This window comes from Sphingomonas sp. IC-11 (assembly GCF_021043365.1).
Classification (GTDB): domain Bacteria; phylum Pseudomonadota; class Alphaproteobacteria; order Sphingomonadales; family Sphingomonadaceae; genus Sphingomonas.
In genome coordinates this window covers 56143-170392 of record NZ_JAJNDU010000003.1, presented here as the reverse complement: position 1 = coordinate 170392, position 114250 = coordinate 56143, and the positions used below count along the sequence as shown (strand labels likewise).

Below are 114250 nucleotides of genomic sequence, written 5' to 3'. Positions count from 1 at the left end.
GCTGGCCAACCTGGCGGAGGACCGGCAGGGGATAACGGCAGAGGAAGGGGCGGACGTTGCTTCCGCGGTGGAGCGACTCGCGGACGAGGGCGTCGACCGCGACGCCGTGCTGGCGCTGCTCGACCATGCGCTGATCGCGCCGGTGCTGACCGCCCACCCGACCGAGGTGCGGCGCAAGAGCATGATCGACCATCGCAACCGCATCGCCGAACTGATGGCGCTTCGCGATACGGGCGCGGAGGAAACGCCGGACGGCGACCGCATCGACGAGGCGATCGTTCGGCAGGTCGCGCTGCTGTGGCAGACCCGCGTGCTCCGCCGCGAACGGCTGTACGTGACGGACGAGGTGGAAACCGCGCTCAGTTATCTGCGCGACGTGTTCTTGCCGGTGATCCCTGCGCTGTACCAGCGGTGGGACCGCGCGATGGGACAGCGTGTCCCCGGGTTCCTGCGGCCGGGAAGCTGGATCGGTGGCGATCGCGACGGCAACCCGTTCGTGACGGCTGAATCGCTGAAGGTCGCGCTGGGCAAGGCCTCGGGCGCGGCGATTGGCTATTATCTCGATCAGCTGCATGCGTTGGGCGCGGAACTGTCGATCTCGGCGGATCATGCACCGGTGGACCCGGCCGTGATCGCATTAGCCGAAGCCAGCGGGGATGATGCCGAAAGCCGGCGTGACGAGCCATATCGTCGCGCGCTGTCGGGGATCTACGCGCGCCTGGCGGCTACCTATCGCAAGCTGGTAGGCACCCGGCCGCCACGGCCGGCGGCGCGTGACGCAGAGCCGTATCCCGATCCCCGCGCCTTTCGCGCGGATCTGGTTGCCATGGCGCGCGCCTTGTCCGCCGCGGGTGGCGGCCTGCTCGCCAGCGGCGGAGTGATTGGGCGTTTGATCCGCGCGGTGGAAGTGTTCGGGTTTCATCTCGCGACGCTCGACCTGAGGCAGAACAGCGCTGTTCATGAGCGGGTGGTTGGCGAGTTGCTGGCCCGCGCCGGTGTCTGTGCCGATTACGCGACGCTGAGCGAGGACGAGCGGGTGGCGCTGCTGACCCGCGAACTTGCCACGGCGCGGCCGCTGACCAGCCGCTTCATCAGTTATTCCGAGGAAACCGCCAAGGAGCTCGCGATCGTCGCAGCGGCGGCAGAGGCACACGCGACTTACGGACGGGCGTGCATCCGCCAGTATATTGTGTCGATGTGCACTTCGGTCAGCGACCTGCTCGAAGTGCATCTGCTGCTGAAGGAAGTTGGCCTTTATGTGCCGGGCGATCCCCCGCAGGCGCAGGTGATGGCCGTGCCGTTGTTCGAAACGATCGGGGATCTGGAAGCTGCGCCGGGCATCATGAGCGCTTGGTTCGCACTGCCGGAAGTGGCAGCGATCGCCCGCGCGCGTGGCCACCAGGAAGTGATGATCGGTTATTCCGACAGCAACAAGGACGGCGGCTATCTTACGTCCACCTGGCAACTCTCCAAAGCATCGACGGCGCTGAAGCCGGTGTTCGAAGCGGCCGGCGTTGGCATGCAGCTGTTCCACGGCCGCGGCGGCGCCGTGGGGCGCGGTGGCGGGTCCAGCTTCGCCGCGATCCGCGCACAGCCGCCGGGCACGGTGCAGGGCCGCATCCGCATCACTGAGCAGGGCGAGGTGATCGCGGGCAAATACGGCACCCGCGAAAGCGCGATTACGAACCTGGAGGCCATGGCATCGGCCACGCTGCTGGCCAGCCTGTCGCCAGCGCCGCTTTCCAATGCCGAAAATGAAACCTTCGCCCGAGCGATGGACCGGCTCTCCGACGCCGCCTTCCACGCCTATCGCGATCTCGTTTACGGCACGGAAGGGTTCAACACCTTCTTCCGGCAGATGACCCCGATCGCCGAAATTTCCGGACTCAAGATCGGTAGTCGCCCGGCAAGCCGGAAGAAGTCGGCAAAGATCGAGGACCTGCGCGCCATTCCCTGGGTGTTCAGCTGGGCGCAGGCGCGCGTGATGCTGCCCGGCTGGTATGGCGTGGGTCAGGCGATCGCGGCGTTCGAGGACAAGGTGCTGCTTGCGGAGATGGCCGAGGGCTGGCCGCTGTTCGCCGCCACGCTCGCCAATATGGAAATGGTGCTCGCCAAATCGGACATGGGCATTGCCGAACGCTACGCGAGCCTCGTCGAAGACGAGAAGTTGGGGCATCGCATCTTCTCGCGCATCCACGATGATTGGCAGATCACGCAGGACGGGCTGTTGCAGGTGACGGGGCAGTCGCGGCTGCTGGAAAAGCATCCCACCCTGGACGCGTCCATCCGTCTGCGTCTGCCGTATATCGAGCCGCTCAATCTGCTGCAGATCGAATTGATGCGCCGTCACCGCGCCGGGGAGGATGATGCGCGGATTGCCGAAGGCATTCTCCTGTCGATCAATGCGATCGCCACGGCGCTACGCAATTCGGGGTGAAGGATCCGGTGACGACTGCTAGCCGGCGCTGACGCTGGCTGCCCTTTGCTGTTGCGAGTTATTCGCGATTGCTCTAGCCGGATGTCGAAAGCGGCTGACCTCAGCGCGTAGATGGAATGGGCATGCAGGCCAGCGACGTGGACGTGACGGGTGAACAGCGAGTGTCGGGCGAACGGCCTCGGACCGCGTCTTCCCGTCCCGTTGCCCCTGCCAAGCCCAGGAAGAAGGTTCGCGCCTTCTGGCTGAAGCAGCTGCATATGTGGCATTGGGTCAGCGCGGCCGTTTCATTGGCCGGCATGTTCCTGTTCGCGATCACCGGCATCACGCTGAATCATGCGGCAACGATCGGCGCCGAGCCGCAAGTGACGCGCGCGGAAGCGACGCTGCTGCCGCCGCGGCTGGCTGAATTGCGCGGAGACCATGCCGCCGACGCACCGCTTCCCGCCTCTGTTGCCAGCGCGGTGGCGGCGGCGGTGGCCGTCGACCCGGCGGGCCGGCCCGGTGAGTGGTCGGACGAGGAAGTCTATGTCGCCATGCCTGGGCCGGGCCGGGACAGCTGGGTCAGCATCGATCGGGAAAACGGCACCATTACCGCGGAGACGACCTGGCGCGGCTGGATCTCCTATTTCAACGACCTCCATAAAGGCCGCAACACCGGGGACCCGTGGTTCTGGTTCATCGACGTCTTTGCGGTTGCCTGCATCATCTTCACCCTGACGGGGCTGCTGCTGTTGCAGCTTCACGCCCGGCATCGTCCGTCCACCTGGCCGCTGGTCGCCACGAGCATCATCGTGCCGCTGCTGCTGGCCCTGTTCCTGATCCACTGAGGGAGCTTTCGCGAACCCATGCGCCCTGCCTATCTGCTTCTTGCCGGCGTGGTGAGCGCGCCCGCCGCCGCCCAAACCGTCAGCGTCACCGTACCGCGGCTGAAGGTCGCCGAATATCACCGGCCCTATGTTGCAGGGTGGCTGGAGCCGGCATCCGGCGGCGCGGCGCGCACCGTATTCGTCTGGTATGACGTAAAAAAAGGCGGCGCCGAGCCGGGGACCAAGTGGCTCGCCGATCTGCGCAGCTGGTGGCGCAAGGGCGGCCGAAGCCTGAAGCTGCCGGCCGACGGTGTCAGCGGTGCAACCCGAGCGCCCGGCACCTATCAGATCCCGCTGCCCAAGAACCTGCCGGCGGGGCAATATGTGCTGAACGTCGAGGCCGCGCGCGAAACCGGCGGGCGGGAATTGGTGCGTGTGCCGATCACTGTGCCCGGTCGCGGCGGCAGCGCCAGCGGCAGCACCGAGCTCGGCTCCATCACCGTTCGTTGAGGAAGATCACCATGCGCCTGAAGACCATCCTGCTCGCCGCCGTGGGCGCCGCAACGCTTGCAGCTCCCGCCCGCGCGCACCGTCAATGGCTGTTGCCATCGACCACCACTTTGTCCGACACCAACCAATATGTGACGGTGGACGCGGCGGTTTCGAACGACCTCTTCTACCCGGATCACGTCGCCATGCGGCCCGAGCAGATCAAGGTGTGGGCACCCGATGGCACGCAGGGTGCGATCGAGAACGCCGCGACTGGTCGTCATCGCTCCACGTTCGACGTCAAGGTCGACAAGCCCGGCACGTGGAAGATCGGCACCGAAATGTCCTCGGTGATGGGCAGCTTCAAGCTGAATGGCGAGACGTGGCGGGTAGGCGGCCGACGCGGCCCGCCGCCGGCAGCGGGCGCCGGTGCGCCGCAGGGGGCACCGCGGGTACAGAGCGTCGCCACGCCGGCGGAGATTCCGGCGGGCGCGACGGATGTGAAGCTGACCGAGGTCATGGGTCAGAACGCCATCTATGTCACGGCCGGCGCGCCCAGCGACGGCGTCTTCAAGCCGACCGGCAAGGGGCTGGAGATGCAGCCGGTTACGCATCCGAGCGAGCTGGTGTCGGACGAGGAAGGTCAGTTCCGCTTTCTGGTTGACGGCAAGCCCGCTGCCGGTGTGACCGTGACGGTGGTGCCTGGGTCGAAGAAGTTCCGCGAAAACGAAGCGGTCCAGGAGCTGACCACCGGCGCGGACGGGCTGCTGCGCGTCAAATGGCCAGTGCCCGGCATGTACTGGATGAGCGCAACCGTGACGGACGCCAAGGCGAGCGTTCCGCGTGCGACGGAGCGGCGCATGACCTTCACCACCACGCTCGAGGTGCCGGCACCCTGAGACGAGGCCGTGGCGTCGCCCGACATTCCGGCGGGACAGCCAAGGCTGCTGGTGCCTGAGATCGACCCGGCCGCTTTGGCCGGGTGGAGCCCCGATCTAGCCGTGCGGGAGCTCGGCGGCACCACAATGGGGACGCGATGGCAGGTGAAGCTTGCAGCGTCGGCCGGGCTGGACGTGGACAGTATCGGCCGCGCGATCGAACGCCGGCTGGATCAGCTCGTTTCGGAAATGAGCCACTGGCTGCCGGATTCGCTGATCAGCCGGCTCAACCGCGCTCCGCCCGGACGCTGGACGATGCTGCCACCGGACTTCGCGACAGTGATCGCCGCGGCGCTGGACGTGGCAGTGGCGTCGGGTGGAGCATTCGACCCCGCCCTGGGGAAGTTGGTTGATCTATGGGGCTATGGACCTCGGCGAGCGACGGCAGCACCGACGGCGGAGGCAATCGCGGCGGCAGTGCAGACGGGCGGATGGCGAAAGCTCGCCTTTGATCCCCCGGCGCGCCGTTTGCAGCGCCGGGCGGACGTACGGCTCGACCTGTCCGGCATCGCCAAAGGTTATGCCGTCGATTGCCTTGCCGCGGTGGTGGCCGAGCACGGCGTCGGGCACAGTCTCGTTGAGATCGGCGGCGAGTTCGTGGGGCGCGGGATACGGCCCGATGGCGATCCCTGGTGGGTGGACCTGGAGACGCCGGGCGCTCTTGGGTTGCCGCTGCGGTTGGCGCTTCATCAGCTCGCCGTGGCGACGTCCGGAGATTATGTCCGCGGGCGGCACACCATCGACCCTCGAACCGGCGGGCCGGTGGGCCATGCGCTGTTGGTCAGTGTTGTTCATCGCTCGGCGATGCTGGCGGATGCCTGGGCCACTGCGCTCAGCGTGGCTGAACCAACGGAGATGAAGGCGCTTGCGGAGGCGAACGACCTCGCCGCGCGGGCATTGATCCGGCAGCCCGAGGGACTGATCGAATGGTTCAGCCCCGCCCTTTCCCGGATGCTGGTTGATTAAACGGGCGCCTGTACGAAGGGGCACCTGCGGGCGCGGACCCGCACCGGCATGCGCCGCGTTCATTCCAGATGATCGGCCGGCTTGCCTTTGCTTCAGACCCGCGCACTGCGGCGCAAGAGGCGTTTGCGGAGGCGCTCGGCGGATTTGATCCGGATGGCACGATCGCCATCCTGTCGCATTTCGACGCGGATGGGCTGGCGGCGGCCGCTGTGCTGGCGCGGGCGCTCGAGCGAGCGGGACGCCGCCATGCCATTCATCTGACGGGAAAGGGTGAGACGCCCTGGGATCCGGACGTGGCGAGCCGCCTTTCCGCCGGTGACCCGGCGGGGCTGATCCTGCTCGACCTTGGCACGCGGGCCACTCCCGTGCTGCCCGGATGCCCGACGGTCGTCATCGATCATCATGTGCCGACCGGCGAGCCTGCGGGTGCGATCACGATCAGCGGCAACGGCCTGTCGCCTGAGCCGACCAGTGCGCTGCTGGCGTATTGGGCGGCGGGAGCGCTGGGGGATGTCGACGACCTGCTCTGGCTCGCCGCGATCGGCCTAATCGGCGACATGGAGGAAGGCCGTGACTTTCCCGAGCTTGCCGAAGCACAGGCGCGCTGGGGCAAGACAGCGCTGCGCGACGCGGTGTCGCTGATCAACGCGCCCCGACGCACCGCTGCGGCGGATGCCGGCCCGGCGCTGCGGCTGCTGCTCAGCGCCGATGGGCCCAAGGCAATCACCAAGGGCGTGAATGCGGATTCCGAGGCATTGCGGGCAGCGAAGGCCGAAGTTCGCGCTGCCATGGACGTGGGCAAGCGCCAGCCGCCCGTGGTGGTGGGGGACGTGGCGCTCATCACACTCGACACGCCATGCCAGATCCATCCGCTGGTGGCGCAGCAATGGCGCGGCCGGCTGAAGGACAAGATCGTCATCGCGGCCAATCATGGCTACCGCCCCGGGTGGGTCCATTTCGCCGCGCGATCGGCAAGCGGACGCAACCTCATCGACTTTCTTGCCGAACACCGGCCGCCGGATGCGGATGGCCGCTACGGCAACGGCCATGCCCAGGCCACCGGTGGCGCACTGACTTTGGCCGATTGGAACAGTTTCGTGCGCGGCCTCGGCATCCCTCAGGCGCAGGTGCTTTCATGACAGACAACAGCCGTCCGCTTCGCCTCGGTTTTCCCGTGAAGGTGATGGGCAAGCCTGGCCTGAAATCCGGCGACACTCGTCGATGGCAGAAGAACCCGCATCTCAAATGCTCGTTGGAGCTGCTCGACACGGTGCTGGACTATCTGAAGGCCGAGAAGCTCGACATGTACCGCCTGTCGTCGGACATCGCGCCCTACGCGACCCATCCCGACATGCCGCAGTTTCACAACATGGTGGCCGAAAGCGATGCCGAGTTGCGCGCGTTCGGCGCCAAGGCCCGCGCGTATGACATCCGCCTGTCATTCCACCCGTCGCAATATGTTCTGCTGAACGCGCCCAATCCGGAGCTTACCAAGAAGAGCATCTGGGATCTGTCCAGCCAGGCCGAGATGCTGGACCGTATGGAGCTTAACGACGAAGCGGTGATGATCACCCATGTCGGGGGCGTCTATGACGATCATGAAGCGAGCCGTGCCCGCTGGATCGAGGGGTGGGAGCAATGCCCCGAACACGTGAAGCGGCGCTTGGTGCTGGAAAATGACGACATCCGCTTTTCGGCCGCCGACGTGTTGTGGATCCACGAGCGAACCGGCGTGCGCTGCGTGTTCGACTACCAGCATTTCTGGTGCCTCAATCCCGAGCGGCTGGATATGCGCGACACGCTGGAACGATTTCTCGCCACCTGGCCCGCCGGCGTGCGACCGAAGATTCATTTCTCCTCGCCGCGTACCGAGATGCGGGAAGTGAAGCAGAAGATCACCGCCAAGCAGCGGGCAGACGCCAAGGCGGGCAAGGGGCGGGCGCGCAAGGGCGAGGTGCTGAAGGCGCCGGTAAAGGCAACCGCCCGCGTGAAGACTGTGCTTCGGCCGCCGATCTGGACGGGTCACGCCGATTTCACGAACCCGTTCGAATTCGCCACCTTCATGCGCATGGCCGACGGGCTGCTCTTCGACGTGATGATGGAGGGCAAGGCGAAGGATCTCAGCCTGCTGAGGCTGCGTCCGGATCTGCTGCGCTTCGCCCCCGACGTCGCGGCACGGTTCGGCATCACGCAGGAGGATGCGGCGGATCTGGCCGCCGACGAGGCGCGGCTCGATGGCGGTGTGAGCGCCGACGACGAGCCGGACGTGGACGAAGGGTTGATGGCGGCGGAATGAGCCGTTCGTGCGTTGTGTTCCCGGCCGAGATCTGGAGGCATCATGGACATCACGAAACTGCCGGCAGGTGAGCCGGCGCCCAGCGACAGCGACTGCATCAGGATCCAGGAACTGGACGATGGTCGTTACCGCTTGAACGGATCAGTGCTGTTCCGCTGCGGCGATACCGACGCTGCTGAATCAGTGTCGCTGGTCGGGGGTGAACCCTATGCGACCTATGACGATGCGGAGGCTGCCGGCCTCGCCTGGGCAAACGAACATTGCGCGGAAAAGCTGTACGTCAGCCGGTCGGCCGGAACGGCGCCCTTGCCCGACGTGATCTGACGGGCGGGACCGCCAGACCGTTCACTCCTCGGCCGAGCCATAGTCCGAGATATGGCGGCGCGGCCCGCCATCACCCTTGCGGTTCAGGGCCTGGCGAACGCGGTCGAGCAGGTCGGCGCGGCGATAGGGCTTACCCAGGACGTCGAGCCCGCTGCGCAGCGGACCATCGGCGACCAGTTCCTCGTTATAGCCGGTCGTCATCAGCACCGGCACGTCAGGCGCGATCTTGGCGATTTCCTGTGCCAGCACGATTCCGTTGATGCCGCCTGGCATGACGAGATCGGTGAACACGAGATCGATCGATTCCTCGGGCGCGCTCCGGAAGGCGGCCAAGCCCTCTTCGCCGGTTTCGGCGGTGGTGATCCGGTAGCCGACCTCCTCCAAGATCTCCCGCGCAAGGGCGAGGACTTCCGGGCTGTCTTCGACCACCAGGATGTGGGCGCCCGACTGATTTGACGATGCCGGCTTGCTGTTTTGCTGCGGCTCAGGGGCGAGATCGCGTTCGTAGCGGGCGGCGACGGGGAACAGCATCCGGACCGTGGTTCCCTTGCCCGGCGTGCTCTCGATCTCCAGCCGCCCACGCGACTGCTGAACGAAGCCGCTGGCCATGGCGAGGCCCAGGCCGGTACCCTTGCCCACACCCTTGGTCGTGAAGAACGGCTCGACCGCGCGTTCGATCACCTCCGGCGTCATGCCTTCGCCCTCGTCGCGCACCTGCACTGCGACATATTCGCCGGGCGAGAGGCCGCGCGACGCAGCGTCGCCGTTCAGCCGCACCCGGGCGGTGGAAAGCTCGATCACTCCGCCGGTCGGCATCGCGTCCTTGGCATTGAGCGCGATGTTGAGGACCGCCATTTCGAATTGCTGCGGATCGAGCAGCGCCTTGGGCAGGCCCCGGCGCAGGCTGAAGTGAAGCTCCACCTTCTTGCCGAGCGCGCTTTCCATCACGTCGGCGAAGCTGTTGAGGCACTCGCTGACGTCCACCGGCCGGGGATCGAGCCGGGTCTTGCGTGCAAAGGCGAGCAATTGGCCGGTGAGCTTTGCGCCGCGTTCAGCGGCCCCTCGCGCACTTGCCAGATAGCGCAGCACGCGTTCATCGGAGCTGCGGGCCACGGCGAGCTCGAGATTGCCGTTCACCACCTGAAGCAGATTGTTGAAATCGTGCGCAAGGCCGGCAGTGAGCTGTCCCACCGCCTCCATCTTCTGCGCCTGCAGGTACGATCTTTCGCTTTCGCGTCGGCGGGTGACGTCGAGCTGGCTGGCGAAGAAGTAGAGCAGCTTGCCGGATGTGTCATAGACCGGGCCGATGAATACTGCGTTCCAGAACGGCGTTCCGTCGCGCTTGTAGTTCAGGATCTCCAGCGCGATCGACTGGTTCGCGGCCACGGCATCGCGCAGTTCGGCCACGCTTTCCGAATCGGTGCGAGCGCCCTGAAGGAACCGGCAGTTGCGGCCGAGAACTTCCTCCTCCTCATAGAGGGTGAGGTCGAGAAAGGCCTTGTTGGCAAAGACGATCGGGTTATCGGGCTGATGCGGATCGGTGAGGATCATCGGCATCCGCGTCATCTCGATAGCGGCGAAGAAGACGTTGCCGCGATTGTTCAAGCCAGGTTCGGTGATGGTGCTTTCGCGCCAGTGCCGCTTGCCGTCGCTGCTAGCACCCAGCGGCTCGTGCGCGCCTACGTCCATCGCGCCCGCAGCGGGGACGCCAGCGCTCTGGCCGTTACCTTCAATGTCGATGGTGGTGTTCCCGGAGTCCTTTTCCGCCACGTCGTCATCCGAATTAACCGCATTTGGCCGGCCATTTACCGGGCGGTGGTTCGCATTAGAAGAGTCTATTCAGCCAGTTGTTCCGGGAATGGCTGGACGCGACAGGTTGTTGCGCGGGCGGTGGCTGCCACGTAACGGCGGGCGTATGAAGCTCCTGTCCTCGGCAGCAATTGCTGCGCTCGCCCTTTCGCTTGCCACCAACGCCGCCGCGGAAATGCAGCGCTACAGCGTGATCTTCGGGGGCAAGAACGTCGGCCATCTGAATGCCGATGTGCAGGGCGACCGCACGGCCATCGACTTCGATTACAAGAACAACGGCCGCGGCCCGACGATGAAAGAGACCCTGCAGCTCGATGCCAAGGGCCTGCCTGTCGCTTGGGACATCAACGGCACAACCACCTTCGGCTCCAAGGTCGAGGAGCATTTCGCGCGACAAGGGGCGCAGGCCACTTGGACGGATGCTACCGGCAAGGGGACGGCCAACGCCACGGGTTCGGCCGTCTATGTGGCCCAGAGCGGCAGCCCCTGGGCGACCGCACTTTATGCCCGCGCCATCATGAAGGCGGGCGGCACCACGATCACCGCACTGCCGGGTGGGACGCTGACGCTGACCAAGGGCGAGACGCTGACGGTGAACGGCACCGGCGGGCCACTGAAGGTCACGCGTTATGATCTCGGCGGGATCGAGACCACGCCGGACACGGTCCTTCTCGACGAGAAGGGCGAGATGTTCGCGAGCGTGTCTCCCCGGCAGGTGATCGTGCGCGCCGGCTATGAGGATGAAGCGGAGCGGCTGAAGACCCTGGCCGCGCAATGGTCCACCGACCGGTTCGTCGCGATCAACAAGAAGGTGGCGCACCGCTATTCGGGAACGGTGCGCATCCGCAACGTGCGGGTGTTCGATTCGAAGACCGGCACGGTCGGCGCGCCAGCGTCGGTGCTGGTATCCGGCAACAAGATCATGGGCGTCGAGCCGTTGACGCAGAAGGGCGGCAAGGGCGAGGTCGTGATCGACGGCGCTGGCGGCACGATCATTCCGGGCATGTACGAGATGCACGCCCACACCGGACAGGAAGGCGCGCTGCTGAACCTGGTGGCCGGTGTCACCACCATGCGCGACATGGGCAATGACAATGCGGTGCTCGACAAGCTGATCGAGCGCATCGACGGCGGCGTGATCGCCGGGCCGCGCATCGTTCGCGCGGGCTTCATCGAAGGCAAGAGCCAGTTCAGCGCCAACAACGGCATTCTCGTCAACAGCGAGGCGGAGGCCGTTGCGGCAGTCCGCTGGTATGCCGACCACGGCGGCTATTGGGGCGTGAAGTCGTACAACAGCATGAATCCGGCGTGGATCCCCGCGCTGGTGAAGGAAGCCCATGCGCGCGGCCTGAAGGTGGCCGGCCACGTGCCCGCGTTCGCCACCGCCGATCAGATGATCGAGGCCGGCTTCGACGAAATGACCCATATCAACCAGTTCATGCTGCAATGGGTGATCAAGCCGACCGAGGACACGCGTACGCTGTTCCGGCTGACCGCGCTGAAGCGGCTGCCATCGCTGGATCTCAACAGCGAACGGGTGCAGCATACGATGGGCCTCGTCACCGCGCGCAAGACGCCGATCGACGTGACGCTTGGCATCCACGAGAACCTGCTGCTCAATCGCGATGGCCAGATGGCACCGGGTGCGGCGGACTATTTCGATCACTTGCCGATCGGCGCTCAGCGCGGTCTGAAGCAGGCGTGGATCGACGCAACCGCGCCGGGCGATGATGCGGCGTATCGCGGCGCCTATGACAAGATCGTCGCGACGGTGCGGATGCTGAACGAGCGCGGCGCGATGATCGTGCCGGGCACCGATACGGGCGGATCCTTCACCTTTCACCGCGAACTGGAACTGTACCAGCAGGTCGGCATGACGCCTGCGCAGATCCTGACCCGCGCGACCTGGGATATGGCCAAGTACCTCAGGCAGGATGCGACGCTCGGCTCAGTCGAGAAGGGCAAGCTGGCTGACTTCTTCCTAGTGCCGGGCGATCCGACCAAGGATTTCAAGGCGGTCAAGAGCATCGCCATGGTCGTGAAGGACGGCACCTTCTATTATCCGGCAGAAGTCTATCCCGAGTTCGGCATCAAGCCGTTCGCGCCCGCACCCTTAGTGAGCGGCGCTGCCAACTGATCGGCTGCGCGGGGCGGTCTTGGCCGCCTCGCGCACCCGGTAGTGCAGGGGTGAGGCCCCGCGCTTTTCACCGCCCTGCCGCCGGCAAGCTTTCGCTGGCCGATAAGCCTCGAAAAACCCTGGCGGATCACCATCTTGCTGATCATGCCCACCAACGCACCGCTGGTTCTTGCCTTTGGCGACAGCCTTGTCGCCGGATATGGCCTTGCTGCCGACCAGAGCTTCCCCGCCCAGCTTCAACATCGCCTGCGCGAGCGGCAAGCGGGGGCGCGGGTGATCAATGCCGGCGTGTCGGGCAACACCAGCGGCGACGCCCGGCGCCGTCTGCCGAGTGTGCTGTCGCGGCTGACCGAGCGTCCGGATCTCGCCATCGTGCAAATTGGCGCCAATGACGTTTTGCGGGGCCTCTCGCCCGCGCAAACGGAGGGCAATCTGGACGCGATCCTTCTTGAGTTCAGCCGCTGTGACATCCCGGTTCTGCTGACCACGCTGGAGCCGCCGGCGTTCCTGCGTGCGCGAACCGGCGCTTTTCTGGGCATCCATCAGGAGGTTGCCGCGCGACACGGCACGCTGCTGGCCAGCTTCTTCCCAGCCGGCGTTCTCGGCCATCCTGCCATGGTGCTCGCCGATCGAATTCACCCGAATGGCGCCGCGATCACCGCTGTTGTCGACCATCTGCTGCCGACGATTGAAGGCGCGCTTTCGCCCGTTGACGGGGCGCGCGCCGCCTAACGGTTTGATCGATCCGGCAGTTTGTTCCTGAAGAACTGATCGATTTCCTCGCTGTCGTTGACGAATTTATGTCGCTTTCAACGGCGTCGCATCAGCCTAGTCTTGGCGCACAATGTGCCGAGGATGAGGAGATCCCCCATGGACGCGACGACCAGCGGCTGCCCGGTTACCGGAAGCCCCCTCAGCGATCATTCCAAGGAACCGGCGGCGCTTCGCAAGTTGCTCGGCCGTACGAACCGGGATTGGTGGCCGAACCAGCTGTCGCTGGAAATTCTTCAACAGGATGGCCTGTCGGGAAATCCGATGGGCGACGACTTCGATTACGCCGCGGAGTTCAAGACGCTCGACCTGGAAGCAGTGAAGGCTGATCTTCGCGCGCTGATGACCGACAGCCAGCCGTGGTGGCCGGCCGATTACGGTCACTATGGCCCGTTCTTCATCCGCATGGCGTGGCACTCGGCCGGCACCTATCGCACCGGCGACGGGCGCGGCGGCTCGTCGTCGGGCGCGCAGCGGTTCGCCCCGCTCAACAGCTGGCCGGACAACGGCAACCTCGACAAGGCGCGGCGCCTGTTGTGGCCGATCAAGCAGAAATATGGCCGCAAGCTGAGCTGGGCGGACCTTTTCATCCTGACCGGCAATGTCGCGATCGAATCGATGGGCGGCCCGGTGTTCGGCTTCGGCGGCGGGCGCGAGGACGTGTTCGAGCCGGAAAAGGACATCTATTGGGGCACCGAGGAGGAATGGCTCGGCCAGACGCGCATCGACGAGAAATCGGGCCTGGCGCTCGAAAACCCGCTCGCGGCAATCCAGATGGGCCTTATCTACGTCAATCCGGAAGGGCCGGGCGGCGAGCCTGATCCCAAGGGGTCGGCGCGCGACATCCGCGAGACGTTCCACCGCATGGGCATGAACGACGAGGAAGTCGTTGCGCTCACCGCCGGCGGCCACACTTTCGGCAAGGCGCATGGCGCGGGCGACGCATCGCTCGTCGGGGCGGAGCCGGAAGGCGCTGACATCGCCCAGATGGGGCTTGGCTGGGCCTCCACCCACGAAAGCGGCATGGGCGATCACACGATCACCAGCGGCATCGAGGGCGCGTGGACGCCGACGCCGACGAAATGGGACATGACCTATTTCGAGATGCTGCTCGACCACGAATATGAGCTGGTGAAGAGCCCGGCCGGTGCGTGGCAGTGGCAGCCGATCGGCAACCCGCCGGAGACGCTGGCGCCCAAGGCGCATACGCCCGGCGTCAAGGTGCCGACGATGATGACCACCGCCGACATGGCGATGAAGGTCGACCCGAAGTATCGCGAGATCTCCGAGCGGTTCCGCAACAACCCGGATCAGTTCGCCGACGCCTTCGCCCGTGCGTGGTTCAAGCTGTGCCACCGCGACATGGGGCCCAAGATCCGCTACCTCGGCCCGGACGTGCCGGCAGAGGATCTGATCTGGCAGGATCCGATCCCCAAGGCCGATTACGCGATGATCGATGCGGCGGACGTGAACGCGCTGAAGCAGAAGATCGCTGCTTCGGGCCTGTCGACGAGCGAACTGGTGAAGACGGCCTGGGCCTCTGCCTCGACCTATCGCCAGTCGGACCATCGCGGCGGCGCGAACGGCGCGCGCATCCGGCTGGAGCCGCAGCGCAGCTGGGACGTGAACGAGCCGGAGAAGCTGGCCCGTGTGCTCAACGTCTATGAGCGCATCAAGGCGGACTTCGATGGCAGCGCGAGCGGCGGCAAGAAGGTGTCGATCGCCGACCTGATCGTGCTGGGCGGCAGCCTGGGCGTGGAGCAGGCGGCGAGGGCGGCCGGCCACGACATCGAGGTGCCGTTCACACCCGGGCGCACCGATGCCACGGAAGAGCAGACCGATGCGGCGAGCTTCGAGGTGCTGGAACCCAAGGCCGACGGCTTCCGCAATTACCTGCAGGTGCGGTTCAACGTGCCGACCGAGGAGCTGCTGGTCGACCGGGCGCAGCTGCTGGGGCTGAGCGGGCCGGAGATGACCGTGCTGGTGGGCGGCATGCGCGTGATCGGCGCCAATCATGGCGATACCGACCATGGCGTGCTGACCGACAAGCCGGGGCAACTGACGAACGACTATTTCGTCAACCTGCTCGACATGGGCACGGCGTGGAAGCAGGTGGATGAGGAGAGCGACGAGCTCTACGTCGGCACCGACCGCGCCACCGACGAGCCGCGGTGGCGGGCATCGCGCACCGACCTGGTGTTCGGCGCCAATTCGCAGCTGCGCGCGCTGGCCGAAGTCTATGCCTGCGACGACGCGAAGGAGAAGTTCGTGAAGGACTTCGTCGCGGCCTGGACCAAGGTGATGGAAGCCGATCGCTTCGACCTGAAGTACAAGTAATCGCAGCCTAGACGGTGACACAGGGGCCGCGGCATCCACGGGTGCCGCGGCCCTATGCGTATGCAGAGACCGTTACGGTGGCGGAACCGTGGCACGCGGCGCGCCGTTCAGCACCGGATGGCAGATGAACCGCACAGCGTCGGCGACATACTCGACCGACTTGACGAACTGGCAGACGAGAAGGACGAAGTGTCGCTCGGTCAGACGATCGAGGCGTTCGGAAACCGAAGCTACGCTCCCTTTCTGGTCATCATCCCGCTAATCGATATTTCGCCAGTCGGCTCGATACCCGGCTTGCCGACTGTGCTGGCGCTGGTGATCGTGCTGACGGCTGTGCAAATGCTGTTCGGCCGAAAGCATCTCTGGCTGCCGGGTTTTCTTGCCAATCGCTCGCTCAGTTCCGAGAAAGTGAAGAAGGCGGTCGAGAAGGTCCGGCCGGTCGGCAAGCGGATGGACAAGTGGTTCCACGGACGGCTGCCGGGGCTGACGAAGGGGCCGATGGTCAGGGTGGCGGCTGCTGCGATCCTCGTGCTGACCCTGGCGATCCCGCCACTGGAGCTATTGCCGCTGGCGACCACGGCGCCGATGGCTGCGATCGCGGCGTTCGGCATGGCCTTGCTGGTCAAGGACGGTCTGCTGATGATCGTCGCCTTCGTGGCGGCTGGAGCGGCGCTGGCGGTGGCGGCCGGCCTGCTCAGTTCGCGCGCCTAGCCTTCGGCTAAAGGGCGCGTTGAGCGCTGGGACGATCGTCGCCCAGTGACATGCCGGCCGGTCGGCGGTCAGGCTTCTCGCCTTATCGGCGCCTGTCGTTGTCACGCAGAGCGCGACTGTCCGCCCGGGTGACGACGATCGGGCAGGAGGAGTGCGGCACGACCCGCACTCCCTCCCGGCGTTCAGCGGCGCGGCTTGCCCTTGGCGGCTGGCTTAGCGTTGCTCGCGGGCTTGGCGCTGGGGAGCGTTGCGGGCGCGTCCAGCGACGGCGGCGGGGTGACCGGCGCTGCCTGATAAGGCGGGGGATTATCGGCCGCGATGTAAGCGTGGAGGATACGCGTGGGGTTCGCCGGCGGCTCGCCCTTTTCGATCGCATCGACATATTGCATGCCCTGAAGCACGCGCCCGAAAACGGTGTACTTACCGTCCAGGCTGAGGCGCGGCATCAGCATGATGTAAAACTGGCTGTTTGCGCTGTTTTCGTCCTGGGCACGGGCCGCCGCGACCGCACCGCGTACGTGCGGCAGGTAATTGAACTCAGCCTTCACGTCAGGCAGGTCCGATCCGCCGGTGCCGTCGCCCTGCGGGTCGCCGCCCTGGGCCATGAAGCCGTCGATCACGCGGTGGAACGTGAGGCCGTCATAGAACTTGCGACGGGTCAGGTTCTTGATCCGGCGTACCATGTCGGGCGCCACGTCGGGGCGCAGCCAGATGGACACGCGGCCGCCGCTCGACAGGTCCAGCAACCAGGTATTCTCAAGGTCGGTCGTGGGCGGCGGCGTGTAGCGCTGCTTGGAAGCGGTTGCGGTCGCCTGCGTTTCCGGGGTCTTTTCCTGGGCCATGGCCGGCCCTGCCAGCAACGCTGCCAGCATCGCGATCATTCCAACAAACCGCATCGTCTTCCCAACCAGATCGTTTGACCGGGCCCTAAACCAGATCGCGCCTTGCGCCAAACTGAACTGCGCGACCGTGCGCGTTGCCCCTGAGGGCGTCGGCCTTGTGCCGCCGGAAGGGGTTACCTGCCGCGGCGCCCGGTCTCCGCGACACGCGCGACGACTTCCTCGCGCACCGCGGGGGTCACGAACTTGCCGATCTCACCACCGAAAATGGCGATTTCCTTGACCAGCCGGCTGGCGATCGGCTGCAATGCCACGTCGGCCATCAGGAAGACCGTCTCGATGCGATCATTCAACTGCTGGTTCATGCCCGCCATCTGATATTCGTATTCGAAGTCAGCAACGGCGCGCAGGCCGCGGACGATCACGCTCGCCCCTTCACGCTCGGCAAAGTCCATCAGCAACAGGTCGAAGCTGACCACGTCGATAGTCGCATCCAGGCTGGCGCATTCGCGCTTCACCATCATCATGCGTTCTTCCAGGCTGAACATCGGGCTTTTCGACGGATTGGTCGTCACGCCGATTACCAGCCGATCGACCAGCTTCGCGCCGCGGCGGATGATATCCATGTGGCCGAGGGTGATCGGGTCGAAAGTGCCTGGATAAACGCCGATGCGAGTGGTCATGCTCAATGGTCCCTTTGAAGCACGAAGCGCGCGATGTCGCGGAGCAGGTCCGCCTCGGGCCCGTAGTGGCGAAGATGGGCGATCGCTTGATCGACCAGCAACCGGCAGCGTTCGCGGGCCGGCTCAATGCCCAGCAAGGAGACGAAGGTTTCCTTGCCCGCGCCCGCATCCTTGCGCAGCTTCTTGCCGGCGAGCGCCTCGTCGCCTTCCACATCGAGGAGATCGTCGACGATCTGGAAGGCCAGGCCGACATCCCGGGCAAAACCACGCAGGTGAACGCGACCTTCCGGCGGCACACGGCCAAGGATCGCCCCTGCCTCCACCGCTGCCAGGATCAGGGCCCCCGTCTTCATCGCCTGCAGACGCGTAACGGTGGTGAGATCAAAGCTCGCGCGCTCGGCCTCAAGGTCCATCATTTGGCCGCCGGCCATACCGGCGGGCCCGGCCGCACGGGCAAGATCGAGCACCAGTTCCGCGCGTACGAACGGATCGGGATGGGTCGCCGGATCGGCGAGAACCTCGAATGCCAGCGCATGCAGGCAGTCGCCGGCCAGGATCGCGGTTGCTTCGCCAAACTGCTTGTGAACGGTGGGCCGGCCGCGCCGCAGATCGTCATCGTCCATCGCCGGCAGATCATCATGGATCAGCGAATAGACGTGGATCGCCTCCAGAGCCGTGGCGACACGCGCGGCGCAGTCCATGTCACAGTTGAACAGCCGAGCTGTGGCGAAAACCAGCAAAGGACGCAGCCGCTTGCCGCCATCGATCGCTGCGTGCCGCATGGCACGATAGAGATCCGCGCGCGGATCATCCGGGATCGTCAGGAGTGCGTCGAACCGTGCATCGATCTCGCGCGCGGTGTCGGCCAGTGCCGCTGCAAGCGCAGGGGACGGACTCATCCGGCGGTGAACGGCGTGCTGGTCGCGCGACCTTCCGCGTCGAGCCGGATTACCTCAATGCGCGCTTGCGCGGCATCGAGCCGTTCGGCGCAACGCGCGCGCAGCACATTGCCGCGTTCGTAGAGCTCGATTGCGTCCTGCAGCGGGGTGTCCCCGGACTCGAGGCGTGCGACGATCGACTCGAGTTCCTTGAGCGCGGCCTCGAACGTCAGGCTCTCCACAGGATTGTCCATGCGCGCGCTATGGGCCACGCCACCGCCAGGGGTCAAGGATACGCGCCGCTCAGCAATCGTTTGAGGCAATATGTTTCAAACCATCAACCCGGCCACCGGCGAGCCACTTGCTCGCTATCCTGAACTGAACGACCAAGAGATCGAGGAGCGCCTCGACGCAGCGCGCGCCGGGTGGGACGAGTGGCGCATCACGGATCACGAGACGCGATGCGAGTTGCTGGAGCTGATCGCGGAAGCATTTGAGACCGACAAGCGTCGTTTGGCGGAGATCGCGACTCGCGAGATGGGCAAAACGCTGAAGTCCGCGATCGCCGAGGTGGAAAAGTGCGTCGCGGCTTTCCGCTATTATGCGGAAAACGGGCCGGCGATGCTGGCCCCCCGCGAGATGAAGGTGCCGGGCGGCACGGCTACCACCCACTATCTTCCAATCGGGCCTGTGTTGGCCGTGATGCCGTGGAACTTCCCTTATTGGCAGGTCGTGCGCTGGCTTGCACCCACGATCATGGCCGGTAACACCGGTTTGCTGAAACATGCCTCTGTTTCCCAAGGCGTCGCGGCCGCCATGGAAGAGCGCGTTCGATCGGCCGGTGCGCCTGCCGGCCTGTTCCAGAACCTTCCGATCAAGAGCGACAAGGTGGCGAGGCTGATCGCGGATGACCGGATTGCGGCCGTGACCCTGACGGGCAGCGAAGGGGCCGGCGCGAAAGTGGCAGAGGCCGCGGGGGCTGCGTTGAAAAAGGTTGTCTTGGAACTTGGCGGTTCCGATCCGTTCATCGTCATGCCGTCTGCCGAGCTGGATGCCGCAGCCAAAGCGGCGGTGACAGCCCGCGTCCAGAACACCGGGCAATCCTGCATTTGCGCCAAAAGGATGATTGTGCACACCGACGTGTACGACGCCTTTCTGGAGAAGTTCGCCGCCGGGATGAAGGCGGTGGTGGCGGGTGATCCGATGGATGACGCAACCCAGATGGGTCCGCTGTCCAGCGAGGAGCAGCGCCAGACCGTGGTTGATCAGCTCGCCCGGATCCAGAAGGCGGGTGGACGCCTGCTGTTCGGCGGCGAGGCGTTGCCGGGGGAAGGCGCCTTCATGTCGGCAGGAATCTTGGTGGACGTCCCCATCGACGATCCCGCTGCGCAGGAGGAATTGTTCGGGCCGGTCGCCATGGTATTTCGCGCGAATGACATGGATGCGGCAATCGCACTGGCGAACGACGTTCCGTTCGGTCTCGGCGCCTCGGTCTGGACCGAGGATCGGGAAGAGCAGGCGCGCTTCGCCCGCGATATCGCCTCGGGCATGATGGCGGTGAACAAGATGCTTGCCTCCACGCCCGAAGCACCGTTTGGCGGCATCAAGCGATCAGGCCATGGTCGTGAGTTGGGCAGTTACGGCCTTCACGAATTCATGAACTTGAAGACGGTGTTCAACTGACGCGCGGCGAAGGGCGCCACGCGTGCCTGGAGGGGCGATCCTGCGGGTAATTTGCGGTGGGTTCGTTCGAGGCCATCGGGCGCGAACGATCGCTGATGCTTCCGTGTAGCCGCTCAGGCTCAGCGCACCAGGCGCTCGGCCGTCCACGTCACGAGAATGGAGGCGCTGGCAACGCCCAGGTCCACAGCCGCCTGGAAGCGCGCCGGCGCGGCATCACGACTGTCATGGGTCAAAATCTGTACATCGGCGCTTGGCCGATCAACGGTGGCAAGCGCCGTTAACGACAGCGCACCAGCGGCTAGGGCGATCTGACGACGGTTGACCATGTTGGTGACGCTATCCCGGCTATCAGTCGTGCGCAATCCGGCACAAACCGTAACACTGCCGCGCACTGACGTGCCGCCGCGACGGAATACCCGGCGCGGCGGCAGCAGTAGGTTCGATTGCTCAGTTGGTCGGCGTTGCCGCCGCGGCTGGAGCGGCGCCGCGGTAGCGATCGAACCAGGCAAGGATTGCGCTCGCCTTCGCCGCGGATTGCGACGGGCGACTGGTGAAGCCGCCATGGCTGGCGCCCGGCACCTTCACGAGGGCAGTTGGCACACCGGCGATCTGGAGCGCGGCATAATATTGCTCACTCTCGCTCACGGGCGTGCGGTAATCCTCGCTACCCACCACCACTAGCGTCGGCGTCTTCACGTTGCCGACGAGACTGAGCGGCGAGCGGTTCCAATAACCCATGGGATCCTCCCATGGCAGTTTGGAGAACCAGTAGCGCGACGTGAACAGCGTATTGTCCATGGTGAGTGCCTCACTGATCCAGTTGATCACCGGCTTTTGCGTCGCGGCCGCCTTGAACCGGTTGGTCTTGCCGACGATCCAGGAGGTGAGCACGCCGCCGCCCGAGCCGCCGGTGACGAACAGATTGTTGGGATCGGCGATGCCTTCCGCGATGGCGGCATCCACCGACGCCATCAGATCGTCGTAATCCTCGCTGGGATAATTCTTGTCGATCAGATTGGCGAATTCGGCGCCGTAGGAGGTCGAGCCGCGCGGGTTGGTCCACAGCACGGCATAGCCACCCGAGGCGTAGAGCTGGACATCGGTCGCGAAGCTCGGGCCGTAGGCGGAATGCGGGCCACCGTGGATTTCGAGGATCAGCGGCACGCGAGTGCCCGGCTGCCAGCCCGGCGGGGTGGCGAGCCAGGCGTCGATCGGGCGACCGTCCGGCGCGGTGACCGGGATCTTGCGCACTGGTGCCAGCGTCTTGGAGGCGGTGAGCACGGCGTTGAGGTTCGTCAGCCGGCGCGCCTTGCCGCCGCTCCACACCCACACGTCCGCCGGCGCCGAGGCGTCGCCGCCGGTGTAGGCGATCGTGCCGCCGCGCGAGACGGAAAAGTCGCCCCCGGTGTAGGGACGATCGAGCCCGCCCCCGGCGAGATTGTCGGCGAGCACGGTGGAGCGCCCGTCGAGTCCGATGCGGGCGAGCTTGCGCTGCCCCTTGTCGTCATAGGCGGCATAAAGCGTACGGCCGTCCGCCGCCCATTGCGCATCCTCGATCGAGCGGTCGAGCGAGGCGGTGAGCGAGCGGGGCGCGCTCGCATCCGCGCCGCCGACGTAGAGTTCGGCGTTGGTATAGGCGCGGCGCTTGTCGTCGAAGCCGATCCAGGCGATTCGACTACCGTCGTTCGAATAGCGCGGCGCAGCATCGGGGCCGTCGCGGCTGGTGAGCGTGCGCAGCGTGCCGGTGGTCGCATCGACCGCGATCACCTCGGAATTCATCACCTGCCGTTCGGCATCGGGCCCACGGATGGCGGAGAAGAGGATGGTGCGGCCGTCGGCGCTCCACGACAGCGGGCCGCCGTCGTCGAACTTGCCGAAGGTGAGCTGCTGCGCCGCGCCGCCTTCCGCCGCGACGACGAAGAGATGGTCGTAGCCCGGCTTGCGATAGCCGGGACCGTCGTTGCGATAGGTGATGCGGTCGATCACCTCGAGCGGCTCGGCCCATTTCGCGCCCTCCGGCTTCGCGGGTGCCTTGCCGAGCGTGGTCGGCTGGCCGGCAACAGTGGCGATATAGGCGATGCGCTTGCCGTCGGGCGACCAGGCGAGGCTGTTGGGATCGCCGGGCAGGCTGGTGACTCGGGTGCTGGCGCCGGTGGCGACCCAGCGGACGAACAGCTGCGCCCGATCGCCGTCCGCGGCGACATAGGCGATACGCGTGCCGTCGGGCGACCAGCGCGGACTGGAGCCGTTGGTGGCGAAGGGCGATTGCTTGCCGCTCGCGACATCGATCAGCCACAGCGAGGACTGCATCCGATCGCTCATGATGTCGCCGGTGCGGCGGACGTAGACGATGGTGCGGCCGTCGGGGCTGATCTGCGGATCGGCGGCGATCGAGAGGCCGAAGAGATCAGCGCCGGTGAAGGTGCGGGTGGGGCCGTCGACCGGGGCAGCGTTGGTCTGCTGCTGGGCCGCGGCGGGCGCGGCGGCGATGGCGGTGCAGGCGAGAAGCAAGGACAAGATGCGCATCAACGTCTCCGGTGAGGATGCGGCGTTGAAGCGCGATCGGGCGTGGCGCGCAAGCGGTGGATTGCAGGGGGTGGCTCAGGCGCGGGTGGCCGTCACCAAATAGTTCAGCGCGAGCGAATCGGAGAGGGTGAAGCCGGCGGTCGGCGAGAAGCTGAGCCCGCGCGTGTCGCGAACGGCAAGGCCGGCCTTGCCAAGCAGTCCGGTGAGTTCCTCCGGCGTCAGGAACTTGTCCCAATCATGCGTGCCCTTCGGGATCCGGCCGGTCCCCTCGGCTAGTGTGATCATCGCGACGCGCGACAGTGGGGTGCGATTGGGGGTGGAGAGGATCAGCAGGCCGCCCTCCGCCAGCGCGCCTGCGAGGCCCGCGACGAATGACGCAGGATCGGCGACATGCTCGATCACCTCGAGGCAGGTGACGAGGTCGAACGTCTCGCCCGCCACTGCCTCCACGCCGCCGGCGCGATAATCGATGACGAGACCGCTCGCGTGCGCATGGTCGCGCGCCACCGCGATATTTTCGGGCGCGGCGTCGATCGCGGTGACGGCGGCGCCAAGGCGCTTCAACGGCTCCGCCAGCAGGCCGGCGCCGCAACCGACATCGAGCGCGGTCTTGCCGGCAAGCGGCGTGAAGCTCGCCGGATCGAGATCGAAGTGCCGGTCGGCCTGTTCGCGGATGTAGCGCAGCCGCACCGGGTTCAGTCGGTGGAGCATCGCCGAGGAACCGCGCGGATCCCACCAGTCCTTCGCCATCGCGCCGAAATGCGCCGCCTCGGTCGCGACGATACTCGCGTGATCGAGGCCGGCGTCGCCGGGGCTGGCCGGAGCGGTATCGGTTGTTACGGTTGCGTCCACCATGGGCCGCTCCTATCAGGCGCGCCTGTTTTCCCCAAGCTCCGAGAGTATTCGCGTGGCCCGCATCGTCATGAAATTCGGCGGCACCTCGATGGCTGGAATCGAGCGGATTCGCTCGGTCGCCGCGCGGGTGAAACGCGAGGCGGCGGCCGGCAACGAAGTGGCGGTGGTGGTTTCCGCCATGGCTGGCGAGACCGACCGGCTGGTGAACTTCTGCCGCGAGGCGAGCGCGCTATACGATCCCAAGGAGTATGACGTCGTCGTTTCCGCGGGCGAGCAGATCACCAGCGGGCTGCTGGCGATTGCGCTGCAGGCGATCGGCGTGCCGGCGCGGTCCTGGCTTGGCTGGCAGCTGCCGGTGAACACATCGGGCGCGTTCGCCAAGGCGCGGATCGAAACGATTGATTCGGAGGCACTGCTCGCCAGCATGGGCGCGGGCGAAGTGGCGGTGATCCCGGGCTTCCAGGGCGTGCATGAGGGGCGCGTGACGACGCTGGGCCGTGGCGGCTCCGACACGTCGGCGGTGGCGGTGGCGGCGGCGATCAAGGCCGATCGCTGCGACATCTACACCGACGTCGACGGCGTCTATACCACCGATCCGCGCATCGTGCCGCGCGCGCGCAAGCTCGCCAAGGTGACGTATGAGGAAATGCTTGAGCTCGCCAGCGTCGGCGCCAAGGTGCTGCAGACGCGCTCGGTGGGCCTGGCGATGAAGGAAAACGTCCGCGTCCAGGTGCTCTCGTCGTTCACCGGCGACGATGCGCCGATGGCGGATACACTGCCCGGTACGATGATCGTGGGCGAAGAGGAGGTTGAAGACGTGGAACGCCAGCTGATCACCGGCATCGCGCACGACAAGAACGAAGCGAAGATCACGCTGACCGCAGTGCCCGACAAGCCGGGTTCGGTGTCGGCGATCTTCGAGCCGCTGGCCGCGGCGAACATCAACGTCGACATGATCATCCAGAATATCGCGCACGATCACGGAGCGCGGGGCTCGGGCTCGACGGACGTGACCTTCACCGTGCCGGCGGCGGACCTCGCGCGATCGATCGAGACGCTGAACCAGGCGCGTGCGGCGATCGGCTTCGAGGAGCTGGTGCACGACACGCGCGTGGCGAAGATCAGCGTCGTCGGCGTCGGCATGCGCAGCCATGCGGGCGTCGCGAGCACGATGTTCTCGACGCTGGGCGCGCGCGGGATCAACATCCTTGCGATCTCGACCAGCGAGATCAAGGTCAGCGTGCTGATCAACGAGGACGAGACCGAGCTGGCGGTGCGCGTGCTGCATACCGCTTATGGCTTGGACGCCGACGAGGCCGCCTGAGCCGCTAGGTCAGCATGATCGCCGCCGCGACGATGAGCGCGGCAGCGATCAGTGCCGCCGCGAGGATGCGGCTGTCGAACGGCTGCGCCGGGGCAGGCGTTGGCGGGGCCTCCGCGCGGCGGACGAGCGCGCGGATCAGACGCGGGAGATCGTCTCCCAGCCGATCGACCTCCAGTGCGACGGCGGCGGCGCGGCGTGACCAGCGTTCCGGCGAGAGCCGCTCCATCACCAGCCGGCCGCTTGCCCGGCGCATCGCGGCGGCGAGATCGAAGTCGGGCTCGATCGCGCCGAGCACGCCGTCCAATGTGATCAGCGCCTTGAACAGCAGTAGCAGATCGGGCGGGAAGGCGAGCTTCTCCTCGCGCAGCGTGCCGAACAGGTCGGCGACGAGATCGGCCAGCACCAGACGGCGGCCGTGGCGGACCACCAGCCCCTCCGCGATCGGCATGAAGCGCGGGACCTGATGTTCCAGTTCGGCCCAGCGGGCGAGCGTTTCGGCGAGGAGCGCGGGATCGTCGGTGACCAGTGCCTGGACGAAGGCGATGAATTCCTCACGCCGGCGCGGGCTGACGTGGCCGATGAGGCCGAAATCGATCATGCCGATGCGGTTGCCGGGCAAGCACAGGAGGTTGCCGGGGTGCGGATCGCCGTGGAAGCGGCCGTTGATGAGCGCCATCTGAAGCACGATGTCCGCGCCCGAGGCGGCGATCACGGCGGGGTCGATCCCGGCATCTCGCAGCACCTGGGCGTTGCGCGGCGGCACGCCGGGGATGTGGTCCATCACGATCAGCGCTTCGGACGTATAATCCCAGTGGATGCGCGGGATCAGCACGCGGGAGTCGCGCGCGAAATCGTCGCGCAGCAGATCGGCGTTGCGGCCCTCGTTGGCGAAATCGAGTTCGCCCAGGATCGCGCTGCCGAGCTGGCGGATGAGCTTGGTCGCGCCGAAGCGGCGGGCCTCCGCATTGGAGCGTTCCATGACGCGCGCGACTTCGCCGAGCAGGCGCAAGTCCGCCTCCATCCGCGGGCGGATGCCGGGGCGGCGGATCTTGACCACCACGGCCGTGCCATCGGGCAGCGTTGCGCGGTGGACCTGCGCCATCGAGGCGGCGGCGAGCGGTTCGGCATCGAACTGGGCGAACACCGTCTCGGGCGGCTCGCCGAGCGCGGTCTCCACCGCCGGGCGCAGGTCCTCGAAGGGCAGGCGCGGGGCCGAGCTTTGCAGCTGTTCGAACGCGGCGATCCATTCGGGCGGCAGGATATCCGCGCGCGTCGCCATGATCTGGCCGAGCTTCACCCAGGTGGGGCCGAGCGCCTCCAGCGCGCGGCGCGTGCGGTCGGGAAGGTCGAACGGCTCGGGCTCGTCCTGCGCGCTGCCGAGGCCGAGGCGGGCGAGCAGCACGTCGAGGCCGAAGCGCGACATGACGGCGGCGACTTCGCCCAGCCGGGTGCGATCGCGGGCGGCGACTTTCAGCGTTCCCAGCATCGCCGTCACTCGCCGATCAGGTGAAGCGCGACCTGCCGGCGGTGCGACGCGCGGCGATGCTCGAAGAGGTAGATGCCCTGCCACGTGCCGAGCACCGGGTGGCCATTCGCGACTGGGATCGAGAGGCTGGTGGCGGTGAGCGCCGAGCGCAGGTGCGCGGGCATGTCGTCCGGCCCTTCATCGTCATGCTCGTAATCACGCGATTCAGGGGCGATGCGGGCGAGAAAGCGCTCCATGTCGCGGCGCGCGGCGGGGGCGGCGTTTTCCTGGATCAGCAGCGAGGCGGAGGTGTGGCGGATGAAGAGGGTGAGGAGGCCCTGTTCGATGCCGGTCGAGGCGACCCAGCCGGTGACATCGCGGGTGAATTCGTGAAGGCCCTGGCCGGGCGAGGTAACAATCAATTCGGTGGCGTGTTGCCGCATGTTTGTCTCCGCCGCGCGACCGGTGTAGCGGCGCGGTGATGAACGATACCACGATCGACCGTTCGGGTTCCGCCCGTCTCGCCCGCCGCATGGAGCGCGGCGCCGTATTCCTCGGCAGCGAAGTAGCCATCATGGCCGGCGCGATGAGCTGGGTCAGCGAGCGCAATCTGGTCGCCGCCATGTCCAACGCCGGCGGGTTTGGCGTGATTGCGTGCGGGGCGATGACGGTCGAGTTGCTCGACAAGGAAATCGCCGCGACCAAGGCGCTGACCGACAAGCCGTTCGGCGTGAACCTGATCACCATGCACCCCGATCTGATGGCGCTGATCGAGGTGTGCGCGAAGCATGAGGTTGGTCATGTCGTGCTGGCGGGCGGGCTGCCGCCCAAGGGCTCGCTGGAGGCGATCAAGGCGAGCGGAGCCAAGGTGATCTGCTTCGCACCGACGCTGGCGCTGGCGAAGAAGCTGATCCGCTCGGGCGTCGACGCGCTGGTGATCGAGGGATCGGAAGCGGGCGGGCATATTGGCCCCGTTTCGACCAGCGTGCTGGCGCAGGAGATCCTGCCGGCGATCGCCAATGACGTGCCGGTGTTCATCGCTGGCGGCATCGGGCGCGGCGAGGCGATCGCGGGCTATCTCGACATGGGTGCAGCGGGCGTCCAGCTCGGTACGCGCTTCGTCTGCGCGACCGAATCGATCGCGCATCCCAAGTTCAAGCAGGCCTTCATCCGCGCCTCTGCCCGCGACGCGGTGGCGAGCGTGCAGATCGACCCGCGGCTGCCGGTGATCCCGGTGCGCGCGCTGAAGAATGCCGGCGGCGAGCTGTTCACCGCCAAGCAGCGCGAAGTGGCGCAGGCGCTGGACGAAGGCGCGGTCGCGATGGCCGAGGCGCAGCTGCAGATCGAGCATTATTGGGCCGGTGCGCTGCGCCGCGCGGTGATCGACGGCGATGTCGAGCATGGCAGCGTGATGGCGGGCCAGTCGGTCGGCATGGTCACCAAGGAAGAGCCGCTGGCCGACATCATCGCATCGCTGATAGCCGAGGCGGCGCAGGCGCTGGAGCAGCGCGCGGCATAGCTCCAAGCGCTCGTCGACGCCCGCCTGATCATGGGCGGGCGTTGCCCGTTCAGCCGATCATGGGCGGGCCAAAGACGGACCAGCCAGTGCGGTGTGCCAGCATCTCAAGCGCGCGCACGCCCAGCATCGAATTTCCGTGCTGATCAAGATTAGGTGACCACACCGCGATCGCGGCGGTTTCCGGAACGACGGCAAGGATTCCGCCGCCGACGCCGCTCTTTGCCGGCAGCCCGACACGCAGCGCAAAATCTCCTGACCCGTCATAATGGCCGCACGTCATCATCAAGGCGAGCAGCTTGCGCATGCGCCGGGCAATCGCATCTGCTTCCTCGTCGGCCGGATTGCGCCGGGTACGGGCGAGGAACAGGCCCGTTCGCGCCAGGCCCTCGCAATCCAGCATGATGGCGCACTGCCTGACATAGGCCTCCATCACCTCGTCCACCGACGAGTGGAGATTGCCGTGGTGGCGCATGAAGCTCATCATGGCGCGGTTGAGATCGCCGGCTTCGTGCTCAGACGCCAGCACGTCCTGATCCAGGTCGATAACTGTCTGCCCGCTGTGCTGGCGGACGAAGTTCACCACCGCACTGGCCTGGGCATCCTCGTCCAAAGCTTCGACGAGGATATCCACGACCGCGAGGGCACCTGCGTTCACGAAGGGGTTGCGCGGCACCCCTGCGGTTCGCTCCAGATCCACGATTGAGTTGAACGGATCACCAGACGGTTCGCGTCCCACCCGTTTGAAGACATCATCCCCGATCGCGCACAGGGCAAGCTCCAAGGCGAAAACCTTGGCAATGCTCTGTAGCGGAAAGAGGGTTTTCGCCGCCCCCGCGGACAAAAGTTCGCCCTTCGCAGTGGTGACGACGATGCCGAAAGGGCCGGGGGAAAGCCCTTCCTCCTTGGCATCGGCAGCCCGCTCGATCTCCTCTGCGTTCTCGCTGATCTCCCGTGCGATGTCCGTCACAATCTGGTTCAACTCTTCCACCGCCGGGGTCTGCGTCATACCGTCTCCGATCTTGATCTGGGTTGGGCCAACAACGTCGCCTGCACCGATTCGGTGCCCTGTCGGCGAGGCGCATGCAGGAACCGGCATCAGCGCGGTGCCAGTGGATCCCGGATCATTGGAGGGATCGGGTTCCTTTACCTTGCATTCACCCATCGGCCGGCACAGCATCGGGCAGTAGCGCCGGGGGGAGAACGGAGCCGCCATGTCACGCGTAACGCAAGCCATCGTCGCCGTCGCAGCCATCGCTGCGGTGGCTGCCTGCGCCTCCCGGCCAAAGGAAGTGGCGGTGGTCGTGCCGCCTCCTGAGCCTCCGGCTGTTCCGGTCCACGTCACGCCCCCGATCACGCCAATTAACCGCGGGCTCTCTCCAGCGGCGACGGTATGGCACATGCGGGTGGCACTGAACGTCGCGGCGCTCGCCTGCCGCGGGGCGCAGGAAGCGACCATCGTGCAACGCTACAATGCCATGCTGGCGACGCACAAAGCCACATTGGCGAGCGCACAGACGCAGCTTTCCGAACAGTATCGCGCCGGTGGGGGAGACTGGCAGGATCGCTATGACGACGCGATGACCAGGCTCTACAACTTCTTCTCGCAGGCGCAGGCGCGCGAGGCATTCTGCACCGCCGCGGCAGCGACGCTGGCCGAATCAGAGCGCCTGACGCCCGGTGAGTTGCAGACGTTCGCCGCGGCTGTGCTGCCGACCCTTGATGCGCCATTTGCCGAAATGCTGGCGCCTCGTCCGATGATTGCGCTCGCAGCGCCGGTTTCGGTCCCGGTTGTTGGCGGCGCACCGGCCGCGGCGATACCGGTGTCGCGCGCAACGGCTGTTGTCATGCAGCCCACCGCGCCCGCCTCTGTCTCGGTCGCGCGGCCCAGCCTGCTGCCGGCGCCTGCGACCTCATCGAGTGCCGCGGTACCCTCCCGAAGCGTCGCTTCCGGGGCGGGCGTGGCTGCGGCGGCCGGAACAAGGCCGGCGAATGCCGCAGCGGGGCCGAACGCGGCCCGGCTTGCTGCCGCGGGCCCGTCATCGACAGCCAATAAACCTGCGGCTGCGGTTGGCACGCGGGCAGCACCGCCGCCGGCCGCGCGCGCCCCGGCGGTGGCGCGCCGGGTGCCCTGGATCGAGGTTGATGCCGCGGTTCTCCGCGACTGATCAGATCGGCCCCATGGGGCTACCCGAGCCGGCAACGTTCGGTTAACAACGGCGAAATGGAAACCGGCCAAGCCGACCAGCCTCTGGAAGGGCGCTTTGCCGGCGTAGAGCATCGCTTGCCCGTGCGCGTCTATTTCGAGGACACGGACCTGTCCGGGGTCGTATATCACGCCAATTACCTGCGCTTCATGGAGCGTGCCCGATCGGACATGCTTCGGCTGGCCGGCGTGGACCAGCGTGCCGCGCACGAGACGGGCACCGGTGCCTATGCTGTGGCAAGCCTTGCCATCCGCTATCGAGCACCCGCCCGGCTGGACGATGCGCTGGTTGTCTGCACGCGCGTGACGGCGGTTGGCGCAGCGAGTGTTTCCATTCATCAGAGAGTCATGCGCGACACGCTTGTGCTGGCCGAGGCGGATGTCGTGGCGGCGCTCGTGGCGCCATCTGGACGGCCGCGGCGGCAACCGCGCGACTGGATCGACCGTTTTGCCGCTCTCGTCGACAAGGGGGAAAAGAGGCCTTGAACCCGTTCTTCAATACCGACGCTGCCACGCTTTCACCCGTTGCGCTGTTCCTGCAGGCCGACATCGTCGTGAAGCTGGTGATGTTCGGCCTGCTCGCCGCAAGCATCTGGACCTGGGCAATCATTTTTATGTTCTGGCGCAAGCTGGGGCGTACCCGGCGCGCGACCGAGACGTTCGAGCGCGATTTCTGGAAGGCCGATGACATCGATGCCTTCTACAAGACGCGGGCTGACGAGGATCTGCCGAGCGCGCGTGTGTTCGCAGCCGGCGTTGCCGAATGGCGCCGCTCCACTCAGGGCGCCGTGATCGATCGCGGGGGTACGCGCGAACGTTTGGCGACCACGATGGGCGCAGCGGTCGCAAGCGAGATCGACAAGCTGTCCGATCGGTTGAACGTGCTGGCGACCGTTGGATCGGTGGCGCCCTTCGTCGGCCTGTTCGGGACGGTGTGGGGCATCATGCGCAGCTTCACCAGCATCGCCAGCCAGCAGAACACCAGCCTTGCGGTAGTGGCGCCCGGCATCGCCGAGGCACTTTTCGCGACTGCGATCGGCCTGTTCGCAGCGATCCCGGCCGTCATTGCGTACAATCGCTTCAGCCATGGCATCAACCGGATCGAGGCGCGGCTGAACCGCTTCGCCGACGGGTTCCACGCAACCCTGTCGCGTCAGCTGGACCGCGAGCGGTGAGCGGCCCGGTGAGCCTTCCTATCGTTGCTCCGAAGAGCTGAACGATGGCGATGCAGCTTCCCTCACAGCGATCCGGCGGGCGCCGCGCTCCGATGGCAGACATCAACGTCACGCCGCTGGTCGACGTCATGCTCGTGCTGCTGATCATCTTCATGGTCACCGCGCCGCTGCTGACCGCCGGCGTGCCGGTGAACCTGCCTGACAGCCGCGCCAAGCCGCTGGACCAGGACAAGGAGCCGACCGAGATCTCGCTTGACGCGGACGGCCGGATCTTCATCGCCAAGGACGAAGTGTCTGAGGACGCGCTGGCCGCTCGGCTCGACGCGATCGCGGCGCAGTCGGGTGAAGGCGATCCGCCGCAGGTGTATCTTCGTGCCGACCGTGCGCTCGATTACGGGCGGGTGATGCGCGTGATGGGCGAACTGAACCGTGCCGGGCTGAACCGCGTGGCGCTGGTGACGATCGGGGACGAGTAACCCGGATGGAGCGGGCGGAAAAGGTTGGGCTTGGAGTAGCGGGCGCAGGGCATTTGATCCTGTTCGGCCTGCTGTCTGTCGGCTTTCTCTCCACCCCCAATCCAGAGAAGCTGAAACAGCAGCCGATCGACGTCAGCCTGGTGAAGGACGTGGGGCTGGAAGCGACTGCGCCCCAAGCAGTGGAGGAGCCGGCGCAGTCGGTCGCCCCCGAGACTGGCGAGCCGGACGATGCCGCGCCGCCCGCGCCGGCCGAGCCCGAACCTGCGCCCGCGCCTGAGCCCGAACCCGCGCCGCCGCCGCCAGCCCCAAAGCCTGAGCCGCCGAAGCCCGCACCCAAGGCGGCGCCCAAGCAGGAGCCCAAGCCCAAGCCGGCGCCGCCCAAGCCGCAGCCTGCGCCCAAGCCGGACGAGAAGCCGCAGCCCAAGCCAAAGCCGAGGCCGAACCCGGCGGCCGAGCGCGAAGCGGCGAAGAAAGCCGCAGCGGCTGAAACTGCCGCGAAGGAAGCTGCAGCTGCCAAGGCGAAGGCCGCAGCGGAGGCGAAGGCAAAGGCAGCGGCGGATGCGCGCGCGAAGGCCGCAGCGGACGCCAAGGCCAAGGCCGCGGCAGCTGCCAAGGCGCGTGGATCGGGATCGGACAGCCAGTCGAAGGCGACGAAACCGCGCGGCGGCCGGCTGGGCGATGATTTCCTGAAGGGCTTGACGACCGAACCTTCGACCAGCCGGAGCCAGACGCCCCGCGCTGCAAAGATCGATGCAACCGCGCTCGCCTCGATCGTTCAGGCGATCGCACGTCAGATCCAGCCATGCGCGGATCGTCAGGTCGACCCCGGCCCGGGCGCGAATGAGATCGTGACGACGCTGAACCTGCGCCTCAACGAGAATGGCACGCTTGCCGCTACTCCGACCGTGGTCCGCCAGACCGGCGTTACCGCCCAGAACGAGCGCTACGCTCAACGGGTCAAGGATCTGGGCATCGCGGCGTTCAAGGGGTGTTCCCCGTTGAAACTGCCGCCGGAATATTACGACACGCCTAATGGCGGATGGAACAACATCAACTTCAAGTGGAAGCTGCGGTGACGTTTGCCTGATACGCGTGTCGCGCGGGGCCGATCCGCCGATGCCTGGTTCATGTGCGCTACATGTGTCGTTCATCTAGGCCCGTGAATTGGCGGGATGGCTTCGCGACGGAGCCGGGCACCACGTCCGAGTGAGAGGAAGACGATGAAACGCTTTGCCCTGTTGGCCCCCCTCATGCTCGCTGTGCCAGTTGTTGCGCAGGATGTGCCACCGACACCGCTCGTGGCGCCCGCGCCGGTGGCTCAGACGCAATCCGCGCCCCGGCAACCTGCTCCTCTGGGCGCGCAAGCGCCGGGCGGACCGCTGGAAGTTGACGTGACCGGCGGCATTTCGGCGCCAATGCCGATCGCCATTCCGACCATGCCGGCGGCAACCGTTGTGCAAACGCCAGCCGGTTCGACGGATGCACTTGGGCGTCAGCTTGCGGAGATCGTGACCAACGATCTGCGCAATTCCGGCCTGTTCAACCCATTGTCGCCGGCGCAGCTGCGCACGGTCATGTTCCCGGAAGTGCAGGCTCCCGCCTTTGACTACTGGGGTGGCACTGGCGCGCAGGCGCTGGTGCAGGGCTATATCCGCGCCAATGGGGACGGCACGCTGACTGTTGGCTGCTACCTGTTCGACGTGTCGGCGCAAACGGAACTGATGCGCCAGGGCTTTGTGGTGCCGCCGTCAGACTGGCGTCGGGCTGCGCACAAGTGCGCCGACATGGTCTATACCCGGCTGACCGGCGAAGGACCTTATTTTGACAGCCGTGTGGTTTACGTGTCCGAAACCGGGCCTAAGGGAAACCGCATCAAGCGCCTGTCGATCATGGACCAGGATGGCGCCAACCACCGCTTCCTGACCAACGGCCAGTCGATCGTTTTGACACCGCGCTTCTCCCCGAACCAGCAATCGATCGTGTACATGAGCTACGTCGGCCGGGTGCCGGCCATCTATGTTTATGAGATCGGTTCGGGGCGGCAGCGGCTGGTCGTGCAGAACGTCGCTACGACCTTTGCACCGCGCTTTTCGCCGGATGGCCGCTGGATCCTGTTTTCCATGGCATCAGGCGGCAACACCGATCTTTATCGCGTGCCGGCAAGCGGGGGCACGCCGCAGCGCCTGACCAATTCACCGGGCATTGATACTGGCGGCAGCTACTCTCCGGATGGCAGCCGGATCGTGTTCGAGAGCGATCGTTCCGGTGGGCAGCAGCTTTATGTGATGAACGCGGATGGATCGAACCAGCAGCGCATCAGCTTCGGTGGCGGACGCTATGGCACGCCGGCGTGGAGCCCGCGCGGCGATCTGATCGCGTTTACGCGCATGTCAGGCGGCTTCCGGATCGGCATCATGAGCCCCAACGGTTCCGGCGAGAAGATCCTGACGAACAGCTGGCATGATGAGGGCCCGTCCTGGGCCCCGAACGGCCGCGTGCTGATGTTCTACCGTTCGGCACAGGGCCGCAGCGGCAAGGCGGATCTCTGGTCGGTCGACCTCACCGGCGTGAACGAGCGCCGCGTTCCAACGCCGCTGGATGGCTCCGACCCGTCCTGGGGTCCGATCCGGCCGTGAATCTGTTATCGGGGGAACACGGGGTACGGAAAATGGGAGAAAAAGAATGGCGAGACTGACCACCACGATCCTGCTCGCGACTGCGCTGGTGACCACTGCGGCTTGCTCGAAGAAGCGGCCCGAAGTTCTTCCGCCCGCGCCCGGCGAAGCGCCAGCCGCGCCGACCGGATCGACCGGTTCGACCGAGGGCGCCGTCGTCCCGGGCTCGTCCGAGGACTTCAAGCGTTCGGTGACCAGCGACACCGTCAACTTCGGTCTTGACCAATATGACATCGATGGCACGGCGCGCGGCATTCTCGACAGCCAGGTCGTCTGGCTGCAGCGCTATCCGAACATTCGCGTGACCATCGAGGGCCATGCCGACGAGCGCGGCACGCGTGAGTATAACCTCGCACTCGGCGACCGCCGCGCCAATGCCGCCAAGAACTACCTAGTGGCACAGGGAATCTCGCCAAGCCGGATCACCACGATCAGCTACGGCAAGGAACGTCCGCTGGCGCTTGGTTCGGATGAGGAGAGCTGGGCACGCAACCGCCGCGCGGTGACGGTGGTCCTGAACTGATCAGCACCGTTCCGGTTGCCGGCACCGGCGCGTCGCAAGCGCGCCTGCCGGCGGCTGGATGCGGACCCGTCCGCGTCTTGTTCCGATTGCGAGGCGGGAAGGGCCGCGCTCAGCTGCGCTGAAGAACGCTTCGTACTTTGCTCGCACCAAAGAAGCGGGCGTTCGCGCCGTTCCGCGAACGCCCGCATGTGCAGCGGCGACGGGGGAGCGAACCGGCGCCGCAGGCTTCAAGCGGCGCCAAACGACGGCGCGAACGTTAGAATGGTGAGAAGGAAGCCGGCGAACAACGCCGGGAAGAAACTTGGACGATGCATTGTTCGTCTCCTTTCCCGGCCGTGGTGGCGGAAGCGTGACCCCGCGTCAGGTCCGCGTCGACCGAGTGGCCGACGCTGCGACCAGGACGTCGTAAGCAGCGACGAAGGCGTACTTCCCCTCCCCAACAAGCGGCAGGCTCACGATGCCGCTGTCTCGCGGCTCTGCCGGAATGATGGCCCGCCCTTGCTCAGTCGTTGAGAGAACTGCCGGCGAGCGGCCGGGCTTCTTCGACAAGTAGCACCGGAACGCCGCCGCGGATCGGATAAGCCAAGCTTGCTGCCACTGACACAAGCTCGTCGCCCCGTTCGCTCAGGATCAGCGGGGTGCGTGTGGCCGGGCAGACGAGCCGCTCGAGCAGCCAAGGATCGATCGTCACTGCAACGTCACCCGGTCATCGCCGTCATGGCGGCCGAAGAATTGCATCAACTGCACGATCAGGTCGGCGCGGCTGGTGATCCCGTCGGCCTCCAGCAGTGCCTGCTTCGCCGCCACGTCAAACGGGGCGATCTGCGCGATGCCGTTGACCAGGCTTTGGTCGTCAAGTCGCGACACCGCTTCCCAGTCCACCGCATAGCCTTGCCGATCGGCAAAGCGGCGGGCCTCCATCTCCAACGACGCGCGGGAGCCAAGCGAGAGTGTCTCCGGCTCTGGCGGCGGAAGGAGTTCTGCCTCCACCTGGCGGAACAGGGTGGATACGTCGAGTTCGCGCACCACTCGAAACAGCGACAGCCCTTCGAGCACCAGGTTTGAGCGCCCGTCGTCCAGCATCTCGATCTCGGCAATGCGTCCGACGCAGCCGAGATCGTAGAGGGCGGGCCGATCGCCGGCACCAGCCTCCATGACGCGAGGCTGAATCATGCCGATCCGGCGGTCCCGCGCCATGGCATCGGACACCATTGCCCGATACCTCGGTTCGAAGATGTGCAGCGGCAGGTGCATGCCCGGAAACAGCAGAGCGCCGGGCAAAGGAAAGATGGAAAGGCGTGTCATCCGAAGAGAATGGCGGACAATCGGCGGCGCTGGGCCGACACCCAGGGATCCTCCAGCCCGACCACTTCAAACAGCTTCAGGAGTTGCTGACGCGCCGCGCCCTCGTTCCAGTCACGCTCCTGAGCAGTGATGGCAAGGAAGCCGTCAGCCGCCGCGTCGCGGTTGCCCGCAGCCATTTGCGCATTGGCAAGATCGAAGCGGGCCTGGAGATCGTCAGGATTGGCAGCAACCGCGGCTTCGAGGGGAGTCAGATCACTGACCTGGGGGGCGGATCTGGCGAGTGCCAGAGCGGAGCGCGCGCGTTCGATGTCCGGGCGGCTGGCGACGTCGTCCGGCAGGGTGGCGAGGGCGGCCTCTGCTTCGTCGTGAGCACCCGCAGCTACCAGGGCGCGGATACGACCGGACAGAACCGCGGGATGATCGGGCGCCATTTCGAACAATTGGTCGAAAATTGACAATGCGCGCTCAGCGTCACCTTCGCCGAGCACTTGCTCGCCCATCGCGATCAGCGGCTCAAGCTCAGCCTCTTGCGATTGCGCCTCCCCCTGGATGGGCAATTGGCGCAGCAACTGATCAAGACTGGTGCGCAGCTGTGACTCGGTTCGGGCGTTGGTCAGATCGGCAACCAATTGACCCTGGAACATCGCGTAGACGGTTGGAATGGAGCGGATCTGGAATTGCGCGGCGATGAACTGGTTCTTGTCAGTATCGACCTTGGCCAGCACCACGCCCTTGTCGGCATAGGCAGCTGCCACCTTTTCGAGCACCGGTGCGAGCGCCTTGCACGGCCCGCACCATTCCGCCCAGAAGTCGAGGATGACGAGCTTCGTCATCGACGGTTCGACCACGTCGCGGCGGAACGCCTGAACGGCTTCCTTTTCCGCGGCACTCATTCCCAACGTAGCCAAGGGCTGCTCCCGATTAGTCGTTCACCCCCCTTATGTGGTGACGGGCCGGGGGAAGCAAACCCCCCGGCCCGTTCCGTGGTTGAGTACGGTACGCCCGTGCGGGCGATCAGGCGAGGATCAGAAGGCCGCGGTCAGCGAGAACAGCACGGTGCCATCCGCGATCGAGCCTGTGCCGTCCTGCCCTTTGCTGAAGCTGGGCTGGATATAGGCCGTATCCCGGCTGCTGAGATTGGTGTCGACATAAGCCACACCCAGCGTGAGCGGCGTGCTTGGGATGGCGAAGTCCGCCCCGATCAGCCAATCGATATACTCACCGGTGGGGGCGACGCTGGTGGCGAACGGGCCCAGACCCTCATTACCGTTCGAAAAGCCGACATGTCCCTTCAGCGTCACGGGCGTATTTGGCACGCCAACGGCGCCGTCGACCCAGACATAAAGATTGTCGTTCTTGTCGCCGGGGTTGTCATAAACGCCAGCCGCGGCCGATGCGCCGTTCAGGTACCAGGCCCCCAACGCTTCCTGCTTGGGCGCATAGGCAAGGCCGGCAGTGAGCGTCGCGGGACCCATTGTGCCGGAAACCTTGACGTAGGGCTCGATGAAGTCGGTGTTATTGAATCCGCCCGGGTACATGTACCAGGTGGCACCCACGTCGACCGTCACGTCATCGAGCGTCGCCTTGTACCCGGCGATGAGGTCCAGTTCCATGTTGGCCCCACCAAACGTGCCCCATCCCGCGAGGTTCGAGCCCCACGTGCCAATGTACAGGCCGCTTTCATGAGCGATGGTGATGCCGCCTTGCACGGCAAGATTCTCGTCTGTCTGGGATACGCCTCGGAATCGATAGTCGGAGACGAGGCCGACGCTGCCGCTGACTGTGACCGGCTTGGGGGGCTCTTCGTCCTGTGCGGCGGCGGGCAGCGCCAGGGACGCCAGGATGAGCGCGGGAATATATTTCAGTAACGTCATGGAACCTCCTGTTGGCAGAGGCTCCTCCTGCTTCCGATCCGCTCGCGCTCCTCCTCCCCGGGGAGCGGTCGCGAGCTGGTCGGACACTTTGACGCTATCGCAGCTGATCAAACAGGATGTTGCTGGATCGCGTCAAAGTGTTTCTGGAACGACGGTTTATGCAGCCAGTGTGGCGATCCGGCCACGTTGGCCGCGTAGCTCCACGGGATTTCCGGCGGCCTTGCGGCGCTGGAACCAGTCTCGCAGCAATTCAGCAGTGGTGTGGTCCACCGCGTCGAGCTTCGAGACGTCGAGGCGGACCGGTGCGCTGGCGGGGACACGATCCAGCGTGGCCGACAGCTTCGGCAGGGTGACGAACGTCGCCGCGCCATCAAGTTCGATCGCATGTGCCTCGCCGTCGCGCTGTTCCTTGACCCTCAGCTTCAGGCGGCGAAGATTCGGGATCAGTTCCAGAACGGTGAGGGCGATGCCGGTCAGAACGCCGGTCAGCAGATCGGTGGCCACGACCATGATCAACGTCACAGCCCAGATCGCCACTGGAAGAACGCCATAATCCTTGAACAGGTGCTTGGCGTGCTTGAGGCTGACGAGGCGCCAACCCGTAACCACCAACACGGCGCCCAGCGACGCCATCGGGATGGCCCGCAGCAACCACGGCAGCAGAGCGACGAAACCCAGGATCCAGATGCCGTGCAGGATTGCAGAGGCGCGGGTTACGGCACCGGCCTGAACATTCGCAGAGCTGCGGACGATGACGCCCGTCATCGGGAGAGAGCCGGCAAAGCCGCACAGCAAGTTGCCGACGCCCTGCGCACGTAATTCCTTGTTGTAATCGGTGCGGACTCCATCATGCATCTTGTCGACGGCGGCGGCGGACAGCAGCGTTTCAGCGGACGCGATAAAGGCGATGGCGACCGCGGCTGTAAGGATCGCCGGATCCATGAACCGCGCGAGGAAGCCGCTTTCTGGCGGCGCAATGGCGGCGACGATCGATTCGGGCACCACCACCTTTGCGACATCCAGGCCGAAGACCAGCGTCAGGAGCGTCGCGGCGAGCACGCCAACGAGCGCGCCCGGCAGTAGGCGAAGCGCCTGCGGCCGGAACTTCTCCCAGCCCACCATGGCGCCGATCGTGACAAGCGCGAGCATGAACGCCAGCTCGGTCGCGCGAATGTCGGACGACAAACCAAGCAGACGGCCGGGCATTGCGGCGAGGTTTTCCGGTCCGGAAGAGAGCGGTCGTTCATCGAACAGGACGTGGAATTGACCCACGACGATCAGAACGCCGATGCCGGCCAACATGCCGTGCACCACCGCGGGGCTGATGGCGCGAAACCATCCGCCCAGGCGAAAGATACCGGCCGCGACTTGGATACCACCCGCCAGGATCAGAATCGGTCCGAGTGCTGACAGGCCCTGATCGCGCACGAGTTCGAACACGATGACGGCAAGGCCGGCGGCCGGGCCCGAGACCTGCAGCGGCGAGCCGGCCAGCGCGCCGACTACGATGCCGCCGATGATGCCGGTGATAAGCCCCTTTTCAGGTGCCACGCCGGACGCGACCGCGATGCCCATACACAGGGGCATCGCGACCAGGAACACGACGATCGAGGCGGTGAGATCCCGCCCCAGGAACTTGATCGAGGGTATGGAGACGCCGGGGCGCTCTACCGCTGCCTGGGTCATTACTCAGCCGCCTCTTGAGTGATGAAGTCCGCCGCAAGGCGCCGCGCTGCGGGCAAAGCGACTGGAAGCGGGCGATCGCCGCGAACCGATTCGAACCGGCCGGTTTCGCCGTTCAGGGCGAGCATCTGCCCGGCGTGAATGTCCACGAACCAACCGTGCAGCGCGATCTCGCCGCGGGCGATACCTGCGGCAACGGACGGATGGGTGCGCAGATGCGCAAGCTGCGCCACGACATTCTCAAGGCTCACTGCCCGCACGCGCGCGCCGTCCTCGAGATCGGCATAGCTTGAATCCACCACTTGTCGCGCAGCGGAGCCGTGCCGGAGCCAAGCAACCACATTGGGCATGGCTTCAAGCTTGGCAGGATCGCCCGCCAGGCCCTTCATTGCGCCGCAGTCGGAGTGACCGCAAACAATGATGTCGCGGATCCCAAGAGCCAATACTGCATATTCAACAGTGGAAGTGACGCCGCCGTTCTGCGTTGCGTAAGGCGGCACGATGTTGCCAGCGTTGCGGCATACAAAAAGGTCGCCAGGCTGAGCCTGCATGATCTGTTCTGGAACCACGCGCGAATCAGCACAGCTGATCATCAACGCCTTTGGTTCTTGACCATGGTTTGCGAGCTTCGAGTAAAGCGCGCGGCTGTCCTCGTAGACTTTCTTTTCGAAGTCAAAGACGCGGCCGATCAGTTCGTTCACGGAAGCTGCTCCTAAATTTGGAACAGCCTAGATAATCCTCGTGCCTTTCTGGCCCGCAGCGATCACGTTACGTTTTGTGTCCCGGACGCCAGCTGTGTGATCGGCAGGATTACAGTGGCGACCAAGCCGCCGTCGGCGCGATTGGCGAGCGTCAGGGTTCCGCCTTCCGCCTTGATCGCCTGAACCGCGATAGGCAGGCCAAGGCCAAAACCGATCGTGTCGCGGCCCCGCGCCGGATCAAGACGCACGAACGGTTCCAGCACATGGGCAAGCTCTTCGTGGGGCACGCCCGGGCCTTCGTCCGCCACTCGTATCGTCACGATGCCGTCGCCCGGCAAAAGCTCGACGGTCGCGCACCTGCCATATTTCAGGGCATTGTCGACGAGATTGGTGAGCGCCCGCTTCATTGCCAGTCGGCGCAAGCGCAACTCGAAATGATCGGGTCCGACATAGGTCGCGTCATACCCACGATCAGCGGCATCATCGACCAACGTTGCGCACAGCACCGCCAAGTCCAGCGCCGACGGCTTCTCCGGATCGCTGTCTCCGCTCAAGAAGGCCAGGAGCGACGCGATCATCGCCTCCATCTCCGAGATGTCCCGTCCGATCGCCTCTCGGGTGTCCGCACTGGCGATCGCCTCCGTTCGCAAGCGAAGCCGGGCGAGTGGCGTGCGCAGGTCATGTCCGACCGCCGCCAATGATTGCGTGCGTGCGTCGATCAACGCCGCGATCCGCGCCTGCATCCGATTAAAGGCGCCAACGAGCCGCCGGACTTCCCGGGGGCCGTCCTCAGGAACCGTCCCGACCTCGTCATGGCCAACTCGATCCGCTGCCTCGGCGAGCCGTCGCAGCGGGTGGAGAGCGCGGCGGAGCATCAGTCCACCCAGCACCATCAGTGCAATCGCCGGCACAAGCCCCAACAGGATCCGCTCAAAGGCGAATTCCAGACGTGCCACGGCGTTAAGAGTGCGGAAGTGAAGCCAGCTGCCATCGCGCAATCTGAGCGCCCCGCGCACCTTGGAACTGCGCCCGGGTGAGATGAGCCGCAGGCGCAGATCCCCGGTTTTAAGCGAGGGCTCCCAATCAACGATCTGGCGGCGCATGGGATCGAGCGCTGGCTCCACCGCGGGCGGTATGCCGGCGGCCCCGTCCCATTGCACCTCGTAGCGGTCGGTCGTGAGTTCGTTGGCCAACGCCGGGCGCTGCGCTGGCGGTCGATCCTCAAGCAGGCGTCGACTGATGACGAGATGTTCGGCCAAGCGCCTGGCCTCGTCGTCGCGTACGGAGAACTCGCTCGCCCGCTCATAGAGCAGGGTGGAGACGCCGAACTCGATCAGCATGGTAAGCAACAGAATGGCGACGACCTGCCCGAGCAGGCCGACGCTCGGTATCCAGCGCCTCAACTGCGCTCCACCGGGACGTTCAGCATGTAACCAACGCCGCGCACCGTCACGATCGGTGCTTGCTCGCCCGCGCTTGAGAGTTTGCGGCGGAGGCGGCTGACGAGGACATCAATGGAACGATCCGAACTGTCGCCAAGCCGCGTTCGGGAAAGCTCGATGAGCCGTTCACGCGCGATCACGCGCTGCGCGTGATCCGCGAGGGCAACCAGGAGATCGAACTCCGCGCCCGTCAGATCCACCGACGCGCCGGTGGGGGAAGTGAGTTCGCGACGGGGCAAATTGATCGTCCAGCCTTCGAACCTGAGCAATCCCTGGTCACCTTCGCCCGAGCGGCGGTCAAGCGCCGGACGGCGGAGCACCGCGCGCACCCGCGCAACCAGCTCACGAACGCCGAACGGCTTTGCGATGTAATCGTCTGCGCCAAGTTCCAGTCCGACGACCCGATCAGTCTCACTGGAGCGAGCCGAGATGAAGATGATCGGCACGTCGCTCTTTTGCCGAAGCGAGCGGCACAAATCGATGCCGCTGGTGCCCGGCAGCATGATGTCCAGGAGGACGAGGTCCACCGGCCCCGCGTCCAGCGCGAGCCACATTTCCGGCGCGGCCGAAGCAGGCCGCACGTTGAAGCCATTTTCCTGCAGCGCCCGCGCCGTCAGCGTGCGGAGCGCAGGATCGTCCTCGACGAGCAAGATGGTAGGGGCTGTCATGCCGCAGCGCAGGTAGGCGGGAAGGGCCGCTTCGGTCAATCTTTCTGGAAGAATGTTGCATTTGGGGGTTGCAGGGGTCGAATCCCGCTGCTAGTGGCCGCGCCTCACCCAGCCCGGAACCTTCCGGGACACGGCGCCAGAGCGGGCGTAGCTCAGGGGTAGAGCACAACCTTGCCAAGGTTGGGGTCGAGGGTTCGAATCCCTTCGCCCGCTCCAGTCGCTGCCATCGGGGCAGCGACTCATCCGAACCAGCATTATCACACGGCCGGATCCCGAGCGGGGAGGCGAGGTAGTCGTCGCGCCTGTGCTGACGTGCTGCTAAGCCGCCGGCCATGACTTATGCACCGATTCGTGTCGGCATCGGCGGATGGACCTACGAGCCGTGGCGCGGCAGTTTTTATCCCCCCAAGTGGCCGATCAAGCGCGAGTTGGAATTTGCCAGCCGGCAGGTGACCGCGATCGAGGTGAACGGGACATACTACAGCGGGTTCAAACCCGCGACGTTTGCAAGCTGGGCCGCGACGGCACCGGAGGGATTTGTCTTTACGTTGAAGGCGTCGCGCTTTTGCACCAACCGCAAGGTGCTGGCCGAGGCGGGAGAGTCGGTGGCCAAGTTCGCTGCGCAAGGGATCGTAGAGCTAGGCGACAAGCTGGGGCCGATCCTGTGGCAGTTCATGGCGACGAAGAAGTTCGAACCCGATGATTTCGCAGCATTTCTCGCGCTTTTGCCGAAGGCCCAGGACGGTGTGGCGCTGCGCCATGCCGTCCAGGTGCGGCACGAGAGCTTTGCCGTTCCAGAGTTCGTTTCCATGTGCCGGGAGGCCGGCGTCGCCATCGTGTTCGGCGATTCGATGGACTATCCCGCCATTGCGGATGTGACCGGCGACTTCGTGTACGCGCGGCTTGAGGCGGCGGTGGAGGATGAGGTGGCAGGCTATGCCCCGGAAGCACTGGATCGCTGGGCCGAGGCGGCTCGGACATGGGCAGCGGGCGGCCAGCCGGGGGACCTTCCCTATGTGACCAGTGGAGCGCCGGAGCAGAAGCCGCGGGACACGTTCGTGTTCTTCATCAACGGCTTCAAACCCAAGGCGCCCGCAGGTGCTTTGGCCTTGATCGAGCGACTGTCGGCCTGACTGCGGCACAGTTCGGCCTGCTTCCGGAGGCGATCGGCCAACATGGTTCCGAGCCGGCGGCAGTGCCTATTCATCGACGGTGCGGATAGCGGCATCCGGCACGATCGGCGCCCGGATACGCAATCAAACGCCGAGCCACTCGAGGCCGCCCGGCAGGTCTTCGGCGGCGAAATCGATCTGGAGCACGCGGCGGCGCATCGGCGCGGCTGCGGCTTGCGAAGCGTGCAGGATCGGGGTGGCGTATAGCCAGGCGTCCCCCGCCTGCGCCAGGCACGCGGCCGTGCCGTGCCGGTTCACCGCGGCATCAATCCGGTCGACCGGAATGCGGCCGGCCTTGTGGGAGCCTGGTGCGATCAGCAGGGGGGCGTTGGTCGCCGGAACATCGTCGAGATGCACCCGCATCGTGACCATGCGGGCAAGCAGTTCGAACGGCGGGGCAACGTGCTGCATGCCGCCTTTGACCGTCCAGGGGCCAAAGCCCGGAGCATCGATCCTTTGTCGCACGCAGATGGTACGATCCTGATGCCAGCCCAAGGACCAGTTGGTCCCTTCGGTCTTGTCGAACAGCACCGCCCGGACCGCGCGGCTGGACGGGCCAAGCACGCCCGCTGCGATCGATCCGATCGGACCGGTCGGCGCAAGAAATGAGCGCAAGGGAGCAAGGCCGTTGATGCGGACCCCTGCCTGACCGTCCGGCAGGTCATCGACAGCAGTGAGAAGGGCGCCGAGGTGAGCGGTGAGGGCGCCGCGGTATAGTTGTGCCCCGTCATGGCCAAGGGTGAGCGCGGCGGTCGCCGGCGTGGGATCTCGCATCATCGGATTACGCGCGGGAAAGGCGGAACGGGCAAGGTGAAACGTGCATCGCCTGGCGGACCTCTTTTCGTGCCGGCGCGGCCCTCAACCACGCCGCCCGAGAAGGAGGGGGCTGACGGATCAACGATCCGTGCGGGCCGCGGACGCAACGGTGCTGCCGCCGTCCTGCCCGCCGACAGGAGGATTGCACATTCATCGCAGGCCGGTCGCACGGTCGCAGGCGCGTCGCGGCGCGGGTGAGGGGCGCCCGACGGTGGCCTAGGCAGTCTTCATCGACAGGATGAAAGGTATTTCGCATGGCGACCGCCTTCGCCGCTGCTGCTGCCCGCCCGCGCGATACGGCGGAGCGGCGCTTCTACCGTTACATGGCGTGGCTGATGGTCGCGCTGGTCTTCGCCGGTTTCGCACCGAGCTGGTTCCTGCGCGGCATGGTGCCGTCGCCGCGGCCGCTGGCGCCGTTTGACGCCACGGTGATCGCCCATGGCGTGCTGTGCACCCTGTGGCTGACGATCTTCTGGGCGCAGACGCAGCTGGTTTCCGCCGGCCGTCGCGACCTGCACATGCGGCTGGGTGTCGCGGGGATGATCGTCGCGGTACTGATGATCCCGTTCATGTACCTGACGATGATCCACCTGCCACAGCGGCTGACCCAGCCGCCGGGGATCAGCCCCTATGGCTGGATGGCACTGCCAATGGGGGCGCTGCTCGCCTATGCGCCGCTGGCCACGCTCGGTTTCGTCCGGCGGCGCGACGTACAGGCGCACAAGCGGCTGATGCTGTCGGCGACGCTGGTGTTCATGGGACCGGCCATGGGCCGCATCCCCCTGGGGCCGCCATCGCCAGCGGTGTTCACGATCAGCCAGGTCATCGGGCTGCTGCCATTCGGGCTGCTGTTCTGGTGGGATTATGCGTCGCGGGGCCGCCTGCACTGGGCGAGCGTGACCGGCGCTGCCGTGACGGGCGCCGGGGTGACCTTCGGCGTCGGGCTGATGAACTCGGCCGCGTGGATCAGCGTGGCGCAGCGCCTGCCGGGCGGTTGAACAAACGCCAGCCTGCCGGACGGCCGGACTCGCCGGCCGCCGGCAGAGCGCCTTAGACGGTCAGGCCCTGTAGCAAGCGGGGCAGCGCACCGGTTTCGCCGCGCGCTTCCGCCATGAAGCGGTCCTTGAGCGGGGGAATGGCATTTACCGCCGAAATGCCGAACCGGCGCACGGCGCTGGCGGCGCGGCCGGGGATGCCGAACAGCCGCGTCAATGTATCCGTCGCGCCGGCCACCATCAGCGTGTCCAGGCTCCGCCAGCGGCGATAGCGGTCCAGCAATTGTGCGTCGCCGGCATCCAGCCCGAGGCGGCGACCCTCCACCAGCACCTCCACCAGCGCCGCCACGTCACGGAAGCCGAGGTTGAGCCCCTGCCCGGCGATCGGGTGAATGCCATGAGCGGCGTCACCGATCAGCGCCAGCCGCTCGGCCGTAATGGCGGCGGCATGATGGAACCCCAGGGGATAGCTCGACCGCGGGCTCGCCTTCGACAATGTGCCAAGGAACCCGCCCATGCGCTTTTCCGCCTCTGCCAGAAAGGCGCGATCGGAAAGCTTCAGCATCGCCGGGCCTTGCGACTGCTTCACCGACCAGACGATGGCGCAACGATGCCCGTCCTCATCGTCCACCAATGGAAGAAGCGCAAAGGGGCCCGACGGATAGAAGATTTCGAACGCGATATTTTCGTGCGAGCGTTCATGGTGGAAGGCGCCAATGATGGCGGCATGATCATAGCGCCATTGCGCCGTCGTGATCCCGGCGGCTGCGCGCGTGGGCGAGTTGCGCCCCTCCGCCGCAACGAGCAGCGATGCGGTGACTTCGGTGCCGTCGCTCAGCAGCGCGCGCACGCCGGTTGCCGAACGCTCAACGCTGGTGGCGCGAGTCATCGGGCGAAAATCCACGCCGCTTTCCGCCAGCGACTGCGCCAGCGCACGGCGCAGGGCGCGATTTTCGTACATGATGCCAAGCGCGCCATCATCGGCATCCGGGATGAAATCGAGCGCGCCGGGTTCCAGCCCGTCGCTCACCCGGATTTGCCGAATGGCGCAGCCTTGTCCTGCCAGCCGATCGGCGACGCCAATTGCCTCCAGCATGCGATGGCTGGCGCTGGCGATGGCGGAAGCGCGACCGTCAAAACCGGCCGACAGCGTGACCGATGGGTCCGCGGGATCGACCACGATCGTGGACAGGCCATGCCGATCCAACGCGATCGCCAGGGTCGCGCCGACCAGCCCGCCGCCAAGGATGAGTACGTCCGCGTGCTGCATGTGCTTGGCCCTTGTATATTCCGTTCCGCGTCCTCTGCGTCCACGTGGTCCCGGGCGCGGGTCGGGGCGACGCGCCGGTCGTCACCGGATCAGCGGGCGTGTTGGCGACGCTCTAGCGCGTGGGGGCGGAAGACGAAAGCAGCCGGTCAAGCCAGCCCGATGATCGCGATCTGCCGGCCATAATCGGGTTCGCCCCGATGGGTGGCACGGCGAAAGCTGAAAAAGCGGCTTTCGTCGGCATAGGTATCCAGCCCCAGCGCCTCGATGCGCCGTACGCCCGCCGCGGCGAGGCGATGGGTGACATAAGCCTCCAGATCGAATTGCGCATGACCCTGACGCGCATCGACGAAGAAGCGCTCGTTGGCGGGATCTTCCTCCTCGAAACGCCGTCGGAAGCCCTCATCCACCTCATAGCTGGTGCGGGCGATACAGGGGCCGATCGCGGCGGCGATGCGATCGCGGCGGGCGCCGAGCTGTTCCATGGCGGCAAGCGTGGAATCAGTGACGCCGCCGATCGCGCCCTTCCACCCCGCATGGGCGGCGCCGATCACGCCCGCCTCGGCATCCGCCAGCAGGACCGGGGCACAATCCGCGGTCAGGATGCCCAGCGCCATGCCGGGACGATTGGTCACCAGCGCGTCGGCGCGCGGGCGCTCCGCCGGCGGCTCCGTCACGGTGACGCAATCGGCGGAATGGATCTGGAAACAGGTGACGAGCGGCGCGCCGGGAAGCACCGCCTCCGCCGCGCGGCGGCGGTTTTCCGCCACGGCGGCGGGATCATCTTCCGACCCCAGCCCCACGTTCAGCCCGCCGTGCAGGCCCTGCGACACGCCGCCGCGCCGACCGAGAAAGCCGTGCGCCACTCCGTCCAGCGCACGCGCGCGAATAACGTCCAGATCGCTCACAATTCGCGCCTCATGATCAGATCCCGGTCAATCTGCCCACCGGTCTTGAAGGCATAATCCCCGATGTGGGTGAAACCGTGCTTGGCATAAAATGCGCGGGCGCGGTGGTTTTCCTCCCACACGGTCAGCAGGATCGCCTGGCGATTGCGCCGCCGCGCCAGGTCGCAGGACCAGTCGAGCAGATGCGCTGCCACCCCGCTGCCATGCGCGGCGGGGTCGACATAAAGCTGATGCAGGTGGAGCGTGCCTTCGGTGGGCACCTCGCCGTTGAAGAACGTCGGCCCGACCTTGCAATAGCCGATCACCACTCCGCCTTCCAACGCGATCTGGAAGTCGAAGGCCGGATCGGCGAGGTGCCGGCGCAGCATCCCTTCGGGCCCGTAAGCGTGCGCCACATAGGCTTCGATGTCCTTGGGCGCCGCCGAATGGCCGAAGGTGGCAAGCCAGACCCGGCGGGCCATGGCATCCAGCGCTTGCCCGTCCGTGTTCACGGCGTTGCGATAATCGATCATGCGAATCCTGCGGGCTCCGGCCAGTCACGATGGCGCACGGCCATCGCCTTGAACAGCGTGCCCATCGCGTCGACCAGCCGATCCCGATCCGGCGCGACGCGCGGGCCGAGCGCGGCGGCCCGGGCATCGATGCCCAGCCGCGTCAGGAACGCGCCTTGTGGCACCGGGCCGGAAACCACCGCGCCACTGGCCGTGCCGACCATGCCAAGGGTGGCGAAATCGACGTGTGCGGTCAGATCGCGGTCGCCCGGCTCCTCGAACGGGTTGGCATAAGCGTGGCCGCGCACGGCTTGCAGTGTTTCGCCGATTGCCGGCCCCTCATAGCCATAATCGATGGCGAGCAGGGCACCGCCCTGCGCCACGATGCGCGCGGCAAGCACGCGCATGATCCCGACGCTGGTCGGCGAGGTTTCGATGATCGCGCCGGGCGCGGCCTCGCGCAGATCGTCGGGAATGATGGTGTCGGGCACGGAAGCGCCAGCGATGGGGAGGAACAGCAGGTCCTGGCAAGCGACGATCCGCTCGTGCCAGCCGCTGCGCCCGCGCACCAGCTGGCGGATCGGCAGCGCGTCGAAGAATTCGTTGGCGATGATGATCAGCGGGCGGTCCGTTGGAAGATCCTCGACATCATCGTGCCAGGTCGCGGCGGGCACCCGGGCCGCTTGCCGTTCCCGCAGCACCGGACTGGTCTCGACGAAGTGGATCGGCGGTGCGAAGCCCGAGCGTGAAGCCGCACGCATCGCATCGGCCGTCAGCGTGCCCCTTCCCGGACCAAGCTCGACCCAGCGGACCTCGGGACGCCCGGCGCGATCCCACAGATCGGCAGCCCACAAGCCGATGAGCTCGCCGAACATCTGGCTGATTTCCGGGGCAGTGGTGAAATCGCCATCGCTGCCGAGCGGATCGCGGGTCGCATAATAATGCGCGTTCGCCGCTGCCATGAACTGGCTGACGGGGATCGGCCCGCCCAGCGTAATGGCGCGGGCGAGCCGTTCGGGCAAATTGCCCTCCCGCACGGCCGTGGGATCGTGATGTGGCTTGTCGGTCATGAGCACTCCGACATGCCGACCCGCCGCACTTACCGCAAGCGGAGGTGGGGTCCGGTGGACCGGGTCTGGTGGCTTCGCCACGCCAGACGCCGGCGCCTGGCGGCGATGAATATAGCCGTATTTGGGAGAATTCCTGCCTGCAGGAAAATGGTGCCCAGAAGAGGACTCGAACCTCCACGCCCTTGCGAGCGCCAGCACCTGAAGCTGGTGCGTCTACCAATTCCGCCATCTGGGCACGGGGTAGGCCGGCGCCTCTAGGGCCGAGGTGGCGGCCTTGTCAACAGGCACTTCGCACGGCTAGGGGCTGGGCCGAAATTTTTTCCCCGGCGGAGCGTTACATGAGAGACAGGCTGTTCACGCTGATCGGCGGTGGCGGTTTTCTTGGCCGTTATGTCGCACAGGCGCTGCTTGCCACCGGCGCACGCGTTCGCGTTGCCCAGCGCGATCCGCGCGAGGCGTGGTATCTGAAGCCGCTGGGTGCGCTCGGCCAGACGCAATTCGTGGCGGCGGACATCACCCGGCCCGATACGATCGAGCGGGCGATCGCCGGCGCCGATGGCGTCGTCAATCTGGTCGGCAGCTTCACCGGCAACCTGAACCGCATTCATGTGGAAGGGCCGCGGGCGCTGGCGCAGGCCGCGCGCAATGCCGGCGTCGAGACAATGGTTCATGTGTCGGCGATCGGCGCCGATCCCCAGGCCGAGGCGCTGTACGCCCAGACCAAGGGCGCCGGCGAGGCCGCCGTGCGCGACGCCTTCCCCGGCGCCACGATCCTGCGCCCGTCCACCGTGTTCGGGCGCGAGGACAAGTTCATCAACATGTTCGCCCGCATGGTCGCCCGCTTTCCGGTGGTGCCCGTGCTAAAGCCGAACGTGCGCTTCCAGCCGGTGTTCGCCGGGGACGTTGGCGAGGCGGTTGCGACTGTGCTTCGTGATCCCGCGACCTTTGCCGGGCGGACGTTCGAGCTGGGCGGTCCGGACGTGCTGACCATGTTGGAACTGCAACAGTGGATCGGGCGACAGATCGGTCGGCATCCGTCGTTCGTGCCGATGCCGGACGCGCTGGGCGGACTGCTCGCCGCGCTCCCCGGGGCGCCCATCTCGCGCGATCAGTGGAAGCTGCTGCAGAAGGATACGGTGGTGACCCAGGGTGCCGAAGGGCTGCAAGCGCTGGGTATCACGCCAACGCCGCTGGCGGCGGTCGCGCCCGGGTGGCTGGTGCAATATCAGCGCGCGGGGCGCTTTGCCCGCCCCACCGAGGCCTGATCCCGCTTCCGTTTCGCGCATCGGCCCGCGGCGGCGGGCGACCTGAAAGGCTGTCATGTCCGATCTGCTGACCGCGATCATCCTCGGCATTGTCGAGGGCGTCACCGAATTCCTGCCCGTTTCCTCCACCGGGCATCTGGTGCTCGCCACCGAGATCCTGGGCTATGATCCGCAGCGCTGGGCGGTGTTCAACATTGCGATCCAGCCAGGCGCGATCCTGGCGATCGTGGTGCTGTACTGGCGCACGTTCATGGCGGTGCTGACTGGCCTGGTGCGGGGCGAGCCCAATTCGGTCGCATTCGTGCGCAACCTGCTGATCGCCTTCGTTCCGGCCGTGGCGCTGGGCCTGGCATTCAACGACCAGATCGAGGCGTTGCTGGAAAATGCCGTAGTGGTCGCCTGGGCGCTGATCATCGGCGGCGTGGCAATCCTGATCATCGAGAAACTGGCCAAGACGCAGGTGGTGGGCGGCATTTCCGGCGTGTCGGCCGGGCAATCGGCGAAGATTGGCCTTGTTCAATGTATCGCGATGATCCCGGGCGTCAGCCGGTCAGGGGCGACGATCATGGGCGCCATGGCGATCGGCATCGATCGTCGCACGGCTGCCGAATTCTCCTTCTTCCTGGCGCTGCCGACGCTGACGGGTGCGACGGTGTTGCAGCTGGTGAAGCACCGCGACGCGATCACCGCCAACGACCTGCAGCTGATCGGGGTCGGCGCATTCGTGTCGTTCATCGTCGCGCTAGCGGTGGTGAAGGCGTTCATGGCGGTGGTGACGAAGCACGGTTTTGCCCCATTTGCCTGGTATCGGATTATCGCCGGCGCAGTCGCGCTGGTGATGCTTTCTGCTCGATAGGTCCGAAATGTTACCTTCTTCAAAGGTGTTTGTAGCGGCTGAGTGAGCGAAAGCGGCGGTCGGGCGCAGAATAGGTCAGCAATACTGTCTTGATGGTGCTTTGCCGATGTGAGACCCACATCGGCGGAGGGCTTATGGCTGCTGATACCATGCTTCGATTCGTCGCTACCCCGCAGTCCTATCCGGACAAAAGGTCGGCAGAGGCGAGGGCAGAGGATTTTCGCGAGATTGCGGACCGCTATGCGATTCCGCGCGCGGAGGAGCAGGCCGGGCGGTGCTCGCAATGCGGCGTGCCGTACTGCACGGTGCATTGTCCGCTCCACAATCACATCCCGGACTGGCTACGGCTGACCGCCGAGGGGCGGCTGCGCGAGGCCTATGAGCTGAGCAACGCCACTTCCTCGATGCCCGAGATTTGTGGCCGCATCTGTCCGCAGGATCGGCTGTGCGAAGGCAATTGCGTGATCGAATTCTCCGGCCATGGCGCGGTGACGATCGGCTCCGTCGAGAAGTTCATTACTGATACCGCCTGGGAACAGGGCTGGATCGAGCCGCTGGTGCCGGGGCCGGCGCGTGGCCAGTCGATCGGTGTGATCGGTGCCGGTCCGGCCGGACTGACTGCGGCCGAGTATCTTCGCAAGTACGGCTATGAGGTACACGTCTATGACCGGCATGACCGGGCGGGCGGGCTGCTGACCTATGGCATCCCCGGCTTCAAGCTGGAGAAGCACGTCGTCACTCGCCGCGTCGACCGGTTGAAGGACGGCGGGATCGTCTTCCACGAAGGCTTTGCGGTTGGCGAGGACGCGAGCTTCGCCGAGCTGCGCCAGCGGCATGATGCGGTGCTGATCGCGACGGGCGTCTACAAGGCGCGTGAGATCGATGTGCCGGGCAACCAGGCCTCCGGCGTAATCGCGGCGCTCGATTATCTGACAGCATCCAACCGCAAGAGCTTCGGCGATGCGGTGCCGGCGTTCGACAACGGCAGCCTCGACGCCGAGGGCAAGAATGTCGTGGTGATCGGCGGCGGCGATACCGCGATGGACTGCGTCCGCACCGCGATCCGACAGGGTGCCAAGAGCGTGCGCTGCCTGTACCGTCGCGACCGCGCGAACATGCCGGGATCGCAGCGCGAAGTCGCCCATGCCGAGGAAGAAGGCGCGGAATTCGTGTGGCTGTCCGCGCCGCATTCCTTCGTGGGCGAAGATACTGTGTCGGGCGTACGCGCCAATCGCATGCGGCTGGGCGCACCTGACGCGAGCGGCCGGCGCGCGCCCGAGGTCGATCCCGGCGGACCGCTCGACATGCCCGCCGACATGGTGATCAAGGCGCTGGGCTTCGATGCCGAGGAGCTGCCGCACCTGTGGGATGCGCCCGAGCTGGGCGTCACGCGCTGGGGCACGGTGCTGGTCGACAACAAGACGCTGATGACGAGCCTCGACGGCGTGTTCGCCGCCGGTGACATCGTGCGCGGCGCGAGCCTCGTCGTCTGGGCGATCCGCGACGGCCGCGATGTCGCGTCGACGATGCACAAATATCTCAAGAGCAAGGTCGCGGCGCAGCCCGCGAAGGAGGCCGCGTGATGGATCAGCGCGAATATCTCGCCACCCATGGCATGTACCGCCCCGAGTTCGAGGGCGATGCGTGTGGTGTGGGTCTTGTGGCGGCGACCGATGGCAAGCCGTCTCGCCGGGTGGTGCAGTCTGCGATCGATGCGCTGAAGGCGGTGTGGCACCGCGGCGCGGTCGATGCCGATGGCAAGACCGGCGATGGCGCGGGGCTGCACGTCGACCTGCCGGTGCGCTTCTTCGACGATGCGATCGCGATGAGCGGGCACAAGGTGCGCCCGAACCGGTTGGCGGTGGGCATGGTGTTCCTGCCGCGCACCGATCTTGCCGCGCAGGAGACGTGCCGCACCATCGTAGAGAGCGCGATCATCGAGGCGGGCTATACCATCTATGGCTGGCGCCAGGTGCCGGTGGACGTGAGCGTTATCGGCCTGAAGGCGCAGGCGACGCGGCCGGAGATCGAGCAGATCATGATCGCCGGGCCGATGCCCGACGAAGTGGACGCCGCGGAATTCGAGAAGAACCTCTATCTCGTCCGCCGGCGGATCGAAAAGCGGGTGATCGCGGCGCAGATCCAAGGCTTCTACATCTGTTCGCTGAGCTGCCGCTCGATCATCTACAAGGGGCTGTTCCTCGCCGAGAGCCTGTCGGTGTTCTATCCGGACCTGACCGACAAGCGGTTCGAAAGCCGGGTCGCGATCTTCCATCAGCGTTATTCAACCAACACCTTCCCGCAATGGTGGCTGGCGCAGCCGTTCCGGTGCCTCGCGCATAACGGCGAGATCAACACGATCCGCGGCAACAAGAACTGGATGCTGAGCCACGAGATCCGCATGGCGTCGATCGCGTTCGGCGAGCATTCGGAGGATATCAAGCCGGTGATCCCGGCGGGCGCGTCGGACACCGCTGCCCTGGACGCGACGTTCGAGGCGATCTGCCGTTCGGGCCGCGATGCGCCGACCGCGAAGCTGATGTTGGTGCCTGAGGCGTGGCAGAGCGACATTGCCGATGACATGCCGCCGGCACATGCCGCCATGTACCAGTATCTCGCCTCCGTCATGGAGCCGTGGGACGGTCCGGCCGCGCTGGCGATGACCGATGGGCGCTGGGCCGTGGCAGGCATGGACCGCAACGCGCTCCGCCCGCTGCGCTACACCCAGACGGCCGACGGCCTGCTGATCGTGGGATCGGAAAGCGGCATGGTGGTGGTGCCGGAATCGACCATCATCGCCAAGGGCCGGCTGGGGCCGGGGCAGATGATCGCGGTCGATCTGGCCGAGGGCAAGGTGTACGACGATCGCGCGATCAAGGACCGGATCGCGGCCGAGGCCGACTATGCCGGCATGATCGGCAATTTCGCGACGATCGACGACCTGCCGCCTGCCCCGGCGGCTGGCGTGCCGCGCTACGACCGTGCGGAGCTGGCGAAGCGCCAGGTGGCGGCCGGCCAGACGCTGGAGGACATGGAGCTGATCCTCGCGCCGATGGTGGAGACGGCCAAGGAAGCGATCGGATCGATGGGCGACGATACGCCGCTCGCCGTCATTTCCGACAAGCCGCGGCTGATCAGCCAGTTCTTCCGGCAGAATTTCAGCCAGGTGACGAACCCGCCGATCGACCCGCTGCGCGAGCGCTATGTGATGAGCCTCAAGACGCGGTTCGGGAACCTCGCCAACATCCTCGACACCGAGGATCGGCGCGAGCGCGTGCTCGTGCTCGATTCGCCGGTGCTGACGTCCACAGACTGGGCGCGGCTGAAGACCTATTTCGGCAGCGCGGCGGCAGAGATCGACTGCACGTTCGAGGCGAGCGGCGGCGCAGACAAGCTGCGCGCCGCGATCCAGCGCATCCGCAACGAGGCCGAGCAGGCCGTGCGGCAGGGCAAGAGCGAAATCTTCCTGACCGACGAATATGTTGGGCCGGAACGGATCGCGATTCCCGGCGTGCTCGCCGCGGCGGCCGTGCACACGCACCTCGTGCGGCGCGGACTGCGCTCTTACGCGTCAGTCAACGTCCGCACGGCGGAATGCCTCGACACGCATTATTATGCGGTGCTGATCGGCGTCGGTGCGACGACAGTGAACGCATATCTCGCCGAAGCCGCGATTGCGGATCGCCAGGCGCGCGGGCTGTTCGGTGACCTCGCGCTCGACGAATGCCTGAAGCGGCACCGCAAGGCGATCGAGGAAGGGCTGCTGAAGATCATGTCGAAGATGGGGATCGCGGTGATCTCCAGCTATCGCGGCGGCTATAACTTCGAGGCAGTGGGCCTTTCCCGCGCGCTGGTGAACGATTTCTTCCCGGGCATGCCGGCGAAGATCTCGGGCGAAGGCTATGCCTCGCTACACATCAACGCGAAGGATCGGCACGACGCGGCGTTCGACGAGGCGGTGGTGAACCTGCCGATCGGCGGCTTCTATCGCCAGCGGCATACGGGCGAGGCGCATGCCTATTCCGCGCAGCTGATGCACCTGTTGCAGACGTCGGTCGCGACCGACAGTTATTCGACCTACCTGCAATTCTCACGCGGCGTAGGCGACCTGCCGCCGATCTACCTGCGCGATCTGCTGCAGTTCAACTTCCCCGCAGAAGGCGTGCCGATCGACCAGGTCGAGCCGATCACCGAGATCCGTAAGCGCTTCGTGACGCCGGGGATGAGCCTTGGCGCGCTATCCCCCGAGGCGCACGAGACGCTGGCGATCGCGATGAACCGTATCGGCGCCAAGGCGGTGTCCGGCGAGGGCGGCGAGGACAAGACCCGATATCAGCCGTACGAAAATGGCGACAACGCCAATTCGGTGATCAAGCAGATCGCGTCGGGGCGCTTCGGCGTGACGGCGGAATATCTCAACGCCTGCGAGGAGATCGAGATCAAGGTTGCGCAGGGCGCCAAGCCCGGCGAGGGCGGGCAGCTGCCTGGCTTCAAGGTGACCGAGTTCATCGCCAAGCTGCGCCATGCGACGCCGGGCGTGACGCTGATCTCCCCGCCGCCGCACCACGACATCTATTCGATCGAGGATCTGGCGCAGCTGATCTACGACCTGAAGCAGATCAATCCGCGGGCGCGGGTGTGCGTGAAGCTCGTCTCCTCGGCAGGCATCGGCACCGTCGCGGCGGGCGTCGCCAAGGCGCATGCCGACGTGATCCTGGTTTCCGGCCATGTCGGCGGGACGGGCGCGTCCCCACAGACCAGCATCAAATATGCCGGCACGCCGTGGGAAATGGGCCTTTCCGAGGTCAACCAGGTGCTGACGCTGAACGGCCTGCGCGGGCGGATCAAGCTGCGCACCGACGGGGGCCTGCGCGTCGGGCGTGACATCGTGGTCGCGGCGATCCTCGGTGCGGAGGAATTCGGCATTGGCACGCTGAGCCTCGTTGCGATGGGCTGCATCATGGTGCGCCAGTGCCACTCGAACACGTGCCCGGTCGGCGTGTGCACGCAGGACCCGCGGCTGCGCGAGAAGTTCGTCGGCACGCCGGAGAAGGTCATCAACCTGATGACCTTCATTGCCGAGGAAGTGCGCGACATCCTGGCCCGGCTGGGCGTGCGCAGCCTCGACGAAGTGATCGGCCGCACCGAATTGCTGCGGCAGGTGAGCCGCGGCGCGGAGCATCTCGACGACCTCGACCTGAACCCGATCCTGGCCAAGGTCGACGCGACCGATGCGGAGCGGCGCTTCTCGCTCAATACCTTCCGCAACGAAGTGCCCGACAGCCTTGATGCGCAGATCATCAAGGACGCGGGCGCCGTCTTCTCGCGGCGCGAAAAGATGCAGCTGACCTATTCGGTGCGCAACACGCACCGCGCGGTCGGCACGCGGCTGTCGAGTGAGATCACCCGCACGTTCGGAATGAGCGCGCTGAACGACGGCCATGTCACGATCCGCCTGCGCGGCTCGGCGGGCCAGAGCCTTGGCGCGTTCCTCTGCAAGGGCATCACGCTGGAAGTGTTCGGCGACGCCAACGACTATGTCGGCAAGGGCCTGTCGGGCGGCGTGATCGTGGTGCGGCCGGCGGTGTCGTCACCGCTCCGCAGTCAGGAAAATACGATCGTCGGCAACACCGTCCTCTATGGTGCGACCTCTGGCGCGCTTTTCGCGGCGGGACAGGCTGGCGAGCGGTTCGCGGTGCGAAACTCGGGCGCGACGGTGGTGGTCGAGGGCTGCGGCGCGAACGGCTGCGAATATATGACGGGCGGCACGGCCGTGGTGCTGGGCGCCGTCGGCCAGAACTTCGGTGCCGGCATGACCGGCGGCATGGCCTTCGTCTACGATCATGACGACAGCTTTGCGCGCCGCGCCAACCCGGAAAGCATCGTGTGGCAGCGGCTGGCCGCGGCGCACTGGACGGGCGTGCTGCGCGACCTGATCACCCGCCATGTTCAGGCAACCGATTCCAAGTGGGCGCGCGGTATCCTCGATGATTGGGAGCGCTCGTCGGCGCGCTTCTGGCAGGTGGTGCCGCGTGAGATGCTGGAACGGCTGGTCCATCCGCTCGACGACGCGTTCGCGATGGAAGCGGCGGAGTAGGTCTCTGCTTCTGGCGGCACCGAACGAGGACTTTCGGTTTCGTCGGTGCCGCTTTCGTCTTTGGACGTGGGCAATCCGCGGCGTGGATGATGTGGTGTGTGGAGGGGCGCACCTGCGCGGTTCATGCGGGCGATGGTGTGCCGGCTCTTGCCCTGGCCGTGCCGTTCGTTGGGTGTCGGGCGCCTTGGCCAAGTGATCGGCTGATCCCGCGCCCGTGCGGTTTGGCGTCTTATTCGCTTCGCATCTGCCATGACGCGCTGGGCCACCGCTCGATCTGGACGGGCGTATTCGCGTCTCCGAACGCCGCGTGCCCTGCTCACTGCGCGCTGAACAGCAAGCGGTCAGGCCTCGCCGGGAAGTATGCTCCCATCGTGACCGGACGCCCGCCATTTGGCGGGCTTCGCCTGGGAACGCCGGGGACGCCGCAGGGCAGGCGACCGCCCAGCGCCGGGGTTAGAAGCCCGGCGGGGGCCCATCCTCGAACTCAGGTTCCAGCTCCTCGCGCCGCCGCACGGGCGGAGGGGGAGGGGGCGGGCGGTTGATGGTGACCGATCCGTCAGGTCCGATTTCCAGATCCATGCCCAGACCGTCCAGCCGGCCAGCAATGGGTGCGATCTCATTCTCGACGACGCCGACCAACCCAGCCTCGGGATCGACATCCTCAACCGCCGGTGCCTTGACGACCGGCGCGAGATCGAGCGCGTCCGTCATGAAATTGCGCCAGATCTGCGCGGGGATGCCGCCGCCGTGCAGGCCGGGATTGGGCGTGTTGTCGTCATTGCCGACCCACACGCCGACCACGAGATCACCGGCAAATCCGATGAACCATGCGTCGCGACCCGATTGCGACGTGCCGGTCTTGCCATAAGCATCGACCGACAGCGCCGCTGCCCGTCCAGTGCCGCGCACCGATGCGGCGAGCAGCGTCAGCATGTCATCATGGATGCGATCGGGCATGGTCTTCTGCCCGCCGGTAAGCGAACTGTACCAGCTCTTGTCCCGCAGATCGGGCAAGCCGTGCGGCTGAACCGGATAGCGACCATCGGCGACACCGGCAAAGGCCGAGGTCAGCTCCAGCAGGGAGACTTCGGAGGTGCCAAGCCCGATGGTCGCCTCGTTGGCGATGGGGGTCGAGATGCCAAGATCGCGCGCGGCGCGAATGACGTTGCGAACGCCCACTTCCTGCGTCAGACGGGCGGCCACCACATTGGAGGAGCGCTGAAAGGCGCGCCGCAGCGTGATCTCGCCGAGATAGCGGTTATCGTCGTTCTTTGGCTTCCACCCGGCGATTTCCACGGGGGAGTCGTCCACCACCGTATCGGGCGACATGCCCGCGCGCAGGGCGGCCAAGTAGACGAAAAGCTTGAAGGTGGAGCCCGGCTGGCGCCGCGCCTGAGTGGCGCGGTTGAAGGGGCTCTTCTTGTAATCACGCCCGCCGACCATCGCGACCACTTCGCCATTGCGCTTCATGGCGACGAGCGCTGCCTGCGCCTGGCGCAAGCCAGCCTGGCGGATCACCCGTTCGGCCGCGCGCTGAAGGTCACGATCCAGCGTGGTGCGCACGGTGGCTTCGGTCTTGACCTCTCCGGCCTGATCGCGCGCCTCGGGCAGCACCCAATCGGCGAAATAGGTGCCGGTGGGCAATTGCCGCGGACGGCTGGCCAGCACACGCTGCGGCTGGACGTCCTCGCCCTGTGCCTTGGTAAGGAAGCCGGCGTCGACCATGGCGGCGACCACCACCGCCTGACGTTTCCGAGCGCCCTTGAGATTGCTGGTCGGAGCGAGGCGCGAGGGCGCCTTTACCAGGCCGGCGAGCATGGCGGCCTGACCAATGTTCATCTTCTCCGGCGAACGGCCGAAGTAATGCTTGGCCGCGGCACGCAGACCATAAACGTTGTCGCCGAAATAGACGTTCGAGAGATAGCGCGACAGGATTTCGTCCTTCGTCAGCCATGCCTCCAGCCAGAAGGCGATCATGACCTCGCGGATCTTGCGCGCAGCGGTGCGATCCGAATCAAGAAAGGCGTTCTTGGCCAGCTGCTGCGTGATCGTGCTGCCGCCCTGACGCACACCGCCGGAACCAAGATTGGCCCAGGCAGCGCGGGCAATGCCGCGCGGATCAATGCCCCAGTGCGAGTAGAAGCGCCGGTCCTCGATAGCGAGGAATGCCTCGCGCACATGGGGCGGCAGCTTTGCCGCGTCGACCGGCTCCCCGATGATCGCACCGCGCCGTGCGATCGGTGTGCCGTCTGCGGCCGTCAACGTGATCGAGGGCGGCGTGGGCGGCTTAAGCGATTGCGATAGCGGGGCGGTGATCGCGAGCCAGGCAATGGCCAGCACGAGCAGGATGACCATCGCGCCAAGCCCGCGCATGATCCAGCGCATCGAGATACGCGGCAGGCGGCGAGCGGGAACGGGATCGGACGGCGGAGGCGTATCATCCTGCCACGCCTCGAAATCAGGCATGGGCGGGCGCGGCTCTCCAGGTGAATGATGGTAGCGGAGGCGACCGCTGTCGAAGGGATCAGGGCGCATATCGTCGTTCCGGCGGTCAGCCATCGCGTATTACTTTACTAAGACAGTTGCCGCAAGGATGCGCATCGTGCGAGGGAATAGGGCCATGAGCGGCGAAGCGGAAGCACTTCAATCGGACCAGCGACCGCTGGTCGTCGGAATTGGCGGCACTATCGGGGCGATTTCCTCGACGGAACGGGCATTGCGAATCGCGCTGGACGCAGCGGAGGAGCAGGGCTTTCGGACCCGTTTGTTCGGCGGCGCGGACATGGCCAAGCTGCCGCTGTACAATCCCAAGGCAAGCGAGCGGACAGCGGAAGAGCGTGAGTTCGTCGAAGCGGTCCGCGGTGCGTCGGCGCTCATCATCGCCTCGCCGGGCTACCACGGCAGCATTTCCGGCGTGGTGAAAAACGCGCTCGACTTGCTGGAAGAAACGGCGCGCGATCCGGAGCGTACGTATCTGGCGGACATGCCGGTCGGCCTGATCGCAACCGCTTATGGTTGGCAGGCGACCGGCTCCACCATCGCGGCGCTTCGCTCGATCGTCCATGCGCTGCGTGGTTGGCCAACGCCATTTGCGGCCGCGATCAACAGCGCAGTGACCAAATTCGACGAAGATGGCGGGGCGAGCGATCCTGCCGTTGTCGAGCAGTTGCGGCTGATCGGCCAGCAGGTGGCGCGGTTCGCCCCGTTGGCCAAGGCCGGCTGAACGGGCCGCCCAGAACTTACGTAACATCTGTTATCTTGCCGTTGACAGCGCCGCCGCCGCTGGTCCACCTCCCGCCCCAGACCGGAGAAAACCGGCACGGAAAAGCGGAGAGCGGGCATGGTGCTGACCAAGGGCGATGAATATCCGATCCACCAGACGGCCGAGCCGGTCGCCTATGCGGGGACGGACCGCAATTTCTACGATCGCTTCTTCTTCAACGGCTATGCCCCCGGCGCTGACGAGGACGGCTTCTTCGCCGCGGCGATGGGCGTCTATCCGCATATCAACATCATCGACGCGAGCTTCTGCTGGCTGAAGGACGGCAAGCAGGTGAACCTGCACGCCAGCCGCGGCCTCAACATGGAGCGGATGGACACGCAGGTGGGCGGAATCGCGGTCGAGGTGATCGAACCGCTGAAATCGGTGAAGCTCACGGTGGATTCGCCCGAGCACAAGATCCGCGCCGAACTGACCTTCACCGGCCGCGCCTTCCCGCTAGAGGAGCCGCGATTCACGCGCAGAAATGGTCCCCGCGTGCTGATGGATGTGACGCGGATGACCCAGAATGGCAGCTATCGGGGCTGGATCGACGTCGATGGCGTGCGAACGGACGTGAATGGTTGGCTGGGAACGCGTGATCGCTCCTGGGGCGTCCGGCCGATCGGCGCGCCCGATGCGCAGCCGGCCAGCCCGCCGGTCGCGCCGCAGTTCTTCTGGCTGTGGAGCCCGACCGCGATGGAAGACGGGGACTTCTACTTCCACACCAACGACGACGAGCATGGCCGCTTCTGGAACCGGCGCGCGGCGTGGAAGCCGCTGGGTGGCGGGATCGAGGACGAGACGCATTTCGAATCCGACTACAAGATCCAGTGGAAGCAGGGCTCGCGCCACGCCCAGGCGGCCAGCGTCACGCTGAAAGACGAACAGGGCCAAGAGACGAAGGTCGACTTCGACCTTGGCCAGCAGTTCATGATGCTGGGCCTTGGCTATACCCATCCCAAGTGGAGCCATGGGCGGCACCAGGGCGACGGGCTGACGGTGGAGCGCGAGGATTTCGTGCCCGCCGAGATGGACCCGATGCAGCCGCACCATCTGCACATCCAGGCGCTGGCCACCGTCACCATGACGGGACCTGACGGGAAGGTGCGGCGTGGCAAGGGCGTGCTCGAACAGCTGGTGATGGGGCCGCACGCGCCGTCCGGCTTCAAGGGCGTGCTCGATCCGGCATGACGACGCTGACCCCATCCGAGATCGAGGCCTATCTCTCCCGCGTCTGGGAACAGCCGGTGCGGGTCGCGGATCTTGCCCGGATCCCAGGCGGCGCCAGCCGTGAGACCTATCGCTTCGATGCCCATGCCGGGGCGGAAGTCCACCAGCTGATCCTGCGGCGCGAGCCGGCCAAGGGCCTGATCGATACGGAGAGCGCGACGGAGTTTCGCGCCTACCAAAGCGCGGCCGGCGTCGTTCCCGTGCCGCGCGCGGTGGCGCTGGAGCCTGATGGCGCCGAGCTTGGCCGGCCGTTCTTCATCATGGAGCGGATCGAGGGCGGCGAAGTCGCGAGCAGCTTCGCCCGCGATCCATTCGGCGCCCATGGCGCGGCGCTCGGCGAGGCGTTCTTCGGCGCGCTCGGCCGGCTGGCAGCGCATGATCCGACCGGCACGCCGCTCGCCGATCATGTGCCGATGCCCGAGCCCGACCAATGCTGGCGCATCGCGCTGGATTATTGGGAAGGCGTGATCGAGGAGGATTCGCTGCAGCCGCAGCCGATCGCGCGCGCCGCGATCCGCTGGCTGCGCGCCAATCCGCCGCCGCCGGCGCAGCGTGTCGCGATCGTCCATGGCGATTATCGTTCGGGCAACGTCATGCACGACGGCGCGGGCGGGATGCGCGCGATGTTCGACTGGGAAATGGCGCATCTCGGCGATCCGCTGGAGGATCTTGGCTGGGCGCTGGACCCGATCTGGGATCATTTCATCCCCGGCGCGGCGAGCGGCATGCTGCCGCGGCCCGATGCGATCGCGATCTGGGAGCGCGCCAGCGGGCTGACGGTCGATCCCGCCGCGATGCGCTGGTGGTCGCTGTTCGCGTCGGTGAAGGGAATCGCGATCTGGATCTCCGCCTTCCGCGAGTTCGTCGACGGCGGGCGGCAGGACCCGGTGCTGGCGGTATCCGGTTGGTATACCGCGCGGCGGCAGGACGCGATCATCGCCGCGCAGCTGGGCGGGCGGCATTATGACCCGGTGCCTGTAATGCCATCGAGTGACCTGGCGCAGGTGCTGATCGGCGCCGGGATTGCGGCGGCGGGCGCCGGCGAAAAGGTGGGCGCCGTCGATGCGTTCGCCGGATCGACCCTGACCGTGGCGGCGCTGCTCGCGCTACTCGGCGCGCAGGAGGCGGAGAAGGCGGCGGCGTGGCGGCGCGCCGATATCGCCGACATGCGGGCCCTGCTGGGCGAGGATGCCCCGGTGACCCATGATGGCGAGACGCTCGACGCGCTCGACGGCATCTGGGCCGCGCTGGCGACGGCACTGATCGCACAGCATGACGCGGTGGCGGAAGCGGGCGGCGACGAGACGCCGTTCTTCGACTTCTATCGCGAAAGCGCGGCGCGGCGGGAGCTGGCCTGGCCGTTATGACCGACCTGCCGCTTTCGGGAATTCGCGTGATCGATGCCGCCCCGGGCGTGCTGGGTGCGATCGGGCGGTTGCTGGGCGAGCTTGGCGCAGAGGTGATCCGGATCGAGCCAAGCGGCGGCGGGGCGGATCGTGATGCGGGCGCGAAAGTCGCGGGCACCAGCCTCTCGTTCGTCGCGGCGAACCTCGGCAAGAAGGCCGCCACGATCGACCTGCCGGGAGACGAAGCGCGGCTTATCGATCTCGCGCGCGAGGCGGACATCATGATCGAGGCCGGGTTCGCCGGGCTCGATCACGATGCGATCCGCGCCGCCGCGCCCGAACTGATCCTGGTTACGATCAGCGACTTCGGACCCGAAGGCCCGTGGCGGGACTGGCAGGCGAGCGAGGCGGTGCTGCAGGCACTGACGGGCGGATTGTCCCGCTCCGGCCTGCCGGGCCGGCCGCCACTGCTGCCGCCTGGGCAGCTGACCTACGAGACTGCCGCGCCGCACATTGCGGTGGCGACGCTCGCCGCTTTCTACCGCCGGCTTCGCACCGGCGAGGGCGACCGGGTGGACGTGTCGCTGCTGGAAGCGGGAATGCAGGCGCTCGACCCCGGATTTGGCCTGAACGGCAGCGCCCAATCGGGCGTGCCGAGCTGGAAGATGGATCGCGGGCGGACCGACGAACGCTTCCGCTACCCGATCCTGCCGTGCGCCGACGGGTTGGTGCGGCTGTGCGTGCTGGCGCCGCGGCAATGGCGCGCGATGTACGCCTGGATGGGCGAGCCGGCGGAATTTGCCGGGCCGGAGTGGGAGAAGCTGGCGACGCGGTTCCGATCGACCACGCTGCTGCCGGCGATCACCCGCTTCTTCGCGGACAAGACACGCGCCGAGATCGAGGAAGAAGGGGCCGCGCGGGGCATCCCGGTGGCGGGACTGCTCGACCTCGACGAGGCAGTGGCGACAGCGCAGATGACCGCGCGCGCGGCGTTCGTGCCGGTCGAGGTGGCACCCGGCTGCACCCTCCCCTTTCCCAACGGGACGATCGAGATCGACGGCGCGCGGGCCGGCAACCGCGGGCCGGCACCGGCGGCAGGCGGCAGCGCGACGTTCGAGACGCCGCGCGCAGTATTCCAGGCGCCGCCGCGGGCGAATTACCCGCTGGAGGGCATCAGGGTACTCGACATGGGCGTGATCGTCGTCGGCGGCGAAACCGGGCGGCTGCTCGCGGATCTGGGCGCGGACGTGATCAAGGTGGAGAATGCCGCCTTCCCGGACGGCCAGCGCCAGTCGCGCGACAATGCGCCCGTCAGCCTGACTTGGGCCGCGGGGCATCGCAACAAGCGCGGCTTGTCGATCGACCTGCGGTCAGACCGCGGCAAGGCGCTGTTCCTGGATCTGGTGCGCCAAGCGGACGTGCTGCTCTCCAACTTCAAGCCCGGGACGTTGGCTGCGCTGGGCTTCGACGCGGCGACGCTGGCGGCGGCGAACCCGCGGCTGGTGGCGATCGACAGTTCGGCGTTTGGGCCGACGGGGCCATGGTCGGCACGGCTCGGCTATGGCCCGCTGGTGCGCGCTTCGGCCGGGCTGACCAAGCAATGGGTGTATCCCGGGGAGCCGGACAGCTTTTCCGACACGGTGACGGTGTACCCCGATCATGTCGCGGGGCGGATCGGCACGCTCGGCGCGCTGGCGCTGCTGATCCGGCGGCTGCGCACCGGCCGGGGCGGGACGGCGAGCGTGAGCCAGGCGGAGGTGATGCTGGGCCACAAGGCGGCCGAGATCGCGATGCTGGCGGCGCGGCAGACCGGCATGGAGATCGACGGCGGCGTACCGGCGGAGGACTGGCTGCTGCCGTGTGCCGGCGAGGACGAATGGTGCGCCGTGACGCTCCGCGACGACAAGGATCGGGCAGCGCTGGCCCAAGTGGTAGGCCGCGCGACGCGTGCCGCGGCCGAGGATTGGGCGCGCGCACGGCCACCGCAAAAGGTCATGGAGACGCTGCAGGCGGCGGGCGTGCCGGCCGGGATGATGATCCGCGTGATCGAGATGCCCGATGCGCCGGGCTATCGCGCGCTTGGCACGTTCCGCACCGCGCATCACCCGCTGCTCGACGCCCCATTCCAGGTGGAAGGGCCGATCGCGCATTTCGAGCGGGTGCCGGAACCCGACCAGCGACCGGCGCCGCGCATCGGCGAGGATAGCGTCGCAGTCGTCAAGCACTGGCTGGCCCTCGGCGATGACGCGATCGCGCCGCTGCTGACCGACAAGATCATCGAACAAGCTGCCTAGAAAGGGACTGTAGAAATGGCTGAACTCGGCAACGAGGCCGTCACCGTCGAGACGCGCGGCAACGTGATGCTCATCACGATCAACCGCCCGGAAGCGCGCAACGCGGTCAACCGCTTCGTCCATGAGGGCGTGGGCGATGCGCTGGAGGCGGCGGACAAGGATCCCGAGATCCGCGTCGTGATCGTGACGGGTGCGGGCGACAAGTCCTTCTGCGCGGGCGCCGACCTTGTCGCGCTGTCACGCGGGGAGAGCTTGGCCCCGGACGACAAGACCAAGGCCGCCTGGGGCTTTGCCGGGATCGTCAGCCACGCCATTTCCAAGCCGGTGATCGCGGCGGTGAACGGGATGGCGCTGGGCGGCGGGCTGGAGATCACGCTGGCCTGTGACCTGGCGGTCGCAGTGGATGAGGCGAAGTTCGGCCTGCCCGAACCCAAGCGCGGCCTGTTCGCGGCGGCTGGCGGCGTGTTCCGCCTGCCCGAGCAGCTGCCCAAGAAGATCGCGATGGAAATGATCCTGACCGGCGATCCGATCGACGCGAAGCGCGCGCTGGAACTGGGCCTGATCAACGCCGTCGCGACGCGCGAGCAGCTGCTCGACACCGCCTTCGCGCTGGCCGAGCGGATCGCCGTTAACGCGCCGCTCTCCGTTCAGGCATCGAAGCGGATGGCGCAGGGCATCGTCGACGGGAAGATCGAGCGGGAGGAAGGCGCCTGGGCGCAGAACCGCGCCGAGACCAGGATCGTCTTCACCAGCGAGGATTCGCGCGAAGGCCCCAAGGCCTTTGCGGAGAAGCGCGCGCCGGTGTGGAAGGCGCGCTGAGATGGCAGCGAACCCGGAGAATATCGCAGTCATCGTCGGCGTCGGGCAGGTCAATGACCGCCCGGCCGATCCGATGGCGGGCAAGGATGCGCTTGGCCTGATGATCGCCGCGCTGGAGGAGGCCGAGAAGGACGCTGGCGGGGGGGACGCCGGCGGCGGGTGGCTGGCCGATGTGGAATCGGTCGCGGTCGTGCAGCAGATCAGCTTCCGCAAGGACAATCCGCTGGCGCAGAAGGTGGCGGACGGGATCGGATCGAAGGCCGGGATCGTCTATGAATCGGTCGGCCCCAATGGCGATAGCCCGATCCTGCTGCTGAACGAGGCGGCGAACCGCATTGCGCGCGGCGAGATCAGGATCGCGGCGGTGACCGGCGGCGAGGCGCTGCGCACCGCGAGCCAGCGTGCGGCGATCGCGGCGAAGACGAGCGTCGCGGACCAGAACCCGCTACGCAACCTCAGCAAGGGCGCGAAGCCCGGCTATCGCCAGATCTATGGCCTTGCGACGCCGGTCGACGTTTACCCCTTGTACGAGAATGCTGGGCGCGCGGCTTATGGCCAGACGCTGGAGGAAGGGCAGCGCGAATCGGGCGAGATCTGGTCGCGCTTCTCCGAGGTGGCGGCGAAGACGCCGGCGGCATGGATCCATGCGCCCAAGTCGCCGCAGGAGATCGTCGAGCCGACTGCGGACAATCGCCCGATCGCTTTTCCCTACACCAAGCTGATGGTGGCCAATTCGAGCGTCAACCAGGGTGCGGGCTTCATCGTCACCAGCCTCGCGGAAGCGCGGCGGCGCGGGGTGCCGGAAGAGCGGATCATCTATGTCGGGCGCGGTGCGAGCGCGCATGAGGCGGACGATTTTCTCGCCCGTGACCGCTACGACAAGTCGCCGAGCATGGAAGTGTGTCTTCGCCGCACGCTGGAGTTCAACGAGGTGACGGCGGACGATCTCGACCTGGTCGAGCTCTATTCCTGCTTCCCCTGCGTGCCGAAGATGGCGCGTCGGGTGATCGGCTGGCCGGTGGAGAAGCCGGCGACGGTGTTCGGTGGCCTCACCTTCGGCGGCGGGCCGATCGGCAATTACATGGCGCATGCCGTGGCCGAGATGGTCGATGCGCTGCGCGCCGGCGAGGGCGAGAAGGGGCTGCTGTTCGCCAATGGCGGCTTTGCCACGCACAATCACGCGATCGTGCTCGGCACCCGGCCGCTGCCCGGCGCTGGCGAGGCGCACGAGTTCGATCTGCAGGCGGAGGCGGATGCCGCGCGTGGGCCCGTGCCGGAGCTGATAAAGGACTATACCGGGCCGGGCGAGGTCGAGACCTACACCGTCTTCTACAACCGCGATGGTTCGGCAAAGAGCGGGGTGGTCGTGGCGAAGCTGGCCGATGGCAAGCGCACGCTGGCGCAGGTGCCGGGCAGCGACGCGGCCACGATCGCTTTCCTCAGCGATGGCAAGGCCGAGCCGGTGGGGACGGCGGGCGATGTGGTAGCCGAGGGCGACATGATGGTGTGGAAACGCGCCTGACGCCGTCATCGTCGGACGGAGCCTGGGGATGATTTGGGCGTTGCACTCCCGCCGCGGCATCGATTAATCGCGGCGGTGCCCTCCCCAGGCGCTGTTGGTAACGTCAGGAGGATTCCCCCATGCAGACCCGCGCCGGCCTTTCGGTCGATGATCGCCTCGCCACCTTTGTCGAGGAGGAGGCGCTTGCCGGCACCGGCATTGCGGCGGACGCCTTCTGGCAGGGTGCGGCGGCGATCTTCGATCGCTTCACGCCCGAGAACAAGGCGTTGCTCGCACGGCGCGAGGAGCTGCAGGCGGCGATCGACGCTCGCTATGTGTCGGGAGAGCCGGTCGATGCCGCCTTCCTGACCGAGATCGGCTATCTCGTGCCCGAGCCGGCGCCGTTCACCATCGGCACCGAGAATGTCGATCCCGAAATCGCCACCATGGCCGGCCCGCAGCTGGTCGTGCCGAGCCTCAATGCGCGCTTCGTGCTGAACGCCGCCAATGCGCGCTGGGGCAGCCTGTATGATGCGCTATACGGCACCGATGCGCTGCCGGGGAAGGCGAAGCCGGGCGGCTATGATGCCGAGCGCGGTGCCGAGGTGATTGCGCGGGCGCGGGCGTTCCTGGACGAGACGCTGCCGGGCTGGGAAGCGGCGCTGACCGGCGGTGACTGCCCGCATCGCTTTGCGACGTTCGATAAGGGCGTGATGTTCGTCCACAACGGGCTGCACATCGAGGTCGTGGTCGATCGCGACCACCCGATCGGCAAGACCGACCCGCTCGGCATCGCTGACGTGATCCTCGAATCCGCGCTGACGACGATCGTCGACCTGGAAGACTCGGTCGCCGCCGTCGACGCGGAGGACAAGGTTGCGGCCTATCGCAACTGGCTGGGCCTGATGCGCGGCGATCTGGTCGAGACGTTCGAGAAGAATGGCGCGACGCTGACGCGCAAGCTCGCCGACGACCGCGCCTATCAATCGCCGAGCGGATCGAGTTTCACGCTGCCGGGCCGATCACTCCTGTTCGTGCGCAACGTCGGCCATTTGATGACGACGCCGGCACTGCGGCTGGCCGATGGCAGCGAGGCGCCGGAGGGCGTGCTCGACGCGATCGTCACCTCGCTGATCGGGCTGCATGACCTGAAGCGGCTCGGCAGCTTGCAGAACAGCCGCGCCGGATCGATCTATATCGTGAAGCCCAAGATGCATGGGCCGGACGAGGCGGCGTTCACCAATCGGCTGTTCGATGCGGTGGAGGATCTGCTCGGCCTCGACCGCCACACGATCAAGGTGGGCGTGATGGACGAGGAACGCCGCACCTCGGCCAACCTCGCCGCCTGCATCCATGCGGTGCGCGACCGGATCGCCTTCATCAACACCGGCTTCCTCGACCGTACCGGGGACGAGATCCACACCGCGATGCGCGGCGGGCCAGTGATCCGAAAGGCGGAGATGAAGGGCGCCGAGTGGATCAAGGCCTATGAGGATCGCAACGTGCGCATCGGCCTTGCCTGCGGCCTTTCGGGCAAGGCGCAGATCGGCAAGGGCATGTGGGCCGCGCCCGACATGATGGCCGACATGCTGGAGCAGAAGATCGCGCATCCGAAGAGCGGCGCGAATACCGCCTGGGTGCCGTCACCCACGGCGGCGACGCTCCACGCGCTGCACTATCACCAGGTCGACGTGTTCGCGCGGCAGAAGGAGATCGGGGGCGAAGCGCCGCCGCCGCTCGCCAAGCTGCTGACCGTGCCGTTCGCCGCCGCAGGGCGAAACTGGACGCCGGAGGAGATCCGCGAGGAGCTGGACAACAATTGCCAAGGGATCCTGGGCTATGTCGTGCGCTGGATCGACCAGGGCGTCGGCTGTTCCAAGGTGCCCGACATTCATGACGTTGGGCTGATGGAGGACCGCGCGACGCTGCGCATTTCTTCGCAGCATCTCGCCAACTGGCTGCTGCATGGCGTGTGTACCGAGGAGGAAGTGGACGCGGCGCTCGACCGCATGGCGAAGAAGGTCGACGCGCAGAATGCGGGCGACCCGCTGTATCGGCCGCTCACGCGCGAGGGCTTCGCCTTCCAGGCGGCCCGCGCGCTGATCTTCGAGGGCGTTACCCAGCCGTCGGGTTACACCGAACCCCTGCTCCACCGGTTCAGACAGGAAGCCAAAGCCGCTTGATCGTGTGATCCGTTCGTTCCTCCACCGGATGATGGTGGAGGGCGAATGGACAACGCTCTACCCATCGCGACGGTGGCATTCTCGTGACGCCGCGGCTAAAGGGCCGCGCATCCGCCACAGCCGAAGAGCATCGCTGAGCCTCATGCGAGTCGCCGTCGCTTCCGATCACGCCGCCGTGTCGCTGAAGGCGACGCTTGTCACCTGGCTGCGCGAGGCTGGGTATGATGTTCTCGACCTTGGTCCCGCTACCGACGCGCGGGTCGATTATCCCGATTACGGTTACCGCTTGGCCGACGCGATCGCATCGGGTGACGCAGAGCGCGGCATCGCGCTGTGCGGATCGGGGATCGGTATCTCGATCGCCGTGAATCGCAATCCGGCGGTCCGCTGTGCGCTCGTTTCCGACCCGCTCGCCGCCGCGCTGTCGCGCGAGCATAATGACGCCAACGCCATCGCCATGGGCGCCCGCCTGATCGGCGAGGACATGGCCAAGGCCTGCATCACTGCCTTTCTCGACACCGCCTTTGCCGGCGGCCGCCACGCCCCCCGCGTCGACAAGCTCGGCGCGCCTGATTTCCAGAAGGAGCCAGCATGAGCACCAATCCGACCACGCTGAACGAGGTTCAGCCTGATGGCTTCTTCACCCGCGGCCTTGCCGATGCCGACCCTGCCGTGTTCGCCGGTGTCGAGCATGAGCTGGACCGGGAGCAGACCCAGATCGAGCTGATCGCATCCGAGAACATCGTCTCCAAGGCGGTGCTGGAGGCGCAGGGCTCCGTCTTCACCAACAAATATGCCGAGGGTTATCCCGGCAAGCGTTACTATCAGGGCTGCCACCCGTCAGACGAGGTGGAGCAACTGGCGATCGATCGCGCCAAGCAGCTGTTCAACTGCGGCTTCGCCAACGTCCAGCCGCACTCGGGCGCGCAGGCGAACGGCGCGGTGATGCTGGCGCTGGTGAAGCCGGGCGACACGATCATGGGCCTCAGCCTCGATTCGGGCGGTCACCTTACCCATGGCGCGCGCGCGGCGATGAGCGGCAAGTGGTTCAACGCGGTGCAATATGGCGTCACGCCCGACACGCACCTCATCGACTATGACGCGGTCGAGAAGCAGGCGATCGAGACCCAGCCGAAGCTGATCATCGCCGGCGGCTCCGCCTATCCGCGCCACATCGACTTCGCCCGTTTCCGCGCGATCGCGGACAAGGTCGGCGCGTTCTTCATGGTCGACATGGCGCACTTCGCCGGCCTGGTCGCTGGCGGCGTCCACCCGACGCCGTTCGGCCATGCGCACGTCGTCACCACCACCACGCACAAGACGCTGCGCGGGCCGCGCGGCGGCATGATCATGACCAACGACGAGGCGATCGCGAAGAAGATCAACTCGGCGGTGTTCCCGGGGCTTCAGGGCGGCCCGCTGATGCATGTCATCGCCGCGAAGGCCGTCGCCTTCGGCGAGGCGCTGCAGCCGGAGTTCAAGAGCTATGCCGCCGCCGTGGTCGAGAATGCCAAGGTGCTGGCGGCGACGCTGAAGGAGCGCGGCGCGGCGATCGTATCGGGCGGCACCGACACGCACCTCGCGTTGGTCGACCTCACCCCGCTTGGCGTCACCGGCAAGGATGCGGACGAGGCGCTGGAGCGTGCCGGCATCACCTGCAACAAGAATGGCATCCCCAACGACCCGCTGCCGCCGGTGAAGACCAGCGGCATTCGCGTCGGCACCCCGGCGGGCACCACGCGCGGTTTCGGCACGGCGGAGTTCCGCGAGATCGGCAACATGGTGGCCGACGTGCTCGATGGCCTTGCCAAGAAGGGCGAGGCGGGCGACGCCGAGGTCGAGGCGGCGGTTCGGGAACGAGTCCGCGCGCTGTGCGCTCGTTTCCCCATCTACAAGTGAGGTGAACGTGTCCAAGATCGAGGAAGTCCAGAACACCGTCCAGAACACGCCGGGCCTCGGCAAGAAGATGGCGAAATATGGTGCCATCGGTGCCGTGATCGCGATCCCCGTGCCGTTCGTCGGCCCTGTGCTGGGTGCGCTGGTCGGCGCCGGCGTGGCTTATGCGCGGCGGGACAAGATCTGACTGACGGTTGAAGAGCCGGTCCGCCTTGGCGGGATCGATCCGCTTCGGTGTTGCCCCGTTTGAGGCGACGTTCGAGGATGGCGATCCATTACGGCGGATCACGGCAACTGATGGATTGAACTGACCCATGCGCTGCCCCTTCTGCGGCCACGACGCGAGCCAGGTGAAGGACAGCCGGCCCACCGACGACGGCGCGGCGATCCGCCGCCGTCGCCAGTGCGAGGGCTGCGCCGCTCGCTTCACCACCTTTGAACGAATCCAGCTGCGCGAGCTGACCGTCGTGAAGTCGGAGGATCGGCGCGAACCGTTCGACCGCGAGAAGCTGCTCCGCTCGATCGGTATCGCCGCGCGCAAGCGGCCGCTGGACACGCTTGCGATCGAGCGGCTGGTGAGCGGGATCCAGCGTCAGCTGGAAACCAGCGGCGAGGCCGAGGTCACGTCCAAGCGGATCGGCGAAATGGTGATGGACGCGCTGAAAGGCCTGGACTCTGTGGCCTATATCCGTTTCGCCAGTGTCTATCGCGATTTCAGCGAGGCCCGCGACTTCGAGGAATTCGCCGGGACCGTAGAAGAAGCCGGTCGGAGCTGAGCGGCGGCTTTCGGATCGGGTGCTTGTGTCGGCACCCGGTCGCCGGATAGGCGCAAGCCATGACTGCTGATGCTTCACAATCGCCCGTTATCGTCCTTGTTCGGCCGCAGCTCGGCGAGAACATCGGCAAGGCGGCGCGTGCCATGCTCAACTTCGGGCTGACGGAGATGCGGCTGGTCGCCCCTCGGGACGGATGGCCAAACCCAGCCGCTGGCCCTGCAGCATCCGGCGCAGACATCGTGCTCGCCAATGCCAAGGTGTTCGATTCGGTGGCGGAAGCAGTTGCTGATTGCCCGCACGTTTACGCCACCACGGTACGTAAGCGGGGGATCACCAAACCGGTCGTGACCCCTGAAGAAGCGGCTGGGCAAATGCGTGCGGGCCCCGGCCGCAGCGCTATCCTGTTCGGACCGGAGCGGTCGGGGCTTGAGACCGATGACGTCGCGCTGGCGCGCAGCATCCTGACTGTCCCGATCAATCCCGAGTTCGGCAGCCTGAACCTGGCCCAAGCGGTGATCCTGGTCGCCTACGAATGGTCCAAGGGCGAGGCGCTGGCGTCGCCGCCGGAAGTGGCGCTTGATCCCCCGGCGCCGCAGGAGGAGCTGGAAGGCATGATCGGGCAGCTGGACGCCATGCTCGAACAGGCGAACTTCTTCTTCCCGCCCGACCGCACGCCGGCCACCCGGCGCACCCTGCGCACCCTGCTGACCAAACCTGGCTGGAGCAGCCAGGAAGTGCGTACGCTCCGCGGGGTCCTGTCGGCGCTGAGCGGCGCCAAGGCGAAACGGTCTAGCTGATCCGCAGGGTCATTCGAACGCGCACCGTCTAGTCCAGGCGTTCGGCGTCGCGGGCGATGATCTGTTGCCAAGCCGGCTGGCGAAACACGCGCGCGCCGACGAATCGGGCGCCGGCGCGGGTGACATGAACCCGGTCCTCGCTGAGAATCCGGCCCTGTGAGTCGAAGATCGGCATATGCCGCCCATCGGGCGACAGCGCGGCGATCACGTCCACGTAAAGCCCGGCTGGAGTGATCGCGCGATATAGCCGACTCGCTGCGAGTGCCTGGTTCGAGAGCTGAACACGCGCCGCTGCTCGTTCGCTTAAGGGCAGGCGAGCGTAGGGATTGAGGTTCGTGCCGAAATCCTTGGGGCCGATGAAGACGATTTTTCCCTGCAGATTGGGATCGCGCGCCAGTTGCCGACCGTCACAGGTCTGGCGTGGCTTGTGGTCGTACACGAGCACGACCAGGGTTGCCGCCGTTACAAGTGCACGCTTGCCGGCACTGAGCCGCTGGCCCTCGCATAGATCGAGGTCGTCGCGATACACGATTGCATAGCCGGGCAATGCATTCGCCTCGCGGATCATGTTCACGAAATCACGCCCCGTGCTGTTTCCCAGAACAAGCGCCCGCTGCCGCGCGCCAGGGGGAAAGCGATCGACCTTCATCTCGAGCACGCGCATGTTGTACGCCTTGTACGTGGCCGGCCGGTCAGCGTCTGGCGCGACATCGAACCGCTGCGGCAGGCCACCGCGCAAGTGCAGGGCGGCTCCGAGCACCAGCAAAGCGAACGCTGAGGGCGCCAGCACCGCAGCGATGGTGCGGAAGCGCATGGACCGGCTACGGAATGGCCGCTCCACGAAGCGCCAGCTGACCCATGCGAGGGCCAGGGCAACGGGGATGAGGGCGACGAACTGCCAGGTCGCTGGCGGATTGCTGCTCGCGATCCGCAGAAAGGCGAACAGCGGCTGGTGCCAGAGATAGGTACTGTAGCTGATCAGCCCGATGCCCACCATCGGTGCCGACGAGAGCAGGCGGTGCACCAACCCTGCGCGGCAATATAGCAGAATCAGGGTAGTGCCGGCGACCGGCAGCAGCATCGCCGGGGAAGGCGACGGCGAGCCTTCGGAAAGCGTGAATACGGCAGCGGCGATCATCAGCAGCCCGAGGAGCGATAGCGTGCCGGACCCACGTTGGCTTTCAGGCGAGCGGATCGTTGCTGCCCAGCCACCCGCTGCTAACTCCCACGCGCGGGTGTGCAGCAGGTAGAAGTTGCCGACCGGGTGCGCGCGAATGCTCCAGAGGCATAGTGCGAAGCTGACGACGCCGATCGCGGCGAACGCCAGGGGCACATGCCGCCGCGAGTATCGATGCACCCCCGCCAGCAGCAGGGGCACGACGATGTAATATTGCTCCTCTACGCCCAGGCTCCAGGTGTGGAGCAACGGCTTGAATTGCGACTCCATGTCCCAGTAGCCGCTGGTGATCGTCAGCAGGATGTTGTTCGAAAATAATGTGGTGGCGACGACGCTCTGCCCCAGGTTCTGGTAGGCATCAGCGCTCATCAGAAACCATCCGGCGATCAGGCAGGCGGCCATGACGACGAAGAGGGCAGGCAGCAATCGTCGTGTGCGGCGTTCATAGAAGCGCAGAATGGAAAAGCGTTGCTCGTCCAGTTCCGACACGATGATGCCGGTAATCAGATAGCCGCTGATGACGAAGAATATGTCCACGCCCACGAAGCCGCCGGCAAACAGCGAAAGGCCGGCGTGGCTCAACAGAACTGGCAGGACTGCGACAGTTCGCAGCCCGTCGATCTCACGACGATGCTTCACTCGAGCGCCCCCTTGCCCGTTCGGGATGTGGTAAACGAGCAGCGCCTACTTTGTCAGCAAGCAACGTTGGGAACAGCTATCAAGGCGACGATTACAACCGGAATGGTTGATTCAGGCGCTGACGCGGCGATGGTGGTTTGAACTAGCCGGACTTTCGGCAAGTCGATCGCCATATAGCGGATACAAATTTGATTTAGCCGCGTGCGGCGCGGGTCAGATATGGACCTGTGCCAAGTCGCTTTTGATCTTCGTTACCTTCACGCTACCACCAGGTATGTCCCTAAGCGGTACAGCATGCTACACGGGGGCCGTTTTCACATTAACCATCCCTCGCTAACCGGCAGTCTTCTTTGGGGAAGGAAGATATGCTGCAGAGTCGGAAGTCTGGTGCGGTCGGTAGGGCGCTGAATTTCAGCGATTGTGAGGCGAAAGCCTTCGTTGATATCTGCTACCACGCGATCTTCGGCCGAGCGCCCGATGTGTCTGGGCTGGGCCACTATCGCGAGATGATCCTGAAAGCGCCGGATCGAGACGCTGATCGCCGTCGTTCGTTCGATGGTGATGAGCGAGGAGGCTCGCAAGTTCCGTGAGCACCACCTTGCGCTGACGAAGCGCTGAACGATACCCCCCAAGACCTTGTAAGGACTAGCACCAGGGAAGCGTTGCGAAGAGGCCAGCGTAAATATTTTGGCCGACTGACGATCGCGAGCGGCGCCATGGAGGCGGGCTGCGCGTTGTCAGGCGGTCATTTGTATTGCGAGGGCGCTTGTCGGCTTTTCTCCACGCGATCGGGACTGCAGTTCCCGGCCACGACGTGCATCCGATCTTCATCGCCTGGGCGCGGCAGCGGCTGGGCGGCGGCCGTGAGGCGGCATTGTTCGATCGCATGGCGGCGCGAGCGGGCATTGCGCACCGTTGGTCGGTGCTGTCGGAGGCGTCCGATCCCACCGGGCCGAATGGCCTGTACGGTGCAGATCGATGGCCGGGCACCGCGGCGCGGATGGACATCTACACCCATGCTGCCCCGGCGCTGGCATTGCGCGCCATAAGCGACCTGGGCGACAAGGTGAGTCTACAAGGGGTCACACACCTGGTGGTGGCGAGCTGCACCGGCTTCGTCGCGCCTGGCATCGATCAGATCATCGCTGCCCGGCTCAACCTGCCGGCATCAACAGAGCGAGTTCTGATCGGCTTCATGGGGTGTTATGCCGCCGTCGCGGCGCTGCGCACGGCGCGGCACATCGTGCGTTCCGATCCGGCCGCGCACGTACTCGTCGTCACCGTCGAACTCTCGTCGCTGCACCTGCAGGAAACGGACGATCTGGAGGCGCTGCTCGCCATGCTACAGTTCGGCGATGGCGCGGCGGCTGCGCTGGTCAGCGGCGAGCACGGGGGTATCGAGCTTGGGCAGCCTTTTGCAACCACACTGCCCGACAGCGCCGACCTGATCCGTTGGACCGTGACCGACCACGGCTTCGCCATGCATTTGTCGGGCGAGGTACCCGGGCGGATTGCTGCAGCACTGGGCGATGCCAACTTCGCCCTGGCGATCACCGGCGGGATGCCACCTTCGGCAGTGGATGCATGGGCCGTCCACGCAGGGGGACGCTCCATCCTCGACGCCGTTGAGCGATCGCTCAATCTGCCCGAGGATGCCCTTTCTGCTTCGCGTGCGGTACTGTCGGACAATGGCAACATGTCGTCCTCCACGCTGATGTTCGTCCTGGCGCGGCTGCTCGACCGGCCGATCTTCGGACAGGGTGTGGCACTGGCGTTCGGGCCGGGTCTGGCCGCGGAAGGCTTCCGCTTCGCGAGCGCGGCATGAGCCTGGCGACGCGTCTCGACGCGACTGAACTGATGGATGCCGACGACCTCGACCCCGAGGTTTACGCCGCAGTCGTGGGAGACCTCGCCCGCGTAAATACCGTGACATTGGCGGCCCGGCCGACTCTTGCGTTTCTCAACCGGGTGGCGGAGGCGAGACAGCGCCTGCGCATCCTCGACGTCGGTTTTGGTGACGGCGACATGCTGCGACGGATCGAGCGTTGGGCTGCGCGACATGACCTTGCCGTCGATCTGGTCGGGGTCGATTGCAATCCGCGCAGCGAAGCGGCGGCGCGCGAACATACCCCTGCCGGATCGCAGATCCGCTGGATCACGGGGGATTACGCTCAGCTGGCCGATCAGAATTGGGACGTGATAATCTCGAGCCTTGTCGCTCATCACATGACTCAAAACGAACTGGTCGCCTTTCTGCGCTTCATGGAGGTGCATGCTGGGGTGGGTTGGTTCATCAACGACCTGATGCGTCACACGCTTGCGCATCGCGGCTTCCCGCTGCTGGCGCGGATCGCGCGGTGGCATCCCATTGTTCGGCATGATGGGACGGTGTCGATCGCCCGCTCGTTTCGCCCCGCCGACTGGGTGGCGTTGCTCGCCGACGCCGGGATCGTCGGGGCACGCATAACTCGCGTCTTTCCATTTCGGTTATGCGTAGAGCGCCGGCGCTGATCGTCGGCGGCGGCCCGGCAGGGGCGACGCTGGCGCTCCGGCTGGCAGGCATGGGCATACCGCATCTGCTGGTGGAGAGGACGCGAGAAACGCCGGATGCGCTGTGCGGCGGCTTTCTCAGCTGGCATATGCTCGCGATGCTGGAGCGGCTCGGCATCGAAGGCGAGGCGCTTAATCCGCTCACCGTGACGCGCGTTCGGCTGGTGACGCGCGGCGCGGTGGCGGAAGCGCCGTTGCCCTCGCCGGCCAGGGCGGTGTCCAGGCGCCGGCTCGACTCCCTATTGCTCGCTGCCGCAGAACGCGAAGGAGCGATGATCGAGCGCGGCATCGGCGTGCGTGGGGTGGCGGACGGCGTCGCCCGGCTGGATGACGGCGCGTGCATCGGGGCCGACACGCTGTTCCTGGCCAGTGGCAAGCACGATACGCGCGGTCTGCCGCGTCCGCCGGAAGCACGCGGCGATGATCCGACGCTGGGGATACGGGTCCGTCTAGCCCCGGGGATAGCGCTGAATCGATTGGTGGGCGACGCAATCGAATTGCATCTCGTGGATGGCGGTTATGCAGGCCTGGTCCGGCAGGAGGATGGCAGCGGCAACCTGTGCATGGCGGTGCGCCGGTCGCGCTTGCAAGCGGCGGGCACGCCCGACCGGCTGCTTGACGCGCTGGGAGGCGAGCTGCCGGCACTGGGCGAACGACTGGCGCTACGGGAGCCGGGCGGTGGGATCGACGCGGTGGCAAACGTCCCCTACGGCTGGCGCGCCACCTCAACCACGCCCGGCGTCTTTCGGCTCGGCGATCAGGCGGGGGTCATTCCCTCTCTCGCCGGTGAAGGGATGGCGATCGCTGTGGCCAGCGCGCTTGCCGCCGCCGATGCCTATAGGGCCGGCGGGACTGCGGCCGCCCTGTCGTTCCAGCGACAACTAGCCGAACGACTGCGCCGGCCGATCGGGATCGCCGCCGCCGCTTGGCACGTGAGCGAACAGCCTTGGCTGCGGGCACTGAGCGTTCGTCTGGCGCGACTTTCGCCCGCCCTGTTGCCGCTGCTGGCGCGTGCCACCCGCGTCTGAGCCGCTACGGCGTCTTACTGATAGCCGCCGTTATTCTCGCGCTCTTCGGCGGCGTCCTCCTGAACTTTCTCCATCTCCTCTTCCTTCTCGGTTTCGCTCGCCTTGCCGGGTTCGGGATCCTTGATCATGTTGCGCTCCTTCGATCAGGCAAGATTGCCGAGCTTGTCGGCTTGGTCATCAGGCAAGTCATGCTCGCTCGGCTGATCGGCCGGCGTGGGCATGGTCGGTTCCGTCGACATGTCGCCCGGGTCGGGTTCATTGCCGGGGATGCGGGTCGGATTCATGATCATCTCCTGCGCCAGTAGCGCGACAACGCACGAGCCGGCCGAATGGACGGACGCAGGTGGTCAGCGCGCCGAGGCAGGAGTCGGGCCGCAGAGATCAGCGCCCGGTCGATCCTGCCGAGGCTTGCGGATGCTCGCGTTCAGCAGCTTCGGTCATCTCGCCGACACGGACCTTGGGCGTTCGGATCGAGCTTGATGCTGCGCGCTCGTGCGATCGTGCCGCGCTGTCTGATTGCTGCAGTGCCGGAACGAGCAGCGATCGCGGCTGCGTGAAGGCTCGTCCTATTTCGTGGCTGGCGTGCCGGGCAGCTTGATTCGCCTTAGCTGCTTTAGCGTGGCCTTCGCTTCTTTCGGTGCCGCCTGCATGAAGAGCCTGAACAGATCCTCTTCCGACATCGAGTCGTTTTCGATGCCGATCGGAAGGGCAACTGGTTGCCGGGCGCGAACACCGGGCTGTGCTTCAATCACGATCGCCCGCCACGTCATGCCAACCGGCGGTTCGCCGAGATCGCGGTTGAATTCCAGCGGCACCGCATTGCGCAAACGGATGCGGCGATCGGGGCGCTGGTCAAACCACGCAGCATCGCCTTGCGTCGCCACCTCAATGACCCGCTCGTGGAGCGCTTTGACTTCACCCATGCTCATTCCTCCGGCTGGTCGACCATGTCGCTGAGCGGGAAGGCGGGCAATAGGATGATGACGCGAAGGGCAATTGCCAATTCAGCCGCTGGTGGCAGCGGATGTCGGATACTCAGTGCGGTTACACGAGCTTCCGTCGCTAGGCTGACCGGCGCGCGGCAGGGGCACGATCCCGGCGCTGCTACAACCACTTAGCTGTACGATGTGGTGCCCAGGGACGGGATCGAACCGCCGACACTGCGATTTTCAGTTGCTATGTGTACATTGTAAGTATTTTGAATTTAAGGGAAAATACGCATACGTGCTAAACAAGTGCTAGATTGGCGTTGATTTCCGTAGGCTGTGAATTCGGTGGACAGTGCGGGTCAGCTCCAGTTCGATTTCAGCAAGATCAAAGGCAACCTGCACGTCCTCATGTCCCGCCAACCGTAACACGGCCAGCATCACGCTGGGAGATTTCGCGGCCAGCAGGATTAGGTGGCGGCAGCTAGGGCAGCTTTCACCGCTGATCCAGGAACGGGCGGCGCGGTCACTGACCTCGGCCCATTTCATTACGGTTTTTGTGGCCCGGCGCGAACCTCCCAGTTCCTCAATCAACGCACGGCCGATCACGTCGGCAATCTCCAGGTCGGAATATGGGGGCTTTTTCGGAAGAGAACTTCCGCTTTTAGGAAGCATCCTTCTTATCCTTCCATAGTAAGCCGTGCCGGGGGCTCGTGCATTAGGCGCAGCGAGACTGGCATGGTGATTAACTGGAACCAGCCGGGCGACCCCGGCGCACCTGATGATCGCGTCCTGGCGGCGGAATATGTCCGCATGTCGACGGAGCATCAGAAGTATTCGACCGACAACCAATCACGCGCGATCCGGGAATATGCAGACCGGCGCGGATACGAGATTGTCGAAACCTATGCGGACGAAGGTAAGAGTGGCCTTAATATTGGCGGGCGCGCTGCGCTCCAGCGGCTGCTGGATGATGTTGAAAGTGGCCGCGCATGTTTTAAGGCGCTGATCGTTTATGACGTGAGCCGGTGGGGCCGGTTCCAAGACCCAGATGAAGCCGCCGCTTACGAACTGCGCTGCCGCCGCGCCGGTGTGGCCGTGCATTATTGCGCGGAGCAGTTTGAGAATGACGGCAGCATAGGCTCGTCTATCATCAAGACCGTCAAACGCGCGATGGCTGGCGAATATAGCCGCGAATTATCGGTCAAAGTGTTTGCCGGGCAGGCCAATCTTATACGCCTGGGATTTCGGCAGGGTGGGGCGGCGGGCTTTGGTCTTCGGCGGGTTCTGGTTGATCAGGACGGTCAGCCTAAAAACGAACTGCATCGCGGCGAACATAAAAGCATCGCCACCGACCGCGTGATCTTGGTGCCGGGACCGCCCGACGAAGTGGCGGCGGTACGTGAAGTTTACCGGCTGTTTGTCAATGCAGGGATGCCGGAGCGCGAAATTGCAGCCCTGTTGAATGAGCGAGGTATCCTAACGAACCTTGGGCGACCCTGGACGCGAGGCACGGTCCATCAGCTCCTGATAAACGAGAAATATGTCGGCAATAATGTCTGGGGCCGGACCTCATTCAAGCTGAAGAAGGATTATGTTCGCAATGCCCCGGAACATTGGATCAGATCGGACGGTGTGTTCAAGGCGATAGTCGATCAGGATATTTTCGATCGCGCCCAGGCCATCATAGCGGCTCGCGCCGCCAAGCTCTCGGACGAGGAGATGCTCACAGTTCTAAAGGAACTGCTCGAGCGGAGCGGGAAATTGTCCGGCCTGATTATCGATGAAGCCGAACATGGCCCGTCCAGTAGCGCCTACCGCAACCGTTTCGGTAGTCTGCTCCGTGCCTATGCCTTGGTTGGCTTCGCGCCAGAGCAAGATTATGGATATTTGAAAACCAACCGGAAGCTCCGCGAACGCCATCCGGTCCTAATGGCCGACATAGTTGCCGGCCTGCGCGGCGTTGGGGGCGAGGTCAGCGTAAATGATGCGACCGACCTCCTCAACGTCAACGGTGAGTTCACGGTGTCAGTCGTAATCGTCCGATGCTTCCAGACACTTGCGGGGTCGCTACGTTGGAAGGTTCGGATCGACACAGCATTTAATCCTGACATTACCGTGGTCGTGCGGATGGACGCGGACAACGATCAGCCCAAGGATTATTACCTTCTGCCGCGCCTGGACATGCGCGCCGCCATGCTGCGCCTCGCCGAATATAATGGCCTGTCCCTGGACGCTTACCGCTTCGACGACCTCACGGCATTTTATCGGATGGCGGCGCGCCGCCCATTGAGGGATGCAGCATGACAAAAGCGCATGAAGCCCAGCGAGTGAAACTTATCCCGATTGACCGGATCACTGTCGTCAATCCGAGGATCCGCAACAAGCGCGTGTTTAAGGAGATCGTGGATAATATTGCGAAGGTCGGCCTAAAACGGCCGATTACGGTGAGCCGCCGCGTCGAAGCTGATGGTCCATTCTATGACTTGGTATGCGGCCAGGGTCGCCTGGAGGCTTATCGCGCGCTCGGGCAGACGGAGGTGCCGGCCCTGGTTGTCACAGCGGATCCCGAGGATTGCCTTGTCGCCAGCCTTGTTGAAAACTGTGCGCGGCGGCAGCACCGCGCTATCGATCTTCTGCAAGACATCGGCGGGATGCGGCAGAGGGGTTATTCCGTTCCGGAGATTGCGAAGCGCACCGGCCTCACCGGAGAATATGTCGGCGGCGTCGCCCGGCTGATTGAAACTGGTGAACAGCGACTGCTGCAATCGGTGGAAAGTGGCTCAATCCCTTTGAGTGTGGCCATCGAGATTGCGGAGGCGCCGGAACACGATGTGCAAGCGGCACTGAGCAGCGCTTACGAACAGGGCCTGCTGAAAGGGCGTAAGCTGCTGGCCGCCAAGAAACTTGTCGAAGTCCGCCGGCGACGGGGGAAGGGCTTGGACTGGGGTAAGGATAAGGTGCGCGCCAACATGTCGGCCGACGCATTGGTAAAGGCATATCAGGAGGAGACAGACCGCAAGCGCGTGATGATCAGGCGGACAGAGATTACGCGCAATCGGCTTGTCTTTATCACCGAGGCGCTACGGCAGCTTCGACGCGATGAACATTTTGTGGCTTTGGTGGAAGATGAGAACCTATCCACCCTCCCTGAAAACATCGCGTTGCGGCTGGCCGCGCAAGGAGGCGCTCTATGACCCGTCATAGCGTCCCCGTATCGCGCGCGTTTGAAGAGGCGACACTTCGGATCGGCGTCGGCGACATTCTGCCGCTGCGAGAAGTCCCGGCGTCGGTGAAGAAGTCTATCAAATACGGTCAGATCGCTGCTTCCATCCGAGAGGTAGGCATAATCGAGCCGCCGGTCGTGGTGCGTGACCGGGAAGAACCGGATCGGTATCATATCCTAGACGGGCACCTCCGCCTCGAAATCTTACGCGATCAAGGAACGACGGAAGTCGTGTGCTTGGTAGCGACAGAGGATGAGGCCTTCACATACAATAAGCGCGTCAGCCGGATTGCCATCATCCAAGAACATAAGATGATCCTGAACGCGATCCGCAAGGGCGTGCCTGAGGAACGCTTGGCCCGCGCCCTTAACGTCAATATTTCTAGCATCCGCGCCAAGCGGAACTTGCTTATCGGCATGTGCCCCGAAGCCGTGGAACTGCTGCGCGATAAACATGTCCCGCTGAACGCCTTTACCGAGCTTCGGAAAATGAAGCCTATGCGGCAGATCGAGGCCGCAGAACTGATGGTCGCCATGAACCGATATTCCACCGGCTACGCGAAATCACTGGTCGCGGCATCGCCGGAAGATCAGCTTTTGGCCGGGAGGCGCAAGGCGGTAAAGGGCCTGACCTCTGATCAGATCGCGTTGATGGAGAGGGAATCGGCTAGCTTGGACCGGGAGTTTAGGCTGGTGGAGCAGAGCTACGGGACCGACCATCTCGATCTTGTCCTGGCCACCGGATATTTGAACCGCCTGCTGGACAATGCCCGTATCGTCCGTCACCTCGCCCAGCATCATGCAGCTCTCTTGGACGAATTTCAGAAGATCGCTGATATTCCGAATGCGGCGTAAGCGCGAACATATCGGGCCGGAAGCGTGCTCGACCGCACCTAACTCTAAGCGAAAGCAAGTGGATGTCTGTTTAACAGACGCATTTTCGTCGTTGTGGCGCGGATTATCGGCAGGTAGTAAGCAGCCAGCGACGTGATCCGAACTTCAAGCATGTTCTTGATATGGTGATCATGGGGGCGCTCCTTACACCGACGCCGTGGGAGGGGATGCCGGACTGGCGGGCACGGCAAGGCCCGGTGGTGGTTCGGCGGCGGCAGGGAAACCTGCGGTCAACGGCGCAAGCCGGCCTTCAAGGGTCAAACCCTCTCCAGCGGCGCGCAGCCGCACCCAGAAGCCGAAAGGTTGGCGGGTGTACTGTGCGGATTTCGCAGTTCCACCAATGCCTGTCGGCTTCAAAGCTAGAGAGGCATACATGGTCAGGAAGAAGAGCGCGCAGCCCGCAGCAGGCGAGCCGGTCTATGAACCTGCGCCCGAGAGCGCCGTGCTTGCCGGCGAAGCGACGCTAGACGAAGTCGGCAAGGAAGGCTGGCGCGAGCAAACCCGCGAAGGCATCGGCACCGTGATGGTCAATCGCGACAAGGTGCTGATCCGGGTCGTGGTCAGGGCCTCCATCGACTACATGCGAAACGGCGGAGCCGGGTCGAATAGCTATTTCGAACCCCGGTTGAAGGCCATCGGCCTGCGGACAAGCGGCAGCAAGATCACGATGGCGGCGGCGACACTCGCCACCCGTCTCGATCGCCTCGATCCAAAAGATGGGAAGGATGCAGGCAAACTGCTGGACGCGATCGCCAGTGGCATGGAGGGGCTGGTGATCGCGGCCGGCTCGGGCTTTCCATGGGCCTATAGCGACGATTGCGTGGCGAAGCTGACCGCCAAGGTCGATGAGATAGGCGGCCTCCGCAAGCTGGCTGATCTGGCGCGGAACGAGAACATCGATGACAATCCGCGCGGCGTCATCCGCCTCGACGGCAAGAAGGTCCGCGACATCGTTCAAGGCCGCATCGCCGATCTGCTTGGCAATATTTCGGCATCGAGCTTTGCGTTGGCGGTGGTGAAGGACGGCGAGACGGCGGCGGTGCCGAACGTCTCCCTCGATGTGCAGGACGTGACGGCGGCACTGGCGAACCGGGATATCGGCGAGGGCCGCGCGCAGGTTCTCCACGAACTGACGCTTGCGACTATTGCGATCACGCTGGACGATACCAGCCTGGTCAAGGTTCACGACGACGATCCCAAGGACAAGAAGTCGCCCAAGCGACAGACCGAGCCGCACATCGTTTTTCGCCCGGATCACTCGGTGATCGTGTCGGCCCATCTCGCGGCCGGCGCGAGCAATATGGTCAGGATCACGGACATCGCCAGCCCATTCGATGAGTGGCCCGGTTATGACGTGATGCTGCCGCCGCAGGTTCACCGCAAGCTCGGGCTGAACCTGAATAAACCGGCTCAGCGAAATGCGGTTGAAATCACCGAAGAAGCGCCGGAGCCGGGGCGCACGCTGATCGACCGGACGTGGCATGTCCGCAGCGAGGCGGCGCTTCACCCGAATTACCAGCTTGGCGGACGTGGCCTGCTGTTCAGCCCGAGGATACCGACCTATGGTCGGCAGGGCGAGCCGCGCGACACGGTTCATGTCGTTCGCGATGATCGCCAGTTCGACGAGGTCGCGCAATTCCTCTGCGATCTCGCGCCGACCGGCTTCCTGATGGGCGTCATCGCCGCCCACGAACGGATCAGGCGGGCGGCGAGCACCCGCAAGGCCATATCGCTTTCAATGAAGGATGGGTTGTTCGGCGTGACGATCAGCAAGGAGAATGTGCTGGTCGCCAAGGCAGAAGGAGCCATGGAAGCCGTTCATGTCTCCGCCGCCGATTTTCGCAACCTGCTTCTCCTGCTGGAAGCGTCGAAGCCGGGGGAAGTCAGTCTTGCGCTGGACGAGCAGAAGGCCGCGCTTCGCTGGCGGTTCCGCTCGTCGCGGGCACACTATGACCTGTTCATGCCCGCTGCGACATCGGCCGGCACCCGCCTCGCCACGGCCTTCAAGCCGATCTCGCTTGTAGCTCGCCCTGCCGCCTGATCTTCCACCGCGCCCCGTGAGGATCGCGGGGCGTTCAGGGATACATCCGATGACCATCGACCTGACGGCCGCCATGGCCGACTACGCCCTTCCGCTGCCCGCGCTCGGGCAGAACTATAGCCATTTCGTTATGCGTGCCACGCCGCCGCGCAAAATCGGCGTCACGCCCCGGCGGCTGGATTTCCTAAGCCGTCCGAGCCGGCCATTGTTCCACTATGGCCATGCCCTATACAGCGCAGACTTCGCCCGCCGCGACGGCGTAAGGGAGACCATGGTGTCGCAGCGCGACCGCGCGGACAGCACCATCTTTGTGGACAGCGGTGGCTTCGGCTTCATTCACGGAGCCATCCCGATCCACGATATTGAGGACCTCCGCAGGGAAGCTTTGAGCGCGCAGGAGCGCCTAGGTGATGCTGGCGTCATCGTGGACGTGCCGACTGCCTGCATCGGGCGAGGGGTGTCCGGCGCGATGACATTCCGACAATGCCTCGACCACACGTTGACCTCTATCGAATATGCGCTGGCCTATCGCGATCCCGGTAACGGGATGCGCCTGCTTAACATGATACAGGGCACATCTAACGCAGAGTGTCGGCGCTGGTACGAGGCTGTCGCCGATGCTCCGTTGGACGGGTTCGGTTTTGCGGGAGCGCGCCGCAAGGATATCTCGCTGGTGCTGGAACTGCTGGTCGAGATGATCCGGGACGGCCGGATCACCGGCAATTCTTGGTTCCATGTGTTTGGAACAGATCACCCCGGTATCGCGATCTACCTCACCGTCATACAGCGCCAGCTTCGTGCCCTGCTGGGGGCTGGCGTCCGGATCAGCTTCGATAGCTCGACCAGCTTCCGATACACGCAGTCACTCGGGCAGATCATTACGGGTCTTCTCGCCGATGGTCAAAACATCCGCCTCACGAACTACCGTGTCGCCGCAGAGGCACATGGCATCTCGGGTAATGATCCGTGGCCGTTCGACAGCCCGATCGGGCGAGGCCGAAGGATCGGCGATTTCCTCGATATGACGGACGCGACGGGTGCCGACCGGCAAAAGCGGTTCGATACGACCGGCGCGATGATGCTGACGCATCATAGTCTCTATGTCGAACTGGCCGCGCTTGTGCAGGCGAACCGCTGGTTCGACATGGAGCATGGCGACGATTGGGAGAACCGGGCGAAGCTCGCCATCCCCTTCGCGGTCCACAAGGGCGGCGATCGCATCGTCGAGGTGTTCGACCGGGTGGAGGCAGGCGACTTCGATGGAGCCGTCCGGCACGCCAAGGCTGGTAAGCATAGCCTTGCCATGTTCGGTGGTGGCCCCGACGAAGACGAAGATCTGCGATAGCGTCTGTTAAACAGACGGGTTTGGCATCAAGCGATAGATGCTGGCGCGACCGACGCCCATTTCGCGGGCGATGGCGGCGGGGGCCATCCCTGCCGCCATCAGCGTCTCGATCCGGGCGGTATCGATGCTGGGCTTGCGCCCGCGATACACGCCCTTCGCCTTGGCGCGCTCGATCCCGTCGCGCTGGCGGTCACGGCGGATATCAGCTTCGAATTCCGCCACCGCACCGAGAATAGACAGGGTGAGCTTCCCAGTGCTGGTGGTCGTGTCGATACCCGATTGCTGGAGGACGCGGAAGCCGCAGCCCTTGGCCGTCAGCCGCTCGATCAGCCGATGCAGGTCTACCACCGATCGCGCGAGCCGGTCGAGCCGGGTGACGGCCAGAACGTCGCCCTCTCGCACGAAGTCGATCGCGTCAGTTAGCGCATCACGCCCCTCAGTCGTCCGACCGCTGCGTTTTTCGGAGAACACCTTCTCGCAGCCGGCAGCCGCAAGCTGCTCGTGCTGGACCTCAAGGCTCTGGCTGCTGGAACTGACGCGCGCGTAACCGACGATCATGGCATCTCCTGTCTCGGATGGGTCTGACCCGCTGTGCCAAGTGTCTTGAAATTCCTGCGTCAACCAAAAGGAGACGCCAGCAGCGTCTCACGGCGGTGTCTCGGGCGGGTAAACCCTATAAAGATACCTGCTGGCTTAACTCTACAAGGTATCAGATTTGCTCTGCGATTTGCCGCCCGGCGACGGGCGTGCGGACAAAGTCTATCCTCGACGCATATCCGTCGACACCAGCAACATAGACAGTTGCAGGGCGCCTTGCCGTCATTCTTACCAGTGTTGCTGTGACGCAGTTTTCTGAGATTGTCGCTTCGTGGAAATCATCTGCATCGACGATGTAACCTTTGCCAGGGATAACGTATTGCTCTTCTCGTCTGCAAACTATAATCCGGCTTCCGGTATTTTCCAGCCAGTTTCGGGTTGTTGATAGGTATCGATCAGCCGAGTAGCCTACTTGATATAACGGCTGACCTTCAGAAGAGACATGAGCTATATCATACAGGGTATTGGTCAACGCGCCGGACAATACCCGACTTTCGACATCGCTGTCGTGCGTATGAACGAACGCTGGCATGCCGGTTATGACGCGCGGGCCTTTCGGCCATAGGTGAAATCGCCATTCTTCATCTAAGCCCCGCTTGAGCAGCGCCACGTAAAATCCATGAGGGTGGCGCAAGCAGACAGGGTTTTCCCTCGTCAGCCATCTTTTGATAAGCATCAGGCCTTCGTCCGCGTCGAAACGCCCTAAAAGCAAGTCTCTCAGCGGCAGCTCGTCTTCAACGCGCATAAGGCGATGGAGCCCCTGTGGCATCTCCTGCGGCAGCTTCTTGATCAGCAGAAACGACACCGCCTCCGAAAAGCGCCCCAAGCGAAGTCGGCAGATTGCCTGCCGCTGATCCCGCTATGTGCTCTGCTTCATCCAGAACCCAACCATATTCGGCGCGATAAGCGGCGAATTCGGATTGCCCTCGCTGATATCTGAACGCCGCATCTTTAGGGTCTTCCCGGGTAATCATCAGCGCATCAGCGGAGCCTTCAATCCGGAACGTCGAAAGCCGGCGGCTGAGATATAAATCTACCCGGATCAGCCCGCTGTTATCGTTGGCTGCCCTCAAAACCGCGAGTATCGTCGCCAAAACCTCCTTTCGGACATAATCCGCATTCCACGCCTGCCGGTCAAACGAAGAGGACCGTCGATAACCTGCATAGCGTTCGCACAGGGCGCTTTCCCGAAAATCTAACAGCACGACGTCGATGTGAACCGGGGAGCGGGAGGCAAGAGCTTGTTCGACTAGCATGGGCAAAATTCTTGCCCGGAAATGTCGCCCGGTCCTTACGAAAACCTTGTATTCTGTCGCCGTCCTGGCGAGCGTTTCCAGATTTTCGGCGATGTCTTTTGGAAAGATGTAGGACTGAGCCGCCAACTCGTCGGGATCGGCGAAAAAATACCAGAGGTAGAGGCCCGAAAGCAGGGCAAAAACCCCACCCGCAGCGATAGACCCCAGGATGCCGACAATCGCATTCCACACAGGTGAAGATGGTGCCCAATGTGCCACAGCCATCGCCGCCGCCAGCCCGATGGCCAATACCAACCCAGTGGCGAGCAAGAACGAACGCCTTTGTGACCGCGAACCGAGAATGGTGGCGAGGTCCATGGCCATTAAGCAGGCTCCAAAGCGTCGTGCAGGACGGCTTCCAGCAAGCGGGAGCGGGTTTGTCCACCCGTGATGAGGCTTGCTTCGAGTTGGTCGCACAGCGCCATCAGTTCATCGACCCTTGCGACGATGCGTTGCTGTTCGGCGAGTGGCGGCAGCGGGATCATGACCTGCATCAGGATATCAAGATTGATATTCTTCTGCGCCGTGGCCGGGGCAAATGCTAACAAGTCAGCCTTGGCAGTCCGCATGAAGTACTCGAAATACCGGGCATTCTCAAAGCAGGGAGCGGGGACAAATCCGACCACGCTATCCGGGAAGCAAGCGGAAAAACCGAGAATGCCGCTGTCTGCGATATTCGCAGCGATTGTAATACAAAGTGTTCCCGCCGGCCACAGGCGGCTCTGCGCTAGGCCGACATCATTGTATTTTGCAGTATGCGTCTGGATTAGCCCTTTGGAGCGTGCCACGTCGCCGGTTTGGATCATGCGATGTTTGCCGTCAGCGTATAGGGCTGGGTCGTTGCGCGGGCGGTGCTTGGATCGGCCACGTCCGAAAGCACCGAGTTCAGGAAACCGCGCCCAGCACCAGCCGACTGGCAATTCGAACGGTGCTTGATCATCTGACATTGAGGGCAACTGAGGAACCTTAAGCCTTAAGCTTTGGGCGATTTCCTGAATTGGCCGCTGAATACGTTGAACCAAATCCTTCGCCGGTTCATCCGCCGCGTCCTGCCCGACCAGTTTGCCGCGAACAGCGAGGTTGAGGATAATTTGGCGCAGTTGCTTGATCTGGTCGGGGCGGGTGGTGAGTGGGGCTAAATTGGTCAGCGCGAAGCGGGTGTCTTGACCGAAAGTTTCGGGATCGGGGGTGTTGAGTTTGGCCAAGGTGGACAGGGTGAACGTGTCACGCGTTGCCTCGCGCTCTGCCCGCGCCGCCTCAAGCTGATCGCACAGGGCCATCAACTCATCGACCTTGGCGACGATGCGGTGCTGTTCAGCAAGCGGAGGGAGAGGGACGACTTGGCCGATGGCCATTTGGCCCGTCAATTCGACTTGGTTAGTCGAGCCAGCAGCGCGGCCTTCGATGGTGCCGTAGACATGGTCTGATCGCAACCAGACGCGGACGTATTCCGGGTTTGCGATCAGACATCTAACAACCGTGACATGGCTGTCGCACACCAGTTGCGCCGGTGGGTCATCCAATCTGATTATGCGTCCGATGGTCCCTGTTCCGGTAGAGTTCCAGAGCAGATCGCCATCGCGAAGGAAGCGGATCTTTTCGTAAGCTTCAAGCGATTGGCGCGTGATCAACCGCGCAGCGCCGAGGTTTAGCCCACTCCACTGAACGCATTTTTGCGAAATGACAGGAACGCCATCGGCCTCAGCATACTTTGGCGATTTTCCCCGCTGGATATAAGAAGTGATCGATCCGAGACGTGTCCAAGCCCAAGTCGGCGGCAGATCGAAATCTGCGTCTTCTGCGGCGTCGGCCAAGTCTTTTGACTTCTGGGCCTCGCCTGATTTTACTAGCCGCGCCCTTTCCGCCGAAATCCGAACCAGCAGTTCCGACGCCGGTTCATCGCTCACGTCCTGGTCCACCAGCTTGCCACGCACGGCTAAGTTCAGAACGAACCGGCGCAACCGAGCGATGGCATCGGGTGCGTCCGCAATCCGCGCGTAGTGTTCCAGCAATAGGGCGGCGTTCATCGGGCCAGCGCCTCGGCTAGAATGGCTTGAAGTTGGTTGCGCAGGTCAGCCGCCTTGGCCTCGGCTTGATCCAGCTTTGACAGCAATTCGGCCGGATTGCCGTGGTCGGCCTCCTCGCTGTGCGGGTTCTTGAAATCAAGGTTGTAGCCGCGTGCCTTCACCTCGTCGGCGGTGACCTTCCATGCCTGCGGGCCTTCCTCGCGGCCCTTGCGTTCCCCGCCGCCCCACCATTCCACGCATGGCGCAAAATGCTCCTGCCGGATTGGCTTGGTCATCGAATAGGCCTTCTGCCCCACTGGCACCTGATGTTCGTAGAACCAGATGTCCCGGGTCGGCTCGCCCTTCTCGAAAAACAGCAGATTGGTGCCGATGGAGGCGTAGGGCTTGAACACGGAGTTGGGCAGGCGGACGATGGTGTGGAGGTTGCACTCTTCGAGTAGCGCCTCTTTCAGCCGGGTCTTCACACCTTCGCCGAACAGGCTGCCATCTGGCAGGACGATGGCAGCCACACCGCCCTTGCGCAGCAGGCGGATGAACAGGGCCAGGAACAGGTCAGCCGTCTCGCGCGTGCGGAAATGCTGGGGGAAGTTGCTTTCGATGCCGTCCTCTTCCTTGCCGCCGAAGGGCGGATTGGTGAGGATGACATCGACGCGGTCCTTCTGCTCCCACGAGATGTATGGCCGGGCCAGCGTATTGTCGTGACGCACGAAGCTGGGGTCTTCGACGCCATGGAGCAGCATATTGGTGACGCAGAGCATGTGCGGCAGGGGCTTCTTCTCCACCGCGCGCAGGGATGCCTGTATCAGCGCCTCGTCCTCGGGCCGCTTCACGTAGCGGTCGCGCATGTGCTTCATCGCGCAGGTGAGGAAGCCGCCTGTCCCGCAAGAGGGGTCAAAGACGATCTCGCCCGGCTTCGGGTCAATGCGGTCCACCATGAAGGCCGTGACCGCGCGGGGGGTGTAGTATTCTCCCGCGTTGCCGGCGGATTGCAGGTCGTTGAGAAGCTGCTCGTAAACGTCGCCAAAGTGCTGGCGCTCAGACAGGTTATTGAAGTCGATGTCGTTGATCTTGTTAACCACCTGCCGCAGCAACTGGCCAGATTTCATGTAGTTGTAGGCATCCTCGAACACGTCGCGCACAACGCGGCGACGGTCGCCGGGCTGGCCGGTGGGCTTCAAGCCTTTCATCGCCGGGAACAGTTCCTCGTTGACGAAGGCGAGCAACGCCTCGCCAGTCAGCCCTTCGGGATCGGCCGCCCAATTGCGCCACTGAAACCGCTCTGGAACCGGCGACTGATATCCGTCGCGCATCAATTCCAGTTCCTGATCCTGATCGTCGATGATCTTCAGGAAGAAAAGCCAGCAAAGCTGGCTGATGCGCTGGGCGTCACCATCGACGCCGCTGTCCTTACGCATAATGTCTTGAATGGACTTAACGAGAGTGCGAACCGACATTGATTAAGCAACTTCCTGATAAAGTTCGTTTTGGAGGGCGTGGACGGCATCTTCAAAGCCGGCCTTGCCACCGAAAGCCTTGATGAGTTGGACGGGCGTGCCGAGCGTGTTCAGCGGCGGGATGCGCAGCACGTTGGTGTCGTCAAGATTGAGCACCCCCTCGTCGGCATACTTGTCGAGCAGAGCGCGCAACACGGTGCGGGCTTGCTCGCCATATTTGGCGAAAACATCGCGTTTCTGCACATTTTCCGCTCGCTCGCGCCGGGTTAGTGGCTTGCGATCAAAGGCGATGTGACAAATTAGATCGAACGGATCGAGGTCTTTGCCGATTTCATCCGCGATGACATTAAGCGCGAGGCCTTCCGCTGATATTTCATCGACCAGCGCCTGTTTGCGTTCGGCACCATTCCACCGGGTGAGGAATTCATCCAGGCTGGAGAAGTGCTTGCGCAGCGCCTTTTTGGTGAAGTCTCGCAGGCTTTCGGTAACAAGCTTTCCGCTTTCGTTCAGATATTCTACGCGCTCGGCCACGATGACGACGGGCACGCCGTCGACATAGACCTTGCCACGCCTGCCGCCGTCATCTGTGATGGTTATGTCCGGCGTTTCGCCATCGTCGATGATGGTTTCGTCCTCGCCCGGCTGGTCGCTTTGATCGTCGTCGGGGGCGCCGACAGTGCTGTCGTCATCGGGTGGCGTAACAGGATCATCCTCTCCCGGCTCATATATTTGAACGGGTTCGCCATCGAAATCCGGGTCGGCGAAGTGGTTCGTTGCCCCTCGGAAATCCATCAGCGTGAAGAAGAACTTGCGGCTGTCTTCGTGAACGCGGGTGCCGCGCCCGACAATTTGCTTGAACTCGGTCATCGACCCAACGTCGCGGTCGAGGACGATCAGGCGGCAGGTCTGGGCATCGACGCCGGTGGACAGCAGCCGTGACGTTGTAACCAGCACCGGGTAGCGGCTCTCGGGGTCAATGAAATTTCCAAGTTGCGCTTGGCCCTCGGGATCGTTGCCCGTGATCCGCATGACATAGCGGGAACTCTCCGCCACAAGGTCGGGGTTCTCATTTATCAACGCCTGGCGCATTCGCGCCGCGTGTTCCTGATCGACGCAGAACACGATGGTCTTCTGGTAACGGTCGCCGCTTTCCTTCAAGAATTCCGTGACCTTGCGGGCCACGAGTTTGGTCCGATCATCCAGTACCAACGTCCGATCGAAATCGCGCGTATTGTAGATGCGATCCTCGACCTCGTTGCCGTCGCGATCAAGCTGGCCCTTTTCGGGGCGGTAGCCCTGAATGTCGCGATCCACATGGACCTTGATGACCTTATAGGGCGCGAGGAAGCCGTCGCGGATGCCCTGTTTCAGGGTGTAACTGTAAGCCGGTTCGCCGAAATAGTGGATGTTGGACGCATATCGGGTTTCTTTGGGCGTGGCCGTCAAGCCGATCTGCGTGGCGTCAGAGAAATGCTCAAGAATTTCGCGCCATGCGCTGTCCTCCGCCGCGCTACCACGATGGCATTCGTCGATAACGATGAGGTCGAAGAAGCCGGGTGAGAACTCCTTGAAAAGCTTCTGCCGTTCCTCCGGCCCGGTGATGGCCTGATAGAGTCCGAGATAAATCTCGTACGCCGTATCGACGCGCCGCTTCTTATCCATGGCGATCGGCAGGTCGATGTTTGTGGCGTCATCACGTTCGATCGTTTTTGCGTTGGCGGAAAGCTTCGCCATCGCTGGGCCGAAAGGCCGGAAATCGTTGACCATCGTCTGATCGACCAGCACGTTCCGGTCAGCGAGAAACAGGATGCGTTTTTTGTGCCCGCCCTTCCACAACCGCCAGATGATCTGGAACGCGGTGTAGGTCTTCCCAGTGCCGGTCGCCATGACGAGCAGAATGCGATTTTGCCCAGTCGCGATGGCTTCCATGGCCGCGTTGACGGCATTGACCTGATAATACCGCGGCTGCTTGCCGCTGCCGTCGTCATAATAATCTTCGAGAACGATCTCCTCGCCTTCCGGCGTCAGGCCCTTCCAAGCGGCATATCGCCGCCATAGCTCACCCGGCGACGGGAAAGCGTTGAGGGGCAACGTGATTTCGCGCGCATCGCCTGTGCCCGTGCGGTCATGGAATACGAACCCATCGCCGTTCGACGCGAACACGAAGGGAATGTCGAGGGTTTCGGCATACTCCAACGCTTGCTGCACACCCGCGCCCATGGGCTGGGTATTGTCCTTTGCCTCAATCAGCGCCAGTGGGACTTTCGGCTTGTAGTAAAGGATGTAGTCAGCACGCTTACCTTGACCACGGCTGACCATCTTTCCGCGAACAATGATGCGACCTTTTGTGAAGCTGACTTCTTCTCTGATCTGCGTCATCTCATCCCATCCCGCCATTTTAACGGCGGGCGTGACAAACTTGGTGCAGATGTCGCGTTCACTTAAGGATCGTTTGTTGAGCATGCATCCACCCCGTCAAGGGTGATCCTACGGTCTAGGGCATCATCTCGCCAGAGAATGTTCGAGATTTTCCGCAGCGATCGGCAGGAGGCGCAGGGGTGGCAATTTGTTCTGACGGCCCGCAAAAAATTGGGGGCTGACACGGCCCAACTATCGTCATCGGCACCGCGTCAGCGCCCGTGTCATAACCCTGTGAGACAGCAGAGCAGCCGTTTTCCGCGCGGCTGCGCACGGGACCGCTTGGGCGAGATCGTGAAGGCACATCGCAACTTTGAGGAGCGACCGTAGGCTGGGTGCCGCCCCCGAACAGCGCAGATAATCATAATAGCGCGCCGAGTGTCCAAGATAATCGGTTGAAAAGGTGGCGTGGGTAGGCGCGTGACCAACATTCTTCAGGAACAGATAGACTTCGTCGAGGATCATGGGACCGACCTCCATTACAAGCGTTCCCGTATTTATTGTCGGCGCTCAGATCAGGACAGCAATGCCGGATGATAAATAAAAAAATACGGGCTCTCTAACATCCCCGGCCGCAAGGAGAACAAGATGGCACAAGCCACATCAATACCCCTTACAAGGGCAGAAAAATACCGGGCGGAATGCGTCCGATGGATGACCGATTTCAAGCCGAACCTGTTCGTCACCTTCGCGATCAATCGCTGGGTCAGCATGGACGAGGCGCAACGGACGTTCGAGGAATTCCACCAACGGCTCGATCGCAAGCTGCTCGGCCGGTCATATTTCGACCGTCCGGGCGACCGCACCGTCTATATCGCCGCCATCGAGAAGCCTGACACAAACATCCATATCCACGCATTATTTCGCATGACAACGGAACAGGCTGCGCGTTTCGAAGATGTCGCACATGGCCTTTGGACGAAACTGATAGCGGCTGGAAACCTCGACATTCAGCCGGTCCGTCATACCGAAGGGGCGGCGCGCTATGTCACGAAGGCGTTGCGCCCTGAAACCAGCGACCGCTTGCTGACCCCACCGCACATGGAGACGACGACAAAGATTGCTGCCTGACGGGAGGACTGCCGCAACGCGAGGTCCACGGCTGACGAAGCCATCCTGTTCAAGCGGGTGCCGGTGACGGACCCGCAGTGATACCTATCACCAGATGATACAGGAGATGAAGAAAGATCACAGGACTACAGCAAGACCAAGAACGACAGACGATTAGCCAAGACGATCAGAGATATCGACCCCGAATGACATTCCGCTACCAGCGCCAACGGCCCCTAAACCGTGGTGATGGTAACGGAATTATTTTTGGCGGATTTTGCGCACCAGCGCGCCAATCATTGGTCGCTCTTTCGATCCTCGATATTACGGCTCGGCCTATCCGAAACCAGATAGGAGCCGTCTGTGTCGATCCTCAAATCCCTTAAGCTGGCCGCTGCCGCGCCGATTAACCTGGCCGGTGCTGAACATGGCTTCCGCGTGAAGCTGCTGGCCTACCTGGCCGAGCAGAAGGCGCTGGCCGAGGCCGAGATCGCCGGCACGCCGTTCGTCGCCACCCGGCGCGTTACGCGCACCAACGACGCCGGCGAGAAGGTTCGCGTCGATGCGCCGCGGCATGTCCGCAAGGGCTGGTTCACCGATCCCGGTGGCAAGACCTTCTTCCAGCTGCGCTACGGCAGCAAGCCCTTGGAATTCACCAAGGGCATGAACGCGGTAGAGGTTCAGGCCCTCAAGGACGTGCCAGAGATCATCGGTTCGATCATCGCGGCGATCCATGCCGGCGAACTCGATCCGCAGCTGAAGGCGGCGGTCAGCGAGCGCAAGGCGAACTTCAAGCCGCGGGCGAAGAAGGCCGCTGCCTGATCGGTGACGACATGGGGCGGGCGGTGGTCGCCCGCCTCAACGATCGACAGCCCTACGGGCGGGAAAATATTGATGCGCCGCTATGATGTGGGCGACCTGACCGACGATGACCTTCGCCGGCTGCGCCTGCTGGTCAGGATGAAGCGGGCCGAGGCGCATATCATCGTTAAGACCGATTATCCCTGGCCGAGCACGATCCGCACCAGCGCCCGCCAGTGGCAGGAACCCGCGCCGGGTAATGCGATCAACTGATGAAGCCGCTCACGGCGCAATCAGCGTTGCGAGTAGGTTCCCCCGCCCGATGACACGGCCAAGCCGATCGCGGGTCTCTCGCGGGTCTCGTCGCTCTCTGGATCATACCAACCCACCGGCCGCCCCAGCCGATCGCGGCCCTTGATCCAATGGCCGTCATTTACGAGCGAGCCGATCGGCCTGTTCATCCGATCACGTAATTCTAGCACCTGCATCTTCCTGATGGTGAGGCCGTTCGATCAAGCGCCAGAGTGCCGGAGGGTCAATCGCGTGGTGGCCAGCCCCAATGCGCCCCTGTGCGGGGCCGCACATGCCAGGGTGCCCCAAGGGCTACACGGACACATCACGGCCCCGTGTGGCCCCTCTTCGGGCAGCTATCACGCCCATGAGGGGCGAAGCGCATCCTTGAACTGCTCGACGCTGACCTGACCGTAGAATTTGTCGATCATATCCGGGCTGGTGCCGGTGTTCCGGGCCAGCGCGAACACATCCACCCCGGCGCGTAGCTGCTGCGATATGTAGAAGTGCCGGAAGCTATAGGCATCGCGCTTCTTGCCTCGGTGATCGGCCTTGAGGCTGGCCGCCTCAAGCAAGGCGTTCAGGCCATTGTTCAGCGAGGTCAGACGTCGACCGTCCGCCGCCGCGAACACCGGATCGCCATCGGCTGGTTCATTGCCGTCGTGCTTGTCCTTCCACATGCGCCAGAGGCGATCGAATTCCGATAGGCCATGTTCGAGCGGAATGAACTCGCGCGCCTTCCCCTTGCCGCGCGCCCTGATGCGAATGTCGCGGTCGCCCAGGCGTTTGGTCAGCCCCTCGCGATAGCCGAGCAGATCGCCCCAATTCAGGTTCTTCAGTTCGGTCGGCCGCATGCCGGTACAGCAGGCGATGGTGACATAGGCGAAGAGGATCGTCCGATCCCGGCGCACCTCCTCGTTCACCGCCCGATCGTCCATCCGCTGTGAGGCGAGCTTCAGAAGGCGCTCCATTTCCTCGACCGAGTAGCTGGGGCGCGGCGATGGCGGCACGCGCGGCGTTTCGACATCGGGGATCTGGTTCTGGCCGATATAGCCCCATTTCGCCGCCTGCCGAAAAAGCTGGCGCAGCACGACCGCTTCGCCCCGCTGGCTGCTCAGGCTCGGTATCCGGCGCATTTCCGTTGCGGGCCGGCGCACGCGCTTGCCAGCGCGAACATATTCCAGATGCGTCTGATCCTTGCCCGGCCCGGTCGTCCAATATGCCTTGCGCCACGCGATGTAGCGGGTCAGGTCGGCATCGGTGATGAGGTCGATCGGCTTCTTGTCGAAGAACGGCGTGAAATACCGCTCGACCAGCGGGCGGATACGATTGCCGCGATCATGGCGTACCTCGCCGTCCTTAGAGAGCCGATCCATGTGGTCGCAGAATTCCTCCGCCACCGCGCGGAAGGTGCGCTGGACGGCGCGCATCCCGTGTTCTTTCCTGAACTGCGCCTCATGCCAGAGCTTCGTCGCGACTCGCCGCGCATCCGCCTCATCCGATGTGCCGAGCGATTTGCGGATTTGCCCCTCGCCACGGATGCTGAACCGCATCCACCAGACGGCGCTGCCCGACCGCTGGAAGATCGTGAACGGCTCTTTCCGGGAGTTCTGACCGGCTTCCATGCGTGATTTGCCCCGACATCATAGCGCAGGTGCGGTTTGCGGACTGCGCTGGCTGTGCTTGAAATGTGCTAGAACAGCCCGCCTCCTCGGTAGCGCGGGAACGTTAATGCGTTGAGATTGCTGGGGGCGTGAAAAACAGCGTGCTAGCACTGTGCTAGCGTAGCTTCAGCTCACTCGCAGAGCGAGAGCTTAGGTATGTCGCTGTTTCTACTGATAAATTGTGGTGCCCAGGGACGGGATCGAACCGCCGACACTGCGATTTTCAGTCGCATGCTCTACCAACTGAGCTACCTGGGCACACCGACAGAACGTCGGGGAGCGGTCCCCCTAATCGGCTGAACGGCCGCTGTCCAGCCCATCCGGATGGATCTGTGCGCCCGGAGTGCGATATCCTTCGCCGAGCCATTGTAGCAGGTCGCGATCCTTGCAGCGACGCGAGCAGAAGGGGGCGTTCGCGGGATCGCTGGGATGCGCGCAAAGGGGGCAGGTGTCGGTCATTCGTCGAATATGGGAGTGCGGCCGGTGCGTTGCACGAGCGCGGCGATCCAATCTGGCCGGCCGGTGATGCGATCGCGAACGGCGGCGGGCAGGCGGAAGCGGTTAGATGATGAGGCGGGCGTGCGTTCGATCTGGCGCAACGCGGCCCGGGCTGCAGCACCGATGGGGTCCGCGCGGAGTATTTCGGCCACGGACGGGTGAAATCGGCCACGCACGATCTGCAGGAAGCCAAAGCCGTTCACGGCAGTTCGCTCGAAGGGCTGGGGAAGCCGCGAATCGAGCGCCGCGGCGACCGCATGCCGTGCGTCGCGCCCGGCGAGCGTGGGAAAGTCGATGCCGATCGAACCGCCGATGTCGAGGCGCTCGATCGCGGCGGCGACCGCGCCGGCAGCGCGTACGGCAAGCGAATCGAGTGGCGGGTCGCCATCGACGTCGAACAGGGCCATGGCCGGGGTCGGCCAGAAGCGAAGCATTCCGCCGGGAAAGGAGATGTCGCCGGTCAGCGCCTCCTCCAGCACCTCCGACCAGCCAGCGGCCTCCAGCGCGTCCGGTTCGTGGGGGCGCAGCTCCCGTACGGGAGCGTCGGTCAGGCGTTCGCGCAGCGTAGGCGCGGGGCGGGCGGAAACATCGGTGCTCCGGCCACGCGGCAGCTTCGGGCGGCCGGGCTCCGGAATGGCGGCGCGGGTGATTTCAACCCGGATGGCAGCGCCAAGAGTAACGCCAGCGGGCGGACGGGAAAGGGCGACCTCCTCACCACTGTCGAGCCGGGCAAGGCTGCGCTCGATCAGCCGCGCGGGGGCAATGAGGCCGGGCATCGGGCCGGCGCCGTCCGCCGCGATCCGTGCGCGTACGATCCGGCCATCATCGTCGATCAGGGCGGCGCGCTGCTCGCCAATACCGGCTTCGAAGAGCCACTCAGCCAAGGATGACGCCCGCCGTCACCAGCAGCGCACGGGTTTCGAACAGAGGCAAGCCGACCACACCCGAGTAGGAGCCGTCGATGCGACGAACGAACCCCTCGGCGCGGCCCTGAATCGCGTAACCGCCCGCCTTTCCCATCCCTTCGCCGCTGGCGACATAGCTGGCGATCTCCGCCTCGCTCAGCGGCTTGAAGGCGACAATCGTGTCAGAAAGCCGGGTGCGCGTCTTGCCGGTGCCATCGACCACGACCACGGCCGACAGGCAATGGTGGCGCCGGCCGGAGAGCAACCGGAGCATCGTGACAAGATCACGCTCGTCAGCGGGCTTGCCGAGGATCCGCGGGCCAACGGCGATGCTTGTATCGGCGGCGAGAACAACCTCACCATCGGCGCGCGGAACGGCAGCGGCCTTCGCCGCGGCAACGCGCAGAACATAATCACGCGGACGTTCCGCCTTCAGCGGCGTTTCATCGACGTCAGGGGCGACCACGCGCACGGGAACGACGCCGATCTGGGCAAGCAGCGCCAGCCGACGAGGCGAAGCGGAGCCTAGGATCAGATCGGCGGGCAAAGGCCCACCCACCACGTAACGGGCGCCAGCCTTATTGCGGGCCGGGGCCGCCGCGGCCGGGCATGAAGCGGTAGGTGATCCGCCCCTTGGTCAGGTCATAAGGGGTCAGCTCAACGAGCACCTCGTCACCAACCAGCACGCGGATGCGGTTCTTGCGCATCTTGCCGGCGGTGTGGCCGAGGATCTCGTGATCATTCTCCAGCCGGACGCGGAACATGGCGTTGGGCAGGAGCTCGACCACTTGGCCGCGCATTTCGAGGAGTTCTTCTTTCGCCAAAAAATCAGTCTTTCTGCGGATGAGGGCGCGCGCGCGCTTAGCCGAAGGAGCGCCAAAAGGAAAGGCGCGCCGGAAAAGCACCAGCAACGATGCAGCCAAAGTGTGGCCGGAACAGGAACAATTCAACCGCGCGAGAGGAATGACCTTCGCGCGTCCGGCCTATAGCGACCGATAAATCAGCCTTATCGCGTCGGGACGGGCGTGTCGCCGGTGTAATCGTAGAAGCCGCGCTTGGCCTTCTTCCCGTACCAGCCGGCCTCGACATATTTCACCAGCAGCGGTGCGGGGCGGAACTTGGGGTCCCCCGTCGACTCGAACAGCACGCGGGTGATCTCGAGGCAGGTGTCGAGCCCGATGAAGTCGGCGAGCGTCAGCGGACCCATCGGGTGGTTGAGGCCGAGCTGGCAGGCAAGATCGATGTCGCGAATGGTGGCGACGCCTTCACCCAGTGCGAAGCACGCCTCGTTCAGCATCGGCATCAAGATGCGATTGACGATGAAGCCCGGTGCGTCATTGGCATGGACGACCGCCTTGCCGAGCGCGGTGGCGTAGATCTCAACCGTCTTCACCGTCTCCGCCGATGTGGCGAGGCCGCGGATCACCTCGATCAGGCCCATCACCGGCACCGGATTGAAGAAATGCACGCCGATGAAGCGGGCGGGATCGGGCGACGCCTGCGCCAGCCGCGTGATCGGGATCGACGAGGTGTTGGAGGCGAGGATCGCCTGATGGCCGAGCACGGTGCCGACCTGTGCAAAGATCGCCCGCTTCACTTCCTCACGCTCGGTCGCTGCCTCGATGACCAAGCCGCACGACGACATGCCCTGGACGCCCTCGATCGGCTCGATCCGAGCCAGCGCCTGCTCGCGCGCCTGCGGCTCCAGCTTGCCCTTTTCCACCGCACGGTCGAGCTGCCGGGCGATGCCGGCTTTGCCCGCCTCGGCGCGCGCCTTGTCGACGTCGGTCAGAAGGACGCGATAGCCGGCCTGGGCGGAAACCTGCGCGATCCCTGCACCCATCTGCCCTGCGCCAATGACGCCGACTGCCTGCATGATTGTCTTCCCTCTTCGAACTCACGAGGGGAGCGCTCTAGCCGGATAGAGCACGGCTTGTCGAAGCGGAATGACGCCCGGCGTCCTCCCTTCCGTCATGCTGAACTCGTTTCAGCATCCAAGGTTGGGCTTGATCCGCGGCAGCTGAGTGCGCGGCACGGGTGGATCCTGAAACGAGTTCAGCATGACGCGAGTACAGGGGAGGGAGCGCCAAGCGCTCCCCGCACACGGAATGGCGCCTCAGGCGGCCTTGCGCAGGTCCAGCCGGTCCCAGATTTCGACCAACGCGTCGGTCAGTTCCTGCATCATCGCTTCGCTGTGCGCCGGGCCGGGCGTGAAGCGCAGCCGCTCGGTGCCGCGCGGCACGGTCGGGTAATTGATCGGCTGAACGTAGATGCCGTATTCGGCGAGCAGCACGTCGCTGATCTTCTTCGCCTTCACCGGATCGCCGACCATCACCGGCACGATGTGCGTGTCGCCCAGCATCACCGGCAGGCCGGCTTCGGTCATCATTTCCTTCAGGCGCGCAGCGGCGGCCTGCTGGCCCTCGCGCTCGACCGACGAGCTCTTGAGGTGGCGCACGCTCGCCAGAACGCCGGCGACCAGCACGGGCGAGAGCGAGGTGGTGAAGATGAAGCCCGGGGCATAGCTGCGGATGACGTCGATGATCGTCCGATCGGCGGCGATATAGCCACCCATGACGCCGAACGCCTTGCCCAGCGTGCCTTCGATGATGGTCAGGCGGTGCGCGACCTCGTCACGCTCCGAAATGCCGCCGCCGCGCGCGCCGTACATGCCGACGGCATGGACTTCGTCGAGATAGGTCAGCGCGTTATACTTGTCGGCAAGATCGCAGATCGCGGCGATCGGGGCGACATCGCCCTCCATCGAATAGACGCTCTCGAACGCGATCAGCTTGGGCGTCGCGGGATCGTCGGCGGCGAGCAGTTCCTCGAGATGCGCCAGGTCATTGTGACGGAACACGCGCTTCTCGCAGCCGGCATTGCGGATTCCGGCGATCATCGAGGCGTGGTTCAGCTCGTCCGAATAGATGATGCAGCCCGGCAGCACCTTGGCCAGCGTCGCCAGCGTCGCCTCGTTCGAGACATAGCCGGAGGTGAACAGCAGCGCGCCTTCCTTGCCGTGGAGGTCGGCAAGCTCGGCCTCCAGATCGACATGGTAATGCGTGTTGCCGCCGATGTTGCGCGTACCGCCGGAGCCGGCGCCGACATCATGCAGCGCCTCTTCCATCGCCGCGATCACCTTGGGGTGCTGGCCCATTGCGAGATAATCGTTCGAGCACCAGACGGTGATCGGCTTCGGGCCATTGTGGCCGGCGAAGCAGCGCGCGCTGGGATAATGACCCTTGTTGCGCAGGATATCGATGAAGACGCGGTAACGGCCTTCGGCATGGAGACGGTCGATCGCCTGTGAAAAGGCGCGGGTGTAATCGACCGGCTTGGCCGAAAGAGCGTCGATGGACATGGCCCCGCCGCTTACCCTTGTGTCAGTGGTAATGCCAGCGGATTCAGGCGTTTTGAGTGATCGTTCCTGTCGCTCTTTCGTCGAGCGATGCACCGGCGCTACAGCTGAATGCAGCTGTCGAAGCCGTAGCTGGCCATTGCCTGATCCAGCCCAATGCCGACCGGCCCGGTGAAAACGGCGATGTCCGGAGCGGTGCGGGCGAAGGACTGATCCCGAGTAAGATGGGCGACGCGCCGGGCGATCCCCGGGCCACCGTCGACAAAGGTGACGGGCCGGCCGAATGCCCCCGCGAGCTCTTCGGCCAGCAGGGGAAAGTGGGTGCAGGCGAGTGCCACCGTATCCATCGAATCGGCGCCGGGCGCGGCCAGCATCGGGGCGATCGCCCTTCGCGTCTCCGCGGTGGACACAGGTTCGCCGCGCAACTTCGCCTCGGCCAGCGTCACAAGTTCTGCCGATCCATGGCGGATGACCCTGCAATCGGACGCAAAGCGCGCGGCGAGATCGTCGACATAGGCTTGTCGGACCGTCGCCTCCGTGCCGAGCACGCCGATGGTGCGAGTCCGGCTGTGTGCTGCCGCCGGTTTGATGGCGGGAACGGTGCCGACGATCGGAATATCCAGCGCGCGGCGTACGGCCGGCAAGGTGATCGTCGATGCCGTGTTGCAGGCGATCACGATCAACCGCGGTGCATAGCGTTCCGCAAGGCGGCCAAGCAGGGCAGGCACGCGCCCGGCAATCTCCGCCTCATCCTTGATCCCGTAGGGAAATCCGGCGGAATCGGCGACATAAACGAAACGAGCGTCGGGAACGGCAAGGCGGGTCGGGGCAACGATGGATAGGCCGCCGACGCCGGAATCGAAGAACAGGATCGGGCGCGGGTCGCTCATGCCGGCGCCTTAGGGAAAGCGGAGGCGGCTTGAAAGGTTGCGGCGCTCCGGGGTGACGGCGCCGTTCCTGATTTGTCTATTGGAAAATGCCCGGTCATTGAGCTATCGTCATGATCAACGGAGGGAATATACTGGAAACGGAGATCGTCTGGATGCCGCCCCTGGCGGCGCTGATGCTTGGCTATCTGCTGGGCTCCATTCCCTTCGGTGTGCTGTTGACGCGTGCCGCGGGGGCGGGCGACCTGCGCCAGATCGGCTCCGGCAACATCGGTGCGACCAATGTGCTGCGGACAGGGCGCAAGGGGCTGGCCGCGGCCACCTTGCTGCTGGATCTTGCCAAGGGGTGGTGCGCGGTTGTGATCGCCACCGCGCTGCTGCCCGACAACGAACAGCTTGCGGCTGCCGGTGCCTTTATCGGCCATTGCTATCCCGTCTGGCTGGCGTTTCGTGGTGGTAAGGGCGTCGCGACGCTGATGGGCATCGTGCTGGCGCTGCATCCGGCCTTGGGGCTGGTCTATGCGGTGGTATGGCTTGGCTTGCTCGGCGCGCTCCGCATTTCCTCGGTCGCCGGCATGGCCGCGGCGGCGAGCGCGCCGGTGGCCGCGGCGGTGTTTGGCCGTTTCGACCTGGTGCCCCTGCTGCTCGCTCTGGCGCTGATCGTGATCTGGAAACACCGCGAGAATATCAGCCGGTTGCTGGTCGGGGCAGAGCCGCGGATCGGCAGCAAGCGTGGCTGATGCGGATCCGCCGGCCGACGCGTTCGACCGGCTCCGCCTGATCCGCACCACCGGGGTTGGCCCGGTTACCTATCGCCAGTTACTTCGCCGCTTCGGCAGTGCCCGTGCGGCGCTGGACGCGCTTCCAGACCTTGCGAAGCGTGGTGGCGGGCGCGCCGCGACGCCGGCGGATGCGAAAATGGTGGCGCGCGAGGTCGAAGCGGTGGCGCGGCTTGGCGCACGGCATCTGTTTTTGGACGATCCGGCCTACCCCGCACTGCTCGCCGAACTGGACGATGCGCCGGCCGTGCTGACGGTGCGAGGCACCTTGCCGCCCCCCACTCGCCCGTCGGTTGCGATCGTCGGCGCGCGCAATGCCTCGGCCGCAGCGTGCCGCTTCGCGCGGGGGCTGGCGCACGATCTGGCCGCGGAGGGTGCAACCGTCATCTCCGGCCTGGCGCGCGGAATCGACACGGCGGCGCACATGGGCGCGGGCGCGGCGACGGTTGCGGTGATCGCCGGCGGAATCGATGTGGCCTATCCGCCGGAAAATGCCGACCTGCAGGAGCGGATCGCACAAGACGCGCTGCTAATTGCCGAAATGCCGCCGGGCACGGAGCCGCGGGCCCGCCATTTTCCCTATCGCAACCGGATCATCGCTGGCCTGGCGCAAGGCACGGTCGTGGTGGAGGCGGCACCGAAATCGGGATCGCTGATCACGGCGCGGCTTGCGAATGAAGCGGGCCGCGAAGTGATGGCGGTGCCGGGGAGCCCGCTCGACCCGCGCGCGCAAGGATGCAATCTGCTGATCCGTGAGGGTGCCACGCTGATCCAGAGCGCCGCAGACGTGATGGAGCAGGTCCGCCCGATCGATCCGCGCGCCGTTCACGCGCCGGTGGTCCGCTATGAACCACAGCCGCCGGCCGACGCGGACGACGCCGCGAGGCGCGTAGTGACCGCGCTGCTGGGCCCTGTGCCGGTCGCGGTGGACGAAGTGATCCGCCAATCCGCCATCGCGCCGGCGGTGGTGCAGATGGTGCTGCTCGAACTGGAGCTTGCCGGGCGACTGGAGCGCCACGCGGGGGGCCGAGTCAGCCTGTTCGGCTGATCAGGCGGGAGCCGGCAGCCAGGACAGATCCAGCGCGGTGAGGCGATCGACGTAATTCGCCTCCCGAGTCAGCTTTTCCTCGTCCAGCAAAGTGTATCGCCCGGAATCGCGAGCGATCAGCCGTTCGTCCTCGAGCTGTCGAAGCATTCGGTTGACGTGAACGGCGGTCAGCCCGGTGGCGTCGCCGATCTCCTCCTGTGTCAGGCCGGGAACGAAGCTGTTGCCGCGCGTCAGATCAAGTCGGCGCATCCGATTGCGCACGTGGAGCAACACGGACGCCACCCGCGCCTTTGCCGACGTGCGGCCAAGCCCAGCCAACCGATCGGTGAGCATGACCCGCTCCGCCTGGTCCAGCGCAACGATGGCCAGGAAAAGGCGGGGTTGGTCCGCCGCGATTCGCGCCAGCATGACGCGATCAAACGGGCAGACCACACTGTCGGAAAGTGCGGCCACCGTTTCGGGCGCGTTGGAATAGACGAGCGCGGGAAGGGCAACCATGTCGCCCGGAAACATGAAGCGCAGGATCTGGCGGCTGCCGTCATCAAGGATGACGAAGCTCATCATCATGCCGCTCTTCAGAATGAACAATTCTGTTGACGGATCATGTTCGCGCACAAAGGTCGCCCCACGGCGCAGGATGCGCTGGCGTTCCTCCAACTGCAGAAGTGCGGCCCGCTCCTTACCGCACAACGGGACGAACTCGCCGAGACGCTCGGCAAAACGGCTAACTGTCACGCGTGATTGCCCCTCGGATCAAGCGGCTACCGCTAGTCGCCGGTGGGACCGGGGCGCATTAAAGTCGATCAACATCGTTACGCCTCAGTCGCTTGGCGACGCCACGGCGGTTCGATAGATGCGCGAGAATGGACCGTATCCTTATTCGTGGTGGCAACCGGCTGTCGGGTAAGCTGCCGATCTCCGGCGCCAAGAACGCTGCGCTGACCCTGATGCCTTGCGCGTTGCTGACCGACGAGCCGCTGACGCTGCGCAACCTGCCGCGGCTGGCGGACGTGGATGGCTTTGGCCATTTGCTGAACCAGCTTGGCGCGTCGACGGCGATCGAAGGCACTCGGCCGGAGGAATTCGGCCGGGTGATGACGATCCGCACGGGTCAGCTCACCTCCACCGAAGCCCCCTATGACATCGTGCGAAAGATGCGCGCCTCCATCCTGGTGCTCGGGCCGATCCTGGCGCGTGCCGGCGAAGCGCGGGTGTCGCTCCCTGGCGGGTGCGCGATCGGCAATCGCCCGATCGATCTGCACCTGAAGGCGCTGGAGGCGATCGGGGCGGAGCTGGAGATGAGCGCTGGCTATGTCACCGCGCGGGCGCCGGGCGGGCGGCTAGCCGGCGGACGCTATCGCTTCCCGGTCGTATCGGTGGGCGCCACCGAAAATGTCGTGATGGCGGCGGTTACCGCCAAGGGATCGTCGCGGATCGAGAATGCGGCGCGTGAGCCCGAGATCGTCGACCTGTGCCGCTGCCTTGTGGCGATGGGCGCACAGATCGATGGCATTGGCACCGAAACGCTGGAGATCGAAGGCGTCGCTCGCCTGCATGGCGCCACTTATGCCGTGATGCCAGACCGGATCGAGGCGGGCAGCTATGCCTGCGCCGCGGCAATCACCGGCGGCAGCCTGGAGCTGACAGGGATCGACGCGGAAAGCATGGGCGCCACCCTCTCGGCTCTCGCCGATGCGGGCGTCCTGGTGGAGCTGAAGAAAAACGCGGTATGCGTGACGGCGCAGGGGCCGCTGCAGCCGCTGACGCTGACCACGGCGCCATTCCCGGGGTTTGCCACCGACATGCAGGCACAGTTCATGGCCATGCTGTGCAAGGCGGACGGCGCCAGCGTGCTGACCGAGACGATCTTCGAGAACCGCTACATGCACGTGCCCGAGCTCGCACGCATGGGGGCGGACATCACCGTCAGCGGCCGCACGGCCGTGGTGCGCGGCGTGGAGCGGCTGGTGGGTGCGCCCGTGATGGCGACCGACCTGCGCGCGTCGATGAGCCTGATCCTGGCCGGTTTGGCGGCGGATGGCGAAACGGCGGTGTCGCGTGTCTATCACCTCGACCGCGGGTACGAACGACTGGAGGAGAAGCTTTCGGCCGTTGGTGCGGATATCGAGCGCGTCAGCGACGGGTGAACGGCGTCTTAGCCAGCGACCCTGCGGCAGGTCGATCCGGCTGCGAAAACCGGGAGAATAGGTCGACTCGCCGCAGCATCGGCGTGTCGGCCGCCAAGAACCACAGGGCGAAGATTGCGGTCATGCTGACCAGTTCGCCGCCGTCCTCAACCAATGTTACCAGCGTTTGTCCCGAAGCCTCCTGACCGAGCACAAGCTCGTGGAGCAGATCAACGGGCACGGCGAAGAAGGCGAGCAATCCAAAGCCGAGCATCAGCGCGATTGCCGGCTTGCGTTCTTCAGTCGGCATTCTGACCAGAGTGAAAAGAGCAATCAGCAAGGGTAATCCGCTGATCAGCGCTGCGGCCGGGATGATGCCCAATTCGCCGAGGAGATCGGGATGCGACAGCTTGCCTCCGAGCCATTCGTGCAGACGAAGCATGTCGTCCGCCAGCACGCATGCAAACAACAGAGCAAAAGCAGCATAGAAGCGCTCGCGCGTCTGCGCATAGACCGTGGCGGCCGCGACGCAGAGGGCGGCCTGTTTCAAATACCCCCAGATTTCGATAAAGGAGCCGTCAACGGTAGAAAACCGCCAAGCGCCAAAGAAGACGCTGTTTTCGATGCCGTGATGGTGAACATAGGCCCATCTCAGAAACAGCGCCAGCAGCGCCAGGTCGATGCCGACCAGCAGTAGCAACAAGCGCAAAGCAAGTGCATTTCTCGCCGTAGACAATGAAGTTCTCCCCCAATGATGTTCCCCGACATCATTGGGAGAAAGCTGACACAAAAGTGTCACATGATGAAATACGTCATTGCCCGTAAAGGGAGGACGTCGCGTTACTGCAGCGCCACGGCTTCCCGATCCACCGATGCCGTATATTCAGCGTAGGTGGCACAGTCGCTGGCCCAGTTCTGATACACGCGGCCATTGGCTGCCTTGTACCAGCTGCGGCAATGTGGATCGGCCCAGACAGTGTTGGACAGCAATTGCGTGATCCGATCATTGAAGCGCCGCTGCCCATCGGGGGTGACATTGGCGGCCTTCGCCTTTTCCGCTTCAAGCGCGGACAGCGTCTGCAGCATATAACCGACTTGCTGTTCGATCATGAAGCTGATCGAATTGTGCCCCAGGTTGGTATTCGGGCCGTACAGCATGAACATGTTCGGGAAGCCCGAGACCATGATGCCGAGATAGGCCTCCGGCCCTTCCTTCCACGTTTCCTTGAGCGTGCGGCCTTCCTCGCCGATGACGTTCATCGACCAGTCCCACTGAGTGGTCTCGAAGCCGGTCGCGAAGATCAGCACGTCGAGTTCGTGGAAGCCGTCCCGGGTACGGACGCCGTTTGCCTCAATGCGCTCGATCCCCGCCGTTTCCAGGGTCACGTTATCGCGCATCAGCGCGGGATAGAAATCATCGGTGATGAGGATACGCTTGCAGCCGATCGGATAGTCCGGCGTCAGCTTCGCCCGTAGCTCTGGATCGGGCACCTGCTCCTCGAGATGGTCAAGCGCGGTGCGGGTAAAGGCAGCGCGGCCCTCCGGCGTCCACTTAAACGCCTGCCAGAAGAAGCTGTCGGCGTTGTCGAATATCATCGCGCGCTGCGACGCGCCGAGCTTCATCGCCATTTCGAGGTTGGTAGCCATCAGCGCCTTGGTTTCCGGCGTGACATGATGGTCGTTGCGCGGGATCACCCAGTTGGGCGTGCGCTGAAACACCGTCAGGTGGCCGGCTGCCTTGGCCACTTCCGGGATGAGCTGGACCGCGCTGGCTGCCGAGCCGATCACGCCGACACGCTTTCCGGTGAGGTCGACGCTGTCGTCCCATTCAGCGGCGTGCCATTTCGGCCCGGCGAAATCATGCGCGCCGGCAATCTCCGGCAGGCATGGCCGGCTCAGCTGGCCAAGCGCCGGAACGATGGCGTCGAACGTCTCGGTTGCGCCCTTTTCGGTCGTGATCGTCCAGGTGCCGGAGCCAGAATCCCACTTCGCCTGGGTGACGCCCTCATTCAGGCGCAGCACGTCGGCAAGGCCGAACTGATCAACAAGGCTCTTGGTATAGTCGTGGATTTCCGCGCCGCGCGCGTAGTGATGGCTCCAGTTCGGGTTGGGCGCGAAGCTGAACTGGTACAGGATTGCCGGCACGTCACAGGCGACACCAGGATAGCGGTTTGCGCGCCACGTGCCGCCGACGGAATCGGCATGTTCGAAAACGGTGACGTCATGGCCGGCTTCGCGTGACTTGATGGCGGCGCACAGCCCGCCCATCCCCGCACCGACCACCGCGATTCGCTTGCTCATCCTTCTCTCCACTTGCGGTCTCGGGCCGCTCGCCAATGACGATGCCCCGTTGAGCGCGGGGAGGGAAGAGGTTTTAAGTCGCTCGCGTTAGTTAGTTGGGCCGAGGATGTATGGCCTGCACCATGAGGCGCGTCCTCGTCGCGGCAGAAAGTGCCGCGACGAGCGCGTGTAGCCGATTGAGCTTAGCGGCAGCGCACGTTGTTCTTGTCGATCGACTGTCCGAGCGCGGCGCCACCGGCACCGCCGATCAGCGCGCCCAGCAGGCCGGAGCCACCCGGACGCAGTGCCGTACCGAGCACGCCGCCAGCGATGCCGCCGACGATCAGGCCGGTCGTGCCATCGTCGCGGCGGCAGTAATAGCGGCCGTCGCGACCAGCATAGACACGGTCGTTCTCACTGAGCCGGCGCTCGCGATACTGCCGCCCCTCGCGATAATAACGGTCCGCTTCATAGCCGCCGTACGCCGGGTCGGGCCGGTTATAGTCATAGGCGGAATAGCTTCCGCCGCCGAAGCCTCCGCCACCATAGCCCGAGCCATAGCCGGTTCCCATGCAGCCGCTCACCATGGTTGCCGCACCGATTGCGGCCAACGCAACTTTCCGCATCGCTTCCTCCTTCGTACCTTGTAGACAAACCCAATGGCTGGGCACGGCGAAAGGTTGCGACGGAGCGAAGCGATGCGGGCGCTGGATCAGCGGCGATACTGGCGATCGTGCTTCTGGATGCGAACCCGGGTGCTCAGCCGATCATAGCGGGCGTTGAGGTCGCGGCGCTCTGCCATCGAAAGACCGTTGCCGCTGCGGCGATAGCGGTTTTCCAGTTTCACGAGATCGCGAAACTCGATCCGCAGCCTGCCCGCTTCCGCGCGGGTCAGTGCGCCGGTGCGCACGCCCTGATCGATGCGGGCGTCAATGGTCCGCTGACGCTGGTTGATCGACTGCCACGCCTGGGCGGAGGCAGGAACGGCGGCGGTCGCGACACCCATGCCGGCCAGGACAAGGGCGAGATGCCGGAACGCGCTCTTCATGATCTTACTCCTCTTTTCCGTCGCTTGCTGACGACGAAAACAGAAGTAGGGCCGGCTTGTCGCGAAGCTGTGCCATGTTCACCGCCAAAGTGTAACGGCACGTCGCAAGGCGTTCAGCATCGTTCAGGTTGCCGTACATCCGCGATGGCGAACACCGCGGGTGCAAGGCGCTCGATCAGCGTGCGATACCGCCCGCGGCGAGCACGGCCAGCGTCATCAGGTCTCCGGCGGTCGACGTCATGGGCGCGATCTGCACCGGCTTTTCCATGCCGATCAACATCGGGCCAATCACGCTGTCGCCGCCCAGCTCGCGGAGCAACTTGGCAGAGATATGCGCCGATTGCAGGCCCGGCATGATCAGCACGTTGGCCGGGCCGGACAGGCGGGCGAATGGATAATTCGCCATCTGCTTGGGATTGAGCGCGACGTCGGGCGTCATTTCGCCCTCATATTCGAAGCCAACATTGCGCTTGTCGAGCACGGTTACCGCCTCGCGGATACGCTCCAGGAACGTACCCTTCGGATTGCCGAAGGTTGAATAGCTGAGGAAAGCGACCCGCGGTTCGTGGCCCATGCGCCGGGCAACGGCGGCGGTCTGTTCGGCGATGTCGGCCATCTGCTCGGCATCGGGCCGCTCGTTCATCGTCGTATCGGCGATGAAGACGGTGTGGCTCTGGCCAACCATGACGTGGATGCCGAACGGGGTGCGACCCGCCTCCGGATCGATGACGCGGCGGATCTCGCGCATCGACTGCGCCCAGGTGCGCGTGATGCCGGTGATCATCGCGTCGGCGTGACCGAGTTGCAGCAGGACCGCGCCGAACACGTTGCGATCCTGGTTGATCATCCGCTCGCAATCGCGGCGCAGGTATCCGCGACGCTGGAGCCGCTTGTAGAGGAAGTCCACCATCTGCGGCACCAGCGGCGAGATGCGGCTGTTGTGCAGTTCATATTCTTCGGGATTCTGGATTCCGAGGGCGCGCAGACGATCGGGCACATCGTCGCGGCCGACCAGCACCGGCGTGCCATAGCCGCCTTCCTTGAAGGCGATGGCGGCGCGCAGTACGACTTCTTCCTCGCCCTCGGCGAACAGGACGCGCTTGGGATGTGCGCGCGCGCCTTCATAGGCGAGGCTGAGGACCGAGGTGGTCGGGTTGAGCCGCGCGCGCAGGCTCTGGCGATATCCCTCCATGTCGAGGATCGGGCGGGTCGCGACGCCCGAATCCATCGCCGCCTTGGCAACGGCGGCGGGGACGATCTCCATAAGGCGCGGGTCGAACGGCGCGGGGATGATGTAATCCGGGCCGAAGACGTGCTGCACGCCATAAGCCGCGGCGACTTCCTCCGGCACACGCTCGCGTGCCAGTTCAGCGATCGCCTGCGCGGCGGCGATCTTCATGGCATCGTTGATTGCCGAGGCACGCACGTCGAGCGCGCCACGGAAGATGAAGGGGAAGCCGAGGACGTTGTTGACCTGGTTGGGATAATCCGATCGGCCGGTGGCGATGATCGCGTCAGGGCGAGCCGCCTTGGCGACCTCCGGGCGGATCTCGGGCTCCGGATTGGCCATGGCGAAGATGATCGGCGCCGGCGCCATGTCCTTCACCATCTCCGGCTTCAGCGCGCCGGCGGCGGAGAGACCCAGGAACACATCGGCGCCGTGCAGCGCCTCGGTCAGCGTGCGGCGATCGGTAACCGCAGCGTGCGCCGACTGCCACTGGTTCACGTCCTCGCGGCCCTGGTAGATGACGCCGGTGCGGTCGCACATGATGACATTATCGTGCTGCACGCCCATCGCCTTCATCAGCTCGGTGCAGGCGATCGCGGCGGCGCCCGCGCCGTTCACGACGATCTTCACGTCGCGCAGCGAGCGCTTGGTCAGCAGGCAGGCGTTGATGAGGCCGGCGGCGGTGATGATCGCGGTACCGTGCTGGTCATCATGGAAGACCGGAATGTTCATCCGCTCGCGCAGCGTCTGCTCGATAATGAAGCATTCGGGCGCCTTGATATCCTCAAGGTTGATGCCGCCGAACGACGGCTCGAGCAGCTCCACGCAGTTGATGAAAGCGTCGACGTCCTCCGTCTTCACCTCAAGGTCGATCGAATCCACGTCGGCGAAGCGCTTGAACAGCACCGCCTTGCCTTCCATCACCGGCTTCGACGCGAGCGCGCCGAGATTGCCCATGCCCAGGATTGCGGTGCCGTTGGAAATGACGGCGACCAGATTGCCCTTGGCCGTATAGTCATAGGCGGTGGCAGGATCGTCGGCGATCGCCTGCACCGGCACGGCGACGCCCGGCGAATAAGCGAGCGACAGGTCGCGCTGCGTCGCCATCGGC

General features: G+C 65.0%; 105 protein-coding genes and 3 tRNA genes (2 of these 108 running past the window's edge). 55 read left to right on the top strand and 53 right to left on the bottom strand.

The window, feature by feature from the left end; all coding sequences use genetic code 11:
- The 8 genes from ppc to LQ954_RS11475 all read left to right on the top strand — a co-directional run.
- Positions 1–2437, top strand: the 3' portion of a protein-coding gene (gene ppc, locus LQ954_RS11510) for a phosphoenolpyruvate carboxylase (protein WP_231023240.1). 233 nt of this gene lie to the left of the window's left edge; only the last 2437 of its 2670 coding nucleotides appear in the window; its start codon lies beyond the left edge, outside the window; its stop codon occupies positions 2435–2437.
- A gap of 122 nt (positions 2438–2559) precedes the next feature.
- A complete protein-coding gene (locus LQ954_RS11505) occupies positions 2560–3264 on the top strand; it encodes a PepSY-associated TM helix domain-containing protein (protein ID WP_269142287.1) in 705 nt (234 codons plus the stop codon).
- Positions 3265–3282: 18 nt separating this feature from the next.
- Positions 3283–3753 (top strand): DUF2271 domain-containing protein, encoded by a 471-nt coding sequence (locus LQ954_RS11500; protein ID WP_227771978.1) that lies wholly within the window; start codon positions 3283–3285, stop codon positions 3751–3753.
- A gap of 11 nt (positions 3754–3764) precedes the next feature.
- A complete protein-coding gene (locus tag LQ954_RS11495) occupies positions 3765–4631 on the top strand; it encodes a DUF4198 domain-containing protein (RefSeq protein ID WP_231023239.1) in 867 nt (288 codons plus the stop codon).
- A gap of 9 nt (positions 4632–4640) precedes the next feature.
- Complete coding sequence (locus LQ954_RS11490) at positions 4641–5636, top strand: FAD:protein FMN transferase (protein ID WP_231023238.1); 996 nt, start codon at positions 4641–4643, stop codon at positions 5634–5636.
- Between the two features lie 68 nt (positions 5637–5704).
- On the top strand, positions 5705–6775 hold the full coding sequence (locus LQ954_RS11485; RefSeq protein WP_231023236.1) for a DHH family phosphoesterase: 1071 nt from the start codon (positions 5705–5707) through the stop codon (positions 6773–6775).
- Positions 6772–7932 (top strand): UV DNA damage repair endonuclease UvsE, encoded by a 1161-nt coding sequence (gene uvsE, locus LQ954_RS11480; protein ID WP_227771974.1) that lies wholly within the window; start codon positions 6772–6774, stop codon positions 7930–7932. The genes LQ954_RS11485 and uvsE overlap by 4 nt, the downstream gene beginning before the upstream one ends.
- Before the next feature lie 42 nt (positions 7933–7974).
- Positions 7975–8256: a hypothetical protein gene (locus tag LQ954_RS11475; RefSeq protein WP_227771973.1), complete on the top strand. Its 282-nt coding sequence runs from the start codon at positions 7975–7977 to the stop codon at positions 8254–8256.
- Between the two features lie 21 nt (positions 8257–8277).
- Here the strand turns inward: LQ954_RS11475 and LQ954_RS11470 are convergent, their stop codons facing one another.
- On the bottom strand, positions 8278–10026 hold the full coding sequence (locus tag LQ954_RS11470; RefSeq protein WP_231023234.1) for a response regulator: 1749 nt from the start codon (positions 10024–10026) through the stop codon (positions 8278–8280).
- A 145-nt stretch (positions 10027–10171) separates the two neighbouring features.
- Between LQ954_RS11470 and LQ954_RS11465 the strand changes: the two genes are divergently transcribed.
- The 4 genes from LQ954_RS11465 (at position 10172) to LQ954_RS11450 (ending at position 16021) form a co-directional block, all read left to right on the top strand.
- Positions 10172–12202, top strand: coding sequence for an amidohydrolase family protein (locus tag LQ954_RS11465; protein WP_227771971.1), 2031 nt, complete (start codon positions 10172–10174; stop codon positions 12200–12202).
- 144 nt (positions 12203–12346) lie between these two features.
- Complete coding sequence (locus tag LQ954_RS11460) at positions 12347–12934, top strand: arylesterase (RefSeq protein WP_231023232.1); 588 nt, start codon at positions 12347–12349, stop codon at positions 12932–12934.
- Positions 12935–13072: 138 nt separating this feature from the next.
- Positions 13073–15310 carry a catalase/peroxidase HPI gene (gene katG, locus LQ954_RS11455; RefSeq protein ID WP_231023231.1) on the top strand — a complete coding sequence of 746 codons (2238 nt, stop codon included), beginning with the start codon at positions 13073–13075 and terminating at the stop codon, positions 15308–15310.
- Positions 15311–15427: 117 nt separating this feature from the next.
- The gene (locus LQ954_RS11450; protein ID WP_227771968.1) at positions 15428–16021 is read left to right on the top strand and encodes an exopolysaccharide biosynthesis protein; all 594 of its coding nucleotides are present in this window, start codon (positions 15428–15430) and stop codon (positions 16019–16021) included.
- 182 nt (positions 16022–16203) lie between these two features.
- Here the strand turns inward: LQ954_RS11450 and LQ954_RS11445 are convergent, their stop codons facing one another.
- From LQ954_RS11445 to LQ954_RS11430, 4 genes are all read right to left on the bottom strand, one after another.
- Positions 16204–16917 carry a peptidylprolyl isomerase gene (locus LQ954_RS11445; RefSeq protein WP_231023229.1) on the bottom strand — a complete coding sequence of 238 codons (714 nt, stop codon included), beginning with the start codon at positions 16915–16917 and terminating at the stop codon, positions 16204–16206.
- A gap of 119 nt (positions 16918–17036) precedes the next feature.
- Entirely contained in the window at positions 17037–17543 is a 507-nt protein-coding gene (gene coaD, locus LQ954_RS11440) for a pantetheine-phosphate adenylyltransferase (protein ID WP_227771966.1), read from the bottom strand.
- A gap of 2 nt (positions 17544–17545) precedes the next feature.
- Complete coding sequence (locus tag LQ954_RS11435; protein WP_231023226.1) at positions 17546–18442, bottom strand: polyprenyl synthetase family protein; 897 nt, start codon at positions 18440–18442, stop codon at positions 17546–17548.
- Positions 18439–18675 carry an exodeoxyribonuclease VII small subunit gene (locus tag LQ954_RS11430; RefSeq protein WP_231023225.1) on the bottom strand — a complete coding sequence of 79 codons (237 nt, stop codon included), beginning with the start codon at positions 18673–18675 and terminating at the stop codon, positions 18439–18441. Before LQ954_RS11430 ends, LQ954_RS11435 begins: the two co-directional genes overlap by 4 nt.
- A 70-nt stretch (positions 18676–18745) precedes the next feature.
- Here LQ954_RS11430 and LQ954_RS11425 point away from each other — a divergent pair, with 70 nt between their 5' ends.
- A complete protein-coding gene (locus LQ954_RS11425) occupies positions 18746–20104 on the top strand; it encodes an NAD-dependent succinate-semialdehyde dehydrogenase (protein ID WP_231023223.1) in 1359 nt (452 codons plus the stop codon).
- 119 nt (positions 20105–20223) lie between these two features.
- Here LQ954_RS11425 and LQ954_RS11420 read toward each other — a convergent pair whose 3' ends face one another.
- The 3 genes from LQ954_RS11420 to ubiG form a co-directional block, all read right to left on the bottom strand.
- Positions 20224–20430 (bottom strand): hypothetical protein, encoded by a 207-nt coding sequence (locus LQ954_RS11420; RefSeq protein WP_227771962.1) that lies wholly within the window; start codon positions 20428–20430, stop codon positions 20224–20226.
- Between the two features lie 121 nt (positions 20431–20551).
- On the bottom strand, positions 20552–22630 hold the full coding sequence (locus tag LQ954_RS11415; protein WP_231023222.1) for a S9 family peptidase: 2079 nt from the start codon (positions 22628–22630) through the stop codon (positions 20552–20554).
- A gap of 75 nt (positions 22631–22705) precedes the next feature.
- Positions 22706–23485, bottom strand: a complete 780-nt coding sequence (ubiG, locus tag LQ954_RS11410) for a bifunctional 2-polyprenyl-6-hydroxyphenol methylase/3-demethylubiquinol 3-O-methyltransferase UbiG (protein WP_269142286.1) — start codon at positions 23483–23485, stop codon at positions 22706–22708.
- A 52-nt stretch (positions 23486–23537) separates the two neighbouring features.
- On the opposite strand from ubiG, the gene LQ954_RS11405 reads away from it, so the two are divergent.
- A complete protein-coding gene (locus LQ954_RS11405; RefSeq protein WP_231023220.1) occupies positions 23538–24809 on the top strand; it encodes an aspartate kinase in 1272 nt (423 codons plus the stop codon).
- Positions 24810–24813: 4 nt separating this feature from the next.
- Here LQ954_RS11405 and LQ954_RS11400 read toward each other — a convergent pair whose 3' ends face one another.
- Both LQ954_RS11400 and LQ954_RS11395 read right to left on the bottom strand, forming a co-directional pair.
- Positions 24814–26295 (bottom strand): ABC1 kinase family protein, encoded by a 1482-nt coding sequence (locus tag LQ954_RS11400; RefSeq protein ID WP_231023393.1) that lies wholly within the window; start codon positions 26293–26295, stop codon positions 24814–24816.
- A gap of 5 nt (positions 26296–26300) precedes the next feature.
- Positions 26301–26717: a secondary thiamine-phosphate synthase enzyme YjbQ gene (locus tag LQ954_RS11395; protein WP_231023219.1), complete on the bottom strand. Its 417-nt coding sequence runs from the start codon at positions 26715–26717 to the stop codon at positions 26301–26303.
- A gap of 89 nt (positions 26718–26806) precedes the next feature.
- Between LQ954_RS11395 and LQ954_RS11390 the strand changes: the two genes are divergently transcribed.
- A complete protein-coding gene (locus LQ954_RS11390; protein WP_443026627.1) occupies positions 26807–27793 on the top strand; it encodes an NAD(P)H-dependent flavin oxidoreductase in 987 nt (328 codons plus the stop codon).
- A gap of 49 nt (positions 27794–27842) precedes the next feature.
- Here the strand turns inward: LQ954_RS11390 and glsA are convergent, their stop codons facing one another.
- Positions 27843–29006 (bottom strand): glutaminase A, encoded by a 1164-nt coding sequence (gene glsA, locus LQ954_RS11385; protein ID WP_231023217.1) that lies wholly within the window; start codon positions 29004–29006, stop codon positions 27843–27845.
- Between glsA and LQ954_RS11380 the strand changes: the two genes are divergently transcribed.
- From LQ954_RS11380 to pal, 7 genes are all read left to right on the top strand, one after another.
- On the top strand, positions 29005–29958 hold the full coding sequence (locus LQ954_RS11380; RefSeq protein WP_231023216.1) for a hypothetical protein: 954 nt from the start codon (positions 29005–29007) through the stop codon (positions 29956–29958). The two genes, glsA and LQ954_RS11380, sit on opposite strands and share 2 nt — an antisense overlap.
- A gap of 56 nt (positions 29959–30014) precedes the next feature.
- Positions 30015–30482 carry a tol-pal system-associated acyl-CoA thioesterase gene (gene ybgC, locus LQ954_RS11375; RefSeq protein WP_321576558.1) on the top strand — a complete coding sequence of 156 codons (468 nt, stop codon included), beginning with the start codon at positions 30015–30017 and terminating at the stop codon, positions 30480–30482.
- Positions 30479–31171, top strand: coding sequence for a protein TolQ (gene tolQ / locus LQ954_RS11370; protein ID WP_227771955.1), 693 nt, complete (start codon positions 30479–30481; stop codon positions 31169–31171). Before ybgC ends, tolQ begins: the two co-directional genes overlap by 4 nt.
- Positions 31172–31215: 44 nt before the next feature.
- Positions 31216–31647, top strand: a complete 432-nt coding sequence (gene tolR / locus LQ954_RS11365) for a protein TolR (RefSeq protein WP_231023215.1) — start codon at positions 31216–31218, stop codon at positions 31645–31647.
- A gap of 5 nt (positions 31648–31652) precedes the next feature.
- Entirely contained in the window at positions 31653–32723 is a 1071-nt protein-coding gene (locus LQ954_RS11360) for a cell envelope biogenesis protein TolA (protein WP_231023213.1), read from the top strand.
- Positions 32724–32867: 144 nt separating this feature from the next.
- A complete protein-coding gene (tolB, locus tag LQ954_RS11355) occupies positions 32868–34283 on the top strand; it encodes a Tol-Pal system beta propeller repeat protein TolB (protein ID WP_231023211.1) in 1416 nt (471 codons plus the stop codon).
- Between the two features lie 46 nt (positions 34284–34329).
- Positions 34330–34845, top strand: coding sequence for a peptidoglycan-associated lipoprotein Pal (pal, locus tag LQ954_RS11350; protein ID WP_227771951.1), 516 nt, complete (start codon positions 34330–34332; stop codon positions 34843–34845).
- Positions 34846–35347: 502 nt separating this feature from the next.
- Here pal and LQ954_RS11345 read toward each other — a convergent pair.
- The 8 genes from LQ954_RS11345 to LQ954_RS11310 all read right to left on the bottom strand — a co-directional run bounded on the left by LQ954_RS11345 (position 35348) and on the right by LQ954_RS11310 (position 42518).
- On the bottom strand, positions 35348–35536 hold the full coding sequence (locus LQ954_RS11345) for a Trm112 family protein (protein WP_227771950.1): 189 nt from the start codon (positions 35534–35536) through the stop codon (positions 35348–35350).
- A complete protein-coding gene (locus LQ954_RS11340) occupies positions 35533–36150 on the bottom strand; it encodes an LON peptidase substrate-binding domain-containing protein (RefSeq protein ID WP_227771949.1) in 618 nt (205 codons plus the stop codon). Before LQ954_RS11340 ends, LQ954_RS11345 begins: the two co-directional genes overlap by 4 nt.
- Positions 36147–37043 (bottom strand): tetratricopeptide repeat protein, encoded by an 897-nt coding sequence (locus LQ954_RS11335; protein ID WP_231023392.1) that lies wholly within the window; start codon positions 37041–37043, stop codon positions 36147–36149. The genes LQ954_RS11340 and LQ954_RS11335 overlap by 4 nt, the downstream gene beginning before the upstream one ends.
- Positions 37044–37175: 132 nt before the next feature.
- The gene (locus LQ954_RS11330) at positions 37176–38024 is read right to left on the bottom strand and encodes a TorF family putative porin (RefSeq protein WP_231023209.1); all 849 of its coding nucleotides are present in this window, start codon (positions 38022–38024) and stop codon (positions 37176–37178) included.
- Between the two features lie 156 nt (positions 38025–38180).
- Positions 38181–39710, bottom strand: coding sequence for a SulP family inorganic anion transporter (locus LQ954_RS11325; RefSeq protein ID WP_231023207.1), 1530 nt, complete (start codon positions 39708–39710; stop codon positions 38181–38183).
- Positions 39710–40408 (bottom strand): carbonic anhydrase, encoded by a 699-nt coding sequence (locus tag LQ954_RS11320; RefSeq protein ID WP_227771946.1) that lies wholly within the window; start codon positions 40406–40408, stop codon positions 39710–39712. Before LQ954_RS11320 ends, LQ954_RS11325 begins: the two co-directional genes overlap by 1 nt.
- 62 nt (positions 40409–40470) lie before the next feature.
- A complete protein-coding gene (locus tag LQ954_RS11315; protein WP_231023205.1) occupies positions 40471–41811 on the bottom strand; it encodes an ATP-binding protein in 1341 nt (446 codons plus the stop codon).
- Positions 41808–42518, bottom strand: coding sequence for a response regulator transcription factor (locus LQ954_RS11310; protein WP_227771944.1), 711 nt, complete (start codon positions 42516–42518; stop codon positions 41808–41810). The genes LQ954_RS11315 and LQ954_RS11310 overlap by 4 nt, the downstream gene beginning before the upstream one ends.
- A 141-nt stretch (positions 42519–42659) precedes the next feature.
- Between LQ954_RS11310 and LQ954_RS11305 the strand changes: the two genes are divergently transcribed.
- A tRNA-Gly gene (locus tag LQ954_RS11305) sits at positions 42660–42734 on the top strand.
- Between the two features lie 116 nt (positions 42735–42850).
- Positions 42851–43651 carry a DUF72 domain-containing protein gene (locus LQ954_RS11300; RefSeq protein WP_231023204.1) on the top strand — a complete coding sequence of 267 codons (801 nt, stop codon included), beginning with the start codon at positions 42851–42853 and terminating at the stop codon, positions 43649–43651.
- Between the two features lie 123 nt (positions 43652–43774).
- On the opposite strand, the gene LQ954_RS11295 is transcribed toward LQ954_RS11300, so the two are convergent.
- Positions 43775–44467, bottom strand: a complete 693-nt coding sequence (locus LQ954_RS11295; protein ID WP_231023202.1) for a phytanoyl-CoA dioxygenase family protein — start codon at positions 44465–44467, stop codon at positions 43775–43777.
- A gap of 293 nt (positions 44468–44760) precedes the next feature.
- Here LQ954_RS11295 and LQ954_RS11290 point away from each other — a divergent pair, with 293 nt between their 5' ends.
- On the top strand, positions 44761–45504 hold the full coding sequence (locus LQ954_RS11290; RefSeq protein WP_231023200.1) for a hypothetical protein: 744 nt from the start codon (positions 44761–44763) through the stop codon (positions 45502–45504).
- 52 nt (positions 45505–45556) lie between these two features.
- Here the strand turns inward: LQ954_RS11290 and LQ954_RS11285 are convergent, their stop codons facing one another.
- From LQ954_RS11285 to LQ954_RS11265, 5 genes are all read right to left on the bottom strand, one after another.
- Entirely contained in the window at positions 45557–46771 is a 1215-nt protein-coding gene (locus tag LQ954_RS11285) for a UbiH/UbiF/VisC/COQ6 family ubiquinone biosynthesis hydroxylase (RefSeq protein ID WP_231023197.1), read from the bottom strand.
- Between the two features lie 146 nt (positions 46772–46917).
- Positions 46918–47676, bottom strand: coding sequence for a peptidoglycan editing factor PgeF (gene pgeF / locus LQ954_RS11280; protein ID WP_231023195.1), 759 nt, complete (start codon positions 47674–47676; stop codon positions 46918–46920).
- Positions 47673–48188: a GNAT family N-acetyltransferase gene (locus LQ954_RS11275; RefSeq protein WP_231023193.1), complete on the bottom strand. Its 516-nt coding sequence runs from the start codon at positions 48186–48188 to the stop codon at positions 47673–47675. The genes pgeF and LQ954_RS11275 overlap by 4 nt, the downstream gene beginning before the upstream one ends.
- Entirely contained in the window at positions 48185–49237 is a 1053-nt protein-coding gene (locus tag LQ954_RS11270) for a class I SAM-dependent methyltransferase (RefSeq protein WP_231023190.1), read from the bottom strand. The genes LQ954_RS11275 and LQ954_RS11270 overlap by 4 nt, the downstream gene beginning before the upstream one ends.
- Before the next feature lie 148 nt (positions 49238–49385).
- Positions 49386–49472 (bottom strand) — tRNA-Leu (locus LQ954_RS11265).
- Positions 49473–49575: 103 nt separating this feature from the next.
- On the opposite strand from LQ954_RS11265, the gene LQ954_RS11260 reads away from it, so the two are divergent.
- The 4 genes from LQ954_RS11260 to gltB all read left to right on the top strand — a co-directional run bounded on the left by LQ954_RS11260 (position 49576) and on the right by gltB (position 57455).
- Positions 49576–50502, top strand: coding sequence for a complex I NDUFA9 subunit family protein (locus LQ954_RS11260; RefSeq protein WP_231023188.1), 927 nt, complete (start codon positions 49576–49578; stop codon positions 50500–50502).
- 55 nt (positions 50503–50557) lie between these two features.
- Complete coding sequence (locus LQ954_RS11255) at positions 50558–51358, top strand: undecaprenyl-diphosphate phosphatase (protein ID WP_227772875.1); 801 nt, start codon at positions 50558–50560, stop codon at positions 51356–51358.
- A gap of 134 nt (positions 51359–51492) precedes the next feature.
- On the top strand, positions 51493–52941 hold the full coding sequence (locus tag LQ954_RS11250) for an NAD(P)-dependent oxidoreductase (RefSeq protein ID WP_231023186.1): 1449 nt from the start codon (positions 51493–51495) through the stop codon (positions 52939–52941).
- Positions 52941–57455 (top strand): glutamate synthase large subunit, encoded by a 4515-nt coding sequence (gene gltB, locus LQ954_RS11245; RefSeq protein ID WP_231023184.1) that lies wholly within the window; start codon positions 52941–52943, stop codon positions 57453–57455. The genes LQ954_RS11250 and gltB overlap by 1 nt, the downstream gene beginning before the upstream one ends.
- Before the next feature lie 453 nt (positions 57456–57908).
- On the opposite strand, the gene LQ954_RS11240 is transcribed toward gltB, so the two are convergent.
- Positions 57909–60014 carry a transglycosylase domain-containing protein gene (locus LQ954_RS11240; RefSeq protein ID WP_231023182.1) on the bottom strand — a complete coding sequence of 702 codons (2106 nt, stop codon included), beginning with the start codon at positions 60012–60014 and terminating at the stop codon, positions 57909–57911.
- A gap of 61 nt (positions 60015–60075) precedes the next feature.
- Here LQ954_RS11240 and LQ954_RS11235 point away from each other — a divergent pair, with 61 nt between their 5' ends.
- The 12 genes from LQ954_RS11235 to LQ954_RS11180 all read left to right on the top strand — a co-directional run bounded on the left by LQ954_RS11235 (position 60076) and on the right by LQ954_RS11180 (position 73559).
- Positions 60076–60678 carry an NADPH-dependent FMN reductase gene (locus LQ954_RS11235; RefSeq protein WP_227772879.1) on the top strand — a complete coding sequence of 201 codons (603 nt, stop codon included), beginning with the start codon at positions 60076–60078 and terminating at the stop codon, positions 60676–60678.
- A 117-nt stretch (positions 60679–60795) separates the two neighbouring features.
- Complete coding sequence (locus LQ954_RS11230) at positions 60796–61908, top strand: hypothetical protein (RefSeq protein WP_231023180.1); 1113 nt, start codon at positions 60796–60798, stop codon at positions 61906–61908.
- Positions 61905–63314, top strand: coding sequence for a phosphotransferase family protein (locus LQ954_RS11225; protein ID WP_231023178.1), 1410 nt, complete (start codon positions 61905–61907; stop codon positions 63312–63314). The genes LQ954_RS11230 and LQ954_RS11225 overlap by 4 nt, the downstream gene beginning before the upstream one ends.
- On the top strand, positions 63311–65587 hold the full coding sequence (locus LQ954_RS11220) for a CaiB/BaiF CoA-transferase family protein (RefSeq protein WP_269142285.1): 2277 nt from the start codon (positions 63311–63313) through the stop codon (positions 65585–65587). Before LQ954_RS11225 ends, LQ954_RS11220 begins: the two co-directional genes overlap by 4 nt.
- A gap of 15 nt (positions 65588–65602) precedes the next feature.
- Positions 65603–66406, top strand: a complete 804-nt coding sequence (locus tag LQ954_RS11215; RefSeq protein WP_227772883.1) for a crotonase/enoyl-CoA hydratase family protein — start codon at positions 65603–65605, stop codon at positions 66404–66406.
- Between the two features lies 1 nt (position 66407).
- Positions 66408–67928, top strand: a complete 1521-nt coding sequence (locus LQ954_RS11210) for an acetyl-CoA acetyltransferase (protein ID WP_231023175.1) — start codon at positions 66408–66410, stop codon at positions 67926–67928.
- Positions 67929–68047: 119 nt separating this feature from the next.
- Positions 68048–70090, top strand: a complete 2043-nt coding sequence (locus tag LQ954_RS11205) for a malate synthase G (protein ID WP_231023173.1) — start codon at positions 68048–68050, stop codon at positions 70088–70090.
- 142 nt (positions 70091–70232) lie between these two features.
- Positions 70233–70685 (top strand): ribose 5-phosphate isomerase B, encoded by a 453-nt coding sequence (gene rpiB, locus LQ954_RS11200; protein WP_231023171.1) that lies wholly within the window; start codon positions 70233–70235, stop codon positions 70683–70685.
- On the top strand, positions 70682–71989 hold the full coding sequence (glyA, locus tag LQ954_RS11195) for a serine hydroxymethyltransferase (RefSeq protein ID WP_231023169.1): 1308 nt from the start codon (positions 70682–70684) through the stop codon (positions 71987–71989). Before rpiB ends, glyA begins: the two co-directional genes overlap by 4 nt.
- Position 71990: 1 nt before the next feature.
- Positions 71991–72173 (top strand): hypothetical protein, encoded by a 183-nt coding sequence (locus tag LQ954_RS11190; protein ID WP_231023167.1) that lies wholly within the window; start codon positions 71991–71993, stop codon positions 72171–72173.
- A gap of 127 nt (positions 72174–72300) precedes the next feature.
- Complete coding sequence (gene nrdR, locus LQ954_RS11185; protein ID WP_227772889.1) at positions 72301–72762, top strand: transcriptional regulator NrdR; 462 nt, start codon at positions 72301–72303, stop codon at positions 72760–72762.
- A 59-nt stretch (positions 72763–72821) separates the two neighbouring features.
- On the top strand, positions 72822–73559 hold the full coding sequence (locus LQ954_RS11180; protein WP_231023166.1) for an RNA methyltransferase: 738 nt from the start codon (positions 72822–72824) through the stop codon (positions 73557–73559).
- Between the two features lie 28 nt (positions 73560–73587).
- Here LQ954_RS11180 and LQ954_RS11175 read toward each other — a convergent pair whose 3' ends face one another.
- A complete protein-coding gene (locus LQ954_RS11175) occupies positions 73588–75375 on the bottom strand; it encodes an acyltransferase family protein (RefSeq protein ID WP_231023164.1) in 1788 nt (595 codons plus the stop codon).
- Positions 75376–76141: 766 nt separating this feature from the next.
- On the opposite strand from LQ954_RS11175, the gene LQ954_RS11170 reads away from it, so the two are divergent.
- Genes LQ954_RS11170 through LQ954_RS11160 form a run of 3 tightly spaced genes read left to right on the top strand, consistent with a single transcriptional unit; the run spans position 76142 to position 78953 of the window.
- The gene (locus tag LQ954_RS11170; RefSeq protein ID WP_231023162.1) at positions 76142–77200 is read left to right on the top strand and encodes a type III polyketide synthase; all 1059 of its coding nucleotides are present in this window, start codon (positions 76142–76144) and stop codon (positions 77198–77200) included.
- A complete protein-coding gene (locus LQ954_RS11165) occupies positions 77197–77886 on the top strand; it encodes a methyltransferase domain-containing protein (protein WP_231023160.1) in 690 nt (229 codons plus the stop codon). Before LQ954_RS11170 ends, LQ954_RS11165 begins: the two co-directional genes overlap by 4 nt.
- Complete coding sequence (locus LQ954_RS11160; protein WP_231023158.1) at positions 77865–78953, top strand: NAD(P)/FAD-dependent oxidoreductase; 1089 nt, start codon at positions 77865–77867, stop codon at positions 78951–78953. The genes LQ954_RS11165 and LQ954_RS11160 overlap by 22 nt, the downstream gene beginning before the upstream one ends.
- Before the next feature lie 143 nt (positions 78954–79096).
- Here LQ954_RS11160 and LQ954_RS11155 read toward each other — a convergent pair whose 3' ends face one another.
- From LQ954_RS11155 to LQ954_RS11145, 3 genes are all read right to left on the bottom strand, one after another.
- Positions 79097–79237 (bottom strand): hypothetical protein, encoded by a 141-nt coding sequence (locus LQ954_RS11155; RefSeq protein ID WP_231023156.1) that lies wholly within the window; start codon positions 79235–79237, stop codon positions 79097–79099.
- Between the two features lie 282 nt (positions 79238–79519).
- On the bottom strand, positions 79520–79876 hold the full coding sequence (locus tag LQ954_RS11150; RefSeq protein ID WP_231023154.1) for a hypothetical protein: 357 nt from the start codon (positions 79874–79876) through the stop codon (positions 79520–79522).
- Between the two features lie 315 nt (positions 79877–80191).
- The gene (locus LQ954_RS11145; protein ID WP_231023152.1) at positions 80192–80554 is read right to left on the bottom strand and encodes a hypothetical protein; all 363 of its coding nucleotides are present in this window, start codon (positions 80552–80554) and stop codon (positions 80192–80194) included.
- A gap of 63 nt (positions 80555–80617) precedes the next feature.
- On the opposite strand from LQ954_RS11145, the gene LQ954_RS11140 reads away from it, so the two are divergent.
- From LQ954_RS11140 to LQ954_RS11120, 5 genes are all read left to right on the top strand, one after another.
- On the top strand, positions 80618–82186 hold the full coding sequence (locus tag LQ954_RS11140) for a recombinase family protein (RefSeq protein WP_231023150.1): 1569 nt from the start codon (positions 80618–80620) through the stop codon (positions 82184–82186).
- Positions 82183–83076: a plasmid partitioning protein RepB C-terminal domain-containing protein gene (locus LQ954_RS11135; RefSeq protein WP_231023148.1), complete on the top strand. Its 894-nt coding sequence runs from the start codon at positions 82183–82185 to the stop codon at positions 83074–83076. The genes LQ954_RS11140 and LQ954_RS11135 overlap by 4 nt, the downstream gene beginning before the upstream one ends.
- Positions 83073–83960 carry a plasmid partitioning protein RepB C-terminal domain-containing protein gene (locus LQ954_RS11130; RefSeq protein ID WP_231023147.1) on the top strand — a complete coding sequence of 296 codons (888 nt, stop codon included), beginning with the start codon at positions 83073–83075 and terminating at the stop codon, positions 83958–83960. The genes LQ954_RS11135 and LQ954_RS11130 overlap by 4 nt, the downstream gene beginning before the upstream one ends.
- Positions 83961–84372: 412 nt before the next feature.
- Entirely contained in the window at positions 84373–86040 is a 1668-nt protein-coding gene (locus LQ954_RS11125) for a hypothetical protein (protein ID WP_231023145.1), read from the top strand.
- Positions 86041–86089: 49 nt separating this feature from the next.
- Positions 86090–87385, top strand: coding sequence for a hypothetical protein (locus tag LQ954_RS11120; RefSeq protein WP_231023143.1), 1296 nt, complete (start codon positions 86090–86092; stop codon positions 87383–87385).
- Between the two features lie 6 nt (positions 87386–87391).
- Here the strand turns inward: LQ954_RS11120 and LQ954_RS11115 are convergent, their stop codons facing one another.
- From LQ954_RS11115 to LQ954_RS16320, 7 genes are all read right to left on the bottom strand, one after another.
- Positions 87392–87943, bottom strand: a complete 552-nt coding sequence (locus tag LQ954_RS11115) for a recombinase family protein (RefSeq protein WP_231023141.1) — start codon at positions 87941–87943, stop codon at positions 87392–87394.
- A gap of 151 nt (positions 87944–88094) precedes the next feature.
- Positions 88095–88727 (bottom strand): hypothetical protein, encoded by a 633-nt coding sequence (locus LQ954_RS11110; protein WP_231023140.1) that lies wholly within the window; start codon positions 88725–88727, stop codon positions 88095–88097.
- The gene (locus tag LQ954_RS11105) at positions 88717–89601 is read right to left on the bottom strand and encodes a hypothetical protein (protein ID WP_231023138.1); all 885 of its coding nucleotides are present in this window, start codon (positions 89599–89601) and stop codon (positions 88717–88719) included. Before LQ954_RS11105 ends, LQ954_RS11110 begins: the two co-directional genes overlap by 11 nt.
- Complete coding sequence (locus LQ954_RS11100) at positions 89601–91304, bottom strand: restriction endonuclease subunit S (protein WP_231023136.1); 1704 nt, start codon at positions 91302–91304, stop codon at positions 89601–89603. Before LQ954_RS11100 ends, LQ954_RS11105 begins: the two co-directional genes overlap by 1 nt.
- Complete coding sequence (locus LQ954_RS11095) at positions 91301–92758, bottom strand: type I restriction-modification system subunit M (protein WP_231023135.1); 1458 nt, start codon at positions 92756–92758, stop codon at positions 91301–91303. Before LQ954_RS11095 ends, LQ954_RS11100 begins: the two co-directional genes overlap by 4 nt.
- A gap of 3 nt (positions 92759–92761) precedes the next feature.
- Entirely contained in the window at positions 92762–95221 is a 2460-nt protein-coding gene (gene hsdR / locus LQ954_RS11090; protein ID WP_231023133.1) for an EcoAI/FtnUII family type I restriction enzme subunit R, read from the bottom strand.
- Positions 95222–95374: 153 nt separating this feature from the next.
- Positions 95375–95641 (bottom strand): DUF6626 family protein, encoded by a 267-nt coding sequence (locus LQ954_RS16320; protein WP_443026620.1) that lies wholly within the window; start codon positions 95639–95641, stop codon positions 95375–95377.
- A 189-nt stretch (positions 95642–95830) separates the two neighbouring features.
- Here LQ954_RS16320 and LQ954_RS11085 point away from each other — a divergent pair, with 189 nt between their 5' ends.
- The 3 genes from LQ954_RS11085 to LQ954_RS11075 all read left to right on the top strand — a co-directional run bounded on the left by LQ954_RS11085 (position 95831) and on the right by LQ954_RS11075 (position 97300).
- The gene (locus LQ954_RS11085; protein WP_231023131.1) at positions 95831–96247 is read left to right on the top strand and encodes a hypothetical protein; all 417 of its coding nucleotides are present in this window, start codon (positions 95831–95833) and stop codon (positions 96245–96247) included.
- A 342-nt stretch (positions 96248–96589) separates the two neighbouring features.
- Positions 96590–97048 (top strand): hypothetical protein, encoded by a 459-nt coding sequence (locus tag LQ954_RS11080; protein WP_231023130.1) that lies wholly within the window; start codon positions 96590–96592, stop codon positions 97046–97048.
- Between the two features lie 72 nt (positions 97049–97120).
- The gene (locus LQ954_RS11075; RefSeq protein WP_231023128.1) at positions 97121–97300 is read left to right on the top strand and encodes a hypothetical protein; all 180 of its coding nucleotides are present in this window, start codon (positions 97121–97123) and stop codon (positions 97298–97300) included.
- Between the two features lie 20 nt (positions 97301–97320).
- On the opposite strand, the gene LQ954_RS11070 is transcribed toward LQ954_RS11075, so the two are convergent.
- From LQ954_RS11070 to murI, 10 genes are all read right to left on the bottom strand, one after another.
- Positions 97321–97488, bottom strand: coding sequence for a hypothetical protein (locus LQ954_RS11070; protein WP_231023127.1), 168 nt, complete (start codon positions 97486–97488; stop codon positions 97321–97323).
- A gap of 189 nt (positions 97489–97677) precedes the next feature.
- Positions 97678–98943 carry a tyrosine-type recombinase/integrase gene (locus LQ954_RS11065; protein ID WP_231023125.1) on the bottom strand — a complete coding sequence of 422 codons (1266 nt, stop codon included), beginning with the start codon at positions 98941–98943 and terminating at the stop codon, positions 97678–97680.
- Between the two features lie 221 nt (positions 98944–99164).
- A tRNA-Phe gene (locus LQ954_RS11060) sits at positions 99165–99240 on the bottom strand.
- Between the two features lie 30 nt (positions 99241–99270).
- Entirely contained in the window at positions 99271–99441 is a 171-nt protein-coding gene (locus LQ954_RS11055; protein ID WP_231023123.1) for a DNA gyrase inhibitor YacG, read from the bottom strand.
- Positions 99438–100364, bottom strand: coding sequence for a ribonuclease (locus tag LQ954_RS11050; protein ID WP_231023121.1), 927 nt, complete (start codon positions 100362–100364; stop codon positions 99438–99440). Before LQ954_RS11050 ends, LQ954_RS11055 begins: the two co-directional genes overlap by 4 nt.
- Positions 100357–100932, bottom strand: a complete 576-nt coding sequence (locus LQ954_RS11045) for a Maf family protein (RefSeq protein WP_227772900.1) — start codon at positions 100930–100932, stop codon at positions 100357–100359. The genes LQ954_RS11050 and LQ954_RS11045 overlap by 8 nt, the downstream gene beginning before the upstream one ends.
- Before the next feature lie 31 nt (positions 100933–100963).
- The gene (gene infA / locus LQ954_RS11040) at positions 100964–101209 is read right to left on the bottom strand and encodes a translation initiation factor IF-1 (protein WP_026325702.1); all 246 of its coding nucleotides are present in this window, start codon (positions 101207–101209) and stop codon (positions 100964–100966) included.
- A 182-nt stretch (positions 101210–101391) separates the two neighbouring features.
- Positions 101392–102261 (bottom strand): 3-hydroxyacyl-CoA dehydrogenase NAD-binding domain-containing protein, encoded by an 870-nt coding sequence (locus tag LQ954_RS11035; RefSeq protein WP_231023119.1) that lies wholly within the window; start codon positions 102259–102261, stop codon positions 101392–101394.
- A gap of 240 nt (positions 102262–102501) precedes the next feature.
- Complete coding sequence (gene hemA / locus LQ954_RS11030; RefSeq protein WP_231023117.1) at positions 102502–103746, bottom strand: 5-aminolevulinate synthase; 1245 nt, start codon at positions 103744–103746, stop codon at positions 102502–102504.
- Positions 103747–103844: 98 nt separating this feature from the next.
- A complete protein-coding gene (murI, locus tag LQ954_RS11025) occupies positions 103845–104633 on the bottom strand; it encodes a glutamate racemase (RefSeq protein ID WP_231023115.1) in 789 nt (262 codons plus the stop codon).
- 110 nt (positions 104634–104743) lie between these two features.
- On the opposite strand from murI, the gene plsY reads away from it, so the two are divergent.
- Both plsY and dprA read left to right on the top strand, forming a co-directional pair.
- On the top strand, positions 104744–105370 hold the full coding sequence (plsY, locus tag LQ954_RS11020) for a glycerol-3-phosphate 1-O-acyltransferase PlsY (RefSeq protein WP_415837156.1): 627 nt from the start codon (positions 104744–104746) through the stop codon (positions 105368–105370).
- A complete protein-coding gene (gene dprA, locus LQ954_RS11015) occupies positions 105363–106457 on the top strand; it encodes a DNA-processing protein DprA (protein WP_227772904.1) in 1095 nt (364 codons plus the stop codon). The genes plsY and dprA overlap by 8 nt, the downstream gene beginning before the upstream one ends.
- On the opposite strand, the gene LQ954_RS11010 is transcribed toward dprA, so the two are convergent.
- Positions 106458–107192 (bottom strand): Crp/Fnr family transcriptional regulator, encoded by a 735-nt coding sequence (locus LQ954_RS11010; protein WP_231023113.1) that lies wholly within the window; start codon positions 107190–107192, stop codon positions 106458–106460. It lies immediately after the preceding gene.
- A 128-nt stretch (positions 107193–107320) separates the two neighbouring features.
- On the opposite strand from LQ954_RS11010, the gene murA reads away from it, so the two are divergent.
- Positions 107321–108604: a UDP-N-acetylglucosamine 1-carboxyvinyltransferase gene (gene murA / locus LQ954_RS11005; RefSeq protein ID WP_227772906.1), complete on the top strand. Its 1284-nt coding sequence runs from the start codon at positions 107321–107323 to the stop codon at positions 108602–108604.
- On the opposite strand, the gene LQ954_RS11000 is transcribed toward murA, so the two are convergent.
- The 5 genes from LQ954_RS11000 to LQ954_RS10980 form a co-directional block, all read right to left on the bottom strand.
- Positions 108591–109283, bottom strand: a complete 693-nt coding sequence (locus tag LQ954_RS11000; RefSeq protein ID WP_231023112.1) for a hypothetical protein — start codon at positions 109281–109283, stop codon at positions 108591–108593. The two genes, murA and LQ954_RS11000, sit on opposite strands and share 14 nt — an antisense overlap.
- Positions 109284–109423: 140 nt before the next feature.
- Positions 109424–110884, bottom strand: coding sequence for a flavin-containing monooxygenase (locus LQ954_RS10995; RefSeq protein WP_231023110.1), 1461 nt, complete (start codon positions 110882–110884; stop codon positions 109424–109426).
- A gap of 182 nt (positions 110885–111066) precedes the next feature.
- The gene (locus LQ954_RS10990; RefSeq protein WP_227772909.1) at positions 111067–111489 is read right to left on the bottom strand and encodes a glycine zipper 2TM domain-containing protein; all 423 of its coding nucleotides are present in this window, start codon (positions 111487–111489) and stop codon (positions 111067–111069) included.
- A gap of 86 nt (positions 111490–111575) precedes the next feature.
- Positions 111576–111911: a hypothetical protein gene (locus tag LQ954_RS10985; protein ID WP_227772910.1), complete on the bottom strand. Its 336-nt coding sequence runs from the start codon at positions 111909–111911 to the stop codon at positions 111576–111578.
- Positions 111912–112086: 175 nt separating this feature from the next.
- Positions 112087–114250, bottom strand: partial view of an NADP-dependent malic enzyme gene (locus tag LQ954_RS10980; protein WP_227772911.1) — the 3' portion only. The gene runs 101 nt beyond the window's last position; only the last 2164 of its 2265 coding nucleotides appear in the window; its start codon lies beyond the right edge, outside the window; the stop codon is at positions 112087–112089.

Coding starts and splice junctions, on each gene's coding strand:
- LQ954_RS11505 (WP_269142287.1), top strand. CDS start 2,560: ATGCAGGCCAGCGACGTGGACGTGACGGGTGAACAGCGAGTGTCGGGC.
- LQ954_RS11500 (WP_227771978.1), top strand. CDS start 3,283: ATGCGCCCTGCCTATCTGCTTCTTGCCGGCGTGGTGAGCGCGCCCGCC.
- LQ954_RS11495 (WP_231023239.1), top strand. CDS start 3,765: ATGCGCCTGAAGACCATCCTGCTCGCCGCCGTGGGCGCCGCAACGCTT.
- LQ954_RS11485 (WP_231023236.1), top strand. CDS start 5,705: ATGATCGGCCGGCTTGCCTTTGCTTCAGACCCGCGCACTGCGGCGCAA.
- uvsE (WP_227771974.1), top strand. CDS start 6,772: ATGACAGACAACAGCCGTCCGCTTCGCCTCGGTTTTCCCGTGAAGGTG.
- LQ954_RS11475 (WP_227771973.1), top strand. CDS start 7,975: ATGGACATCACGAAACTGCCGGCAGGTGAGCCGGCGCCCAGCGACAGC.
- LQ954_RS11465 (WP_227771971.1), top strand. CDS start 10,172: ATGAAGCTCCTGTCCTCGGCAGCAATTGCTGCGCTCGCCCTTTCGCTT.
- LQ954_RS11460 (WP_231023232.1), top strand. CDS start 12,347: ATGCCCACCAACGCACCGCTGGTTCTTGCCTTTGGCGACAGCCTTGTC.
- katG (WP_231023231.1), top strand. CDS start 13,073: ATGGACGCGACGACCAGCGGCTGCCCGGTTACCGGAAGCCCCCTCAGC.
- LQ954_RS11450 (WP_227771968.1), top strand. CDS start 15,428: ATGGCAGATGAACCGCACAGCGTCGGCGACATACTCGACCGACTTGAC.
- LQ954_RS11445 (WP_231023229.1), bottom strand. CDS start 16,917: ATGCGGTTTGTTGGAATGATCGCGATGCTGGCAGCGTTGCTGGCAGGG.
- coaD (WP_227771966.1), bottom strand. CDS start 17,543: ATGACCACTCGCATCGGCGTTTATCCAGGCACTTTCGACCCGATCACC.
- LQ954_RS11435 (WP_231023226.1), bottom strand. CDS start 18,442: ATGAGTCCGTCCCCTGCGCTTGCAGCGGCACTGGCCGACACCGCGCGC.
- LQ954_RS11430 (WP_231023225.1), bottom strand. CDS start 18,675: ATGGACAATCCTGTGGAGAGCCTGACGTTCGAGGCCGCGCTCAAGGAA.
- LQ954_RS11425 (WP_231023223.1), top strand. CDS start 18,746: ATGTTTCAAACCATCAACCCGGCCACCGGCGAGCCACTTGCTCGCTAT.
- LQ954_RS11420 (WP_227771962.1), bottom strand. CDS start 20,430: ATGGTCAACCGTCGTCAGATCGCCCTAGCCGCTGGTGCGCTGTCGTTA.
- LQ954_RS11415 (WP_231023222.1), bottom strand. CDS start 22,630: ATGCGCATCTTGTCCTTGCTTCTCGCCTGCACCGCCATCGCCGCCGCG.
- ubiG (WP_269142286.1), bottom strand. CDS start 23,485: ATGGTGGACGCAACCGTAACAACCGATACCGCTCCGGCCAGCCCCGGC.
- LQ954_RS11400 (WP_231023393.1), bottom strand. CDS start 26,295: ATGCTGGGAACGCTGAAAGTCGCCGCCCGCGATCGCACCCGGCTGGGC.
- LQ954_RS11395 (WP_231023219.1), bottom strand. CDS start 26,717: ATGCGGCAACACGCCACCGAATTGATTGTTACCTCGCCCGGCCAGGGC.
- LQ954_RS11390 (WP_443026627.1), top strand. CDS start 26,807: ATGGAGCGCGGCGCCGTATTCCTCGGCAGCGAAGTAGCCATCATGGCC.
- LQ954_RS11380 (WP_231023216.1), top strand. CDS start 29,005: ATGTCACGCGTAACGCAAGCCATCGTCGCCGTCGCAGCCATCGCTGCG.
- glsA (WP_231023217.1), bottom strand. CDS start 29,006: ATGGCGGCTCCGTTCTCCCCCCGGCGCTACTGCCCGATGCTGTGCCGG.
- ybgC (WP_321576558.1), top strand. CDS start 30,015: ATGGAAACCGGCCAAGCCGACCAGCCTCTGGAAGGGCGCTTTGCCGGC.
- tolR (WP_231023215.1), top strand. CDS start 31,216: ATGGCGATGCAGCTTCCCTCACAGCGATCCGGCGGGCGCCGCGCTCCG.
- LQ954_RS11360 (WP_231023213.1), top strand. CDS start 31,653: ATGGAGCGGGCGGAAAAGGTTGGGCTTGGAGTAGCGGGCGCAGGGCAT.
- tolB (WP_231023211.1), top strand. CDS start 32,868: ATGAAACGCTTTGCCCTGTTGGCCCCCCTCATGCTCGCTGTGCCAGTT.
- pal (WP_227771951.1), top strand. CDS start 34,330: ATGGCGAGACTGACCACCACGATCCTGCTCGCGACTGCGCTGGTGACC.
- LQ954_RS11340 (WP_227771949.1), bottom strand. CDS start 36,150: ATGACACGCCTTTCCATCTTTCCTTTGCCCGGCGCTCTGCTGTTTCCG.
- LQ954_RS11335 (WP_231023392.1), bottom strand. CDS start 37,043: ATGAGTGCCGCGGAAAAGGAAGCCGTTCAGGCGTTCCGCCGCGACGTG.
- LQ954_RS11330 (WP_231023209.1), bottom strand. CDS start 38,024: ATGACGTTACTGAAATATATTCCCGCGCTCATCCTGGCGTCCCTGGCG.
- LQ954_RS11325 (WP_231023207.1), bottom strand. CDS start 39,710: ATGACCCAGGCAGCGGTAGAGCGCCCCGGCGTCTCCATACCCTCGATC.
- LQ954_RS11310 (WP_227771944.1), bottom strand. CDS start 42,518: ATGACAGCCCCTACCATCTTGCTCGTCGAGGACGATCCTGCGCTCCGC.
- LQ954_RS11300 (WP_231023204.1), top strand. CDS start 42,851: ATGACTTATGCACCGATTCGTGTCGGCATCGGCGGATGGACCTACGAG.
- LQ954_RS11295 (WP_231023202.1), bottom strand. CDS start 44,467: ATGATGCGAGATCCCACGCCGGCGACCGCCGCGCTCACCCTTGGCCAT.
- LQ954_RS11290 (WP_231023200.1), top strand. CDS start 44,761: ATGGCGACCGCCTTCGCCGCTGCTGCTGCCCGCCCGCGCGATACGGCG.
- LQ954_RS11285 (WP_231023197.1), bottom strand. CDS start 46,771: ATGCAGCACGCGGACGTACTCATCCTTGGCGGCGGGCTGGTCGGCGCG.
- LQ954_RS11275 (WP_231023193.1), bottom strand. CDS start 48,188: ATGATCGATTATCGCAACGCCGTGAACACGGACGGGCAAGCGCTGGAT.
- LQ954_RS11270 (WP_231023190.1), bottom strand. CDS start 49,237: ATGACCGACAAGCCACATCACGATCCCACGGCCGTGCGGGAGGGCAAT.
- LQ954_RS11260 (WP_231023188.1), top strand. CDS start 49,576: ATGAGAGACAGGCTGTTCACGCTGATCGGCGGTGGCGGTTTTCTTGGC.
- LQ954_RS11255 (WP_227772875.1), top strand. CDS start 50,558: ATGTCCGATCTGCTGACCGCGATCATCCTCGGCATTGTCGAGGGCGTC.
- LQ954_RS11250 (WP_231023186.1), top strand. CDS start 51,493: ATGGCTGCTGATACCATGCTTCGATTCGTCGCTACCCCGCAGTCCTAT.
- gltB (WP_231023184.1), top strand. CDS start 52,941: ATGGATCAGCGCGAATATCTCGCCACCCATGGCATGTACCGCCCCGAG.
- LQ954_RS11240 (WP_231023182.1), bottom strand. CDS start 60,014: ATGGCTGACCGCCGGAACGACGATATGCGCCCTGATCCCTTCGACAGC.
- LQ954_RS11235 (WP_227772879.1), top strand. CDS start 60,076: ATGAGCGGCGAAGCGGAAGCACTTCAATCGGACCAGCGACCGCTGGTC.
- LQ954_RS11230 (WP_231023180.1), top strand. CDS start 60,796: ATGGTGCTGACCAAGGGCGATGAATATCCGATCCACCAGACGGCCGAG.
- LQ954_RS11225 (WP_231023178.1), top strand. CDS start 61,905: ATGACGACGCTGACCCCATCCGAGATCGAGGCCTATCTCTCCCGCGTC.
- LQ954_RS11220 (WP_269142285.1), top strand. CDS start 63,311: ATGACCGACCTGCCGCTTTCGGGAATTCGCGTGATCGATGCCGCCCCG.
- LQ954_RS11215 (WP_227772883.1), top strand. CDS start 65,603: ATGGCTGAACTCGGCAACGAGGCCGTCACCGTCGAGACGCGCGGCAAC.
- LQ954_RS11210 (WP_231023175.1), top strand. CDS start 66,408: ATGGCAGCGAACCCGGAGAATATCGCAGTCATCGTCGGCGTCGGGCAG.
- LQ954_RS11205 (WP_231023173.1), top strand. CDS start 68,048: ATGCAGACCCGCGCCGGCCTTTCGGTCGATGATCGCCTCGCCACCTTT.
- rpiB (WP_231023171.1), top strand. CDS start 70,233: ATGCGAGTCGCCGTCGCTTCCGATCACGCCGCCGTGTCGCTGAAGGCG.
- glyA (WP_231023169.1), top strand. CDS start 70,682: ATGAGCACCAATCCGACCACGCTGAACGAGGTTCAGCCTGATGGCTTC.
- nrdR (WP_227772889.1), top strand. CDS start 72,301: ATGCGCTGCCCCTTCTGCGGCCACGACGCGAGCCAGGTGAAGGACAGC.
- LQ954_RS11180 (WP_231023166.1), top strand. CDS start 72,822: ATGACTGCTGATGCTTCACAATCGCCCGTTATCGTCCTTGTTCGGCCG.
- LQ954_RS11165 (WP_231023160.1), top strand. CDS start 77,197: ATGAGCCTGGCGACGCGTCTCGACGCGACTGAACTGATGGATGCCGAC.
- LQ954_RS11160 (WP_231023158.1), top strand. CDS start 77,865: ATGCGTAGAGCGCCGGCGCTGATCGTCGGCGGCGGCCCGGCAGGGGCG.
- LQ954_RS11155 (WP_231023156.1), bottom strand. CDS start 79,237: ATGAATCCGACCCGCATCCCCGGCAATGAACCCGACCCGGGCGACATG.
- LQ954_RS11150 (WP_231023154.1), bottom strand. CDS start 79,876: ATGGGTGAAGTCAAAGCGCTCCACGAGCGGGTCATTGAGGTGGCGACG.
- LQ954_RS11145 (WP_231023152.1), bottom strand. CDS start 80,554: ATGCTTCCTAAAAGCGGAAGTTCTCTTCCGAAAAAGCCCCCATATTCC.
- LQ954_RS11140 (WP_231023150.1), top strand. CDS start 80,618: ATGGTGATTAACTGGAACCAGCCGGGCGACCCCGGCGCACCTGATGAT.
- LQ954_RS11135 (WP_231023148.1), top strand. CDS start 82,183: ATGACAAAAGCGCATGAAGCCCAGCGAGTGAAACTTATCCCGATTGAC.
- LQ954_RS11130 (WP_231023147.1), top strand. CDS start 83,073: ATGACCCGTCATAGCGTCCCCGTATCGCGCGCGTTTGAAGAGGCGACA.
- LQ954_RS11125 (WP_231023145.1), top strand. CDS start 84,373: ATGGTCAGGAAGAAGAGCGCGCAGCCCGCAGCAGGCGAGCCGGTCTAT.
- LQ954_RS11120 (WP_231023143.1), top strand. CDS start 86,090: ATGACCATCGACCTGACGGCCGCCATGGCCGACTACGCCCTTCCGCTG.
- LQ954_RS11115 (WP_231023141.1), bottom strand. CDS start 87,943: ATGATCGTCGGTTACGCGCGCGTCAGTTCCAGCAGCCAGAGCCTTGAG.
- LQ954_RS11110 (WP_231023140.1), bottom strand. CDS start 88,727: ATGCGCGTTGAAGACGAGCTGCCGCTGAGAGACTTGCTTTTAGGGCGT.
- LQ954_RS11105 (WP_231023138.1), bottom strand. CDS start 89,601: ATGGCCATGGACCTCGCCACCATTCTCGGTTCGCGGTCACAAAGGCGT.
- LQ954_RS11100 (WP_231023136.1), bottom strand. CDS start 91,304: ATGAACGCCGCCCTATTGCTGGAACACTACGCGCGGATTGCGGACGCA.
- LQ954_RS11095 (WP_231023135.1), bottom strand. CDS start 92,758: ATGTCGGTTCGCACTCTCGTTAAGTCCATTCAAGACATTATGCGTAAG.
- hsdR (WP_231023133.1), bottom strand. CDS start 95,221: ATGCTCAACAAACGATCCTTAAGTGAACGCGACATCTGCACCAAGTTT.
- LQ954_RS16320 (WP_443026620.1), bottom strand. CDS start 95,641: ATGATCCTCGACGAAGTCTATCTGTTCCTGAAGAATGTTGGTCACGCG.
- LQ954_RS11085 (WP_231023131.1), top strand. CDS start 95,831: ATGACCGATTTCAAGCCGAACCTGTTCGTCACCTTCGCGATCAATCGC.
- LQ954_RS11075 (WP_231023128.1), top strand. CDS start 97,121: ATGCGCCGCTATGATGTGGGCGACCTGACCGACGATGACCTTCGCCGG.
- LQ954_RS11070 (WP_231023127.1), bottom strand. CDS start 97,488: ATGAACAGGCCGATCGGCTCGCTCGTAAATGACGGCCATTGGATCAAG.
- LQ954_RS11065 (WP_231023125.1), bottom strand. CDS start 98,943: ATGGAAGCCGGTCAGAACTCCCGGAAAGAGCCGTTCACGATCTTCCAG.
- LQ954_RS11055 (WP_231023123.1), bottom strand. CDS start 99,441: ATGACCGACACCTGCCCCCTTTGCGCGCATCCCAGCGATCCCGCGAAC.
- LQ954_RS11035 (WP_231023119.1), bottom strand. CDS start 102,261: ATGCAGGCAGTCGGCGTCATTGGCGCAGGGCAGATGGGTGCAGGGATC.
- hemA (WP_231023117.1), bottom strand. CDS start 103,746: ATGTCCATCGACGCTCTTTCGGCCAAGCCGGTCGATTACACCCGCGCC.
- murI (WP_231023115.1), bottom strand. CDS start 104,633: ATGAGCGACCCGCGCCCGATCCTGTTCTTCGATTCCGGCGTCGGCGGC.
- plsY (WP_415837156.1), top strand. CDS start 104,744: ATGATCAACGGAGGGAATATACTGGAAACGGAGATCGTCTGGATGCCG.
- murA (WP_227772906.1), top strand. CDS start 107,321: ATGGACCGTATCCTTATTCGTGGTGGCAACCGGCTGTCGGGTAAGCTG.
- LQ954_RS10995 (WP_231023110.1), bottom strand. CDS start 110,884: ATGAGCAAGCGAATCGCGGTGGTCGGTGCGGGGATGGGCGGGCTGTGC.
- LQ954_RS10990 (WP_227772909.1), bottom strand. CDS start 111,489: ATGCGGAAAGTTGCGTTGGCCGCAATCGGTGCGGCAACCATGGTGAGC.
- LQ954_RS10985 (WP_227772910.1), bottom strand. CDS start 111,911: ATGAAGAGCGCGTTCCGGCATCTCGCCCTTGTCCTGGCCGGCATGGGT.